Source organism: Pseudomonas luteola NBRC 103146 (assembly GCF_002091675.1).
Taxonomy (GTDB): Bacteria; Pseudomonadota; Gammaproteobacteria; order Pseudomonadales; family Pseudomonadaceae; genus Chryseomonas; species Chryseomonas luteola.
The window spans coordinates 1-115,343 of sequence record NZ_BDAE01000011.1; the positions used below are offsets into that span (position 1 = coordinate 1).

At 55.8% G+C, this 115,343-nt stretch carries 100 protein-coding genes, 1 tRNA gene and 1 pseudogene (1 of these 102 running past the window's edge); 33 read left to right on the plus strand and 69 right to left on the minus strand.

Annotation, left to right across the window (positions count from 1 at the left end; translation table 11 throughout):
- From PLU01S_RS25995 to PLU01S_RS13230, 5 genes are all read left to right on the plus strand, one after another.
- On the plus strand, positions 1–233 hold a 233-nt coding region (locus tag PLU01S_RS25995), incomplete at its 5' end, for a hypothetical protein (protein ID WP_218019572.1).
- Positions 234–235: 2 nt separating this feature from the next.
- Positions 236–2,491, plus strand: coding sequence for a cellulose biosynthesis cyclic di-GMP-binding regulatory protein BcsB (bcsB, locus tag PLU01S_RS13215; RefSeq protein WP_074825368.1), 2,256 nt, complete (start codon positions 236–238; stop codon positions 2,489–2,491).
- 5 nt (positions 2,492–2,496) lie between these two features.
- Entirely contained in the window at positions 2,497–3,600 is a 1,104-nt protein-coding gene (gene bcsZ / locus PLU01S_RS13220; RefSeq protein ID WP_074825365.1) for a cellulose synthase complex periplasmic endoglucanase BcsZ, read from the plus strand.
- The gene (bcsC, locus tag PLU01S_RS13225) at positions 3,588–7,043 is read left to right on the plus strand and encodes a cellulose synthase complex outer membrane protein BcsC (RefSeq protein ID WP_074825363.1); all 3,456 of its coding nucleotides are present in this window, start codon (positions 3,588–3,590) and stop codon (positions 7,041–7,043) included. The genes bcsZ and bcsC overlap by 13 nt, the downstream gene beginning before the upstream one ends.
- 132 nt (positions 7,044–7,175) lie before the next feature.
- Positions 7,176–8,216 (plus strand): NADP-dependent oxidoreductase, encoded by a 1,041-nt coding sequence (locus tag PLU01S_RS13230; RefSeq protein WP_019365081.1) that lies wholly within the window; start codon positions 7,176–7,178, stop codon positions 8,214–8,216.
- A gap of 48 nt (positions 8,217–8,264) precedes the next feature.
- Here the strand turns inward: PLU01S_RS13230 and bcsG are convergent, their stop codons facing one another.
- The 4 genes from bcsG to PLU01S_RS13250 form a co-directional block, all read right to left on the minus strand.
- A complete protein-coding gene (gene bcsG / locus PLU01S_RS13235) occupies positions 8,265–9,950 on the minus strand; it encodes a cellulose biosynthesis protein BcsG (RefSeq protein ID WP_074825361.1) in 1,686 nt (561 codons plus the stop codon).
- An 89-nt stretch (positions 9,951–10,039) separates the two neighbouring features.
- On the minus strand, positions 10,040–10,243 hold the full coding sequence (locus PLU01S_RS13240) for a hypothetical protein (RefSeq protein WP_010798013.1): 204 nt from the start codon (positions 10,241–10,243) through the stop codon (positions 10,040–10,042).
- Positions 10,233–11,798 carry a cellulose biosynthesis protein BcsE gene (bcsE, locus tag PLU01S_RS13245; protein WP_074825359.1) on the minus strand — a complete coding sequence of 522 codons (1,566 nt, stop codon included), beginning with the start codon at positions 11,796–11,798 and terminating at the stop codon, positions 10,233–10,235. Before bcsE ends, PLU01S_RS13240 begins: the two co-directional genes overlap by 11 nt.
- A 797-nt stretch (positions 11,799–12,595) precedes the next feature.
- Positions 12,596–12,685: transfer RNA gene (locus tag PLU01S_RS13250), tRNA-Ser, on the minus strand.
- A gap of 202 nt (positions 12,686–12,887) precedes the next feature.
- On the opposite strand from PLU01S_RS13250, the gene PLU01S_RS13255 reads away from it, so the two are divergent.
- Positions 12,888–13,583 (plus strand): crotonase/enoyl-CoA hydratase family protein, encoded by a 696-nt coding sequence (locus tag PLU01S_RS13255; RefSeq protein WP_010798010.1) that lies wholly within the window; start codon positions 12,888–12,890, stop codon positions 13,581–13,583.
- A gap of 356 nt (positions 13,584–13,939) precedes the next feature.
- On the opposite strand, the gene PLU01S_RS13260 is transcribed toward PLU01S_RS13255, so the two are convergent.
- The 9 genes from PLU01S_RS13260 to aroC all read right to left on the minus strand — a co-directional run bounded on the left by PLU01S_RS13260 (position 13,940) and on the right by aroC (position 21,041).
- A complete protein-coding gene (locus PLU01S_RS13260) occupies positions 13,940–14,827 on the minus strand; it encodes an AEC family transporter (protein ID WP_010798008.1) in 888 nt (295 codons plus the stop codon).
- 150 nt (positions 14,828–14,977) lie between these two features.
- A complete protein-coding gene (locus PLU01S_RS13265) occupies positions 14,978–15,313 on the minus strand; it encodes a ribonuclease E inhibitor RraB (protein ID WP_010798007.1) in 336 nt (111 codons plus the stop codon).
- Between the two features lie 250 nt (positions 15,314–15,563).
- Positions 15,564–16,424: a polyamine aminopropyltransferase gene (speE, locus tag PLU01S_RS13270; protein ID WP_019365086.1), complete on the minus strand. Its 861-nt coding sequence runs from the start codon at positions 16,422–16,424 to the stop codon at positions 15,564–15,566.
- A 102-nt stretch (positions 16,425–16,526) separates the two neighbouring features.
- Positions 16,527–16,742, minus strand: a complete 216-nt coding sequence (locus PLU01S_RS13275; RefSeq protein WP_010798005.1) for a PLD nuclease N-terminal domain-containing protein — start codon at positions 16,740–16,742, stop codon at positions 16,527–16,529.
- Positions 16,743–16,836: 94 nt separating this feature from the next.
- Complete coding sequence (gene mtnC, locus PLU01S_RS13280; RefSeq protein ID WP_074825357.1) at positions 16,837–17,520, minus strand: acireductone synthase; 684 nt, start codon at positions 17,518–17,520, stop codon at positions 16,837–16,839.
- Positions 17,517–18,068 (minus strand): 1,2-dihydroxy-3-keto-5-methylthiopentene dioxygenase, encoded by a 552-nt coding sequence (locus PLU01S_RS13285; protein ID WP_074825355.1) that lies wholly within the window; start codon positions 18,066–18,068, stop codon positions 17,517–17,519. Before PLU01S_RS13285 ends, mtnC begins: the two co-directional genes overlap by 4 nt.
- Positions 18,065–18,682: a methylthioribulose 1-phosphate dehydratase gene (locus PLU01S_RS13290; RefSeq protein WP_010798002.1), complete on the minus strand. Its 618-nt coding sequence runs from the start codon at positions 18,680–18,682 to the stop codon at positions 18,065–18,067. Before PLU01S_RS13290 ends, PLU01S_RS13285 begins: the two co-directional genes overlap by 4 nt.
- Positions 18,642–19,823 carry an MFS transporter gene (locus PLU01S_RS13295; protein ID WP_074825353.1) on the minus strand — a complete coding sequence of 394 codons (1,182 nt, stop codon included), beginning with the start codon at positions 19,821–19,823 and terminating at the stop codon, positions 18,642–18,644. Before PLU01S_RS13295 ends, PLU01S_RS13290 begins: the two co-directional genes overlap by 41 nt.
- A 126-nt stretch (positions 19,824–19,949) precedes the next feature.
- Positions 19,950–21,041 (minus strand): chorismate synthase, encoded by a 1,092-nt coding sequence (gene aroC / locus PLU01S_RS13300; RefSeq protein ID WP_074825351.1) that lies wholly within the window; start codon positions 21,039–21,041, stop codon positions 19,950–19,952.
- Between the two features lie 175 nt (positions 21,042–21,216).
- Between aroC and PLU01S_RS13305 the strand changes: the two genes are divergently transcribed.
- Positions 21,217–22,182 carry an alpha/beta hydrolase gene (locus PLU01S_RS13305; protein ID WP_173869075.1) on the plus strand — a complete coding sequence of 322 codons (966 nt, stop codon included), beginning with the start codon at positions 21,217–21,219 and terminating at the stop codon, positions 22,180–22,182.
- 57 nt (positions 22,183–22,239) lie between these two features.
- Entirely contained in the window at positions 22,240–23,046 is an 807-nt protein-coding gene (locus tag PLU01S_RS13310; protein WP_074825347.1) for a hypothetical protein, read from the plus strand.
- A 194-nt stretch (positions 23,047–23,240) separates the two neighbouring features.
- Here the strand turns inward: PLU01S_RS13310 and PLU01S_RS13315 are convergent, their stop codons facing one another.
- A complete protein-coding gene (locus tag PLU01S_RS13315; protein WP_019365094.1) occupies positions 23,241–24,734 on the minus strand; it encodes a RimK family alpha-L-glutamate ligase in 1,494 nt (497 codons plus the stop codon).
- Between the two features lie 197 nt (positions 24,735–24,931).
- On the opposite strand from PLU01S_RS13315, the gene PLU01S_RS13320 reads away from it, so the two are divergent.
- Positions 24,932–26,050 carry a GNAT family N-acetyltransferase/peptidase C39 family protein gene (locus PLU01S_RS13320; protein WP_074825345.1) on the plus strand — a complete coding sequence of 373 codons (1,119 nt, stop codon included), beginning with the start codon at positions 24,932–24,934 and terminating at the stop codon, positions 26,048–26,050.
- Between the two features lie 101 nt (positions 26,051–26,151).
- Complete coding sequence (locus tag PLU01S_RS13325) at positions 26,152–26,331, plus strand: hypothetical protein (protein ID WP_010797995.1); 180 nt, start codon at positions 26,152–26,154, stop codon at positions 26,329–26,331.
- Positions 26,332–26,548: 217 nt separating this feature from the next.
- Here the strand turns inward: PLU01S_RS13325 and PLU01S_RS13330 are convergent, their stop codons facing one another.
- Positions 26,549–27,838, minus strand: coding sequence for a mechanosensitive ion channel family protein (locus PLU01S_RS13330; protein WP_074825343.1), 1,290 nt, complete (start codon positions 27,836–27,838; stop codon positions 26,549–26,551).
- A gap of 211 nt (positions 27,839–28,049) precedes the next feature.
- On the opposite strand from PLU01S_RS13330, the gene PLU01S_RS13335 reads away from it, so the two are divergent.
- The 9 genes from PLU01S_RS13335 to PLU01S_RS13375 all read left to right on the plus strand — a co-directional run bounded on the left by PLU01S_RS13335 (position 28,050) and on the right by PLU01S_RS13375 (position 38,332).
- Entirely contained in the window at positions 28,050–28,952 is a 903-nt protein-coding gene (locus PLU01S_RS13335; RefSeq protein ID WP_037030876.1) for an AraC family transcriptional regulator, read from the plus strand.
- A 290-nt stretch (positions 28,953–29,242) separates the two neighbouring features.
- A complete protein-coding gene (locus tag PLU01S_RS13340; protein WP_074825341.1) occupies positions 29,243–30,550 on the plus strand; it encodes an ABC transporter substrate-binding protein in 1,308 nt (435 codons plus the stop codon).
- Between the two features lie 116 nt (positions 30,551–30,666).
- Positions 30,667–31,602, plus strand: a complete 936-nt coding sequence (locus PLU01S_RS13345) for a carbohydrate ABC transporter permease (RefSeq protein WP_019365100.1) — start codon at positions 30,667–30,669, stop codon at positions 31,600–31,602.
- A 10-nt stretch (positions 31,603–31,612) separates the two neighbouring features.
- Complete coding sequence (locus PLU01S_RS13350; protein WP_074825339.1) at positions 31,613–32,446, plus strand: carbohydrate ABC transporter permease; 834 nt, start codon at positions 31,613–31,615, stop codon at positions 32,444–32,446.
- Positions 32,447–32,463: 17 nt separating this feature from the next.
- Positions 32,464–33,561, plus strand: coding sequence for an ABC transporter ATP-binding protein (locus tag PLU01S_RS13355; RefSeq protein WP_074825337.1), 1,098 nt, complete (start codon positions 32,464–32,466; stop codon positions 33,559–33,561).
- Between the two features lie 48 nt (positions 33,562–33,609).
- A complete protein-coding gene (locus tag PLU01S_RS13360) occupies positions 33,610–35,091 on the plus strand; it encodes a mannitol dehydrogenase family protein (RefSeq protein WP_074825335.1) in 1,482 nt (493 codons plus the stop codon).
- Between the two features lie 63 nt (positions 35,092–35,154).
- Positions 35,155–36,660 (plus strand): xylulokinase, encoded by a 1,506-nt coding sequence (gene xylB / locus PLU01S_RS13365; protein ID WP_074825333.1) that lies wholly within the window; start codon positions 35,155–35,157, stop codon positions 36,658–36,660.
- A 74-nt stretch (positions 36,661–36,734) separates the two neighbouring features.
- Positions 36,735–37,160 (plus strand): HPF/RaiA family ribosome-associated protein, encoded by a 426-nt coding sequence (locus PLU01S_RS13370; protein WP_010797985.1) that lies wholly within the window; start codon positions 36,735–36,737, stop codon positions 37,158–37,160.
- 110 nt (positions 37,161–37,270) lie between these two features.
- Positions 37,271–38,332: an oxidoreductase gene (locus tag PLU01S_RS13375; protein ID WP_074825331.1), complete on the plus strand. Its 1,062-nt coding sequence runs from the start codon at positions 37,271–37,273 to the stop codon at positions 38,330–38,332.
- On the opposite strand, the gene PLU01S_RS13380 is transcribed toward PLU01S_RS13375, so the two are convergent.
- Positions 38,333–39,373 carry an acyltransferase family protein gene (locus tag PLU01S_RS13380; protein WP_074825329.1) on the minus strand — a complete coding sequence of 347 codons (1,041 nt, stop codon included), beginning with the start codon at positions 39,371–39,373 and terminating at the stop codon, positions 38,333–38,335. It abuts the gene before it with no gap.
- A 211-nt stretch (positions 39,374–39,584) separates the two neighbouring features.
- Entirely contained in the window at positions 39,585–41,777 is a 2,193-nt protein-coding gene (rlmKL, locus tag PLU01S_RS13385; protein WP_074825327.1) for a bifunctional 23S rRNA (guanine(2069)-N(7))-methyltransferase RlmK/23S rRNA (guanine(2445)-N(2))-methyltransferase RlmL, read from the minus strand.
- A gap of 312 nt (positions 41,778–42,089) precedes the next feature.
- Between rlmKL and rmf the strand changes: the two genes are divergently transcribed.
- Positions 42,090–42,305 (plus strand): ribosome modulation factor, encoded by a 216-nt coding sequence (gene rmf / locus PLU01S_RS13390; protein ID WP_010797981.1) that lies wholly within the window; start codon positions 42,090–42,092, stop codon positions 42,303–42,305.
- Between the two features lie 94 nt (positions 42,306–42,399).
- Here the strand turns inward: rmf and PLU01S_RS13395 are convergent, their stop codons facing one another.
- Positions 42,400–43,428, minus strand: a complete 1,029-nt coding sequence (locus tag PLU01S_RS13395) for a quinone-dependent dihydroorotate dehydrogenase (protein ID WP_074825325.1) — start codon at positions 43,426–43,428, stop codon at positions 42,400–42,402.
- Between the two features lie 394 nt (positions 43,429–43,822).
- Here PLU01S_RS13395 and PLU01S_RS13400 point away from each other — a divergent pair, with 394 nt between their 5' ends.
- Positions 43,823–44,758 (plus strand): hypothetical protein, encoded by a 936-nt coding sequence (locus PLU01S_RS13400; RefSeq protein WP_074825324.1) that lies wholly within the window; start codon positions 43,823–43,825, stop codon positions 44,756–44,758.
- Here PLU01S_RS13400 and PLU01S_RS13405 read toward each other — a convergent pair.
- The 4 genes from PLU01S_RS13405 to PLU01S_RS13420 all read right to left on the minus strand — a co-directional run bounded on the left by PLU01S_RS13405 (position 44,744) and on the right by PLU01S_RS13420 (position 50,558).
- Complete coding sequence (locus tag PLU01S_RS13405) at positions 44,744–45,325, minus strand: biliverdin-producing heme oxygenase (protein WP_010797978.1); 582 nt, start codon at positions 45,323–45,325, stop codon at positions 44,744–44,746. The genes PLU01S_RS13400 and PLU01S_RS13405 overlap by 15 nt on opposite strands.
- Positions 45,322–47,739: a response regulator gene (locus PLU01S_RS13410; protein WP_074825323.1), complete on the minus strand. Its 2,418-nt coding sequence runs from the start codon at positions 47,737–47,739 to the stop codon at positions 45,322–45,324. Before PLU01S_RS13410 ends, PLU01S_RS13405 begins: the two co-directional genes overlap by 4 nt.
- An 88-nt stretch (positions 47,740–47,827) precedes the next feature.
- Positions 47,828–48,289: a response regulator gene (locus PLU01S_RS13415; RefSeq protein WP_073449641.1), complete on the minus strand. Its 462-nt coding sequence runs from the start codon at positions 48,287–48,289 to the stop codon at positions 47,828–47,830.
- A 10-nt stretch (positions 48,290–48,299) separates the two neighbouring features.
- Positions 48,300–50,558: an ATP-binding protein gene (locus PLU01S_RS13420; protein ID WP_074825321.1), complete on the minus strand. Its 2,259-nt coding sequence runs from the start codon at positions 50,556–50,558 to the stop codon at positions 48,300–48,302.
- 229 nt (positions 50,559–50,787) lie between these two features.
- Between PLU01S_RS13420 and PLU01S_RS13425 the strand changes: the two are divergent.
- Positions 50,788–51,791 (plus strand): annotated as a pseudogene (locus PLU01S_RS13425) (alpha/beta fold hydrolase).
- 48 nt (positions 51,792–51,839) lie between these two features.
- Here the strand turns inward: PLU01S_RS13425 and PLU01S_RS13430 are convergent.
- The 3 genes from PLU01S_RS13430 to PLU01S_RS13440 all read right to left on the minus strand — a co-directional run bounded on the left by PLU01S_RS13430 (position 51,840) and on the right by PLU01S_RS13440 (position 59,946).
- Positions 51,840–56,711, minus strand: a complete 4,872-nt coding sequence (locus tag PLU01S_RS13430; protein ID WP_074825319.1) for an NAD-glutamate dehydrogenase — start codon at positions 56,709–56,711, stop codon at positions 51,840–51,842.
- Positions 56,712–56,973: 262 nt separating this feature from the next.
- Positions 56,974–59,082 (minus strand): LTA synthase family protein, encoded by a 2,109-nt coding sequence (locus tag PLU01S_RS13435; protein ID WP_074825317.1) that lies wholly within the window; start codon positions 59,080–59,082, stop codon positions 56,974–56,976.
- Positions 59,083–59,085: 3 nt separating this feature from the next.
- Positions 59,086–59,946, minus strand: coding sequence for a YncE family protein (locus PLU01S_RS13440; RefSeq protein ID WP_074825314.1), 861 nt, complete (start codon positions 59,944–59,946; stop codon positions 59,086–59,088).
- A gap of 203 nt (positions 59,947–60,149) precedes the next feature.
- On the opposite strand from PLU01S_RS13440, the gene PLU01S_RS13445 reads away from it, so the two are divergent.
- From PLU01S_RS13445 to PLU01S_RS13480, 8 genes are read left to right on the plus strand one after another with little or no spacing between them, the layout of a single operon-like run.
- Positions 60,150–61,109: an AAA family ATPase gene (locus tag PLU01S_RS13445; RefSeq protein ID WP_074825312.1), complete on the plus strand. Its 960-nt coding sequence runs from the start codon at positions 60,150–60,152 to the stop codon at positions 61,107–61,109.
- 4 nt (positions 61,110–61,113) lie between these two features.
- Positions 61,114–62,052 (plus strand): DUF58 domain-containing protein, encoded by a 939-nt coding sequence (locus tag PLU01S_RS13450; RefSeq protein WP_074825310.1) that lies wholly within the window; start codon positions 61,114–61,116, stop codon positions 62,050–62,052.
- A complete protein-coding gene (locus PLU01S_RS13455) occupies positions 62,049–62,546 on the plus strand; it encodes a DUF4381 domain-containing protein (protein ID WP_074825308.1) in 498 nt (165 codons plus the stop codon). The genes PLU01S_RS13450 and PLU01S_RS13455 overlap by 4 nt, the downstream gene beginning before the upstream one ends.
- Positions 62,539–63,576, plus strand: coding sequence for a vWA domain-containing protein (locus PLU01S_RS13460; RefSeq protein ID WP_074825307.1), 1,038 nt, complete (start codon positions 62,539–62,541; stop codon positions 63,574–63,576). The genes PLU01S_RS13455 and PLU01S_RS13460 overlap by 8 nt, the downstream gene beginning before the upstream one ends.
- A complete protein-coding gene (locus PLU01S_RS13465) occupies positions 63,576–65,309 on the plus strand; it encodes a VWA domain-containing protein (protein WP_074825588.1) in 1,734 nt (577 codons plus the stop codon). Before PLU01S_RS13460 ends, PLU01S_RS13465 begins: the two co-directional genes overlap by 1 nt.
- Positions 65,306–66,946: a BatD family protein gene (locus tag PLU01S_RS13470; protein WP_074825305.1), complete on the plus strand. Its 1,641-nt coding sequence runs from the start codon at positions 65,306–65,308 to the stop codon at positions 66,944–66,946. The genes PLU01S_RS13465 and PLU01S_RS13470 overlap by 4 nt, the downstream gene beginning before the upstream one ends.
- 45 nt (positions 66,947–66,991) lie before the next feature.
- Complete coding sequence (locus PLU01S_RS13475) at positions 66,992–68,230, plus strand: exonuclease SbcCD subunit D C-terminal domain-containing protein (RefSeq protein WP_074825304.1); 1,239 nt, start codon at positions 66,992–66,994, stop codon at positions 68,228–68,230.
- A complete protein-coding gene (locus tag PLU01S_RS13480; protein WP_074825302.1) occupies positions 68,227–71,892 on the plus strand; it encodes an AAA family ATPase in 3,666 nt (1,221 codons plus the stop codon). Before PLU01S_RS13475 ends, PLU01S_RS13480 begins: the two co-directional genes overlap by 4 nt.
- Positions 71,893–72,343: 451 nt before the next feature.
- On the opposite strand, the gene pepN is transcribed toward PLU01S_RS13480, so the two are convergent.
- From pepN to ccmA, 12 genes are all read right to left on the minus strand, one after another.
- Positions 72,344–75,001, minus strand: a complete 2,658-nt coding sequence (gene pepN, locus PLU01S_RS13485; protein WP_074825300.1) for an aminopeptidase N — start codon at positions 74,999–75,001, stop codon at positions 72,344–72,346.
- A gap of 47 nt (positions 75,002–75,048) precedes the next feature.
- Entirely contained in the window at positions 75,049–75,876 is an 828-nt protein-coding gene (locus tag PLU01S_RS13490) for a DUF2797 domain-containing protein (protein ID WP_074825298.1), read from the minus strand.
- Positions 75,877–75,954: 78 nt separating this feature from the next.
- Complete coding sequence (locus tag PLU01S_RS13495) at positions 75,955–76,218, minus strand: YeaC family protein (protein ID WP_074825296.1); 264 nt, start codon at positions 76,216–76,218, stop codon at positions 75,955–75,957.
- 122 nt (positions 76,219–76,340) lie between these two features.
- Positions 76,341–77,546, minus strand: coding sequence for a c-type cytochrome biogenesis protein CcmI (gene ccmI / locus PLU01S_RS13500; RefSeq protein ID WP_074825294.1), 1,206 nt, complete (start codon positions 77,544–77,546; stop codon positions 76,341–76,343).
- Positions 77,546–78,016 (minus strand): cytochrome c-type biogenesis protein, encoded by a 471-nt coding sequence (locus tag PLU01S_RS13505; protein ID WP_074825585.1) that lies wholly within the window; start codon positions 78,014–78,016, stop codon positions 77,546–77,548. The genes ccmI and PLU01S_RS13505 overlap by 1 nt, the downstream gene beginning before the upstream one ends.
- Positions 78,016–78,552: a DsbE family thiol:disulfide interchange protein gene (locus PLU01S_RS13510; protein WP_074825291.1), complete on the minus strand. Its 537-nt coding sequence runs from the start codon at positions 78,550–78,552 to the stop codon at positions 78,016–78,018. Before PLU01S_RS13510 ends, PLU01S_RS13505 begins: the two co-directional genes overlap by 1 nt.
- Positions 78,549–80,522, minus strand: a complete 1,974-nt coding sequence (locus PLU01S_RS13515; RefSeq protein WP_074825289.1) for a heme lyase CcmF/NrfE family subunit — start codon at positions 80,520–80,522, stop codon at positions 78,549–78,551. The genes PLU01S_RS13510 and PLU01S_RS13515 overlap by 4 nt, the downstream gene beginning before the upstream one ends.
- Positions 80,523–80,569: 47 nt before the next feature.
- The gene (gene ccmE / locus PLU01S_RS13520) at positions 80,570–81,028 is read right to left on the minus strand and encodes a cytochrome c maturation protein CcmE (protein ID WP_010797955.1); all 459 of its coding nucleotides are present in this window, start codon (positions 81,026–81,028) and stop codon (positions 80,570–80,572) included.
- Positions 81,025–81,201 carry a heme exporter protein CcmD gene (gene ccmD / locus PLU01S_RS13525; protein WP_019365132.1) on the minus strand — a complete coding sequence of 59 codons (177 nt, stop codon included), beginning with the start codon at positions 81,199–81,201 and terminating at the stop codon, positions 81,025–81,027. The genes ccmE and ccmD overlap by 4 nt, the downstream gene beginning before the upstream one ends.
- Positions 81,198–81,959, minus strand: a complete 762-nt coding sequence (locus PLU01S_RS13530; RefSeq protein ID WP_074825287.1) for a heme ABC transporter permease — start codon at positions 81,957–81,959, stop codon at positions 81,198–81,200. Before PLU01S_RS13530 ends, ccmD begins: the two co-directional genes overlap by 4 nt.
- A gap of 12 nt (positions 81,960–81,971) precedes the next feature.
- Complete coding sequence (gene ccmB / locus PLU01S_RS13535) at positions 81,972–82,643, minus strand: heme exporter protein CcmB (RefSeq protein WP_074825285.1); 672 nt, start codon at positions 82,641–82,643, stop codon at positions 81,972–81,974.
- A complete protein-coding gene (ccmA, locus tag PLU01S_RS13540; protein ID WP_074825281.1) occupies positions 82,640–83,263 on the minus strand; it encodes a cytochrome c biogenesis heme-transporting ATPase CcmA in 624 nt (207 codons plus the stop codon). The genes ccmB and ccmA overlap by 4 nt, the downstream gene beginning before the upstream one ends.
- A 143-nt stretch (positions 83,264–83,406) precedes the next feature.
- Between ccmA and fliK the strand changes: the two genes are divergently transcribed.
- Together fliK and PLU01S_RS13550 are read left to right on the plus strand one after the other, a co-directional pair.
- A complete protein-coding gene (gene fliK, locus PLU01S_RS13545) occupies positions 83,407–84,933 on the plus strand; it encodes a flagellar hook-length control protein FliK (protein WP_074825280.1) in 1,527 nt (508 codons plus the stop codon).
- Positions 84,930–85,244, plus strand: a complete 315-nt coding sequence (locus PLU01S_RS13550; protein ID WP_074825278.1) for an EscU/YscU/HrcU family type III secretion system export apparatus switch protein — start codon at positions 84,930–84,932, stop codon at positions 85,242–85,244. The genes fliK and PLU01S_RS13550 overlap by 4 nt, the downstream gene beginning before the upstream one ends.
- 124 nt (positions 85,245–85,368) lie before the next feature.
- Here the strand turns inward: PLU01S_RS13550 and PLU01S_RS13555 are convergent, their stop codons facing one another.
- The 14 genes from PLU01S_RS13555 to flhA all read right to left on the minus strand — a co-directional run bounded on the left by PLU01S_RS13555 (position 85,369) and on the right by flhA (position 99,647).
- Positions 85,369–85,767: a DUF2802 domain-containing protein gene (locus PLU01S_RS13555; RefSeq protein ID WP_010797948.1), complete on the minus strand. Its 399-nt coding sequence runs from the start codon at positions 85,765–85,767 to the stop codon at positions 85,369–85,371.
- A complete protein-coding gene (locus PLU01S_RS13560; protein ID WP_010797947.1) occupies positions 85,767–86,246 on the minus strand; it encodes a chemotaxis protein CheW in 480 nt (159 codons plus the stop codon). Before PLU01S_RS13560 ends, PLU01S_RS13555 begins: the two co-directional genes overlap by 1 nt.
- A gap of 93 nt (positions 86,247–86,339) precedes the next feature.
- Positions 86,340–87,212 (minus strand): CheW domain-containing protein, encoded by an 873-nt coding sequence (locus PLU01S_RS13565; RefSeq protein ID WP_074825276.1) that lies wholly within the window; start codon positions 87,210–87,212, stop codon positions 86,340–86,342.
- 77 nt (positions 87,213–87,289) lie between these two features.
- A complete protein-coding gene (locus tag PLU01S_RS13570) occupies positions 87,290–88,081 on the minus strand; it encodes a ParA family protein (protein WP_074825274.1) in 792 nt (263 codons plus the stop codon).
- A gap of 92 nt (positions 88,082–88,173) precedes the next feature.
- Entirely contained in the window at positions 88,174–88,995 is an 822-nt protein-coding gene (gene motD / locus PLU01S_RS13575; protein ID WP_074825271.1) for a flagellar motor protein MotD, read from the minus strand.
- A gap of 3 nt (positions 88,996–88,998) precedes the next feature.
- Positions 88,999–89,739 carry a flagellar motor protein gene (locus PLU01S_RS13580; protein ID WP_010797943.1) on the minus strand — a complete coding sequence of 247 codons (741 nt, stop codon included), beginning with the start codon at positions 89,737–89,739 and terminating at the stop codon, positions 88,999–89,001.
- A gap of 85 nt (positions 89,740–89,824) precedes the next feature.
- Complete coding sequence (locus PLU01S_RS13585; protein WP_074825269.1) at positions 89,825–90,928, minus strand: protein-glutamate methylesterase/protein-glutamine glutaminase; 1,104 nt, start codon at positions 90,926–90,928, stop codon at positions 89,825–89,827.
- Positions 90,929–90,956: 28 nt separating this feature from the next.
- On the minus strand, positions 90,957–93,182 hold the full coding sequence (locus PLU01S_RS13590; RefSeq protein ID WP_074825267.1) for a chemotaxis protein CheA: 2,226 nt from the start codon (positions 93,180–93,182) through the stop codon (positions 90,957–90,959).
- A gap of 26 nt (positions 93,183–93,208) precedes the next feature.
- Positions 93,209–93,994, minus strand: coding sequence for a protein phosphatase CheZ (locus PLU01S_RS13595; RefSeq protein ID WP_010797940.1), 786 nt, complete (start codon positions 93,992–93,994; stop codon positions 93,209–93,211).
- Positions 93,995–94,013: 19 nt separating this feature from the next.
- Entirely contained in the window at positions 94,014–94,388 is a 375-nt protein-coding gene (locus tag PLU01S_RS13600) for a chemotaxis response regulator CheY (RefSeq protein WP_173869067.1), read from the minus strand.
- 79 nt (positions 94,389–94,467) lie between these two features.
- Positions 94,468–95,208 (minus strand): RNA polymerase sigma factor FliA, encoded by a 741-nt coding sequence (gene fliA / locus PLU01S_RS13605; protein ID WP_010797938.1) that lies wholly within the window; start codon positions 95,206–95,208, stop codon positions 94,468–94,470.
- Positions 95,205–96,032 (minus strand): flagellar synthesis regulator FleN, encoded by an 828-nt coding sequence (gene fleN / locus PLU01S_RS13610; protein ID WP_074825264.1) that lies wholly within the window; start codon positions 96,030–96,032, stop codon positions 95,205–95,207. Before fleN ends, fliA begins: the two co-directional genes overlap by 4 nt.
- A 176-nt stretch (positions 96,033–96,208) precedes the next feature.
- On the minus strand, positions 96,209–97,537 hold the full coding sequence (gene flhF, locus PLU01S_RS13615; RefSeq protein WP_074825261.1) for a flagellar biosynthesis GTPase FlhF: 1,329 nt from the start codon (positions 97,535–97,537) through the stop codon (positions 96,209–96,211).
- Between the two features lie 10 nt (positions 97,538–97,547).
- Positions 97,548–99,647 carry a flagellar biosynthesis protein FlhA gene (gene flhA / locus PLU01S_RS13620; protein ID WP_074825259.1) on the minus strand — a complete coding sequence of 700 codons (2,100 nt, stop codon included), beginning with the start codon at positions 99,645–99,647 and terminating at the stop codon, positions 97,548–97,550.
- Positions 99,648–99,927: 280 nt separating this feature from the next.
- On the opposite strand from flhA, the gene sodC reads away from it, so the two are divergent.
- Positions 99,928–100,455 carry a superoxide dismutase family protein gene (sodC, locus tag PLU01S_RS13625; protein WP_074825257.1) on the plus strand — a complete coding sequence of 176 codons (528 nt, stop codon included), beginning with the start codon at positions 99,928–99,930 and terminating at the stop codon, positions 100,453–100,455.
- Between the two features lie 33 nt (positions 100,456–100,488).
- Here sodC and flhB read toward each other — a convergent pair whose 3' ends face one another.
- The 18 genes from flhB to rfbD all read right to left on the minus strand — a co-directional run.
- Positions 100,489–101,625 (minus strand): flagellar biosynthesis protein FlhB, encoded by a 1,137-nt coding sequence (gene flhB / locus PLU01S_RS13630; protein ID WP_074825255.1) that lies wholly within the window; start codon positions 101,623–101,625, stop codon positions 100,489–100,491.
- A gap of 13 nt (positions 101,626–101,638) precedes the next feature.
- Positions 101,639–102,415, minus strand: a complete 777-nt coding sequence (gene fliR, locus PLU01S_RS13635; RefSeq protein ID WP_074825253.1) for a flagellar biosynthetic protein FliR — start codon at positions 102,413–102,415, stop codon at positions 101,639–101,641.
- A gap of 3 nt (positions 102,416–102,418) precedes the next feature.
- Positions 102,419–102,688: a flagellar biosynthesis protein FliQ gene (fliQ, locus tag PLU01S_RS13640; RefSeq protein ID WP_010797931.1), complete on the minus strand. Its 270-nt coding sequence runs from the start codon at positions 102,686–102,688 to the stop codon at positions 102,419–102,421.
- Between the two features lie 13 nt (positions 102,689–102,701).
- A complete protein-coding gene (gene fliP / locus PLU01S_RS13645) occupies positions 102,702–103,484 on the minus strand; it encodes a flagellar type III secretion system pore protein FliP (RefSeq protein WP_026003850.1) in 783 nt (260 codons plus the stop codon).
- Between the two features lie 82 nt (positions 103,485–103,566).
- On the minus strand, positions 103,567–103,980 hold the full coding sequence (gene fliO / locus PLU01S_RS13650) for a flagellar biosynthetic protein FliO (protein WP_010797929.1): 414 nt from the start codon (positions 103,978–103,980) through the stop codon (positions 103,567–103,569).
- Between the two features lie 4 nt (positions 103,981–103,984).
- Entirely contained in the window at positions 103,985–104,440 is a 456-nt protein-coding gene (gene fliN / locus PLU01S_RS13655; RefSeq protein WP_074825251.1) for a flagellar motor switch protein FliN, read from the minus strand.
- A 67-nt stretch (positions 104,441–104,507) separates the two neighbouring features.
- On the minus strand, positions 104,508–105,479 hold the full coding sequence (gene fliM / locus PLU01S_RS13660; RefSeq protein ID WP_074825249.1) for a flagellar motor switch protein FliM: 972 nt from the start codon (positions 105,477–105,479) through the stop codon (positions 104,508–104,510).
- Between the two features lie 8 nt (positions 105,480–105,487).
- A complete protein-coding gene (gene fliL / locus PLU01S_RS13665; RefSeq protein WP_074825247.1) occupies positions 105,488–106,000 on the minus strand; it encodes a flagellar basal body-associated protein FliL in 513 nt (170 codons plus the stop codon).
- 159 nt (positions 106,001–106,159) lie between these two features.
- Positions 106,160–107,497: a flagellar hook-length control protein FliK gene (locus tag PLU01S_RS13670; RefSeq protein ID WP_074825244.1), complete on the minus strand. Its 1,338-nt coding sequence runs from the start codon at positions 107,495–107,497 to the stop codon at positions 106,160–106,162.
- Between the two features lie 74 nt (positions 107,498–107,571).
- Positions 107,572–107,925, minus strand: a complete 354-nt coding sequence (locus PLU01S_RS13675) for an Hpt domain-containing protein (protein WP_010797924.1) — start codon at positions 107,923–107,925, stop codon at positions 107,572–107,574.
- Between the two features lie 425 nt (positions 107,926–108,350).
- On the minus strand, positions 108,351–108,797 hold the full coding sequence (gene fliJ / locus PLU01S_RS13680) for a flagellar export protein FliJ (protein ID WP_010797923.1): 447 nt from the start codon (positions 108,795–108,797) through the stop codon (positions 108,351–108,353).
- 6 nt (positions 108,798–108,803) lie between these two features.
- Positions 108,804–110,150 carry a flagellar protein export ATPase FliI gene (gene fliI, locus PLU01S_RS13685; RefSeq protein WP_010797922.1) on the minus strand — a complete coding sequence of 449 codons (1,347 nt, stop codon included), beginning with the start codon at positions 110,148–110,150 and terminating at the stop codon, positions 108,804–108,806.
- Complete coding sequence (fliH, locus tag PLU01S_RS13690) at positions 110,140–110,922, minus strand: flagellar assembly protein FliH (RefSeq protein ID WP_074825241.1); 783 nt, start codon at positions 110,920–110,922, stop codon at positions 110,140–110,142. The genes fliI and fliH overlap by 11 nt, the downstream gene beginning before the upstream one ends.
- Positions 110,923–111,044: 122 nt before the next feature.
- Complete coding sequence (fliG, locus tag PLU01S_RS13695) at positions 111,045–112,058, minus strand: flagellar motor switch protein FliG (RefSeq protein WP_010797920.1); 1,014 nt, start codon at positions 112,056–112,058, stop codon at positions 111,045–111,047.
- Positions 112,045–113,856, minus strand: coding sequence for a flagellar basal-body MS-ring/collar protein FliF (gene fliF, locus PLU01S_RS13700; RefSeq protein ID WP_010797919.1), 1,812 nt, complete (start codon positions 113,854–113,856; stop codon positions 112,045–112,047). Before fliF ends, fliG begins: the two co-directional genes overlap by 14 nt.
- Positions 113,857–113,867: 11 nt before the next feature.
- Positions 113,868–114,206, minus strand: coding sequence for a flagellar hook-basal body complex protein FliE (gene fliE, locus PLU01S_RS13705; protein WP_010797918.1), 339 nt, complete (start codon positions 114,204–114,206; stop codon positions 113,868–113,870).
- A gap of 331 nt (positions 114,207–114,537) precedes the next feature.
- The gene (locus PLU01S_RS13710; RefSeq protein WP_074825239.1) at positions 114,538–114,906 is read right to left on the minus strand and encodes a ComEA family DNA-binding protein; all 369 of its coding nucleotides are present in this window, start codon (positions 114,904–114,906) and stop codon (positions 114,538–114,540) included.
- Positions 114,907–115,060: 154 nt separating this feature from the next.
- A protein-coding gene (rfbD, locus tag PLU01S_RS13715) for a dTDP-4-dehydrorhamnose reductase (RefSeq protein ID WP_074825237.1) crosses the window boundary here: on the minus strand, positions 115,061–115,343 show its end. 647 nt of this gene lie beyond the right edge of the window; the window shows 283 of its 930 coding nt (coding positions 648–930); the start codon falls outside the window, past its right edge; it ends in the stop codon at positions 115,061–115,063.

The window sequence follows — 115,343 nt, forward strand, 5'->3', positions numbered from 1 at the left end:
CACGTGCCGACACTTGGGCCCAATGGCAGGAAAGTTTTGTGCAAGACAGTCCGCTACGCAGCATCCTGGCCATTATCCGGGTCGGATTATCAGGTTATAAACGCATGCTGCAGCACTCCCCCAGGCTTTCCCGTCCGTTTATCAAGGGCTCGGTATGGCTGGTGGAGAAACTCGTGTCGTTCATACCTGTAACCCCTGTCTTACCGCCAAAACGAACACAACAGCAAGGATAAGCATGAAAGGCGTAATCCGCTTTCTCATCGCAGCGGCTCTCTTGACCTGCGCTCCCTGGACTACCGCGGCGCCTACGGTTGCGCCTGCTCCCAACACGACACCCGTTGCCCCACCGGTACAGGAGCGGCAGCTGGGCTTCAATCAGATCTCATCAGCGGGAAACCTGACGACCCGTAATGTCTTGAGAAATCTCTACGCATCGTTTGGGTTACGTAGCGATGAGGTCGTCACAGGCGCTCGACTCCATTTGGTGTATACCCCCTCGCCGGCGCTGATTCCGGTGCAGTCGCACCTGAAAGTCTATCTGAACAATGAGTTGATGGGGGTATTGCCTATCAATCAGGCGGATCTGGGCAAGGAAATCACGCGGGATCTACCGCTCGATGCCCAGTTTATTTCTGATTACAACAACGTGCGCTTTGAGTTGGTTGGCCACTATGCCCCCATTTGCGAAGACCCGCTGCACTCCAGCCTATGGGTTGACTTCAGCGCGAAAAGCCAGCTGATCCTGAGCACTCAGGCACTAAAGATCCAGAATGACTTATCCAAATTACCAGAGCCCTTTTTCGATCAACGCGACCCAACGCCCCTGAGCGTTCCATTCATCTTTGCAGATCGGCCTAACAGTGCCGAGCAGACTGCTGGGGCAGTAATGGCGTCCTGGTTTGGAACGCTGAGCGACTGGCGAGGCGCCAGCTTTCCAACCTCATTTGGACGCCTGCCCTCTCAAGGCAATGCCGTTGTGTTTGCAACGAATGCACAATTGCCTGCGTTGATTGAAGACCATGCGGAGGTGACAGCACCGACCATTGAGATTGTCGAGAATCCGCAAAATCCCTACGGGAAGCTGTTACTGATCCTTGGGCGTGACGACAACGACCTGCTGACCGCAGCGAAAGCTGTCGCCCTGGGCGCTGTTACGCTACGAGGGCAATCCACCACCGTGGACTCTCTGCAAACCCTGGCACCCCGCCAACCCTACGATGCCCCAAATTGGGTTTCACTGGATCGCCCTACTCGATTGGGCGAGCTAATGGATTATCCCAATCAGCTGGAAGTCACCGGCATGGTGCCGCGACCGATTACGCTGGCGTTCAATATTCCGCCGGACCTGTTCGTGTGGCGTAATCGCGGTATCCCGCTGGATCTTAAATACCGCTACACGCCCCCGCTCCGTGACGATACGGCCTTGTTGACGGTCAACGCCAACAACCAGTTCATCAAGGCCTTTACGCTGAGCAAGAATGCCAACCAGAGCATGGGCGGTGTTAATCTGCCGATTCTTAACGAAAATCTGCTAGGGACCAGTACCGGCTTTCAAGTGCCGTCACTCAAGCTAGGGGCTCGCAATGAGCTGCGTTTTGATTTTTCTTTCGGCGCCTTCCCGGCCAATGGCGACAATACCAGCTGCACTACGACGCTTCCGCTCAATGTTCAGGCCGCAATCGATCCGGACTCGACCATTGATTTTTCTTCGCTCTATCACTACAAGGCCATGCCCGATCTACGCGCCTTTGTCAGTGCCGGATATCCCTTTACTCGCCTTGCCGATCTATCCCAGACGCAGGTAATGATGCCCTCGCAGCCAACGCCGGAACAGACAGGCCTTTTGTTTACGTTGATGGGACGCATGGGGGCCATTACAGGCTATCCCGCGACACAGGTCTCCATTGGTGATGACTGGTCAACCATAAAGAAAGGCGAACGCGACGTTCTGATAATAGGTGAAATTCCCGAGCAGGCTCGGACCGAGTTGGACAAGAATATGACAGCGTTCGTGGATGAGACCCGAACGTCGCTCATGCTTCCCAACCGCAAGACATCCCGCCTTGAGTCACCGCTACAGGACACCGGGTCTGCCATGGCAGACACACAATTGCAAACGTCGTCGTCGGGGCCGATCTCGGCGCTGGTCGGGTTTGAATCCCCATACGCCAGCTCGCGCAGCGTAGTCGCTCTGATGGGTTATGGCGAAAACAGCTATCAGCAGCTGCAAGAGGCCTTGAGCCAGAATACCGGGCTTGAGAATGTCACCGGGTCCGTCAGTCTTTTCCGCGGAGACCGGATCGACAGTCATATCGTAGGAGAGCCTTACTACGTAGGTAGCCTGCCCTGGTGGCTGCTTCTCTGGTATCACCTGTCCGCACATCCGCTACTACTGGCATTCATTGCAATCGTGACCACACTGATATTGGCTGCCCTGCTCTGGAATGTCCTCCGCTGGCTGGCGCGCCGTCGCCTGCAGGAACAGGAGTAACCTTCATGAAAAAAGTGCTTGCCTCCCTCTGTCTGATCAGCCTTGCCAGTCCTGCCTCGGCTGCCTGCCAGTGGCCGGCTTGGGAAAGTTTCAAGCGCGGGTTCATCGAAAATGGCAGGGTGATCGATCGCAGCGACGAGCGCGCAATCACAACATCGGAGGGACAATCCTACGCGCTCTTTTTCGCCCTGGTAGCAGGTGACCGAACCACGTTTCAGCGTTTAGTCAACTGGACGCAGGGCAACCTGAGCCAGGGAGACTTTTCCAAACACCTGCCTGCCTGGCTCTGGGGGCGTGCGGAAAACGGCAACTTTCAAATACTGGATGACAACGCAGCTTCCGATGCCGACCTCTGGATTGCCTACAGCCTTCAGGAAGCCTCGCGCCTCTGGCGGATTCACAATTACCAGACGTTATCCAATCGGCTTCTGCAGCAGATCGAAAAGCAGGAAGTCGCGCGGGTTGAGGGGCTTGGTCCGGTGCTTCTGCCCGCCCCGGTCGGTTTTACCAACGAGGACAGCTGGACGCTAAACCCCAGCTACACGCCGCTCTTTTTGCTTAGCAGCTTCGCTTACAAGCATCCGGAAGGCCCCTGGCAAGGCATGATTGCTCCTACGCTGCGACTGCTGAACGAAACCGCGCCCAAAGGCTTTGCACCTGACTGGATTGATTGGCGCTCAGGTGCCTGGCATGGCTCCGAGCGGAGCGGCTGGCAAGGCAGTTATAACGCCATTCGTGTTTACCTGTGGGCAGGTATGCAGGCGCCTGGATCAGCCGGCCGGGATAGCCTGCTTTCGCGCTTTCAGCCCATGCAGACTTATATCTCGCAACGGGGGTACCCGCCCGAAGAGGTCAATGCCGAGACAGGGACTACTCAAAACCGCGGGCCTTTAGGCTTCTCGGCGGCTGTACTTCCGCTTCTGGCAAGCCTGGGTGACAAGGCGGCTCTCGACGCTCAGCTAGCCCGTTTGAAGCAGGAGCCGCTCGAGGCAGATGCCTATTATGGCAATGTCCTGTCGCTGTTTGGACGAGGCTGGCAAGAAGGTCGCTTCCGCTTCAACGTTCATGGTGAATTGCAGTTGCCGGATACCGCTGCATGCCCACGCTGATTGTTCTGCTGTCTCTTCTATTGGTTAGCCTGTCGGCCCAGGCCGAGGGGCCCGTTACGCCGGAGGATCGGCTAATGGCGCAAGTCAGGGCTGGCGAGGCGCGTAACAAAGATGACCTGATCGAAGACAGCCTTTACCGCCTCTTCAAAATTGCACCTGATCATCCGGAAGGCTTGGCTGCCCTCGCCCGCCTGAAGTTAAGACAGAACAAGCCGCAGGAAGCACAGGCCGCACTGAAACATCTGGAGAAGGTTGCTCCAGGTTCGCAGGCGTTGAGTCTGGTACGGCTTGATATCGAACTCGACCAGCCACAAAAAAAAGCGCAGCTTCTTCAAGCCAGGCTGCTCGCGCGGGCGGGGCGCTATGACGAAGCCCTGAAGCTATACGATGAGCTATTCAAGCCAGGCCTGCCGTCGCCGGAATACGAGCTGGAATACTGGCAAGCGGTTGCCAATACGCCGCAGGGTCATACCAGAGCCCTACAGGGTATTCAATCACTGGTAAATCGCTATCCGCAAAGTGGCAATTATCGGCTGGCGCTGGTCAGACAGCGCCTCGATCTGAATCGTTATGATCCAGAGGCCTATAAGGACTTGGAAAAGCTCAGTCAGGACCCCTACGCCCGCCAGGGCGCCTCTGCAGTATGGCTGGACCAACTCCAGCGAATGCCAGTTGAAGATCGGGCTGTCACGCTCTGGAAGCGTTACCTTGAGTCCTACCCGGATGCAGCTCCTATCGCCCACGAGGGATTAGCCGCGCAGCAGCAACTGCTGGCAAACCCGACTTTCAGAGCCAAGCAAAGGGCTCAGCAGCTTCTGGAGCAAGACTCACAGGACTATGCTGCTATCGAGCGCGCCCTGCAGCAGGCCCTTAAGGGCTTCCCCAATGATTCTGACGCTTTAGGCAACCTGGGAAGACTACGGCAACGGGAAGGCAGGCATCAGGACGCGTTAGCCTTTTACCAGCGAGCCCTGGCCAGCGAGCAGAACATCGACCAGCGAGCCAAGTGGCAAAGCCTGATCAACACAGCCCAATTCTGGGCAACCCTCAATGACGGGGATACTGCACTGCGTGCAGGCAATTACACTGCAGCAACAAAGGCCTACCAGAACGCTGCCAGACTGCAACCTCGCGCCGTAGAGCCCTTGACGGGCCTTGCCGATGTCTATGCAGCGCAGGGTGATACGAACAGAGCCGAGCAGACCTACAAGCGGGCGCTGGCCTATGACCGTCGAAACGGTCCAGCACTACGGGGCCTCATCAACCTTTATCTTCAGCAAAACCAGATCGACACGGCCAAATCTCTTATCGCCTCCCTTCCCCAGGATCAGCGTCAACGTTATACACCTGAGTTGAACCGGATTCAGGCGAACATCTTGTCGCGCGAGGCCGATGCCCATGCCGCCAAAGGTCAATGGGCAACCGCTGAGCACAAGCTGACAGAAGCCCTTGAGCTGCAGCCGCAGGATCCCTGGCTGGCCTATAACCTTGCTAGAGCGCGCGCAGCACTGGGTAATCCAAAGGCAGAAGACGCCTTTGCAAATCAGCTGCGTCAGCGCTCCACTGATCCGGTCCTGCGGTACGCCCACGCGCTCTTTCTAGACAGTCAGGACCAGGCGCAACGGGCGCTTGGTAGCCTGCGACAAGTCCCTGCCAACCAGTGGAGTGAGGATATGCACAGCCTTGCCTATCGACTGGATTACGGCCTGACCCTGGCTCAAGCGCGCGATTTAAACAATCAGGGCCGCACCCAGGATGCGACCGCCCTGCTTGAAAAGGCACGTACGCGCTTTCCCAAGGAAGCGGGTATTCCTCTCCTGCTGGGCGAGTGGTCGGTATTAGGTGGACATCCTGGCGAGGCCAAACGTTATTACCGTGCAGCTCAGGTACTTGAGCCCGACAATATAGAAGCCGGACTCAGCCTGGCAGAGCTTGCCCATCAGCAGAGCCTTGATATCCAGGCACGGCGCCAACTGGCCGAGCTGTCTTCCAAGGCAGCCACGGCGGGACAGCAACGTCGGATGGCCAATCTCTGGTCGGAATTGGGAGAGCCGGAGAAAGCCGCTGCCTACATGAATGCCGCGCTGGAGGTCGAGACCCGTGATCCGCTCCTATGGCGCGACGCGGCGCGGTTCGCCAGACGCAATCAACAGCCGGACCTGGCGCTTGATCGCTATCGCCAGGCCATGCGCACAAGCAACATGGGCGATCCGGGCCAAAACGATGCGCAGTTCACCCGACAAACTCGAGTACAACCTGATGACGACTGGCTCAACCGCAGCATTCGCAGCGATACCGCTGAGCTTTATCAACAGCAGACCGCTACTGCGACACTGCAGTATGACGCATGGGACAGTTCAGGCACACCGGGTATATCGGACCTCAAGGCCCATGATCTACGCTTTGAAGCTGATCATCCCCTCAGGGATGGCAAAGGCTTTTTCCGGGCGGAAACCATTACGATGGATAATGGCAGCCTGGGAAACATTCTTGAGCAGAACAACTTTGGAAGTGTCGCCCTCTGCCAGACCCGTGAGGAATGCAGTCGCGGGCATGTCAATCAACGCGCCCAAGGTACCAGCCTGGCTGTTGGCTGGCGTGGGCAGGACACCCAGTGGGACGTAGGTACTACGCCCCTGGGGTTTCCAGTACAGGATATCGTGGGAGGTGTACGCCTGAGCGGCGATCTTGAGTCCCTTGGCTGGACAATGGATATCTCCCGCCGCGCCCTGTCCACGTCCTTATTGGCCTATGCAGGTACTGAAGACCCTCGCACAGGCAAAACCTGGGGTGGCGTCCGTACCAATGGGGTATCGCTTGGTTTAAGCTACGACCAGGGCGGCTTCTACGGCATCTGGTCGAGCCTGCAGGCCCATCGCCTGACGGGTAAAAACGTGGAAAGCAATGATCGCCTGCGCCTGACGAGCGGAATCTACTTTCGCCTGATCGACGAGCCCAATCGACGCCTGCGGGTTGGCAGTAACGTCATGTACTGGCACTTCAAGGAAAACCTGAGCGGTTATACGTTCGGCCAGGGAGGCTATTATAGCCCACAGCAATACCTGTCCTACTCTGTCCCGATCAACTTTGCGCAACGCTGGGATGCTTGGTCGTTTTACGCCGAAGCATCAGCCAGCTACTCGTGGGTGAAAGAGGATGATGCGGATTACTTCCCGACAAAGTCCGCCTGGCAGCGCGAAGCAGGAAATCCTGTACTGACGGGAGGCCGCAGCAAAGGCCTTGGCTATCGAGCCAGCTTTTCGCTGGAGCGTCGTCTTTCGCCCAACTGGTTCATCGGTACGTCTGCCGGAATCGAGCGCTCCGTGGGGAGTGACTACAAACCCAACCAGGCACTCGTGTACCTGCGCTACAGTTTTGCTCCCTGGGAAGGCGATCTCAGGATGCCGCCCGAGCCACTTCAGGAATATGCACAGTTCAATTAAACCCAGGCCAGCCTGAAAGAGATTTTCAGGAACCCTGGGCATCTGGATCAGTCCCTTCCCTGTAACCAACAGCCCGCCTGCTCTCGTTGAACAGGCACAGCGCTGACCCTGGATGATCCACAGGAGTGAGACATGACCCAATCCCAAAACGAAAATCGCCGCATCGTAATGGCCTCGCGCCCGCAAGGCGCACCGACGCAAGAGAACTTTCGTCTGGAGCGCGAGCCTCGCCCTGAGCCAAAAGACGGTGAAGTATTGCTGCGCACGGTCTACCTGTCTCTCGACCCCTACATGAGGGGCCGGATGAGCGATGCGAAATCTTATGCCGATCCGATGCAAGTGGGCGATGTGATGGTGGGAGGCACGGTTTGCCGCGTGGAAAGCTCCCGACATCCGGATTACAAGGAAGGCGAATGGGTATTAGCTGCTAATGGCTGGCAGGATTATGCCGTCTCCAATGGCGATGGTCTCAACAAGCTCGGCGATAACCCGGAGCATCCCTCCTGGTCATTGGGCGTTCTTGGAATGCCTGGTTTTACTGCTTACATGGGGCTGCTTGATATCGGACAGCCCAAGGAGGGTGAAACCGTTGTGGTTGCCGCGGCCACCGGTCCCGTTGGCTCGACGGTGGGACAGATTGCCAAGCTCAAGGGCTGCCGCGTTGTAGGAATCGCGGGCGGAGCCGAAAAATGCCAGCATGCCGTAGAAGCCCTGGGCTTTGATGAATGCATCGACCACCGGAGTGAGCATTTTGCCGAGGCACTGGCCAAGGCCTGCCCTAAGGGTATCGACGTGTATTTTGAAAACGTAGGCGGCAAGGTATTCGATGCGGTTCTGCCTCTCCTGAACACCAAGGCACGCGTACCGGTGTGCGGTCTGATCGCCACTTACAACAAGGATCCAAAGGATCTGCCTGACGGCAAGGATCGCCTCCCGATGCTGGAGGCTACGTTCCTGCACAAGCGCATTCGCATGCAAGGGTTCATCATCACCATGGACTATGGCGACCGTTACGGTGAGTTCCTGGAAAACATGACGCCCTGGGTAAGCGAAGGCAAGATCAAGTACCGCGAGCAGATCGTGGACGGTCTGGAAAACGCCCCTGACGCGTTTACGGGCCTCCTGGAAGGCAAGAACTTTGGCAAGCTGGTCGTCCGGGTCGGCAACGACTGAAGCTAGCGCCAGAAAGGCCAGCCGTACATTACGACTGGCCTTTCTCGCTTACTTCCCCCGCTCCGGATACTTGATCCAGCTTTTACCATCCAGCCTCAAATAATGCGTATTGTTGAAACGCATCATCACACTGCCTTCGTTTTCCGCCACCACATGATCCAGCTGCGGCAGGCTGGTAATAACGGCATTCAGGTCGAAATTCGGATTTTTCCAGGCAGCGCCATCCACCAGGTGATTAATCAATTCCGACAACGCAAAGTAGCTGGCAGGTGTACGGATATGAACAGGCGCCCCGCTCAACGTCGCCTTGGCATTGATGAGTTTTACGCCGGCCGGAATGTGCGTCACGGTAGGGCTTGGAATTTCTCGCATTCCCTTGATCTGCATGAGATCGCCTCGCAATGCGGCGCCATGCTCGGACACGATCACCAGCAGAACCGGCTTTCCAGAAGCCTGGAGGCGATCAATAAATCCGCTCAGGTCATCTAGTACGTTTTGCAGACGCGGCTTGTATTCTGCCGTGACCGTCTTGCCGGACGTTGGATCAATGACCCGATTCCCGTCGTGCAGCGAGATTGTGTTATAAAACATCGCCTCGCGCGCTGACGCATTGTCTAGTCGCTGTTGCCACCATTTGGAGAGCACTTGTCCATCACGGTAAATGGGCGAGCCATCAAAGCCCGTCATGACGGGCCGCAAGTCCCCAAACGGGAAAAGAGTCGCCTGCATATCACCGTTGTCTTTGACCTGCCCGATCAGATTATCGAAGCGACCGGTATGGTTCATGACCATGGCCTCGTCAAAACCCAACTGCTTGAGATTTTCGAAGAGAAAGCACTGTTTGCTGGCAGGCTGATACAACCCGGCATTAGGCAACTGGCCGCAGCTCGCTCGAAGCAGCCTCAATACAGCTGGTCCGCTGTAAGTAGCGGCCGAATTGAAGTCATCAAACAGCACGTCCATCTTGTTCCAGAGCGGATGCTGACTGAGTCCGACATCCTCCATGTCGTCCCAGGCCAATGAGCAGATATTCAGGATCAGCACGTCAAAGGGGGCCGCGTCGCTACCTAGAGTTGGAGGGAACTGGCTGACCAGAGTGCTCTGATGGGTATAAAAATCACTGAGTGTTGCATTGAGATTAGCATCGGTTGGCTCTACCGTTCCGCCCGCCACCGGCCTGGGCACAGGCGACGCCTGTCCTCCAGGCTGTACAGCCGTGGTTGGGACGTCTACAAGTGTTGGTCCCGCGGCAGGGTTTGATGAACGCCAGAAGGTTGTCTGGCCAGCAATCAGAATCGCTACCAAGGCTACAACCGTTACCGCCGTGAAACGTATCCACTGACTGAAGAACAGGTACCCCACCAACAGCACGAGACCTGCGGCCAGCCAGGAAGTATTAATGAACCGCCCTACCAGCTCAAGGATATAGTCAAAGCTGAACGCCGATATCTCAGCAGACTGGGCAAAGAGCCGGCTGACAGGGGGTAGCCAGGTGTCATATAGATAAAGCGACACGCCAATGGGAATCGCCACGACATGCCTCAGACGGTGCAGCCATACCGGCGGCAGCGGCACCAACAGAAAAGCCGCAAAGGCCAAATTCTCCAACGCATGAAAATTTAGCAGGCCTTGCCAGACCAGCACGAATTTGGTGAGGAAGTAGTAATTCCAGAAGCCCAACCCTCGCCAGTATTGAAGCGCGGTGGGTGGCGGCAGCAGTGGTCTATCGGTCATAAACACATCTTCAATCAAGGCGTCCTGCCCGCTCAAGGCGATAGCGAGGCGTAGTCGAATGGATGATGGAGCATAAACGTCCGTCAGGTTTACTGATTACCCCGCCCTTTTGTCTCGCCATCACGAATCTTGCCCCCTTTAAGCTCTATCGAGGGTTTCAGGTAACGAGGCCTTTGTGTCTTGTGAAATATCCAATCCAGTATGGCCTTCCAAGCCGAGCGCAGCAAAAAACCCGCCAGAAAGGCCAGAATGCCGGTCAGAATGATGGCGTAGTGAAACAGCTCATCGCTCATGGGTTGCAGTCCTCTTTACCATAAGCGAAACACGCCTCAATACAGGCTGTGGCTCACCCGATTCGGGAGAGACATCTTTGATGTCAGCCGGCTCGGCAATACCTTTGAGCCGGAAGGCAAGGTCATCCGTATAGTCATGCTGGGCCGGTAGCGCATTCATTCGACTCAGCTCCAGCCCCAACCGCTCGGCACTGTCATAAATCTCGATACTCGATGCCAGCGTATCGACAGAAACACGAAAAATATTTCGCAAGGCCGGTTCGATATCGTTAAGGCGACACGCAAACAGATACAGGTACAAGCTTTGCTCGACCACCGTCACGAAATCGCCACGACGCTTCATGTCGCACTGTGCCAATAGATCCAGAGCGGCCAGACCATGGGCGGGCTTGAGCTTTAATACCATGCCGGGCAGCTCATCCTGTACGATGCGCTCCAGTTCGGCCTGTACACTGCCAATAAAGGTCTCTGCAGCCACATAGCCACGCATGAACTGGGGACGTAATGCCTGCAGGAGCTTATCGAAGTCCGTATCGCCCGTTCGCCGATAAATCTGTCCTTGTACACTTTGCAACTGACTAAAGAAACGGGATACATCGTTCAGGTACGGCACAACGAGGTTGGTACCCGCTGAAAAGAACAGCCGTTCATCCACGTGGCGAAGACACTGACTGATTTCACGAATCACAATCTTGAGCCGATTGCCTCGGGCAGCGCGTAAGCCATGGATCTGTCTTGCCAGCTCCTCTACCTTGCCCGCAGTTGCAATGCCCAGCACTACCGTAGCGGCATGGGCGCCATGGGCTGCATTAAGCAGATCTTCCAGTGAGTCAAACAGCTGCCAATGCCGGGAGGGTGCCTGTCGGCCTGCCAGGCATTCTCGCCAGGCCAGAACCACCTCGTCATCACGGTTACTGGTAGACACTTCCACATCAGCGGCATTGGCCAGTCGCAGGCCGGACTCACTCAGCTCAAGTGAGAAGTCAGCATGAAAAACGCCACCCTCCCCGCTACGCCAGTGATCAATATGGTAATGCACATGAAAGGCATGGCGCTCCATTTCACCCAGGCCGGATAACTCATCACTCAGCGGCGCCAGACGTGTCCGCTGCTGGACACCATCTCCCACCCCAATCATGAGCCATGTAGCCTTGTGCTTACGGACCCATCCGGCCAGATGAGCCAGCCGCTTTTTCAGCGCAGCCTCGGTCAGACTGTCCAATTGGCGAACATCGTACTGCACCACGATCAGCCGGCCGGCCAACCTGCCGTACCATTCAAGCTCTTCGGTCAACCGCTCCAGCCAGCGCTCATGGTTCTGTTCAGCTAGCGTATAAAACCGGACGTTAGTTTTATGAGCCAGCAGAACGTCGATCCAGCTGTCCTTGGGCCGGTCAGGCAATACGCAAATTGACGATACGTCCGAAGCCTGCTCATGGAGGGTTGACAGCAGCAACGTATCGGCCACCAGAGCCTGGTTAACCAACAACCAGTACAGGCCAGGCTGGCGCATATGGCCATATTGTTGAGGTAGGGAATGAATAGCGATGTGCAAACTGTTCGCCTTTGCCTGAAGATAAACACAGCATTGCAGACAACCCAGCGAACATCCAGTTGGCCACACGCCACAATCCCGGTTTTTGACAGTACCCAGGGGAAAAGTCAGCCTAGCCATTCAATAGCCAGCAACTTGGCAAACAACAGTCGAGCGATTAAGCAGCGACCTCATAACCGCACCTACCACCATCCTTCCCGTATAGCCTTCAGGCCATCAGAAGTTTTGGCCATAAAAGGCAAGTCGCGGCGGACATGTCGCCACGACACGCTGCGGCTTGAGTCAACAGCGTCGGTGAAACAACCTCTTTCTTGATCTAAATCAAGACGTAAGACAGGAAAAGAAGATCTGACAAACGGTCAAGCCGTGCGGGAATGTTTAGGAAATTCCGTATCTAATACTCATCACGGAAAACGCTGCTCTTTGATCATGAAGTCACTTCTTCACCTGTCGGATCTCTCGCTTGGACGCTACCAGGTCAATACAGTGGTCGATTGCGATGGTAGCCTGACCATTACTGCAGCTCCCGTAACGGGGAATTCTCCGCTCACCTGGAAGCTGACCTCAGCGCAAGTCCAGAACCCTTTGCTGATGGACACTGTGCTAACGGACATAGAGCGCGAACTTCGCAAACCAACGTCTTTCAGCGAACCCTGCCTGCCGGATCTGACACTCGCAACTTACGCCCCAAGCGCTCGGTATCTAAAACGCTGACATCCTGCCCGTATATTCGGCAGAAATTTCACTCAGAATGCACAAAACCCCTGGAGCTTTCGCTCTCAGGGGTTTTGTTAATCTGGCGGTGAGGGTGGGATTCGAACCCACGATACGATTTCTCGTATACACACTTTCCAGGCGTGCTCCTTCAACCGCTCGGACACCTCACCAGAATTTTTCTCAACGTCTGCGTCGTTGAGGTGCGCCACTATATCCATGTAGTTTTGAAATGGCAAATTTTTTTTAATGTATTCATGCATTTAAATCAGAAAGCCCAGTTCACGCGTGACCAGGCAGTCAACCAAACGGCTTTACGTGACTCGAAACAGTCGTTACGTTCACCGCAATATCAATAACGACAACGGCTCACTCATGAACGCACTTGTTTCTTATCGCTATGAATCCCCTGTGGCAACGCTTACGCTGAACAACGGCAAGGTCAATGCGCTCTCGCCAGCTGTTATCGATGCGCTGAACGAGGCCCTCGATCAGGCCGAAAAGGACAAAGCCATTGTGGTCATTACAGGCCAACCGGGAATCCTCTCCGGGGGCTTCGATCTGAAGGTCATGATGAGCGGCCCGCAGCAGGCGATCGACCTAGTCACAATGGGGTCTCGTCTGTCACGTCGTCTGTTGTCCCACCCCTTCCCCGTGATAGTTGCATGTGGTGGTCATGCCGTTGCCAAAGGTGCCTTCCTGTTGTTGTCGGCGGACTACCGGATTGGCGTCAAAGGCGCCTTTACCATAGGGCTGAATGAAGTCGCTATTGGTATGACAATGCATCAGGCGGGTATTGAAATCGCACGCGACCGGTTGCCCCGTCCCGCCTTTCAACGAGCCGTGATTGGTGCTGAAATGTTTTCACCTGAAGCGGCTGTCGAAGCAGGCTTTCTGGATGAAGTCGTAGCGCCAGAAGCGTTGGAAGACGCTGTTCACCGCGCCGCTATGCGCCTGAGCAAGCTCAACATGTCAGCCCATGGGAATACGAAGGTAAAGGCCAGAGCGCCATTACTGTCCGCACTGGATGAGGCTATCGCCCTGGACGCCCAACACTTCGGCCGCGCCTGACAATCATCAGACAAACGGCACGCTGTCACGAAACCTCTGTGAAACGCGTCTATAACAGTGAAAAGACGCTGTACAGCGCTCCTTTTAATCGCTAAACACCATTAAGTAGGAGATTTAGAAAAGCTTTAGATCTAAACAGGCTGTAACTTGCGACCTAGTCTCGACTCAATGTGATATGGCCCTTGCGAGGGCCATAATAAATGCCGACAGAGCAATCGAGCTTCTCCCTATAAGAAGAAAGGGCTTGAGTCATGTTAAGAGAACCGACACCCAAGTGGCGGCAAGCGAGCCTTGTGCTGATTATCACCACCATCGTACTTGTACTTCCCAACCTGACTCGCCTGTTGGGAGGCTGATTATCCTGTGGCAGGCAGCCACCATGCCAGCATCAGCGGCAAGAACCCAAACGCCAGTATGGTTGAACACAATACGAGACTGGCTACTTCCTGGGGAGACCGATTAGCGCGTAGGGCATAGAGATAGTTGAAAACCGCTACGGGCATAGATGACTGGGTGACGAGGACAGCATGGGCCAGAGGTGGCAGATGTAGCGCCCAACCCACCAGCCAGCCCACAAGAGCACCCAGGCATAGCCGGATTCCGCCGAATAGGAAGCCGGACCCCAGGTGTTGTGGCCGTATGCTGGCCAGTGACACGCCCAGCGTAATAAGCATGAGCGGAATGGCAAGGCCGGACATGAGGTCGACGGTATTGGCAATCCAGCGCGGCAGTTGGGCATCGAGCATCATGAGCGATAACGCAATCGCTACGCTAATCATGATGGGATTTCCCAGCAACATCTTGAGCGAGCGCTCGCCGGACATCCAGAAGATCCCTAAACTGAAATTACCGATCGACAAGACCAGATAAAATGCCACGGCCAGCGTCATGCCTTGCTCGCCAAACGCATACAGGCACACCGGCAAGCCCATGTTGCCTACATTGGGAAACATGAATGCCGGGGCTAATACCTTCCAGTCTCGCTTGAAGACTCGGGCAAGCCCATAGGCTGCCAACCCCATGATCGCGCAGATAATAACGCAGGCCAGGGCCATTTGCCCAAAGCTGTGCTTGTCGATGTGTGCATGCCCCAGTGTCGCCAGGACCAGACAGGGAGAGGCTACGTTGAAGACCAGGCGGGAGATGAAGTCAGTGGGATATTCATAGCCCCAGCGCTTCCAGAAATAGCCGATACCTGCGCCAATGAGCACAGGCGCCATGACCGCGAATAACTCTGACAGCATGCCTTTCTCCCCTGAATCAAGGGTTCATTATGCCCTCTTGGGCAGGAACGGGGAGTAGTAAATCGGTATCGCAGGACGTGAGATCAGACGGAGCATGTGGCAGAAACTAAAATGAGGCATGACACGAACGGCCATGCCTCGACGTCAGGATCAGGTCCTCCTGATTTCCTGGGTTACGCCCCAGCCATCCAACGTTCCGCCAAGAGGACTGACGACGGCCTCAAGATCAGACTCGAAATCGTCAATTGTCGTATAGGTAGCAAACATGACCTTACTGACCTGTAAGTGCCACCCACCCTCTTCGTGCGGGATTATCTGAGCGTTCAACGACTCTCCCTTGAATTGACATGCAGCCTCTCGGGCCTGTTTTTCATCAGGAAAAATAGCGAAGAAATCGATGGGATGTATGCGTGAGAAGTCGAAACCACCCTCCTTCATCTGCCGGAGCACAGTAAGGCTTACATCATCGGAGATGTTTAAAGGCATAGGGCACCTCCTGCTCATTGAATGGGATTTTTAGTTAATGCGATAGAGCGTGATAGAGGCGTTGCAACGGTGATCGCCGGTATCAGCGAAGCCACCCGCAGAGCCCTTTCAACTAAAAGAACGCCAACACAAACGCCTGACGTATAGCATTGCACACAACTAAAAGAGAGCTTTGAGGCGGCACCGGTTCCTTGGATAGCGACGAGTGGTGCGTGCCCTGCAAATGATCACAGAGCACCTTCCGAAAGTATCAGGCGTTGGAAGTCTTGCCAATGGCGCCTAGTACATATTGAGGCAGCGCAAAGGCACCAATATGGATGTCGGCATTGTAATAGCGCGTAACAATGCCGGAGACTGCGAACCGTTCGCGTAGGGTATCTACCGGCACGAAACGTTTGCCAGCGTCTCGGCTGCCCCAGGCAAAGGTCATCGCGCCGCCAATGTAGGTCGGTACGGCAGCCTGATAGAAATGCCAGTCAGCAAAGAGCCCGTTGACCCGGCTTGCTGTGGTCTTCACTTCGTCAAGCTGCATGAAGGGCGTGCCGTTCTGCGTGACCAGGATTCCACCTTCATTCAGGCAGCGATGGCAGGCCTGATAAAAGTTTTCCGAGAACAGTACTTCACCCGGGCCGATGGGATCGGTCGAGTCGGAAATGATCACGTCGAAACGGTCAGTGGTATTTGCCACGAAGCGCATACCGTCATCGATGACAAGGTTGAGACGCGAGTCGTCAAATGCGCCATTGGAGTGATTGGGCAGATAGGTTTTGCACATGTCGACCACGGCCGCATCGATTTCCACCATGGTGATGTGCTCGACACTCTTGTGCTTGGCCACTTCCCGCAGGATACCGCCGTCACCGCCACCGATGATCAGGACACGCTTGGCCTGACCATGGGCAAACAACGGCACATGGGTAAGCATCTCGTGGTAAATGAACTCATCGGCTTCGGTCGTCTGGATTACGCCGTCCAGCGCCATGACGCGTCCCATGCGGGCATTCTTGAAAATAACGAGTTGCTGGTGCTCGGTACGAACCTCATGGAGCAGCTCGTCCATGCGAAAGCGTTGGCCATAGCCGTCATATAGGGTTTCTAGATAATCTTTCATTGAGAGGTCTCCCGTTCCTCGGATGGGCGGAACGGAAAACGCCCGCCCTGGAAAAGGCGGGCATTGTAAGGGCAATACGTGACGGTCTCCAGACGCGTTCTACTACCCTTTATGCGTTGGCGCCGATACGGACGTACTTCCGCGAGGACCCGCAAGCCCCCAGGCAATCAGCCCCACGACTGGCAGAATGATAATAAGCAGTGTCCAGAAGATCTTCTTGTTACTGGTGCTGTCGCTGCGAATCACGCTAACGATAGCCCAGATATCCAGCAAGAAGACGATGAAACCGATGACACCGCCTATAGTTGAGTTAATCATGGGTGCTCTCCAATTCAGTTCCGGTAAAATTGGGACTGCGCACCCGAGGCGGTAGTTCGCCTCAAACGACCGAATGTCGCTGATATCCCTTTTGTCAGAGCGCCAGAGGGTCGATTTCAGCAAAGCTTTTCACGCAAGGGTGACCGGCCAGATCGCCGCCCTCGCGAACCAGGCCACAGGTTTTCATACCGGCAGACCGGGCAGCATCCAGCTCCTCGACAACATCCGATAAGAAGAGAATTTCATCGGCCTGATGCGTGGTTGCGCTGGCGATACGGCTATAGGAAGCGGCTTCACGCTTGCCTCCGGTCATCGTATCGAAGTAGCCGGAAAACAGCGGCGTCAGGTCTCCAGCCTCGGAACAACCGAAGATGAGCTTTTGCGCCTGCACAGAGCCGGAAGAATAGACGTAAAGCGCAATCCCCAGCGCATGCCAGCGCCGAAGGGCTTCGACGGCATCCGGATAGACGTGCCCTTTCAGCTCGCCGGCCTTGTAGCCCTGTGCCCAGATCATGCCCTGCAAGGCCTTGAGCGGTGTAACCTTACGATCCTCAGCGATCCAGCCCAGCAGAATCTCGATGACGCGCTCGGTATCGGCAGTCAACTCCCCGGCCTCGGCGCGCACCGCATCCAGCTGCTCTGCCACTGCCACCTCCTGAGCATGCTCACGCACATAGCCCGGCAGATGCTTGGCCGCAAAAGGAAACAGGACATCAAAGACAAAGCTGACCGCGCTGGTCGTGCCCTCGATATCGGTCAGGATAGCGCGAATAGTCATGCATCTGCCTCCAGGCGTGGAAAACGGGAAGCAATGTCTTCCCCAGTGAACTGGGCGATCCATCCCTCAGGATTATTGAACAGCCGGATCGCAACGAAGTTGGGCTCTTCGCTCATATCGAACCAGTGCGGTGTACCGGCGGGTACTGAAATCAGGTCATTCTTCTCGCACAGTACGGCATAGATATATTCGCCGATATGCAAGGTAAAGAGGCCACGCCCGGCCACGAAAAAGCGGACCTCATCCTCTGCATGACGATGCTCGTCCAGAAACTTGGCGCGCAGCTCGGCTTTCTGAGGATGATCAGCCTTCATGCTGATCACATCCACGGTCTGATAGCCGCGCTCCTGGATAAGACGATCAATCTCGGGACGATAGGCGGCAATCACTTCTTCCTGGCTCGCCCCCGGCGCTACAGGCGCCGTGGCCTGCCAGCGTTCGAATCGAACGCCTACTTCGGCCAGCGTTGCCGCGATATGATCACCCTGGGTAAGCACCTTGTTGGGCTGCTCGGGATGGGACTCATGGTAGACAGTCAGGCGGCTCATGTCCGGATACTCAATATTTTAAGTTCACATTCGAAAAGAAACTCGAACGCCTCGATCTGGCGCAAGGCATCGCTCATACGAGCCCCCCAAGTATAGAGACCATGACCACGAATCAAATACCCCACGCAGTCTGGATGCGTGTCGAGCCATGTCTGAACATGCGTGGCAAGCCGGGCGATGTCCTGATCGTTTTCAAAGATCGGTACCAGTACCCTGCCCTCGTGGGTCGTGATACCGCTGAAGGCCTTCTGCAGCTCATAGTCATGCAGTACCAGCGCCTCGTCGGCAACCATCCGGGACAGAACCGTGGCATTAACCGAATGCGTATGCAGCACCGCGCCAATCTCCGGCTTCCATCGATACAGCTGGGTATGCAGCAGCGTTTCGGCCGACGGCTTCTTGCCGGGCTCCAGGCTGTTACCTTCTAGGTCCGTTACGAGCACATCATCCAGGCCCAACTGTCCCTTGTGCTTGCCTGAGACGGTAAGCAACGCGCGGGTCTCGGACAGCCGGGCAGAGTAATTGCTACTGGTTGCTGGAGACCATCCCCGACTGTAGAGAAACTGACCCGCCTCAATGATTTGCTGCGCCAGCAGCTCCCGATGATTCATCATGATGTCGATCTTCCAAACGCGTAATGATCATGCATGCCCCCACCAGCGCTGCCAGGCTGGCGAAGCCGAATGTCCAGGCAGGACCCAACACCTGCCAGCTATAACCGGAGTAAAACGCCCCCAAGGCGCCTCCGGTTCCCGACAGTGCAGCATACAGTGCCTGCCCCTGCCCTTGATGTCTGTTTCCGAAACGGCGCTGGATGAAATGGATCGCCGATGCATGAAAACAACCAAATGTAGCCGCATGAATGACCTGGGCAAAGAGCAGAACCCCCAGGTGATCGGCAAGATGCCCCAACAGCAGCCAGCGCAGCGCTGCAAGCAGAAAGCTGGCCGCAAGTACCTGTCTCAGGCTGAACAGGGTCAGCAAACGAGGCATGACCAAAAAGATCAGCACCTCCGCCACAACCCCTACTGCCCACAAGAGACCGATCGTGCCGCGAGCATAACCCAGGTTTTCCAGGTGTATCGTTAGAAAGGTGTAATAAGGCCCATGGGAGAGCTGCATGAGGCAGGCCCCCAAATAAAAAGCCATGACGCCCGGTTGACGCAGACAACCCATGAGTCCGCCTTCGCTTCCGCTGTTTTCCAGTTTTACCGCAAGAGGCGACGGAACCCAGATACTGCCTATGACAATACCGGCCATGATGACCAGCAGGCCGGCTGGGTACAGATCAAGACTGAAATGCTCGAACAGCTTGCCCAGCCCTACCACTGCTGCAATAAACCCGACGGATCCCCAGAGGCGAATGCGGCTATACAGCGAAGCCTGTTCACGCAGGTGTGCCAGGGTAATGGCTTCAAACTGTGGCAGCACCGCGTGCCAGAAGAACGCATGGGCCGCCATGACCAGGGCGAGCCAGGCGTAGCTATGACTGAGGTAAATCCCCGCAAAGCAGATGAGCGTGCAGCAGGCGCCGAAACGAACAATGGTCAACCGCTTACCGGTACGGTCGCCCAGCCACCCCCAGAGATTGGGTGCCAGGCAGCGCATCAGCATGGGAATAGCGACCAGTTGACCGATATGCTCGCTGGAAAACCCCAAATGATGAAAGTAGAGCGACAGAAACGGCGCCGTTGCGCCCAGCAAGGCGAAGTAGAAGAAATAAAAACTGGACAGACGCCAATAAGGAATCGGCATTGACTCATGTGTATTCATGCAGTGCCCGAGTAGGCCGGTACAGCTGATCAGCGGCGTGCCTATTCATGCAGCTGCCCTCCACGGGCAGCTGCAGTTGAACCTGTCTATAGGCTGATAAGCCCGCAATCAGAGCTGACCCAGGACAGGCGTTCCTACGTGTACATCCGCATTCTGGGCACGATGTCGCAGGTAGTGATCCATCAGGACGAGCGCCATCATCGCCTCGGCAATCGGGGTGGCCCGAATACCAACGCAAGGATCGTGGCGGCCCTTGGTTATCACATCAACGGGCTGGCCATTCACATCGATGGAACGGCCAGACGTGGTAATGCTTGAGGTAGGCTTGAGCGCCAGATGCGCTACGATTGGCTGCCCCGAGGAAATGCCTCCCAGTACACCGCCGGCGTTGTTGCTGAGAAAGCCTTCGGGGGTAAGCTCATCGCGGTGCTCGGTGCCCCGCTGCGCTACACTGGCAAATCCGGCACCAATCTCAACGCCTTTCACGGCGTTGACGCTCATGAGTGCATAAGCCAGCTCGGCATCCAGGCGATCGAAAATCGGCTCACCCAGGCCCGGCGGAACGCCATCGGCCACGACCGTGACCCGGGCACCTACCGAATCCTGATCGCGACGCAGCTGATCCATGTACGCTTCCAGCTCCGGCACCTTGGCTGGATCAGGACAGAAGAACGCATTCTCCTCCACACTATCCCAGGTCTTGAACGGAATTTCGATAGGACCGAGCTGGCTCATGTAGCCCCGGACACGGATGCCCTTGGTCGCCAGAAACTTCTTGGCAATGGCGCCAGCCGCAACCCGCATGGATGTTTCACGAGCAGAGCTGCGGCCACCGCCACGGTAGTCACGCAACCCGTATTTATGGTGATAGGTATAGTCCGCGTGAGCTGGGCGGAACAGGTCCTTGATGGCAGAGTAGTCCTTTGACTTCTGGTCGGTGTTGCGAATCAGCAAAGCGATAGGCGTACCCGTGGTGACGCCTTCGAACACGCCAGACAAGATCTCGACCTCATCCGGCTCCTGGCGCTGGGTAGTATGCCGACTGGTGCCCGGCTTGCGACGGTCCAGATCATGTTGAAGGTCAGCCAACGCCAACGGCAGCCCCGGTGGGCATCCGTCTACAATCGCGACCAGCCCGGGCCCATGGCTCTCGCCAGCCGTGGTAACAGTGAACAATGTGCCAAAGGTATTGCCGGACATGTCGCAAAGCTCCGCAGAATCGATGGACCGGAGCCTATCCAGCGCCGGCACAGAAAGCGAACGAGTATACCTTCTGGCTTTCCCGAGTTCATCTTTAGAACCCTAACCGTTACGCTGCGTCCAATTACGGGTTACCGGAACCGTCCGGTGCCCTTTGTTTATGGTCATGAGTGCTGTGATGTCCCGCCTGTTTGTTCTGCTGTGTTGCCTTCTGACGCTACCCGCATTCGCGGCCAGGGGGCCGATCCTGTATCACCCTATCAACCTTGAGACGGCCAACGGAACGCTGTATGGCAGCCTGGTCATGCCGGAAAGTCACAAGCCACAGCCGGTAGCTCTTATCATTGCAGGTTCCGGGCCTACAGACCGTGACGGCAATAACCCCATGGCGCGTAACTTTGCCTTGAAACGCCTGGCCGAGGCCCTGGCTGAGAACGGTATTGCCAGCGTTCGCTATGACAAGCGTGGCGTTGCACAAAGTATGCCTGCTGCGCCACGAGAAGAAGACTTGAGCGTCCCACGCTATGTTGCAGATATCGTCGCGTGGTCGAAAAAGCTCCACTCAGACCCGCGTTTTACAAAATTGATCCTGATCGGCCATAGCGAAGGCGCCCTCATGGCCAGCCTCGCTGCCAACGATGCAGGTGCCGATGCCCTGATTACCTTGTCGGGAAGTGGCCGCCCTATCGACGACGTGTTGCGCGAGCAATTGGCAACCAAGCTGTCCCCTGCGCTGCTGGCCAGCGCACAATGGATCATGGATCAGCTGGATAAAGGCCAGATGCAGCTTCAGGTACCGGAGCCCCTGATGGTGCTGTTTCGCCCTAGCGTTCAGCCTTACCTGATCACCCTCTTCCGGGAGAATCCCGCCCAGGCCTTCGCTCAGGTCAAGGCTCCGGCATTGATCATCCAGGGCAAGCATGACATTCAGGTAGACATCAAGGATGCCGAGGCGCTTAAACGGGCAAGGCCCGAGGCCGAGCTGGCACTGATTCCCGGTATGAATCATATGCTCAGAATCACGTCAGCCAATGTCGAAGCTCAGCTTTCCACCTACAACAACCCGGATCTTCCATTAGCGGGCGAATTGGTGGAGCGAATGACCGCCTTCATTCAGGAAAAAGTCTCTAGTCCACGCTGATTTGGCCGATATAGCGATTTGAATTACCCCATGCGGAGGTAGAAAAGGATCGCGGCCATGACTGAAACCGATATTGAAGAACCCACTACCGCCGAGGAAACCGCCCCTGAGAAGCAGACGCATCCCTGGGCCGAGCTCGGACCGGAACATTTTTATCTGCTGCGTCTGACACCGTTGCCCACGGATCGTATTACCGGGCCTCGCCCGCTGCGCTTTGTGCAGTTTGGCAAGACCGAACGGCATGGAGACGATCTGAGCGTTTTATCGTTGAGCATTCAGCTGCCCGGACAGCGCGTTCACCGTGATCAAAATTTCCTGAATATCTGGGCTGATCACGAGAACAAGGAGATCCGCTTCACCGCCGAACCCGGCGGACTTGAAGGCGGACTGTTGCAAGTCGAGCCATCCAATCGTGGCCTGGGCCGCTTTCTGTTAGCTCAGGGCATTGCATGGGCCAAGACCAAGTGGGGCCACTACAAGGTGGCCAACCTTGATCTGCCAGCCCGTGATGGATTTGTCGAGGAGATGCGCAAGCGCCGCGACCATGCACTGGAAGCTCAGGGTTTTACCCTTACCTATCTTGAGGGGCAAACCCTCAAGGCCATCTGTAGCGCGCCCAAGGCCAGCGAGCTTAAAAGCGAATGGAACATGGATAAGGTGCAGGTGCTTTCCCTGCTGGATGTAGGCAGCATGCTGGAACAGGCGGACAAGAACCTGCATGAGCGTGACCTCAGCGTGTTCAAGCTGCAGGAGCAGATTGCCGCCTACCGTCGTGACGACGCGGGCCTCAAGTTCACCATGGCGTGCCTAACGGCGTTCTGCCTCTTCGAGGCCGGGCTGCTGATTTGGATGGTGTTTCATTGAGCCAAAAGGCTTCAGGCGTTACAGCTACGCCTGAAGCCGATGTTTTTATCGGCACTCTTTCGGTACGTAGTTACCGGGATTGAGAACCGTCCTTCCAGGGCGGTCAGTCCGAGGATAAAAGCTACGCTTTGGTTAAATCTCCGACCGCTTTGCGGGGCACTTTAGCGTCCAAATGTTTTTAAGAACATCAGTGATCACCAACGCTGACCGTTGCGCTGCAACTCCAACCGGCGGATGAACTCCTCCAGGATCAACGCATACAGATCATCCTTCAGGACGGCATCCTCGATCCCTGAGTCGATATTGGGATTGTCGTTGACCTCGATGACCGCCATTCGCTCGCCCGCCTGCTTGAGGTCAACTCCGTACAGGCCGTCGCCGATAAGGTTGGCAGTACGAACCGCCAGCTCGACCACTTCATGAGGTGCCTCCTGAATGGGCACGGTACGAAAGTCACCACTGCTCTCGACCGCACCGGCGCTGTGATCGTAGATCTGCCAATGCCCTTTCGACATGAAGTACTGACAGGCAAAGATCGGCTCCTGGTTGAGCACGCCTATGCGCCAGTCATAGTCGGTATAAAAGAACTCCTGGGCCAGGAGCAGCACGGAGCGCTCGAACAACTCGGCGCTCGCCTTGTTCAACTCCTCCTGATTGGAGACTTTCATAACGCCACGCGAGAACGAGCCATCCGGAATCTTTAGCACCAGCGGAAAGCCCAGCCGCTCCCCTACCGTTGCCAACTGGGCGGCATTGTCCTTGTACAGGATTTCCGTCTTGGGCATGTCCAGCTTGTGTGCTTTGAGCAAATCCGCCAGATAGACTTTATTAGTGCATCGCAGGATCGAGCGGGGATCATCCATTACCACCAACCCCTCGCTTTCCGCTTTTTTGGCGAAACGATACGTGTGGTGATCAATGGCAGTTGTCTCACGGATAAACAGCGCATCGAACTCCGAAAGACGCGAGTAATCCTTTTTCTCGATCAACTCAACATCGATTCCCAGACGTTTGCCAATCCGGACAAAGCTCTTCAGAGCCTTGGCATCAGAAGGCGGGAACGCTTCTTTCGGGTCATGCAGAATGGCCATTTCGAAACGATATTTTTCTCTTACGCGCGGCTTGAGCCAGACCTGCCGACTAAAACCATCCAGGGCATTGGCAAAAAGGTCTTCCTGAGCTTCGTGCAGCTTGTGTATGGCTCCCAGCTTGACGCCCCCAATATGCCAGCCCTCACGATTGCGGCGAAAATCCACGAGCAGCAGTGGACTGGGGAAAGCTTCAAACAGCTGGCGGGCCAGATCCTGCAAGGCTTCGATATCGGTTCGCCCAAAGTACAGGGTCAACGTGAACCCATCAGCACTGGCGTAGGGATGGCCCTTCAAGGCCTTGCTTAGTAACCTGTCGAGATCTTCCAGAGCCAGGTTATAGATGGATTTACGGGAGAGCTCACTGATCGTGCGAACGGAGGGAATTACCTTGTGACCCCGGGCCTCTGCCAGTAATGAGCAGTAATACCCGTGCCCTAGGTACTTCTGGTTACGGCACAGGTTGATGACCTGCACACGCTTGCCGTTATCTTGCTCATTTGACTGCTCAAGGTATTCCTGGGCAGTGATAACGTCTTCGCTCGGATAATAGGATGACCAATCCTCCTTGCGCTCGACGATGATATACAGCTTGCTCACAACACCTCCTCGGTGCAGATAATCGCCTTGGGAGCCTATTACCAACGTTCCTGTCAAACGACTCAGGTTCGGTCTGTACCAATTGATGGACAGACGAAAACTACGTAACACAGCCTCCATTAACCGCGGCTTAACCGCACTGCTGAGGACCGAGCGACTGTCTTTGAGGCGCTTGACCTGGCTAGGGATTCACACAAATGAATTTCACGCTACGCCCTGCTGTTCACGAGGACCTCAACGCACTGGTTGAGCTGGAGAAACGGTGCTTTGAATACGACCGCCTTTCGCGGCGCAATTTCCAATGGATGCTGACTCGAGCCAATGCCTCTCTCACGCTGGTGGAAGAGGCTGGAAATACCCTGGGGTACGCCTTGGTCCTGTTTCACCAAAACACCTCCCTGGCGCGGCTGTATTCCATTGCCATCGACCCGGCAGCTCGAGGGCACAAGCTTGGGCAGCGCCTACTCGAGGCTGCGGAAGCCTGTGCTATTGAGCGGGACTGTGCGTACATGCGTCTGGAGGTGCGCCCGGACAATACTGCAGCCATTGCCCTGTATGAACGCAATGGCTATCTTCCTTTTGCAACCGTCGATGACTATTACGAAGATCACAGTCAGGCGCTGCGCTTCGAGAAACGTATCCGTCAGCCCGGTGAAGGCCGGCTACGCAAGGTACCCTTCTATAGACAGACCACGGATTTCACCTGCGGCCCGGCCTCGCTTCTGATGGCCATGGGCGCGCTGGAGCCTGGACGCCCGCTGGAGCGTTGGGAAGAGTTACGTCTCTGGCGTGAGGCTACCACCATTTACATGACCGCCGGCCACGGGGGCTGTGGGCCACACGGCTTGGCCCTGGCCGCCCGACGCCGCGGTTTTCGTGTGAAGTTACAGGTTAACACCCGCGGCCCTCTTTTCCTGGAAGGCGTACGCAGCGAAGAAAAACGTGACGTGATGCGGCTGGTGCATGAGGACTTCAGCCGGGAACTCAAACAGACTGATATTGAACGCCTGATTCGAACAAAGCTGGATATTCCACAAATCATTGCCGACGGTGGTCTGCCATTGGTGTTGATCAGCAGCTTTCGCCTTATCCAGACCAAAGGCCCTCACTGGATCGCTGTAACCGGTTGCGACGAAGACTTCATTTACTTCCACGACCCAGACGTAGACCATAGCCAACATCGTCGGGAGCTGGACTGCCAACACATTCCGGTCAGTCATGCCGAGTTCGACAAACTCAGCCGCTTCGGCAAGAGCAAGCTGCGGGCTGCGGTGATCCTGTATCCTCCAGCCCCAGTGAAAAAGCCGGCAGCGTAAGGCGGTAGCGTACCGCTTCAGCGCCATAAGCCGGCTTCAATTTTAAGGTAGAAAAAGACGCTTGGTAACAACACTGACGCTGTTTCTAAAACGGAGCTCCTATGAGCACTTGGGTTCTTCTTGTGGTGACCCTTCTGAATACAACCAATCCTCATACCGATAAGGGCAGCTCGCCCATGGTCGCCATGCAGGAGTTCAATTCTCAGAAAACCTGCATGGATGCGCGGACCCAGCTGATAAAAATGAATCCCTCCATCAGTGCGTCCTGCGTTCTCAAGTAACCGGCCCCTCTGACATAGCATGGCAAGCTGCCCAAAAGCGGCTAGGACGCCTGCCAGACGAGTTCTGGCAAATGAGTCAGCACACTCGACACCCTTTTCGGGTGATTTCCACCGTTTTGTATGCTGCTGGCGGTGCGCTGCCGGATACATGCTGCACGAAACGCTCTTCGCCAACTAGTATTACCCAAGTTGCACTGTCAGGGTAAAGCGTCCCGGCCTATCGTATGGTCAGATGCTTGTCATCCAGCGACGTTACCGCGTTGATGGGTCGATCCGACGTCAGAAAGGCACGCATGTCCGCCCCGCTGGGCTGTTGATAGATACGAAGCCCAAACTCCGGCAGGATCGCCAGCAAATGATCGAAAATATCGCTCTGGATATTTTCGTACTGCGCCCAGATCACCGTATTGGTAAAGCAGTACACCTCCAGGGGTAAACCGCTGGAGGTAGGATCGAGCTGGCGAACCAGTAGGGTCATGTCCTGCCGAAGGCCGGGATGGCTACGCAGGTAACGCTCCACATACACCCGAAATGTACCCAGGTTGGTAATGCGACGTGTGTTGACAGGCTCCTGCCCGCGCTCAGCCAGCTTTTCGTTCCATTCATTCAACTCCTTCTGCTTATTATCCAAATAGTCCGCCAGCAAACTGAAACGATGCAGATGCCGATACTCATCACCATCGATGAAATGCACGCTCTGCTGGTCCAAGAACAGGCTGCGCTTGATGCGGCGACCTCCGGATTCCTGCATACCGCGGTAGTTCTTGAACGCATCGGAGATGAAGCGCTTGGTAGGAATCGTGGTAATCGTCTTGTCGAAGTTCTGCACTTTGACCGTGTGCAAAGCGATATCGATGACATCCCCACTGGCGTTGAGCTGGGGCATCTCTATCCAGTCACCGATGCGCACGATGTCCCCGGATGAGATCTGTACGCTGGCCACCAGTGACAAGAGCGTATCCTGGAAGATCAATAGCAGCACAGCAGCCATCGCGCCCAATCCGGACAGAAGAATCAATGGCGAGCGATCAATCAGCGTGGCGATGATCAGAATGGATGCCAGGCAGAATATGCCGATCTTGAGGACCTGGATGTACCCCTTGATCGGCCGGAATCGCGCATCGGGACGGCGCTGGTAAACCGCATTGACAATATCGAGCAGATTACTGATCGCCAACACGATAGTAAGGATAATGAACGCGCTACACACGTTCCCAACTACTGTGACCAATGCCTCCGGCAGGCCGGGCACTGCGAGTATACCCGTCGAAAGGATCAAGGCTGGCACGACATTAGCCAGGCGCGCGATCATCGGGGTATTGGTGACCTCGCTTTTAAGACCCAGCGACGCGCTGCTTAATAGCCGGTAAACACCCTTCACCAGAATACGCTTCACAATCCAGTTACATAACCAGGCAGCCAGCAGCAGCAAGGTCAGGCAAAACAGCGTGTAGAGCTCGGGATAGTTCCTGAGCCAGTTTAACGAGGCATCTAAATAAGTAGTCATAATCTTTGCTTTTTAGAGTCGCACCATCCTGATCCGGACGGCGGGGAGGCGTTACGGTAGCAAAATGCAACCGGCTTCTGTATGACCGGCGACAAACCGGCGTTACCTGACCCGGCATGGCCGTATCGTTGAGCCGCTAAAGACATTTCGGAGGAAGCGGACTATGCTGCGGTGGCCTTTTCCGTATAACCACAACACCACGGACCCGGCCATGACTCGACCTTTGCGCAAACGCGATCCGTCGTATGAACTGATGGACGATCTTAGCGGCCATTCGGTGATCTACCGCGAGCACGGTTTCCCCTGCCCTCTGGTTCGCTGGCATTTTCACAAGGAATACGAGCTGCATCTGATCATAGCCAGCTCGGGCACAGCCTTCATTGGCGACTATATCGGCAGCTTTTATCCTTACAGCCTGTTCTTGACCGGTCCTAACCTGCCCCATAACTGGATCAGCCAAGTAGCGGAAGGTGAGGTCGTCGACAAGCGCGACATGCTGGTTAACTTTACCGATGAGACGCTTGAAAACGCGGCGACAGTCTTTCCTGAACTCAATGCACTGAACCCGCTGCTTGAGCGCGCCCGTTTCGGCATTCAGTTCCACTGTTCGCGCACCATCAATGAATCGGCAGATCTTCTGCAGCGTATTGCCGAGACGCGGGGTGCCAGCCGTCTGGGTCACTTTTTCGTACTGATGGAACTGCTGGCGACCTGTGAGGATTATCACCTGCTGAGCGGCGCGCCGATTCGTTCGGAAGACGACGAACATACGCTGGACCGTACCAATAAGGCGCTTAACTTCATCTTCGAGCGCTATACCAGTGAGCTCACGCTTGAAGAAGCAGCAGAGCACCTGGGCATGACGCCTACCTATTTTTCCCGCTTCTTTCGCAAGGCTACCGGGCGGTGCTTTATTGAATTCGTGAACAGCCTGCGTATCAGCAAATCCTGCGAGCTGTTATCGCAAAGCGAAAAGGCCGTGACAGACGTCTGTTTTGAGTCAGGCTTCAATAATATTTCCAATTTCAATCGCCGCTTCCAACAAATGAAAGGCATGACGCCTACGCATTATCGGCGCCTCACGGTAAAACGCTTGACCGAGCAGAACGTATAAACCGGGTCCGGGCGACTGCTCATTGCCTGCCAATACCTTGCAATTTCTGTCACGCAGGCTCAACGCCAAAAACGCGCCAAGCCCTACTGCAGAGCGTTCTGTTGCCATTTCACACGCAAAGATCACTCGCTAATAAGTGCAAAAAAGTATCAGTCTGAGTGTGTTTTCGCATTTGTCTACCGCTTAAATTAAGGGGTGTAATCAATCGAACACGCTCCTCCTGTTTCGTAGTCTGGGGGTTAAAACAACAATAAGAGCTTCTGTCGCTACGGCGCAGAAGGGAGTGCGACATGAACATGCTATTGAAAGCGCTTTTCGCTACAGCCGGAATTTGTGCCGTCACCTATGCTCAGGCCGCCACGGTCACCATCGCTACCGTTAACAACAGCGATATGATTCGGATGCAACGGCTCTCCAAAACCTTTGAAGAGCAGCATCCGGATATCAAACTCAATTGGGTAGTCCTTGAAGAAAACGTACTTCGCCAACGCCTGACGACTGATATTGCCACGCAGGGTGGTCAATTCGATGTGCTGACCATTGGCATGTACGAAACCGGTCTCTGGGGCGCCAAAGGCTGGCTGGAACCCATGAAAGACCTGCCAGCCGACTATGATGTGAACGATCTGTTTCCTTCGGTACGAGAAGGTTTGTCCGTCAAGGGCACGCTGTATGCCTTGCCGTTCTATGCGGAAAGCTCAATTACCTACTACCGTAAGGACCTCTTCAAGGACGCCGGGCTGACCATGCCCGAGCAGCCAACCTGGGAACAGCTCGGTGAATTTGCCGCCAAACTTCACCATCCTGACAAGGATCAGTATGGCATTTGCCTGCGCGGCAAGGCTGGCTGGGGTGAAAACATGGCGCTGATCGGCACCATGGCCAATGCGTTCGGTGCACGTTGGTTCGATGAAAAGTGGCAGCCAGAATTCATTGGCCCGGAATGGACCAAGGCCGCCAACTTTTATGTCGATACGATGAAGAAGTACGGCCCTCCCGGTGCGTCTAGCAACGGCTTCAACGAAAACCTGGCGCTGTTCAACAGCGGCAAGTGCGCCCTATGGGTGGATGCCAGCGTGGCCGGGTCTTTTACGACCGACAAATCGCAAAGCAAGGTAGCTGACCAGGTGGGCTTTGCCGCCTCCCCAACGCAGGTAACCGATAACGGTTCGTCTTGGCTTTATGCTTGGTCCCTGGCGATCCCTTCCAGCTCCAAAAATAAGGAAGCTGCACAGTCCTTTGTGACATGGGCGACATCCAAGCAATACGCCACCTTGGTAGCTGACAAGGAAGGTATCGCCAACGTCCCGCCAGGTACGCGCAAGTCTACATACAGCGAGGCCTATATGCAGGCCGCACCCTTCGCCAAGGTATCCCTGTCCATGCTGGAAAAGGCCGACCCGGCGCATCCCGCTGCCAAGCCTGTTCCTTATGTGGGTATTCAGTACGTAACCATTCCTGAGTTCCAGGCTATCGGCACCTCGGTGGGCAAGTTGTTCTCGGCGGCACTGACCGGACAGATGCCCGTGCAACAGGCGTTGCAGGCTGCCCAGCAGTCGACCTCTCGCGAAATGAAACGCGCGGGTTATCCCAAATAGCTTAACCGGTTCGGCGTGGCTGTAATGGCTGCGCCGCTTCAGGACAAGCCTGGCCTGACAGCTTTCTGGATGGCCGCCCTGTAGACCTCTCGCTGCAACGGTTCGGAGCGACTGTCATGAGTACAACCACGTTGAAAAGCCCCGTCTCTACCCAGGCACGAGCTCGTGAGCACACCGCCCGCAAGCGCCGGACCAGCCCCGGCTGGTTTCTGGTCAGCCCGTCGGTCCTGCTACTTCTGCTCTGGATGATCGTGCCACTGGGCATGACCATCTACTTTTCGCTAATTCGCTATAACCTGCTCTACCCCGGTGAGAATGACTTTGTCGGTCTGGAGAATTTCGAATACTTCATCACCGACACCGGCTTCATGCCGGGCATGACCAACACCCTGCTACTGGTAGGCAGTGTCTTGTTGATCAGTGTGGTCCTGGGCGTACTGATTTCAGCGCTTCTGGAAGCCACCGAGTTCTGGGGGCGTGGGATTGTACGGGTCTTGCTGATTTCCCCCTTCTTCATCATGCCCACCGTCAGTGCGCTGATCTGGAAGAACCTCATCTTCCATCCGGTTTCAGGCATTCTCGCCGCCGTCTGGAAGTTTTTTGGCGCACAGCCAATCGACTGGCTGGCAAATTACCCATTGCTGTCGATCATCTTGATCGTGTCCTGGCAATGGCTGCCCTTCGCCATTCTGATCCTGATGACCGCCATGCAGTCGCTTGATCAGGAACAGAAGGAGGCAGCGCGTCTAGATGGCGCCGGCCCGCTTGCCATTTTTTGGCACCTTACCCTGCCCCATCTGGCGCGTCCCATTGCCGTCGTGGTGATGATCGAAACGATCTTCCTGCTCTCGGTTTTCGCTGAAATCTTTACCACCACCAGTGGCGGCCCTGGCTTCGCGTCTACCAACCTTGCGTATCTGATCTATAACCAGGCGCTTCTGCAGTTCGATGTAGGCATGGCCTCGGCAGGCGGATTGATCGCTGTCGTGATCGCCAACATTGCCGCCATCATCCTGGTTCGGATGCTTGGCAAGAACCTGACCCAACAGTGAGGATGCGACCATGATGACGCTCAAGCAATCTCGTCGCCTGCACAGTGCCATTCTCGGCACGCTGGCCTGGATCATTGCGCTGGTGCTGTTCTTTCCAATCTTCTGGATGATCCTGACCAGCTTCAAGACTGAAATCGATGCCTTTGCAACCCCTCCGCAGTTCATCTTCATGCCCACGCTGGAGAATTATCTGCACATTCAGGAGCGCAGCGATTACTTTCATTTTGCCTGGAACTCCGTCGCTATCTCCTTTGGTTCTACGGTGCTGGGCTTACTGCTGGCGGTTCCAGCGGCGTACTCCATGGCCTTCCATGAGACGCGCCTGACCAAGCAGACATTGCTCTGGATGCTTTCGACCAAGATGTTACCGGCCGTAGGCGTTCTTATGCCGATCTATCTGATGACCAAGAGCCTGGGCCTGCTCGATACCAAGCTTTCGCTGATCATCATCTATACGCTGATCAACCTGCCCATCATGGTCTGGATGGTCTACACCTACTTTAAGGATATTCCTAAGGACATCCTGGAAGCTGCTCGTCTGGATGGCGCCACCACCTTTCAGGAAATCGTCAGGGTTCTTCTGCCCATCAGCAAAGGGGGCCTGGCGTCAACGGTCCTGCTGTCGCTGATCCTGTGCTGGAACGAAGCGTTCTGGTCACTCAACCTCACCTCGTCCAACGCCGCGCCACTGACTGCCCTGATCGCGTCCTACTCAAGTCCGGAAGGCTTGTTCTGGGCCAAGCTGTCTGCCGTCTCGACACTGGCCTGCGCACCTATCCTGGTTTTCGGCTGGATCAGTCAGAAACAACTCGTACGCGGCCTGTCCTTCGGCGCCGTCAAATAAGAACAAGAGGATTTTCCATGGCTACGTTAAAGATTCGTAACCTGCGTAAAGGCTTTGACTCCATCGAGATCATCAAGGGTGTCGACCTGGATATCAACGACCGTGAATTCGTGGTGTTTGTCGGTCCTTCCGGTTGCGGCAAGTCCACGCTGCTGCGCCTGATTGCCGGCCTTGAAGATGTCACCAGCGGCACCATCGAGCTGGACGGCCGTGACATTACCGAAGTCAGCCCCGCCAAACGGGATCTAGCCATGGTGTTCCAGACCTATGCGCTTTACCCCCATATGACGGTGCGCAAGAACATGTCGTTCGCGCTGGATCTGGCGGGAATTGCCAAAAGCGAAATAGCGAAGAAAGTTGACGAGGCGGCACGTATCCTCGAATTAGGTCATTTGCTTGAACGCAAGCCCCGCCAGCTCTCCGGCGGCCAGCGCCAGCGTGTCGCCATTGGCCGAGCCATCGTACGCAATCCAAAGGTCTTTCTCTTCGACGAGCCCCTGTCCAACCTGGACGCTGCCTTGCGTGTCCAGATGCGCCTGGAACTGGCCAGGCTGCACCAGGAACTCAAGGCGACTATGATCTATGTCACCCACGATCAGGTCGAAGCCATGACACTGGCAACCAAAGTGGTAGTGCTCAACGGCGGCCGTATCGAACAGGTCGGCTCGCCGCTGGACCTCTACCATCACCCTGCCAATCTCTTCGTCGCAGGTTTTCTGGGCACACCCAAGATGGGCTTCCTGAAAGCCAAGGTCATCCATACCAGCGCTCAGGTGACGGAAATCGAGCTAGCCAGCGGACCTCGACTGCGTCTGCCACGTGACGGCAGAGCATTGGCAGTCGGCCACGAAGTCACCCTGGGCATTCGCCCTGAGCATCTCGTCATAGACCCTCAAGGTCAGCTGCCCGTGGTCACGGACGTAACCGAGCGCCTGGGCAGCGATACGTACTGTCACATGACCACGCCGTCTGACGAACCCCTCACCGTACGCGTACCGGGAGACTTTTCGGGTGCCTATGGCGAGCGGCTCAAGCTGGCCGTTGATGTGAGCCACTGTCATCTCTTCGATGAGCATGGGCAGGCCGTAAGCCGTGCCCTGCAACAAGCCGCCTGATCAACTGAATTCGCGTGGCTCAATAGGGCCACACCTGGAGACACCTGCATGAAACTCAATCGCCAGAATCTTGCACAGCTGACAGACCCGATCCGCACGCCAAGCTACGTGCCATGTCAGACCCGGCATGGCATTGCTCACATCGGCGTTGGTGGCTTTCATCGAGCCCATCAGGCCATCTATACCGAAGCCCTTCTCAATCAGGGCGAGGCGCTGGACTGGTCCATTTGTGGGGTGGGATTGCGCAGTGAAGACCGCGCCATGCGCGACACTCTAGCCGAGCAGGACTATCTCTATACGCTTTTCGAGCTGGGCGACACGCCAGATCTTGAAGTCCGTGTTGTGGGGGCAATCAGCGAGATGCTGCTGGCAGAAGACAGTGCCCAGGCACTGATCAATAAACTGGCCCATCACCATATTCGCATCGTTTCGCTGACCATCACCGAGGGCGGCTACTGCATGGACGATAGCACCGGCAAGTTCAACGATGAACTTCCGCTGGTCCAGCATGACATTGCCCACCCGGAGGATCCTAAAACGGTTTTCGGATTTCTGCTGGCGGCCTTGTGCAAACGCCGTTGCGAAGGCATACCCCCTTTCACCATCATGTCCTGCGACAACATTCCTCATAATGGCGACGTCACCCGGCGAATGCTGCTGTCCTTTACCAAACTGGTAGACAAGGAGCTGGCGGACTGGATCGCCAAAAACGTCTCCTTTCCTAACGCGATGGTCGACCGTATCACCCCTATGACCAGTACCGCGCACAAGCAAAAGCTAAAGGACAGCTACGGCATCGAAGATGCCTGGCCGGTTGCGTGTGAGCCCTTCATGCAATGGGTACTGGAAGACAAATTCGTCAATGGCCGACCGGCTTGGGAAAAGGTAGGTGTTCAGTTCACTGACGACGTTACGCCCTATGAGGAGATGAAAATCAAGCTGCTCAATGGCAGCCATCTTGCCCTTACCTACCTGGGTTTCCTCAAGGGATATCGTTTTGTTCACGAGACCATGAATGACCCACTATTCGTTCAGTACATTCGTGATTACATGAACAAGGATGTTACCCCGCAGCTCGCCCCTGTTCCCGGTATTGATCTGGAAGCCTACAAGGACAAGCTGATCGAGCGCTTTTCCAACCAGGCGATTGCCGATCAGTTGGAGCGTGTCTGCTCGGACGGATCGTCCAAGTTTCCCAAGTTCACCGTCCCCACCATTAATCGCCTGATTGCAGACAAGCAGAACCTGGATCGCGCCTCCCTCGTCGTGGCAGCCTGGGCGCTGTATCTAAAAGGCGTAGACGAGCGTGGCGAAACCTACCGTATTCCTGACCCTCGCGCCGAATTCTGCCAGTCCCTGGTCAAAAACGATCAGCGCCTAACCGAGCAGCTGTTGGGTGTTGAGGAAATCTTTGGAACCTCTATCCCAAAATCCGCCGCCCTTATTGCCTCCTTCGAACGTAACCTCGCCAGCCTGAAAACCTTGGGCGTAGAGAAAACTCTGGAAAATCTTCTGAAGTCAGACAGGTGATCCATAGGCTCTAGAAGCAAATGCATCTAGGGCCTTTCACTACGAACAACAGCGAGACTACACATGTTTCTTGGTATTGATTGCGGTACACAAGGCACCAAGGCCGTCATTCTCGACTCAGCTACGGGCCAGATCCTGGGGGAAGGCTCCGCGGCCCACGACATGATCAGCGGGCCCAACGGTCGTCGTGAGCAGTTGCCTGAACAGTGGGTCCAGGCATTTGAAACGGCTACACAGCAAGCACTCGCTCATGCTGGCCTGCCAGGAAACGCTCTCCGGGGTATCGGAATATCAGGTCAACAACATGGGCTGGTATTACTTGACAGTGAAGGCCAAGTGCTCCGCCCTGCCAAGCTGTGGTGCGACACCGAGTCAACACTAGAGAACGAGGAGCTGCTCGATTACCTGGGCGGGCCTGCCGGTTCGCTGGAGCGTCTTGGTATAGCCATTGCGCCGGGCTATACCGTATCCAAGCTTCGATGGACACAAAAACACTTTCCCGACCTTTTCGCCCGCATCGCTCATATTCTGCTTCCCCATGACTACCTGAATTACTGGCTCACCGGCCGTTGCTGTACCGAGTTTGGCGATGCGTCAGGGACAGGCTACTTCAATGTGCGGTCCCGACAGTGGGATAACGACCTGCTTCTGCACCTTGATCCGACTGGACGCTTGATGAAGGCTCTACCTGAACTCATCGAGGCCCATCAGCCTGTCGGCACGTTGCTTCCACCGGTTGCCAAGCGGCTGGGTCTGAATGAGCACGCCATCGTGTCCAGTGGCGGTGGGGATAACATGATGGGAGCAATCGGCACCGGAAACAGTCAGGAAGGCCTTATTACCATGAGCCTGGGCACTTCCGGAACGGTATACGCCTACTCTGCTAGCCCCCGCGTCAGCCCGCATGCATCTGTCGCAACGTTTTGCTCTTCGACTGGCGGCTGGCTGCCGCTGATCTGCACCATGAACCTGACAAACGCAAGCGGCGCGCTACGCGAGCTTTTAGACATCGACCTGCATACCTTCAACCGCCTTGTCGAACAGGCACCCATTGGGGCTGAGGGCATTACGGTTCTACCTTTCCTGAACGGCGAGCGCGTCCCTTCCCTGCCTACTGCTACGGCGAGCCTGCTGGGCCTGACCGCCTCCAACCTTACCCGTGCCAACCTGTGCCGTGCGATGATCGAAGGCGTAACCTTTGGCCTGCGCTATGGGCTGGACTTGCTGCGCGGCACCGGCATGCACAGCCAGACCATTCGCCTGATTGGCGGAGGAGCCAAAAGCCCTGTCTGGCGGCAGCTGGTGGCAGATATCATGGATACGCCAGTCATCAGCACCCTTCACACCGAAGCGGCGGCCCTTGGCGGTGCCATACAGGCAGCATGGTGCTGGTCTTCTCAGCATGACTCGGCAGACACCCTTGAATCGCTGAGCAAACGCTGCGTGCAGCTGGACGACGCGTCGCACGTCTCTCCTGATCCCGACCGCGCGCGTGCCTATGAAACTGTCTACCAGCGTTATCGGCACCAGCTCCATGCCTTGCATGGCGAAGTACTTGGCATCCATTAGTCTTTAAAAGATGAACCTCCTACTGCCGAGCCCGTCCTATTAGATAGGCACGTCAAAAAACATGAGGATGTGGTATGCAAGTCCAAGTGAACACCAATCAGATCGAAGGCAGTGCCGAGCTGCAAGAATGGGTAGGTTCTGCTGTTGTCGATCGCCTGGAGCGTTTCGAAGATCTCTTGACCCGCGTTGAAATTCACTTGAGCGATGAGAATGCTCAAAAATCCGGAGCGGAAGATAAGCGTTGTCAGATCGAAGCCCGCCCCAAGGGGTACCGCTCGATCTCAGTGACTCATAAAGCCGAAGCGCTAGACCTTGCTGTAGATGGCGCTGCAGAAAAAATGCGACACGCCCTTGAACACCTCACCGGAAAACTTGATGCAAAGGTTACGTCTACCGGCCACATCGACGACCCGATTAATCTGGAAGATTCACAGGAATTTACCGACTCGCTTCTGCAGGACGACTTCCTGGCCAAGCAGGCAGCGCTAGGTAAGGAATAACGTATCTCCCACCTTGCCGCGAGAGAATTGTTTCCTCTCGCGGCTTTCTTATCGATAGTGTCCAGCCTGGCTATACTGCGACTTCATTTCAGTCAGTGTATTAGTTCATCATGGATACGCAGGTTCGAGTTGCTCTCATCGGTTATGGCTTTGTAGGGGAAATCTTTCATGCCCCTCTCATCGAGAGCGTCGATGGCCTTCTTCTGACGCATATTGCCTCTCGCCAGCTTGATAAGATTCGCTCTCAACGCCCTCATATCAATGTCATCAGTGATTATCACGCTGCAGTAACGCATCCTGCAGTCGATCTGGTGGTCCTGGCCACGCCCAACGATACCCATGCAACACTGGCTGAAGCAGCCTTGCGAGCGGGTAAGCATGTCGTGGTGGACAAGCCCTTTACACTGACGCTTCGCGAAGCGCGCCAGCTGGCAGACATTGCTCAGGCAGAAAATAGATTTCTGTCCGTTTTTCAGAATCGCCGCTGGGACAGTGACTTCCTGGGCGCTCAGGAGCTGATAAACAGCAATCGTTTGGGTGAGATCGTCGTGTATGAATCGCGTATCGAGCGCTTCCGGCCCGAGGTTAGGCAACGCTGGCGTGAAAGTGATGGACCGGGCAGCGGCCTGTGGTACGACCTGGGGCCGCATTTGGCGGATCAGGCACTCTGCCTGTTTGGTGTACCGCACCGTGTAACTGCCCAGCTTGTAAAGCAGCGGCAAGGCGCACTGGCGGATGACTGGTTTCACGTCGTACTCGACTATGGACGTACTCAGGCGATCCTGCAGGCCGGAATGTTGAGTGCTGGAGGATCGCCCCGCTTCATGATCCAGGGTACACAGGCCAGCTGGCTGAAGCGTGGCGCTGACCGTCAGGAGGACGCATTACGTCAGGGTATTTTGCCGGGCGGAGAACATTGGGGCCTGGATGAGGATGCTGGACAGCTGTTCCATGCCGACGGCACTCAAGAGCTTGTAGCGGTGCCCACAGGAGATCATCGTCGTTATTACCAAGGCGTGATCAGTGCATTACGGGGTGAGGCGGAAAACCCGGTTACGCCAGCCCAGGCGTGCTCACTCATGGCTGTCATCGAGGCTGTCCAGCGTTCTGCAAAAGAAGGGATCAGCGTTGTGCCCGACTTTAGCGAAGCCGAGCGCAACGCTTGGCGCTAATCAGCGAGCCCGCGCCTCCAGGGTCTCGGCAATACGCGCCGGGACCGCTTCCAATGCCGTCTTAACCTTGCGGGTCATTCGACGCTCGATGAATTCAAAACTGAGCCATGACAACACGAGAATGATCGGCAAGCACAGCAGCAGGGTTTCATAGGGACTCAACCCCACCTGATGATGTAGCCAGTAGTCGCCCAGCCATAGGACAATGACGTGGATGAGATAGACCGAGTAAGACCAATCACCCAACGCCTTGAGAACCCGATTACCCGCAAACAGTGGCTCCATTGCGATGCAGCTGGCTACAAGCAAGGCGCTGGAAACACCCCAAGTCAGCAAACGCCAGTCATTACCGGCATCAAAATGCAGAATCGTGGCTATCGAAAATCCTGCAACCAGTGGCGCCACCTTCAGACTTTGCGGTATGAACCCCTTTCGGTACAGCACACCGATACCCATACCCAACAAGAACTCATACATGATGGGATTATGGTAGAAATGGCTGATAAAAGGCTGCTCTGCTGACGCAACGCTGACCCCAACTACCAGAAGCGATACAACCCAGAGTCGCCAGCGTTCCGGCACTTTGAATGACAGTGCAAACAGCAGATAGAACAGCATTTCATAATTTAACGTCCATCCTACCGGCAGCGTGGGATACAAACCGAATCCTCCGGGATTCTGGCTCGGAATGAAAAACAGCGATAGCAATAGCTCCTTGCTTGCCACTCCATAAACAGGCATCACATCCGCCGCAAAATAAATGATGGCAGCGGTAATACCGGTATAAAGCCAATAGGCGGGCACTATTCGCGCGATCCTATTCACCATGAACCGGAACGTGGGCATGGCTCGACCTGCTGTCGAGATATAGATCACGAACCCACTGAGCACAAAAAAGATATCGACTCCCACTTGCCCTCGCGTTGAGAGCAGATGGCCGACCAGGGTGTCGGACCGGAAATCAAAGAAGACCTGCATGAAGTGATGAAACACCACGAGCCAGGCTGCCAGAGCCCTTAGCGCTTGAAGCGAAACCAACATTGAAAGCGTTTGCCTCCTTGAAGCCCATTGATGCGGATAGGACTGCTGCAGCATCAGCCGCTCTGACAGCACATTTTCGGTACTGATTAGGCAACGCTGACCTGTTCAGACAAACCTTAGAGGCTATATCCGCCCAGGGTCGACTCTCATCGACCCTCAGGGTTTCAAGTTTTGGCCCGCTTCATGACAGAAGTCACAAGCGAGCGCATCATTAAGCTTTTGGCTTAGCCGAAATCCGCCACGCTCTGTGAATCTTGCTGTTCCGTGCAAAATCCGGATCAAGTGTCTCGTGCGTAATCTCTTCTACCTGGTAGCGTGCTGCGAGCGAGGCATCCAGCTCGAACTTTCGGAAGTTGTTCGAAAAATAAAGGATGCCTCCCCGGGCAAGCCGAGCCATGGCCATATCGATCAGTGAAACGTGATCACGCTGAACATCGAACACGCCCTCCATACGCTTGGAGTTGGAGAAGGTTGGCGGATCGATAAAGATCAGATCGTACTCTCCCCGGTTCTCATCGAGCCACTCCATGACATTGGCTTGTTCCAGACGATGCTTGTCAGAAAAGCCATTGAGCGCCAGATTGCGACGTCCCCAGTCCAGATAGGTCCGTGACATGTCTACGCTGGTGGTGCTGCGGGCACCGCCAACCGCTGCATGTACAGTCGCCGTCGCGGTGTAACAGAACAGGTTCAGGAAACGCTTGCCAGCGGCCTCCTGCTGGATACGCAAGCGCAAGGGTCGATGATCCAGGAACAGGCCGGTGTCCAGATAGTCGGTCAGGTTGACCAGAAGCTTCACCCCCCCTTCGATCACCTCCATAAAGTGACCCTGCGCAGCCTGACGCTCGTACTGCTTCTTACCGGTCTGGCGCTCGCGACGCTTCACGACCACACGAGAAGGATCAATATTCAGCGCCTGCGGAATGGCTGCCAATGCGTCCAACAACCGCGACTGCGCCTTTTCCGGGTCGATAGTCTTCGGCGGTGCGTATTCCTGCACATGAACCCAGTCACGGTACAGATCGACGGCAACAGCATACTCGGGCATGTCCGCGTCATACACGCGGTAACACTCGATCTCTTCCTTACGCGCCCATTTGGAAAGTTGCTTCAGGTTCTTTTGCAGGCGATTGGCAAACATCTGCCCGCCTTCGCTCAGCTTGGCAGGTTCCGATGCTACCTGCGCCTCATCACGGGGTTGTGACGATATGGAAGAACGTTCACCAGTCACAAATTGCCGTGGTTCGATCTCGAACATGAGCAGCTTGCAAGGCAGTGCACCATTCCAGAAGGCGTACTGCTTGTGGCTGCGGATACCCATGCGCTTGCCCAGCTCCGGTGCTCCCGTAAACACACCGGCACGCCAGTTCAAGCAACTCATGCGCAGACGCTCACCCAGGTTCTGATAGAGATACAGCAGGCTTGCCTCATCCCCCAGGCGCTCGCCATAGGGTGGGTTGCAGATGACTAGACCAGTCTGGTTCTTATCTGGTCGCGGTTCAAAATTCGCTACTTCTCCCTGATAAACCTTGATCCAGTCGCCCAGCCCTGCCCGTTCGATATTATTGCGGGCGGGTTGAATAAGCCGAGGGTCGGCTTCATACCCGCGAATCCATAGCGGTGGACGCGCAAGCCCGGCGACAGCTCGATCCTCGGCCTCGTCAATCAAGCGATTCCACACCGCCGGAATATGCCCCAACCAGTTCGAGAACCCCCAATGTTCCCGCTTCAGATTGGGCGCGATGTCCGCAGCCATCAGCCCCGCCTCTACAAGGAACGTCCCTACCCCGCACATCGGGTCAGCCAGCGCGCCGCCCTGCGCAGCCAGTTGCGGCCAGCCCGCACGAATCAGAATGGCTGCCGCCAGGTTTTCCTTGAGCGGTGCAGCACCCTGCTGCAGACGGTAACCTCGCTGGTGCAGGCTGTGTCCGGACAAATCCAGCGAGACCGTCGCTTCGCCTCGATCCAAATGAACGTGAATGCGAACGTCCGGCCGCACCTTGTCAATCGACGGACGCTGCCCCGATACCCTGCGCAGCCCATCGACAATAGCGTCCTTGACCTTGAGCGCGCCGAAATGTGTGTTATCAATCCCCGAACCCTTTCCGGAAAATTCAACGGCCAATGTCCCGTTGGGCTCAAGGTGTTCGCTCCAATCAATAGCCGCCACCCCGTCGTAAAGGGTATCGGCATTGGTCACTGCAAAGCGCGACAGTACCAACAGCACCCGGTTTGCCAAACGTGACCAGAGGCAAAGCCGATAGGCTGTCTCCAGCGTGCCCTGCCCACGTATGGCAGAGACCTGAGCGCGTGCCTGCTCCAGACCAAGCGCTTGTGCCTCGTCCAGTAGCAGCCCGTCCAGCCCTTTTGGGCACGTCAGAAACAATTCGTATTGATTGGTCATGAATCGTCATTACTCATTGATGGCAGGTTTACTGACCGGCCAGAAAACTGAAAACCATAAAAAGCCCTATTACATAAGGCTTTGACTGTTAGGACCGGCCTTGTAAAGGTCTTTCTTAGCCGGTCGTTATGGTTAGATTTGATAAAAACACTATGGTTATGCCAAAACGATCATTCACATAGCTGTAACCATTGGTTAGAACTTAACCAATCCCGATTCGCAATGAGCGGGATGAGAAGCGTCACGCCGGCAACGCTTCCACGAGGCCCAAGGGCCATTGGAAAAACAGTCAACAAACGAGGGCAACACCCTATGAGAAGACTTAAGCGTGATCCGATGGAACGAGCTTTTCAACGTGGTTATCAGCACGGCGTTAGCGGAAAATCCCGCGATCTTTGCCCCTTTAACCATCAAAAAATCCGCCAGGCCTGGATGAACGGCTGGCGCGAAGGCCGCGGCGACCACTGGGATGGCTTCATCGGCACAGCAGGTATTCATCGCTTAAATCAACTCAACGTAGCAGGCTGATACAACCTAATTCGTTTTGGATGGGTGACTTAACGCCCTCAAACAGATCGCACTGGTGAACACCAGATACGCCTCCAACGAGGCACAGGGCTCCTTAAGGAGCCCTTTTGATTGTCGAAGCGATAGCATCTACCGACTCGCGAATGAGTGCCGGCCCCTTGTAAATGAAGCCGGTATAGATTTGAACCAGGCTCGCACCCGCCGCTATCTTCTGCTCTGCGTGGATACCCTCGGTAATGCCGCCTGCCGCAATAATGGGCAGTTTGCCCTTTAGCTCCGACGCCAGCACACGTACCGTATGCGTACTCTTATCACGCACCGGCGCACCGGAAAGACCGCCCGCCTCGGCAGCATAGGGAAGATTCTCCACGCCGTCCCGGCTCAGAGTCGTGTTCGTCGCGATGATCGCATCCATGCCTGCCTGATGAATGGCATGGGCTACCAGTACAGTCTCTTCATCCGTCATGTCCGGCGCGATCTTGATGGCAATCGGCACTCGCTTGCCGTAACGCACCGCCAGATCCTCCTGACGAAGCCGAAGCGCTTCCAGAAGCGCTTTGAGCGAGTCACCAAATTGCAGGCTGCGCAGTCCGGGTGTATTGGGCGAGCTGACGTTGACGGTCACGTAGCTGGCATGCTCATAGACCTTGTCCAGGCATAGCAGATAATCGTCAGCGGCACGCTCGACAGGCGTATCGAAATTCTTGCCGATATTGATTCCAAGAATGCCTTTGTACCGGGAGGCCCGAACCCGCTGAATCAGATGGTCGACGCCCAGGTTGTTGAACCCCATGCGATTGATGATGGCCTCAGCTTGGGGAATACGGAACAGTCGTGGCCGAGGGTTACCCGGCTGTGGCCTTGGCGTTACCGTACCCACCTCGACAAAACCGAACCCCAGCTGTGAAAAACCATCGATGGCAGCACCGTTTTTATCCAGTCCAGCCGCCAGGCCTACAGGGTTGGCGAACTCCAGCCCCATGACCGTGACGGGGAACGAAGGCTGGCGATTAAACAGGCCATTGAGACCCAGCCTGCCACCAGCACCAATCAGATCAAGGGTCAGATCGTGGGACGTTTCTGGAGAAAGCTTGAACAGTAGGTTACGAACCGTGGAGTACATGGGCAAGGGCTGTTCGAATGGAAGGACTCGTCATTATACAGTTCAACAAGTCACGAGTCTCGCCATGCCAGCAGCGGGAATAAACCGCACAGCTCTTTTGTAATTGCAAAGCAGTTATCAGTAACGAACTGAACAAGTTATAAAATGTCAGAATAAAAAGAGTATTTTTCAAAACCCGCTCGTATTTGGCTGGTGCCTTTCAACGTGTGCTCTACTTCCCCGGGTTATTCCAACCGTTCGGAAGAAAATCGCGCAGACTTTCCTATGCATGCCATAGTGAATTGTTAGTGCAATCAGTGAATCTTTATCAGTCGGCAGGGTCCGATGGCCCGCCGTTTATCAACGGGTCTTTGAATACGAATGGAGCGCCAGTGAATTGTCCCACGGAGGGAAAATGAGCCCGCGGAATGCGCTAAGCCTCAGTGCTCGGTTCATGGCGCTTACCCAGCGCTTGAGACTTGGCCAGTCGGCCAGTCGAGTGCTGCATCGCGCCAGCCGTCTGGATCTTGATTTTCAGCCACTTCCGGAGGATGTCGAAAGCATCTGGTGGGATGAAGGGCTTCCCCTGTATCAATTGATTTCCCTGTCACGTGGAGCACTTTCAGGTCCGGTTCAGGAAGACAAGGCGCCTGCCTATGAGCTTCTCAGCCAGCTCATTAAGACGCGACAGATCAACTACTCCAGCTTCGACCTGCGCTGGATCAACGGCGTCTATACACGCCACCCCGCCGTCAGCACGGTCTCGGCGAGCAGCTTTGAAGAGCTGGCCGCTACACCCTACTGTCGCCGCCATGTACGCATTATCAGTTATCGCGACTTTGAGTCCACACTGGGCCAGGCCCTGGCAGGAAACCGCTTTTCACTGCAGCTTCGTGAAGCGAGCTGGCGCGGCTCACGGCTGTTCTGGTATGGCGATGAGCAGCAGGTTTGTGCTTTTGCAGGCGCAGTAGCTTATGCACGCCTGAGAGGCCTTGAATATCTACTGCCCGCAGAATTGACGACCTATCAGCTCGATCCGGCTGCGGTAGAGACACTCGGTGAAGCCTTCCATGTACTTGCCGTACCTTCGGAGTGCTGGAACGAGCGAGGGTTTGTAAAACTACTGATTGATAACGCCATTCCCTATGCCCGACTTACTCTTCCCGGACACCCGGAGCAGCTGGAATGGCTTCTGCTGCCCCGTCAGTCACCGTTAAGCGATGCGCTAGGTCAGGGACTCAAATTGGCAGGCGCTCCCGATCTGTTGGTTCGCCTACGCCAGATTGGAGCGATTCCTGATGAAAGGACACCCACAGCGCCGTTACCGCCTGAAGAATCAGGCGGTGCTTGAGGCGACCGGTTGAAAGCGTTGCCCTGCCTGTAAAAACAAGCCAAAGGCTTGAGATTGACCGCTGAAGAGATCGTCTTCTTTCCAATGTACCGCCCGATGCTCCAGCTCTGCCAGAAAAGCAGGCCATCCGGCCGGCCCGGAGTCAGGAACATGACTCAGATAATGAGTTGCAGCCCGAATCAATGGCTCATCACTACCAGCCACATAGCGGGCAATCATCTTGCCGCCGAGCCGTGACCCTTCAAGCACATAGGCATATCCCCAAAGGGTGGCCTCATTACTGCAGGCCTGCAAAGGCTTATATTCAGGTACAGAAACACCCAGCATGGCCAAATCTTCGGCCAATGCAAACCGACGCCGACGCTGCTTCCAGTCAGGCATCATCGCTTCGATGCCGGAGGACTCAAGCATCTCCTCCATGGGAAACAAGGCCCATGCATGGGCAACCAGAAACGTCTGGTAGCCATCCAGATCCGTTAGTCGATAGGACGAAAACAAGGCGTCCACCTGCTGGTGCAATTCGCCACCGGCCTGTCGTAAACGCTCACGAATAGAGGACGTACTCATGTCTGCTGTATTACTTTCAAGGGATTGGAGCCTTTCAGGGCTGAATGAACCTTGTTCGCCAGGTCATTTTCTCGGAAGGGCTTGGGTACGATGAAATATTCCTGCTCGTCCAGCTCGCCGAGTTCGGCGTATCCGGTAATGAAGACTACCGGAAGATCGGGCTGGCGTTGGCGCAACGTTCGGGCAAGCTCGGCGCCGTTCATGCCCGGCATGGCAAAGTCAGCCAGCAACAGATCAATCTTGGCCGTACGTTCTATCACCGCCAATGCAGCAAAACCGTTTTGCGCCTCGATGACGCTATATCCCAGCTCCTGAAGCAGCGTTGAGGTAACCTCCCGAACGGCACTGTCATCATCAACCAGCAGGATCGTACGTCTGGGTCCATCCATGCGACTTTCGGAGGCTGCCTGGGTATCCGACGCCGCATCATCCAACTCCACCTCGGCGCGAGGTAGAAATACTTTGACTTCGGTGCCTACACCCAATTCGGTTTCGATGCGCACTCCACCACCGGATTGCTTGGCAAAACCAAACACCTGAGCAAGCCCCAGGCCAGACCCCTTGCCTACTTCCTTGGTAGTAAAGAACGGTTCGAATGCCTTGGCCAGCACCTCATCTGTCATACCCGTGCCAGAATCCCGCACGGACATCATGACGTAATCGCCCGGCTCTGGCTCTTCAGGCCGCGAAGGTGCAGCGGTAATCGTCTGGTTGGCCGTGGTCAGACGCAGCGACCCGCCTACGCTCATGGCATCCCGAGCATTAATTGCCAGATTCAGGATGATCAACTCGATCTGGGTCGGATCGACCAAGGCATGCCAAAGCCCCGGCTCCAGCGAGGTCTCAATCCAGACGCTGCCGCCCATGGTGCTTTGCAGCAAGGCCAGCATGCTGTTGACTGTCTCGTTTAGCTCAACAGGCTTTGGCGCAAGACGCTGGCGTCGTGAAAACGCCAATAACTGGCCAATCAGCTTGGCGCCTCGCTCTCCCGCCTCGCGAACGTTCTGCAGACGCGAAGGCAACTTTTCTAAAGTACCCTTTTCCAGATCGCGCCCCATGAACGCCGCACTGCTGAGAATGACAGTCAATAGATTGTTGAAGTCATGCGCAACACCGGCCGTAAGCTGACCCACGGCTTCCAGGCGCTGCATTTGCTGCAGCGTCGCCTCTACCCGCTCCCGCTCATTGATCTGCTCACGCAGCTGCCGGTTGGCTGTCGCCAGTTCTTCCATGGCATCCACTTCGGCGGTGATGTCGCGCCCCGAGCCATACAACTTTCCATCTTCGGGCACAGCCGTCCAGGAAATCCAGCGATAGCTGCCGTCTCGATGCTGAATACGATTAACGAACCGGTTGGTTATCCGGCCGTTACTGACACTGTTCAGCTCAGCTTGGGTAATGCTGCAATCATCACTATGCACCAGCTCAATGAACGGCTTGTCGATCAAGGCTTGGCGATCCCATCCTAGGGTCTCAGCCCAGGCCGGATTCAATGCCAACAGACGACCTTGTGATCCGGTTACGATCAACAGGTCTCGTGACAGATCCCAGGTACGGTCGCGCTCGCGTGTACGTTCCTGTACACGTTCGCCCAGCAAGGTATTGAGTTGCTCCAGCGCTTCGGTGGCCCGCTTCTGCTGGGTAATATCCATCATTACCCCGAGCAGACGGGTGCAGATGCCATCCTCGAAGAATGCCTTGCCTCTCGCCTCAATCCAGCGCTGTCCTCCAGTAGGAAGAGAAATCCGGTATTCCGCGTGATATTCCTGGTCATTGCTGTGCTCGGTAGCACGGCGGACCGCGTCAAACATTTTCTGGACTTCGTCCGGATGCCCCAGTCGAGCAAACAACTCCAAATCGACCTGTGCGTCCGAAGACAAGTCGAACATGGCCTTGCAGCGCTCGTCCCACAGTAGGCAGTTGGTCTCGGGTTGAAGCTCCCACATGCCCAGGCGCGCCGCATCGATTGCCAGCCGGGAGCGCACTTCAAGCGTTTGCAGAGCCTCTTCGGCCTTGCGGCGCTCCCGTCGTTCATGCACAACAGTCAATGCACGCTCTACAGAAGTAGAAAGCAGCTCCAGACTCTGTTTGAGCACGTAGTCATTCGCGCCCAGGCGCATCATCTCGACGGCATGTGCCTCACCAAAAATGCCGGAAACAAAGATGAACGGCGTATCGGGAGCCGCTACGCGCGCCACTTTGAGCGCCTCGGCTCCAGAGAAGCCAGGCAGGATGATATCCGACAGGATAAGATCGAACGGCTGGCCGCACAGTGCTGCGTCAAGCCCCGCTCGGTCATACACAACCGTCGGCTCAAGACTAAAGCCGTTGCGCTCCAGTTCGATAAGGATCAGCTCGACGTCGAGCTTGCTATCCTCGACCAACAATATCTTGATGCGTTTCGGTAAGGACATATCGCTTCGCCGAGCAGGTTCCACGAGCATGGAACGTGAAATCAGGCCGTTCGGGTCATCTGCAGTATAGGATTTGATAAGGACCTCACTATGAGCCGGGGCGACGGGTTAGACGAAACGAACCGGGTGGCGGCTCGTTGAGCACAGCCCAGAAGATGCCTAGGTCGCTGATGGCCGCTACGAAATCACGAAACTCAACAGGTTTTACCACATAAGCATTGACACCGAGCTGATAGGCCCGCTCCAGATCAGGCTCCTCGCGAGAAGAAGTCAGCATTACAACCGGTATGCTGCGCAATGACGGGGTATCACGCACTTCTTTGAGCACCTCAAGGCCATCGACCTTGGGTAATTTCAAGTCCAGCAGCATTACCGCCGGATTTCCCTCAAGTCGCTCAGCATGAGCGCCCCGGCGCATGAGATAGTCCAACGCCTCGGCACCGTCGCGCAGAACAATGACCTCGTTGGCCAACTGGCTCCGTTCAAGCGCAACCAACGTCAGCTCGAGATCGTGCGGATTATCCTCGATCAGAAGAATCGGCTTAAGCATAGAAGGAGTCTCAACGTTTCTGTGTGGAAAGGGGGCGCTGTTTCGGTAAAGCAAAATAGAACGTGGCACCTGTGCCCGGCTCGCCCTCAGCCCAGACCCTGCCATCATGGCGCTCTATGATACGGCGGACAGTGGCAAGGCCGATACCGATGCCTTCGAACTCGTCCATATGGTGCAGTCGCTGGAAGACGCCGAACAGCTTGCCCACGTAATCCATGTTGAATCCGACCCCGTTATCCCTGACATGGAAAATGTCTTCCTTGTCGGTTGATTCTGAGCCGATCTCGATAACCGCCTGCTCGCGGTTGCGGGTGTACTTGATCGCGTTGGAAATCAGGTTGCGGAGCGCCAGATGAATAAAAGCCGCATCTGCAATGACCATCGGCAATGGCTCGACCTTCCACTCGATGTTGCGCCCGGCAAAGTCAGGCGCCATCTCCTGACGAATCGCTTCGATCAAGGCTGCGACATTGACATCGGAATAGCGGATCGCAGCCCTTCCCATCTGGGAAAAGCTCAGCAGGTTGTCAACCAGGGTTCCGGCAAACCGTGCTGAAACGCCGATGTTCTCAAGGAAGCGTGCGCCGCGATCAGAGAGCTTGTCGCCCTCGAAGTCATTGAGTAATTCTGCATAACCGGCAATGTGCCGAAGAGGCGCACGCAGGTCATGTGAGACGCTATAGGAAAAGGCTTCAAGTTCCTTATTGGTTCGCTTGAGCTCTTCTGCCAGCTCGGCCAACTCTTCAGCCTTGCGCAAGACGATACCGCGAACGGCATTACGCAGCTCGATGCTGCCCTCGACCTCCAGCGGATCCCACGGCAATGAGAAGCCTCGGACGGTTTCCTGCCACGTGCTAAAGCTCAGACGGGGATTGAGCATCCCGTCGTCCTGCACCGCCTTATGCGGCGGCCCGGCCCAGTTGACGACCTGAACCTGCTCTGGCCTGAACCAGATCAGGTAATGGGAGTGAAGCTCGGAAATCGGCACCGCCAGCAAACCGGCAACATAGCCGCCCAATTCCAGTTCGGGAATATCGCGTGTCACATTGTTGGTATGGAAATCATCTTCAACATGTGTCGAGAGCCACATCACCAACGACTCGACGACCGAACGCGGGGGCGTCTGACCAATCAGGTCGCAGCGCTCAGCCGATACGATAGCACCACCCGACGCACTGGCGAACCGGAGGAAAATATCGGGTACTTCAGCGATGCCCTCGATAACACTGTCGCGGTCAGCCATCGCGGCCAGCAACTGCACGATCATCTGCCGAAGCGACAGGCGGCGATCGGATAACTTGTGAGACTCACCAGCCTCGATCTGCAAGGACAGCATACGTCCCAGGAGTTCGCAGCCAGTGCGCTTCTGGAAGCTCACTGACTTTGGCTCGGCATCGTGGCAGGAAATCAGCCCCCAGAGCTCGTTATCCACCAGAATGGAAATGGACATCGAGGCCTGCGTACCCATGTTACGCATGTATTGGACATGCACTGGCGATACGCTGCGTAGCATTGCAAAGCTCAAGTCCAGTGGGCGCCCCGTTTCCGGGTTGACGGAAGGCTCGATGATAGAGGGCTCGTAATGGGCGTCCTGAATGACACGAATCCGGTTTTCAAGATAAAGCCGACGCGCTTGAGCCGGGATATCCGACTCGGGGAAGACATGGCCAAGGTAACGGTCGTAACCCTCGTCTGCCTCTTCGGCAATCACCTGGCCATGGCCGTCGTGATCGAAGCGATATGCCAGTACTCGGCCAAACTGCGTAATGCGCTTGACCTCTCGTACCGCCAGCAGGCAAAGCGCCTCAATGGACTCGGCATGCTGCAGCTGCTCGACAAAGGTACGCACCAACGGATACATCGTTGTGTAGGCCATTGCCGCCGTGCCGGCCGCTTCGAACTCGGCGATCAATACATCATCGAAACGATGCACGAACATGGCAAAACAGTAGCCGTTATCGCCAAGCCGCAAGGCCACGTCACCCAGATAGAAGGGATTGTGGTCCTCGATGACCAGCTCTTTCAGCCGCTCGGACAGATTCGTTTCTGGCAGAAAATCACTCAGGCATTTCCCTAACAGATCGGCAGGGCTGGCATGCAAATAATCCTGTACGTTTTGGCTAACCTGAGTAATTGTCAGGCTCGGCTCGCTCAGGGCCAGCAGAAATCCATGTGGCTGGATACTACCGGGAATGTGTATAGGTTCTTTCGCACATTCCGTCAGCGTGCTGGCTGGAAGCGAGGAACTGGGATTGTCGGCGACGGCCAAGCATCCTCTCCTGTCGTTACGTATGGATGATTTATCTATGCCGATTGTGCCTGCATAGGTACGTTATTGTACAAGTGTGATTGATCGGGATAGCGCTAAAGATCTGTGATCCGCTCACTAGAGCTTTCCTGTTGTACATGTCTTGTCAAACAGTGCTGGTGGACTGCGGAACTATTAGTTACCTAGGGTAAGTCGAAACGGCTGAATCATCCCAAGGAGCAAGTTATCCATGTTCGCGCGCCTCGCCCCTGCTTTGCTGCTAGCTACCCTGACACATTCGGCGTTGGCTGCCGATGCCGCCTATGGTCCACGTCTGGAGGGTTTCGAATACGCTTACCCGGTAAGTGAGTTTGAGTTCACATCCCAAAATCAACGCCTGCAAATGGCTTACATCGATGTGAAGCCTACCGCAACACCTAACGGGCGTACCGTGGTGTTGATGCATGGAAAGAACTTTTGTGCCGGAACCTGGGAAACGACCATAGCCCAACTGAGTGGGGCCGGTTATCGGGTCGTAGCGCCGGACCAGATTGGTTTTTGTAAATCCACCAAACCTGAACACTATCAATATACCTTTCAGCAGCTGGCGGTGAATACCCACGCGCTTCTTGAGCATCTGGGTGTAGACAAGGTCACAGTTTAGGTCATTCCACCGGTGGCATGCTGGCTACCCGCTATGCCCTGCTCTACCCCAGCCAGGTCGAGCAGCTGGTCATGGTTAACCCCATTGGCCTTGAAGATTGGAAGACCAAAGGTGTGCCTTACCGTAGTGTTGATCAATGGTACGAGCGGGAGCTGAAAACAAGCGCCGAAGGTATTCGCAAGTACGAGCAGAACACCTATTACGCCGGCCAGTGGAAGCCTGAATACGATCGCTGGGTCGATATGCTGGCCGGGCTGTATCGTGGTGAAGGCAAGCAGGTCGTAGCCTGGAACTCGGCCCTGCTGTACGACATGATCTATACCCAGCCTGTGGTCTATGAATTTGATCAGCTGCGCATGCCAACGCTGCTCATGATAGGCACCAAGGACAATACCGCCATTGGCAAGGACGCAGCCACCCCAGAAGCACAGAAGGCACTGGGTGACTATACGACCCTAGGCAAGCAGACAGCCAAGACCATTCCCCATGCCACACTAGTCGAATTTGATGACATGGGACATGCGCCACAAATCCAGGATCCCGAACGTTTTCACAAGGCGCTGCTCAAAGGATTGGCTGAAATTAAATAGCTCATAAAAAAACCCCGCCGAGGCGGGGTTTTTTATCGATGGTGCGACTTACATCGTCGAACTCGTGGCAGAACCCAGACTAGCCAAGTCCATTAGTTCACGGGCTGCGACCGCATACATGGCGAAGTCCTTTCCGCTGGCGGCACGCACATCACTGAGCATACCTCTCCAGCGTTCCACCATGGTACGGTTGTGCTCCATCCATAGGGCCAGCCGCGCAGCGTTATCTTCAGGTGCCTCAGGCATCTGCAAAACCGCAATCGTGATGATGCGCTGCTGTGCATCCAGTTCATCTCTGAACGCTTCACGCGCCAATGCTTGCCAGGCGTTTTCAACCGGCAACTCGTTGAGCTGTTGCTGATACCAGGTCAGGTCGAGCGCATTGCCAACAGCGAACCAGGTCGAGGCTACCTGGATAGGATCATGCCCGGTCACGTCAGCCGCCTGAATGATGGGCAAAAGCGTATAGATGTGCGTCGTACCCGCCACCACACGCGCCAGTAGCTCCGGCGTACCCTGATCGATGTAATGCTGATACCGCCCTTCCCACTGGCTGCGTGGCTCGCCCTCGAGCAGTTCGTTCAAACGAACGCCCAGCGCGGCAACACGTGGCCCGAAGTGAGCAACATCACGCGCAGCATCCAGCTCACCGCGACGGCTGCGCAGGAACCAGCGCGTCGCACGACGCCCCAAGCGCATTAACTCATCCATCAGACTCAACTGAACATCTGCCGGAACCTTATAGTCCAGCGCTTCGATCTGACGCCACCAATGAGGCAGATGCAGGACATCCCGCATCACAACATAGGCACGCGTGATATCCGCCGCGCTCATGGCGGTGGACTCCTTGAGGCGCTGGATAAAGGTGATACCCATATGGTTGATCAGATCATTGGCGATCTGGGTACTCACGATCTCGCGCTTCAGACGATGCCGCTGCATCGCCTCGCCAAATTCCTCAGTCAGGCGCTGCGGGAACGCAGTATGCATGTCGCGGCTAAGGTACTCATCGTCCGGCACACTCGACTTGAGCAACTGTTCCTTCAAATCGATCTTGCTGTAGGAGATCAGCACCGAAAGCTCGGCACGGGTCAGGCCTATGCCCTGGCTCGCGCGCTCTGCCAGAACATCATCAGAGGGCAGGAACTCCAGTGCGCGGTCAAGCTTGCCACGACCTTCCAGGTCCACGATGAGACGCTTGTACTCCATGAGATGCGTCCGTGCACGACGCTCCGCCAGAGACAGCGCTTGGGTTTGCATGTAATTGTTGTTGACGACCAGCTCACCAACCTCATCGGTCATCTCGCCCATCAGCTGATTACGCTGTTTCAGGGTCATGTCGCCAGAGGACACCACATCGCCCAAGAGAATCTTGATGTTGACCTCATGGTCAGAGCAGTCCACGCCGCCGGCATTATCAATGAAGTCGGTATTGCATGCGCCACCAGTGAGACCATACTCGACCCGTGCCAGTTGGCTCATGCCCAGGTTACCGCCCTCACCTACCACCTTCGCGCGCAACTCGTTGCCGTTCACCCGTAGCGCATCGTTGGCCTTGTCTCCGATATCCGCATGGGATTCGAAGCTGGCCTTGACGTAAGTACCGATACCGCCGTTCCAGATAAGATCGACCGGAGCCTTGAGCAGTGCATGAATCAGCTCGTTAGGCGTCAGCTGATCGGCCTGGATATCGAAGCGCTCTTTCATCTGCGGCGAAATTTCAATTCGCTTGGCACTACGCGAGAAAATGCCGCCACCCTCGGAAATCAGGCTGGCGTCATAGTCCGTCCAGCTGGAGCGTGGCAGGTCAAACAGACGCTGGCGCTCGGCGAAGCTGCGGGCAGCATCGGGGTTTGGGTCAATAAAGATATGTAAATGGTTGAATGCCGCTACCAGCTCAAGGCTTTCCGAGCGCAGCAGGCCGTTACCAAATACATCGCCGGCCATGTCGCCGATCCCTAGTACAGTGACCGGATCTTTCTGGACGTCAATGCCCCGCTCGCGGAAATGCCGCTGTACGCTAACCCAGGCACCCCGCGAGGTAATTCCCATTTTCTTATGGTCGTAACCTGCCGAACCGCCAGAAGCGAACGCATCACCCAGCCAGAAGCCGTATTCAGCTGCGATACCATTGGCAATGTCCGAGAAGGTCGCTGTACCTTTATCGGCCGCCACGACCAGATAGGGATCGTCATCGTCCTGACGCACAACACCCGCTGGCGGAACGATTTCGCCTTCTTTCAGGTTATCCGTGATATCCAGCAAACCGGAAATGAAGATGCGGTAGCACGCAATTGCCTCAGCCAGGATCTCGTCCCGGCTACCGCCTACAGGCAGACGCCGCGGTACGAATCCACCTTTTGCCCCTACCGGTACGATTACCGAGTTCTTGACCTGCTGCGCCTTTACCAGGCCCAGCACTTCTGTACGGTAATCCTCTTCCCGATCCGACCAACGCAGACCGCCACGAGCAACCTTGCCGCCTCGCAAGTGGACGCCTTCCACACGTGGCGAGTAAACGAAAATCTCAAATCGCGGTACAGGCTTGGGCAATTCGGGGATAGCACGCGGATTGAACTTGAAGCTGAAATAGCTCTTGGGCTGACCATTTTCGTCTGGCTGGTAGAAGTTGGTTCGCAGCGTTGCTTTGATCAGATCCAGGTAGCGACGCAGGATACGGTCTTCGTTTAGCACTGCCACGTTATCCAGCGCTGCAAGGATTGCCTGCTCCAAACGCTGTTGCTTGTCTTCCAGATCTTCCGGACTCATACGGCGCGCCAGATAGAAGCGCATACGGAACAGGCGTGTCAGCTCGCGTGCAATGTCCACATGATTGTTCAGCGTACTGGCAATGTAGCCAACGTCGAACCCAATGCGAATCTGCTTGAGGTAACGCGCGTAGGCACGTAGCAGGGCCACATCACGCCAGGGCAGCCCGGCCGTCAGGACCAGCCGGTTAAAGGAGTCATTCTCGGCGCTGCCATTGACGATATGGATGAACGCATCCTGGAACGTGTCGTTGAGCTGTTGCAGGTCCACATGCAACCCCGCCACCGTGGTAAAGGCAAAATCGTGGATCCAGTATTCGCGCCCATCTTTCTTGCGCAGGTGATAAGGAAACTCACCCAATACGCGCAAGCCAAGGTTTTCAAGGATTGGCAGTACATCCGACAAGGCCAGCGGCGTATCCGCATGATAGAGCTTGCAATGCAGGACATTGTCGCCGCCGCTGTAACCGAGCGGCTGATAGAAGCTCATGATCAGCGGGCGGCTTTCCGACAGGTTCAGCAGATGCCGCATGTCCACCACCGCCAGATGCGGCGCGAAACGCTCACGATAACCGGCCGGGAAACCCTGAGGGAAATCGGCCAGTACAGCGGTACCCTGCGCCTCGCCCAAGGTATCGATGATCAGACTCGCATAGTCGTCCTTCCAGGACCGGCACGCCTGCACCATTTCCTTTTCGATACGCGAAGGATCAATTTCCGGCTTCTGGCCCGGATCGATACGCAGGATGAACTGAACACGCGCCAGAACGGATTCGGAGAAATAGGTCCAGAACTCGCAGTCGGTGCCATGCAAGCGCTCCATAAGGATCTGCTGCATGCGCTGACGGACCTCGGTGGAATAAATGTCGCGCGGTACATAGGCCAGGCAGTAATAGAAGCGTCCGTAGGGATCGCGGCGCAGGAAGACGCGAACCTTGTTGCGCTCCTGGATCTGCACAATGGACATCGCCGTAGCGAAAAGATCATCTACCGGCGTCTGGAAGAGATCATCACGAGGCAGCGCTTCAAGCACCTGCGCCAGTTCCTTGCCCAAATGCGCACTGGCACCGAAATCGGCCCGACGTCTGACTTCCGCCGCCTTGCGCCGGATAAAGGGAATGGCTTCGACGCTCTGGTTATAGACATTGGAGGTATATAACCCCATGAACCGGTGTTCACGAATGACATGCCCCTGTTCGTCGCACTGACGGATAGAGACAAAATCGGGATAGGCCGGACGATGTACCCGGCTTGGCAACGCAGCTTTGGCAAACGAGAGCAGCAAAGGCTCGCGGAAATACTGCAGCGACTCGGTCTGGATATGAGCGTCTTCGGCAGTAAGGCCTATGCGCAGCTGCCGCGAAAGCCCCAGCAGAGAGGACTCGTCATAGAAGATACGACCACCTTCACCCTCGTTCTCGACGGTAAATTCTTCGTATCCCAAGAACGTGAAGTGGTTATCGTTGAGCCAGGCCAGGAAGGTCTTCACCTCGTCTAGCTCTTCTGCTGCCACATTTGGCCCCGCCATGGTATCCAGCTGATCGAGCAGATGCGCTATACGCTGTTTCATGGGGTTGAAATCGTTCACGGCCAGGCGTACCTCGCCCAGCACTTCAAGCAGGGCTGATTCAAGCGCCTTCATGTCGCTGGCTGAAGCACAGCGATCGATCTCAAGGAAAATGACTGATTCCTGGCTGACTCCCTCTCCCTGGGTACCTTTGGGCAGTACCTCCCGCAGACGGCCTGTCTCATCACGGCGTACGCTCAGCACACTGTTCTGCAGGGTATGTACGCTGTGTCCGGATCGATTGATCTGCATGCGGACCGAGTCGACCAGGAACGGGATATCGGCATGCAGGACCTCTACCGCCGTGTGGGCAGACTGCCAACCATGCCGCTCGTATTCAGGGTTGAATACATTGACCTGCGGCTGAGCCGGATTGAAACGCTCCAACAAGCGCCAGGCCGAGAGTACACAACCAACAAGGTCCGAAAGACGGCGCTGGGTCAGTTCTTCCAACGCGACAATTCCGAAGAACTGGTCAGCGAAGGGTGTCAGCCTGGAGAGCGTCGGCTCGTCCACATGCTGAGCAAGAGCAAGGTGTAACTGGTGTTGAAAGTCCGCTTTGCTGGCAGCGGTAAAAAACGCCATGGTTGTACTCCATCTGGGCTTTATTCGTTTTTTGCACGCCTGGTGCCTACATACAAGGACGAGGACCCAGGGTGTTCAGCTCGAGTTCAACTTTATTGCAACTGAAGCCCCTGACATTTTTGGCAGCAGCGACTTCAGCCGGGTAAAAGCTTAAAACGAAGCTGCCGCCGCTGCATTCGGTGCCGCGACATCTTCGTTCATACCTGTTGCAGATGGGGTTTGGGAAAGGAATGGCGCAGCGTTTGCCGCTGCGCCAGAACGATTATTTCGAGGAGGGAATCTGGGTCGCCGGCGTCACACCGGTCGTGTTATTCAAAAGGCTGTCGGTTGCGGTTTGCAGGAAGGCATCCAGCTTGTGCTGCATGGCAGAGGCCTTGTCTGAATCATTAAGCACTTCCGCGTGATGGGTAGCACCCAATTCGTATCGATACAGGCGTGCGTTCAGGTCCTTGGGCTTCACCAGTATGTTGTCACCCGACACGATGGCTACGGTCTGTTCGCCACCTGACGGTTTGATAACCGCAACGCCAGGATCACCTGCGGGCAGGTCCAGCAAATCCCGGCCCCAGCATTGATGGCGGGCCGGTTCGCCCAAACGCCCGAGGATGGTGGGCACTATGTCGATCTGGCTACCGACCGTATCGCGGTTGCTGCCAAAGGTTTCCTGTACGCCAGGCCCAATCAGCAGCAGCGGTACGTTGAAGCGGAAAAGATCCATTTCCGTTAACTGTTCCGGCGCACCGAAACCGTGGTCGCCCACGATGACAAACAGGGTGTCCTTGAAATAGGGCTGCTTGCGCGCCTCGGCAAAGAACTGGCCCAGCGACCAGTCCGCATAGCGCATCGCTGTCAGATGCTCGTCCAGCGAACCGTGTCCGGTCACACGCTCAACCGGCAGGTCTTTGGGCAACGCGTAAGGGGTATGATTGGAAAGGGTTTGCAGCAGGGCATAAAACGGCTTGCCCTGCTTTTCGAGCTTGCTGAGCTCCTCAGCCGAGCGGGCAAACATGTCCTGGTCAGAAACACCCCAGGTTGGATCGATAAAGACCGGATTGACAAAGTCGTCACGCCCTACGAAAGAGGTCATACCCTGGTTGCTAAAGAAGCCAGACTGATTGTCCCAGGCGAAACTTCCGTTGTAGACATAGACATCATTATAGCCGCGCGGGCTGAGCATCTGCGGCAGTCCTGAAAACTTGTTACTGCCCTCTGGCATCCGCATGAGGTATTCGAAAGCCGGCAGGTTCGGGAAGCAGGCCATGGTGGCAAACATCCCCTGGTGGGTGTGAGTGCCGTTGGAAAAGAAACGGGTAAACAGCAGGCCGTCCTTGCTTAGCGCATCGAAATTGGGCGTGATGTTATCCGTACTGCCCAGCGCACCAATGTACCGGCCCGCCATGCTCTCCATCAGAATGACGACAACATTGCGTACACCCGGCAGCCTGGTTTCGGGCGCCGGTGTATAGACGCGACGAATGGCAGCGGTATCGGCATCCACCAGCTGATCACGAGGTGTGAGCAACATGCTGCGTACGGTCTTCAGCGCCTCATCCTCGGGCAGGGTCGCTTTCCAGGTGTTGTCCCGATGGTCAGAGAAGGAGTGCTCTGCCGCATTGATAAGCGTCAGAGTGCCATTAAGCCCTAGATGATTGGCAAACATCGACTCCGTTGTATAGGCATCCCCCCAGCGCAGCGGTGGGCCATGGCGCAGCGTGCCACGTACGACAACGACCGCCACCAGCAGACAGACCACGAATACCGCGCCCCGCGCATACCAGGCAGGTGAAGCAACCGGGCGGGCTCCCGTGCTGTCCGAAGCGACAACCTTCGGCCGCGTCGCCCGCTCGATACGATGAAACATCCATCCCAGCAACAACGCTGCTACCAGCCAGGCCAGCAGAAGGCGAACAACAGGAAAGCCGTACCAGATCATACTGAATACGGTCTTGAGATCTTCCTGCATGTACTGGAACACCAAGCCATTCAGGCGCTGATGAAATTCCCGGTAGAAGTTCAGCTCCACCACACCCAGGAACAGGCAAAGGCTTGCAGCGACCGTGAGCCAGACGCAGTGCAGACGGCGAGCCGCCATGGCACGCACGCTGAGCAGTGAAAGCAGTAGCGGCACACAGATATATGCAATCAGGCGCAGGTCGAAGCGAGCACCGTTGATAAACGCCTCGATGAACTCGCCGGCAGGCGTATCGCCAATGGATTCATGATTGTAAGCCAGCAAGGCCAGCCGCAGCAGGGCGAACATGACCAGCAAGGCCAGCGCACTCCCCAGCGTAAAGACCAGATGACTGGCAATAGTTGGCTGTATAGGCCTGCGCCCTGGATTAGCGGGTCGTTTGGCGTCCGGTTGTTGCATTGTTTAAGCGCCTTCTTTGGTGCGTTGGAGTTTCAGGATGCGGTTGCGTCCCTGCTCGGATAGCAGAAAACTGCCGTCAAGTGATGGCAGAAGGGTCTGGGCAGAGCGAAGATGACTCAGGATTACATGCTCCCTGCCCTGCCGATCGAGTAGCAGCAGCCGGGCCATGTGCGTGGCGTCTTCCGTAATCCAAACACCCTCCGTGGTGCACACCATGAAGCCAGGCGCATTCAAACCGGTGAGCACTATAGGGTCCTGGCCATCGGCTTGCCATTGGTGGATTTCACCCTTCTGCTTTTCGAGATAGAACAGCGAGCCGTCCGGGCAAGGTGCGACGGCTTCTGCCTGATCAAGGCCCTGCCGCAGAATAGTCACCGCCTGGGTGCTTGGGTCATAGCGCAGCAATCGCCCGTTGCCATGCAGATCTTCGATGGCGTAGAGGTAGTGTCCGTCGGTTGAGACTTCCTCGACATCGTTTCCCATGAACAGCTCGCGTCTTTGATCGCCCTTTTGCCAGATGACGGGATGTCGGTCAGCCTCCTGGCTATACACCACACCCCCTTGAAAGAACGTCAGGCCATCAGGCTTGGAAAGACCTTCGACATAAGGATTTAACGTCCCATCGGGAGAAAGCGTCATGACTCTTCCCTTTCCATCCTGGAACTCTTCCGTTACATACAGAGTGCCTGCCTCATCCCTGATCAGCGCACTGACGTTAGGAATATCCTGGCGATAGATTGAGTACTCCCAGCCATTAGCGGCCTGGACAGGGAAGAAGTGTTTCCAAAGTGGAACGCAGGCCGCTGCAATCAGCGCAATACCTGCAATAGCAGCCAGCTTTCCGGCACGCCTATTCAGCGTCATTGATACGCAGCCCGTTCAAAAAGCGTAAGAATGCCGGATCAGGAATCAAAATTTCGTCAAAATACCGCCTGCAGCCTTTGCAAGACCATTGATCTTCCGTGTACTAGCCAAACGCCGCTAGAGGTTAGGTGTAGTGCATGGGAATGGATTAAAGTAACGCCCTGCCGAGGCTTTCATCCTTGCCATTTTTCCAGGAAGTATTAATGGAACACCGTGAAGCGCTGATCTCGCTACGCAATTACCTGTCCAGCCAGATCCTGGGCCAGGAAAAGCTTATCGAGCGTTTGTTGATCGCACTGCTCGCCGACGGGCATCTTCTTGTAGAAGGCGCTCCCGGACTTGCGAAAACCAAGGCAATCAAAGATCTCGCCGACGGGCTGGAAGCCGAGTTTCATCGTATCCAGTTCACTCCGGACCTATTACCGGCCGACATTACCGGTACCGAGATCTATCGAGCCGACAGCGGTAACTTCGAATTCCAGCGCGGCCCTATCTTTCACCATCTCGTGTTGGCAGACGAGATCAACCGAGCACCGGCCAAGGTACAGTCCGCCCTGCTGGAAGCCATGGCGGAGCGCCAGGTCAGTATTGGCCGCACCACCTATGACCTACCGCCGTTGTTCCTGGTCATGGCTACACAAAATCCTATCGAGCAGGAAGGAACCTACCCGCTGCCGGAGGCCCAGCTCGACCGGTTCCTCATGCATGTCAAGATTGGTTACCCGGATGCCAGCGTTGAACGACGGATCCTGGCGCAGGCACGAGGCGAGGCATTACACGGGGAAACGAAGGCGCCTAATCAGGTGACGCAGGAGGCTATCTTTGCGGCCAGACGGGAGGTTGTTTCGCTGTATATGGCCGACGCGGTCGAGGAGTATCTTGTCCAGCTCATAATGGCGACACGGACACCGGCACGCTTCGATACCGAACTGGCACAGTGGCTCAGCTATGGGTCGAGTCCGCGGGGCTCCATCGCGCTGGATCGTTGCTCTCGCGCACATGCCTGGCTTGCGGGACGGGATTTCGTCAGTCCGGAAGACATCCAGGCGGTACTGTTCGACGTTCTGCGACACCGCATAATCCTCTCCTTCGAGGCCGAAGCGGCCGGCGTCGACCATGATCGCGTTGTGCAACGTATTCTCGACGTCGTGGCCGTTGCATAGCACCATGGGCACGCCGCGCAGCGTCAGTATCAGCCTGACCGAGCTGATCGACATGAGACACCGCGTTCCAGAGATCAAACTGTTCGCGGCCGCCGGGCGACGCAGCCCGCTCATTGGCGTTCACCATTCACGCCTGCGGGGTCGCGGCGTGGACTTCGATCAGGTACGGGTGTATCAACCAGGCGACGACGTCCGCACCATCGACTGGCGTGTGACCGCCAGAAGCCGCGAGCCACATACCAAGCTGTTTCACGAAGAGCGTGAGCGCCCTGTCTATCTGCTGATTGAACAGAGCCAGCGCTTGTTCTTTGGCTCGGAGCGCGTGTTCAAATCGGTATTGGTGGCACAGGCAGCTGCCCTAATCGGCTGGTCCGTACTGGGTCATAGCGACCGCATTGGCGGCATGGTTTTTGGTGATGACGGCTTTCACGACGTGCGTCCCCGGCGCAGCAAGCAAAACCTGCTGAGGTTGTTCGATCATCTGATCAAGGCCAATCACAGTCTTATGGACCAGACCGAACCCAAACTTCCGAGCGACGCCTTTTCATTGGTGCTGCGGCGTGCACGTGAAGTACTGCGTCCAGGCAGCATGGCATTGATCCTATGCGATGAGCGTAGCCTGAGCGAGGCCGCGGAGCAGCAACTGGCCCTGGCGTCTCGCCATACGGACCTGGTTCTGTTACCGGTCTCCGATCCGCTGGACCACCGTTTGCCAGCAGCCGGATTTCTTCGCTTCGCCCAGCACGACACCGAGCTTGAAATCGACACCCTGAACGGCACGCTGTCGAACGCCTACCTGCAGCAGGCAAAGCAGCGTCGGGAGCGCTGGACACGCCTAAGCCAGCGACTGGGTATCCCGCTGCTTCCGCTTTCTACTTCCTACGACCTGATTGAGCAGCTGCGCAAGCATCTGCACCAGCATCAGCCTGGCTACCAACAATGAACCCGCTCGATCAATTGGCCCCTCTGGTCAGGCCCGAGCCCGTTTCGCTCTGGCCGTTGGCACTCGGCTGGTGGATAGCGCTGGTCATGTTAGTGGCGGTACCTGCTGCAGCATTCATGGTATGGCGGCATCGGCGCCAGACGTCTGTGGAGCAGCCTGTTTCAGAAGAAGAGCAACTGGAGGGGCCTCGCCGGGCGGCACTGCTTGAACTGGCACAAATGCCCCGTCCCTATGGCGAATCCGCCGGGCCCTGGCTGCAAAGTCTCAATGCCCTGCTCAAACGGCTGTGCATGACCCGCTATCCCGACAGCCACTGCCAGACACTGAGCGGACGCGCCTGGCTGGCCTTTCTCGACACCCGGTGTACGGCAGCTGGCCTGACACGTTGGATGGTCTTGGTAGAAGGCGCTTATCGCCCGGACTGCCGGTTGGACGACAAGACCATCGATGGCCTTTACGCCGCGGTCAGCATATGGATTCGCAAACATGTTTGAATTTGCCTGGCCGTGGATATTTTTTCTGGCACCCTTGCCTTGGGTGGCCAGGCTGATATTGCCGCCTGCGCAAAGCCAGGAGTCAGCACTCAAGGTCAGTTTTCTGAAAGAACTTGAGCACCTTGCAGGACACCGCGCCCATACACGTCTGCCTGCCCTGAAGCGGCAGTTGCCGTTTGTATTGATCTGGGTGCTGCTTCTGGCAGCAACAGCTCGTCCCCAATGGGTGGGTTCACCCCTTCCGCTTCCTACCAGTGGCAGAGACATCTTGCTGGCCGTTGACGTGTCTGGCTCCATGGATTATCCCGACATGACCTGGAAGGGAGAAGACATCAGCCGCCTCACCCTGGTAAAGCATCTGATCGGCGATTTTATCGAAGGCCGCACGGGTGATCGCATCGGTCTTATCCTCTTTGGTTCGCAAGCTTATGTGCAGGCGCCGCTCACCTTTGATCGCCGGACGGTCCATGCCCTGCTCGATGAGGCCCTGGTAGGTATTGCAGGCAAGAACACCGCTATCGGTGATGCCATCGGCCTGGCGGTAAAGCATTTGAGGATGCGTCCGGAAAATAGTCGAGTCATGGTCTTGATTACGGATGGCGCCAATAACGGTGGCCGCGTCGATCCATTGATCGCTGCTCGCCTGGCCGCCGAAGAGCATGTACGGATCTATGCCATCGGGATTGGTGCCGACCCACAACAGGCCAGTCTCTCGAGCCTATTCGGTTTCAGCAGCCTGGATCTGGATGAGGACACACTCAAAGCCATTGCCAAGGAAACCGGAGGCCGCTATTTCCGTGCCCGTTCGCAGGAAGAGCTGTCTGCCATCTCGAATGAACTCAACAGCTTCGAGCCGATTGCACAACAGCCCACCCGTGTACGTCCAGCCAAAGCGCTCTTTTACTGGCCACTGAGTCTTGCCCTTCTGATCAGCCTGATCGCCGCTGCCTTGCATATCTGGCCGAAACCCTGGCGGCGTATTCCCCGGCTGCGTGCCTACGCACAGGCGCGCGGGAGGAAACAGACATGATGTCGTTGATTCCACACCTGTCGCGTCCTCTCTGGCTTCTGGCGTTCCCCGTGCTGCTCTGGCTACTCTGGAAGCTGTGGCATCGTCCGCGTCGCGTAGGACATTGGCAACGGCTTTTGCCAACGGCATTTCACGAATGGCTGCTGACCACGCCATCCAGAGATACCCAACGCCTGCCGTTGTTACTGTTTGGTCTTGGCGCTGCGCTGGCAATCCTGGCATTGAGCGGCCCCAGCTGGCAGCGCGCAGAGCAGCCGGCTTACACACGTACCGATCCGCTGGTTATTGTGCTCGACATGACGCCGGACATGCTGGCTTCGGACGTTTCCCCTTCTCGCCTCATTCAGGCCCAGCACACTATTCTGGACCTGTTGGCGGCACGTCGGGATGCTGAAACAGCCATTGTCGTCTATGCCGGCAGCAGTCATGTCCTGGTCCCGCTGACCAACGATCTGCATACGGCACAAAGCTTGCTGGAAGCCGTGCGTCCGGCGATCATGCCAGAAGCCGGCGAGCGTGCGGATTTAGCGGTACGCCAGGCACTGCAGCTACTCCGGCAAGGCAGCGGTACAGGAGGACGAGTCTTACTGATAACCAGCCAGCTCAGCACCCAGGAACAGAAAGGCATACGTGAAGCGCTGTCCAGCTATCGGGTTCCCTTGCTTATGCTGGGTATGGGGACACTTGAAGGTGCGCCGATGGCGCGGGAAGAAGGCGGCTATCTGACCGACAATCAAGGTAATATCCTGCTGTCACGCCTGGATGAGGCTACCTTGTTCCGCTTCGCTCAATCGGTGGGTGCGCAGTATCAGCGCCAACAGCCCGATGAGCGTGACCTCCGCGCGTTGGGTCTGCTCGACACACCGGACACCGTAGCCGAGCGACAGGAACAGGTACGCCTCGATGCCTGGGTCGACCAAGGCTACTGGCTGCTTATCCCCGTGCTGATTCTGGCTGCATGCGCAGGGCGAAAAGGCTGGCTCTTGTGTATACCGCTTTTGCTGTTTGTCATGCCACCTCCCGCTCACGCGTTTGCGTTCGAAGATCTCTGGTTGCGCAAGGATCAGCAAGGCGCCCGTTTGCTTGAAGCGCAACGTCCTGACGAAGCCGCTCGACGGTTCGAGAATCGTGAATGGCGTGGTGTCGCCCAATACGAAGCAGGTCAATATGAAGAGGCTGCCAAAACCTTTGCCCAGGGCAACAGTGCGGTAGATCACTACAACCGCGCTAACGCCCTGGCCAAAGCCGGTCAATTGACTGGCGCGCTGGACGCTTATGACCAAGCACTCAGGCTGCAAAGCAATTTTCCCGAGGCCCTCCATAACAGAGCCCTGGTAGAAGCCTTGCTCAAACAGCAACAGGAACAGGCAACCGCTCAGGACGCCACGCCCAATGAAGCAGGAAGTGACGACCAGCACAGTCAGTCCGACACCCAAGCCCAACCCTCACCGCAAAACAGTGACGCCACTGATGAGCCAAGGGCTGCGTCGAACCATGACGAATCAGGGCAGCCCGTTGGCCAAACCTCAGGCGAAGCCAGCGATAGCGAGGCCGTCGAGACCGAGGAAGAGAACGACGACCTTCTGTCTCAGCCTCACTCGAACGTACTGAGCGAGGAACGCAGGCAGTCACTGGAACAATGGCTAAGGGAAATACCAGACGATCCCGCAGAGCTGTTACGCCGCAAGTTCTGGCATCAGCAGCAACAAAAACAGGAAAATAGAACACCATGAGCCTAGTCCGTATTGCGCTCACCCTGCTTCTGCTGGTCAGTCTGCCTGGCTGGGGGGCAGACTTTACGGCTCGCGTGGACCATACCCAACTCGTACCTGGCGAGACCTTCGAGCTTGTCCTCGAATCAAGCGATCCGACGCTTTTCGGCAAACCGGATCTGTCTCCTCTGGAGCCCCAGTTCGATATTCTCGGCACACGCCAGATCAACCAGTTGAGTACGGGTCCCGATCAAAGCGAGCCTATCACCCGCTGGATCGTAACGCTTCAACCGCGGCAGCGCGGAATCGTAGTGATTCCCCCGCTGACCCTTAGTGGGGTGCGAAGCCAGCCGATTACGCTGCATGTCAACGAAACTTCGACACTCACCCCCAGCGCCCAAAACCTGGAGCCGGTCTTTATCGATGCTACGGTGGATCAGGAAACCGTTTATGTGCAGGCGCAGCTGGTCCTGACGCTACGCATCCTCCACTCCGTACCGCTTTACGATGACAGTAACCTCAGTACGCTGAGCATGCCATCAGCGCGCGTCGAGCCTTTGGGGGAGCCCAGGACGTATGAGCAGACCATCGGCGGCGTGAGACATGGTGTTATCGAGATCCGCTATGCCATTTTTCCGCAGCAAAGCGGTCCATTACGCATTCCCAGCCTGTCGTTCAGTGCCACGGCGGTTGATACCTCAACCAGTGGTCAGCAGTCGTCTCCGTTCAGCTCAAGGCCGGGTCGGGTAATACGCGTGGATACCAGCGAGATTCCCATTCAGGTCAAAGCCAAGCCTGCCGATTATCCTGCTGACGCACCCTGGCTACCGGCACGTCATATCGAGCTGAGCGAAGCGTGGAATCCCCAGCCGGAAGAAGCGCGCCAGGGCGCCGTATTGACACGCCACCTTCTTCTCAAGGCAGAAGGCCTGTCCAGTGCACAGCTGCCGCCTCTGCCGCAGCCGATTGTAGACGGGCTTCGCCGCTATCCAGACCAGGCCAAGCTGACCAACGACGTGCAGGATCAAAGCCTGGTCGGCAGTCGCGAGGAGCGGGAGGCGCTCGTACCCAACCGGAGCGGCGACATCACTCTACCTGCTCTGGAAGTTGTCTGGTGGAACACTCGGACCGACCGACTTGAGCGTACACAGCTACCTGCCCATACCCTTACCGTCGCTGCCGACCCGGCCCTAATGCCACCGTCACCAGGACAGGCCTCTACCAGTATGAACGGGAAGCGACTACCTCTCTGGCCATGGCAGCTGGCCAGTTTTATTCTGCTTCTGACCACACTGTTGGGTTTCGGGCTATGGTGGCGAGCCCGCCAACTGCCCGCCATTATTAAAACGGCTCCTGCCGGCCCGAGCCCACGCACGCTGCTCGATGATTTGCGACGCGCCTGTCAGGCTAACGATCCGCATGCCACGCGTCAGGCGCTCGATGCCTGGGCTCGACAACAGCCAGAAACCCTGGCAGAAATGGCAGCCCGCTTCGATCCGCTTTCTGTCGCTCTGGATGACCTTAACGGCGCGCTTTACAGCGAAAGCGGACAGCATTGGCAAGGCGAGACACTGTGGCAGGCGTTCCAGGCTTTACCACCCTCTACGCAGCCCGTACAACAGGAGCCTGGCTCACTGCCACCGCTATACCCGCGCTGATGGTCCGGGCGCAACGCCTCGACCACACGCCTGAACAGGAACACCATGCGTATTCTTCATACTTCCGACTGGCATCTTGGCCAGACCCTTCATGGTCAGGATCGCGACTTCGAACACGCCTGTTTTCTCGATTGGCTGTTGGCACAACTCAAGGCACGCCGCCCCGACGCCCTGCTCATCGCTGGCGACGTCTTCGACACGATCAACCCGCCGATCAAGGCGCAGGAGCGCCTCTATGACTTTATCGTACAGGCACACCTGGCGCTTCCTACGCTAACGGTGGTGATGATTGCAGGCAACCATGACTCCGGAGCCCGGATCGAACTTCCCGCTCCGCTCATGCGCAGCCTGCGGACCCATGCGTTAGGCCGAGTGCTTTGGCTGGATGACGGCTCGCTGGATGCCAGGCGGCTAATGGTTCCGCTTACCGATGCAAACGGCGCGATCAGAGCCTGGTGCCTAGCCCTGCCTTTTTTACGACCGGCAGAAGTAACGGGGGGAAGTGATGGTACCTATATGGAGGGTATCGCCAAGGTACACGCAGAGCTGATTGCCCACGCTGAAACACGTCGCACACTAGGCCAGGCCCTTATTGCCATGAGCCACGCACACTTGGCGGGAGGCCAGGTATCGGAGGATTCAGAGCGCAATATTATTGTTGGTAATGCCGAAGCTCAACCTGCCTCTCTGTTTCCACCAAGCATTGCCTACGTGGCATTGGGTCATTTGCATAAGCCGCAAAAGGTAGCCAAGCAGGAGCGTATCCGGTACAGCGGATCTCCCCTTCCCCTCTCGTTCGCGGAAGTGGACTATCCTCACCAGATTCTTGATGTTCAGTTCGAAGGGGAAGCGCTCAAGACTGTCGAGAGCATTCGGATCCCGCGAGCCGTGGACATGGTGCGCCTGGGCCCTGCACCACTGGCAGATATCCTTGAGCATCTCAAAAGCCAATCCGAAATCGACCTCTTCAATACACCCGAAAGCCACTTGGCTCCCTGGCTCGAAGTCAGAGTCATACTCGACGCACCCCAACCCGATCTACGGCAGCGGCTGGAGTCTGCTCTTGAAAGAAAATCGTTACGCCTCGTTCGGATCAGCGTGCAATACGCGGGAGCCGTCAGTACTTCCAGCGAGTCGCCGGAGCTGGTGGCGCTGGAGCAACTGACGCCACAAGAGCTTTTCAGTCGCGCCTGGCAGGATACCTATGGGCAAATGCCAGAATCGTCCACACTGGACGATTTTGCCCAGTTGCTTGAAGACATCGCACTGGGAGAACAGGCATGAAGATTCTGGCCGTTCGCCTGAAAAACCTCGCCTCTCTTGCCGGCCCGCATGAGCTGGACTTCACCGCTGAACCCCTTGCCAGCACCGGCCTGTTTGCCATTACCGGTCCAACCGGTTCAGGCAAGAGCACACTGCTGGATGCCCTTTCGCTAGGGCTGTTTGGTGAAGTGCCACGCCTTAGCAATGTGCGCAAGGAAGCCAAGGTGCCAGACGGCGATAACGAAATTGCTACAGGCGATCCACGTACCCTTCTTCGCCGCGGTAGCGGTGCAGGCTATGCTGAAGTGGACTTCCTGGGTATCGACGGTTACCGCTACCGTGCACGCTGGGAAGCCAATCGCGCTCGAGACAGAGCGGATGGAAAACTGCAGCCCAGCCGCCAGAGCCTGCGGAACCTGGACACGCAGCAGCTATTGGCAGCCGACAAGAAAGCCGAATTCAAAACCCAGCTTGAGCAGCGCCTGGGTCTTACCTTTGAACAGTTCACCCGCGCAGTGCTACTGGCGCAAAGCGAGTTCAGCGCCTTTCTGAAAGCGGACGACAACGGCCGCAGCGAACTCTTGGAAAAACTGACCGATACTGCGATCTATAGCCAGCTTGGCCGACGCGCCTTCGAACGGGCGAAACAGGCTAGGCAATCCCTTGATCAACTGGAACAGCAAGCAGGTGGTATCCGCCCCCTAGACGACGCTGGCCGCACAGCACTCGAAACCCAATGCCAGAGCACGCTGGAGGCCTTGGCCCGCATTCAGGTCGAGCTTGGTGAGGTGGAACAGCAGCGGCGCTGGTTAAGGGATTTGAAGCGATTGGAGCAGGAGCTTGCTCAGGCCCAGACAGCGCGTACAACAGTGCGGCAGCAACACGATGAGCATACAGAGGCGCGCCAGACGCTTCATTGGCTTGATCAGTTGCTACCACAGCGTCATCGCTATCAGCAGAAGGCGCAGCTTGAGCATGACATGGGCCAGCTGGCGGCCCACCTCATACAGCTTGAACAGCAGAAGCAAGCGCTTGAACAACGCCTGGACGAGTTGACAGAACGCCAGCAGCACGCTCAAACCCGCCGCCAAACCGCGGAAGAAGCCCTGCATCAGAGTGCCGATTCACTGCAACAGGCTTTTCAGGAAGAGAACGACCTCAGCCGCCTCAAGATCGACGTCCAGCAGACCCGCGAGGCGTGGCGTCAAGAGGACTCGTTTCAACGCGAATCCCTGGCAAGGATCAACGCCTTGGCAACTACCGAGGTGGAGCAACGTCAGGCACTGGAGCAGATAGCCACACAGCTTCAGACAAGCGAGGCACTGTCAGCATTATGTGATGCCTGGTCAGCCTACCGACCTCGCCTTCAGCAGAACCTGCAGCTCGGCGAGTGCTTGGCGGGATCCCGCCTGCGCATTCCCCAGTTACAGGCTGCTGTAAAAAAAGCCCAGGAAGAGGCCGATACTTATCAGACAGCCATCCAGACGCTCCAGCAGGAATCCGGCGCGGAAGGCAACCTGAGCGAGCAAATCCAGGCGCTGACGCAACAGCAACAGGCCAGCCGTCCCTTGCTCAGCTCACTGGAACGACTCATCTATCTCTGGCAACAAGGAGAAGAGCTCGAAGGCTATTGGCTCAGTAATCAGGAAAAGCAGACAGCGCTCTTGCAGGAGCGGGCCCACACCATAGCCGAGGGTAAGCGCGCCGCTGCAGAGCACGCCGAAGCCGAGCGCGACCTCAAGCTCACCCTTGCCGTACTTGAGCGGCAACGGCTGATGCGTAGCGTAAGCGTGGAAAAGCTGCGTGCCCAACTCGTAGAAGGCGAGCCCTGCCCTGTGTGCGGCAGCCAGGAGCATCCTTTTCATCAGGAGAGTGTTCTGGCAAAAGCTATAGCCTCCCATGAAGCTCGGGAAGAAGAGCAGGCTCGACTACATGTGCAACAGCTGTACGAACGCCTGATTGGTCTACGAAGCGCTGTTGCCGGTCTGAATGAACGACTCAAGGATCTCAAGCAGCAAGAAGAACAGCTGACCGCACAGCAGTTGGGAATACATGAGCAGCTGCGAGGCCACCCGGAAGGCAAGACACTTCTCGCCCAACCTGAGGAGCATCGCTCTTTCTGGCTGAACGAACAATTGACAGCACTCAGCAAGCGCATCCAGACCGAAGAAACGCGCCTGCAGTTCCTATTGAATCACCAGCAAAAAATCGATGGCTTACAGGAGCGTTGGCAAACCGCCCGCGAGCGTAGCCAGCAGGCCGCATGGGAGTTGGAAGAACACCTGAAAGCCATCCAGCAGGATGAGCTTCGACACGCTCAGGAGCTGGCTGAACTCACTGTACTACTGCCTGCACCCTGGCTGGAACATTGGCAACAGCAGCCCCAGCCTACGTTTACGCGCTTGGAAGCGCTCATAGAAGCTCGACACCATCACCTGCTACGGAAACAGGAGCTGGAAAAGACATTGACGACCTGCACGTCCGACCTCGAGCGTGAGCGTTATCAACAGCAGACCAGACTTCAGCAGCATGAAAAGCTTTCCAGTCTGCTGGCAACACTAGAAGAACAATTGACGAGTGGTCAGCTGCGCCTTCAGACAACATTGGGTGAACATGCCAGCCCCCATGCCTGGCAACAGGCATTGAACCAATCCGTTGAACAGGCACGCCAAGCAGAGAGTCAAGCCAGGGAAGCCTGGAATGAGGTCAATCTGAACCATGAGCAATTACGCCATACTGTTGAGCTCAAGCGAGGCGAAGCGCAAAAGCTGGACTCCGCACATCGTCTACTTCTCGTCGAGCTTGACGCCTGGCGGGCCCAGCACAGTACGCTTGACGAGACACTGCTGACTCGACTGCTGGGTATCGATGACCGTGAGCACACTGCCTTGCGCCAGCAGTTGCAGGCCCTGGAACGGGCTGTCAATGAGGCTGATGTGGTCGTTCAAGAGCGTGAAAAACGTCTGGCAGCCCACCGGACCGAGCGGGCCGACCTTCCTGAGCCGGAGACGCTGGAGCAGCGCTGGACAGAGCTGAGCCAACTCAACCAGGCCTCTCAGGAACGCCATGCCGAACTACGGGCTGAAATCGCTGAAGACAACCGTCGGTGCACACAAAGCGCTGAGTTGCTGAGCGCGATCGAGAGCGCCCGCGCGGAGTACCTTCGCTGGGCCAGGCTGGACGAGCTGATCGGCTCTGCCGATGGTCATACCTTCCGCAAGATTGCTCAAGGCTACAATTTGGATCTGCTGATCCATCATGCCAATGCTCAACTCCAGCAGCTGGTCCGCCGCTATCGGCTCAAGCGAGGCGGCAGTGCGCTAGGGCTCTTGGTTATGGATACCGAAATGGGCGATGAGCTGCGCTCGGTACATTCTCTGTCCGGTGGAGAAACATTTCTCGTTTCACTGGCACTGGCCCTGGGTCTCGCCTCCATGGCGTCGACTAACCTGAAGATCGAGTCGCTGTTTATTGATGAGGGCTTTGGCAGCCTTGACCCTGATTCGCTACAGCTTGCCATGGACGCGTTGGACGGACTACAGGCTCAAGGCCGCAAGGTTGCTGTCATTTCCCATGTCCAGGAAATGCATGAGCGTATTCCTGTCCAGGTACAGGTATGCAAACAGGGCAACGGACTGAGCACGTTAAGAATCCAGGGGCCGACGCCTCGCTTTATTGACTAAGCCATGCTGCCGGGCATTACCGTCCAGTGACGCTCACACGAACTGAGCGCCACTTGCGGTCGTTTTATTTTTTCAAACGTCTGGCTATCCGCTGGGCGCATCCGGGAGCAGTGACTGAAGCACGATTCCTTTAGGAAACGTTTCCTACACGTATGTCCTACAGGTTTTTGCGGTTTCGAACAGATTGCAATCAGCCCCGCTGACGGTTCAGCTGTACGCCGATTGGCGCAAAGGTATCTTATGTCGATACCCAAGCGTTATGGAGCGACACCAGGGAAAGTCCGCGCGACCAGAATGCCAGGAAAGAACAAACATCACTCATGGCAGAAGCGTGCAAGCAGTAGCGGCCCCTTCCGAACTATCACGAAAAGCACCGCCCTGCTCACCACTCTATAGAAATAAGCCGGAAGTAGCAGGCCTATCCTTCAGGCCTGCTACCCAAGCATTTACGTTATGCCAGGCTCTTGCTTACCACCTCATACACATCGCTCGAGAGCTGACCGCTTGCCATGATCCGCTCCAGTTCCCCACGCATGAGTTGCTGGCGGGTTTCATCGTACTTGCGCCAGCGGGTCAACGGCGTTAGCAGGCGGGATGCAATCTGCGGATTCAAGGCATTGAGCGTAATGATCTGATCAGCCAGGAAGCGATAACCGCTGCCGTCTTTTTGATGGAAATTGATCAGGTTCTGGTTGGCGAAGGCGCCGATAAGTGCACGAACCTTGTTGGGGTTCTTCAAGGTGAAGGCAGGATGCCCCATCAATGCCTTGACGCGGTCTAAACCACCCGGACGGTAACTGGCCGCCTGCACACTGAACCAGGAGTCCATGACCAGCGGATCATTCTTGTAGCGCTCGGCAAAGCGCTCCAGCACCTCGGTCTTCTCCGCCTCGAAGTCGGAGTTTACCAAGGCTGACAGCGCCGCCAGGCGTTCCGTCATGTTGTCACAGTTGTCGAACTGCTCCTGAGCCGCTGCAACCACTTCCGGCTTGCGGCTCATCATGAGATAGCCTAGTGCGATGTTCTGCAAACTGCGGCGGGCAATATGATCCGCCTGGGCAACATACGGCGTATTGCGTGAGGTTTCGCGGTTCGCCTGATAGCGCTTCCACAGCGGCTCATACAACGCCTTAACCAACTCATCACGAGCGAAGTCACGGGCAGCATGGATAGCATCGATATCGGCGACCTCAGACAGCTCGACCAGATACGCCTCCGTTGGAAGCGCCAGCATTTCTGCCACCATAGCCTGATCCAGGCGCTCGTCCTCCAGTACCGTGCGCAGCGCCTCGACAAGACGTTGATCGAGTACCATCACCTCACCCTTCTGCTGCTGAACGATCAGCTCCTGCAAGACCTGTACAGCCAGTTGCTGACCAGCATCCCAACGATTGAACCCGTCGGAATCGTGCTGCATGAGGAACATCAGCTGCTCACGCGTATAGGGGAAGCTAAGCTTGACCGGTGCGGAAAATCCGCGCAGCAATGAGGGCAGCGGTTTTTCCGTAATACCTTCGAACGTAAAGGACTGCTCGACCTCGGTTACGGCAATCACGCGATCCGTTACAGCGTCTTCCGTCTCACCAGCAAGGCGTAGCGGCAATTCTTGCCCTTGCCCCCCCAACAGCCCTAACTTGACCGGAATTACGAACGGCTCCTTGGTGGACTGGCCAGGGGTTGGCGGGCAGCTCTGGCGGAAGGTCAGCGTATAGGTTTTGGCCTGTTCATCAAAGGCTTCAGCCACCTCCAGACGCGGTGTACCGGACTGGCTGTACCAGCGCTTGAACTGAGTGAAGTCGGCGTCGTTAGCATCTTCCAAGGCCTTGACGAAATCCTCGACAGTGACCGCCTGGCCATCATGGCGCTCGAAGTACAGATCGGTCCCCTTGCGGAAACCATCTGCACCTAACAGGGTGTGCAGCATGCGCACCACCTCAGCACCCTTTTCATAGACAGTCAGGGTGTAGAAGTTGGAGATCTCGATAAAGGAATCCGGGCGCACCGGGTGTGCCATCGGACCGGCGTCCTCTGCGAACTGATTGGTCCGCAGAAAAGCCACGTCCTCGATACGCTTGACTGTTTCCGAGTTCATGTCGGAGGAGAATCCGGCATCACGGAATACGGTAAAGCCTTCCTTCAGGGACAGCTGGAACCAGTCACGGCAAGTGACACGGTTACCCGACCAGTTATGGAAGTATTCATGGGCAACGATAGCCTCGACCCGCTGATGCGCGGCGTCTGTGGCAGTGTCCGGGCTCGCCAGAACAGCGCTGGAATTGAAAATGTTCAGCCCTTTGTTTTCCATGGCGCCCATGTTGAAGTCGTTCACCGCAACGATCATGAAAATATCCAGATCGTACTCGCGGCCATAGACTTCCTCATCCCAACGCATGGAGCGCTTGAGGCTGTCCATGGCATGCTGCAGCTTGCCGATGTTTTCCGGCTCCACATAGATCCGCAGGGCTACGTCGCGTCCGCTTCCCGTGGTATACGTATCCTCAATACACCAGAGGTCACCGGCTACCAGCGCGAACAGGTAGGACGGCTTCTTGAAGGGATCTTCCCAGGTCGCCCAGTGACGTCCGCCCTCTTCCTCACCGTTGGCAATCGGATTGCCATTGGAAAGCAGGATCGGATACTTGACCTTGTCCGCCTTGATGGTTGTGGTAAATACGCTCATCACATCCGGGCGGTCGAGGTAGTAGGTGATCTTGCGGAAACCCTCGGCCTCGCACTGCGTACAGAACATCTTGCCAGAGGTATACAGGCCTTCCAGCGCCGTATTGGTTTCCGGATGGATGCGTACAGTGGTGCTGAGAGTGAAGTTGTTGCCACAGGGCTGGATCGTCAGGTGATCGGACTCGATCTGATACTCATTAGGCGTCTGGGGCTCGGCATTGACCGACAGGCTCAACAGCTCAAGCTCTTCCCCCTGCAAAACAAGGGGTGGCAGACCGGCGCCTCGGTCAGGGTTACGCCGCATATGCAACTCGGCATGAACGAGCGTATGGTCATCGAACAGCTCGAACGTGAGATGCGTCTCGTCAATGAGGTACTCAGGGGCCTGATAGTCCTTGAGATGTATCGTCTTCGGTTGCTCGGTGCGCATGACGTAACCCTTATGCTAATTCACGACGGCGGTTGTACCGCGGCGGCTTAATGATGCACGGCCAGCTGGTAAGCTGTGTATTTGCGAATATTAATGACCCCGGTATCAAACATCAGATATTGACCCTTGATACCAAGCAGTGTGCCTTCTACTACAGGCGTCTTCTCCAGATCGTGGCTGACAATCTTGGTGGGATACACCGTAACCGGATAATGAATCTGAAGCGGCTCCATGTCGACTATTGGTTGGATTGCCTGCAGGCCAAAACGCTCCTGAAGAGTCTGCATGCCTTCAGCACAGGCATCCAGTATACGATCACGTAGCGCGATGAGATCCTCTTGCTGAGCCTCGCCTTTCAGCATAGCGCGCCAGTTGGTGCGATCCCCTACCTGACTACGGAAAAGATCCTCTACCAAGCCCGATTGCTGTCGTGTAGCAACACGCAAGATGGCCAACGCCTGATGAGCCCCCTGGTCGATCCAGCGAGTAGGTATCTGGTTGGCACGGGTAATACCGACTTTAAGTCCAGAGGAATTGGCAAGGTAGACAATGTGCGGCGTCATGCAAAAGGACTCGCCCCATTCCGGCTCACGACAGGTGCCATGCTCGAAATGACATTTTTCAGGGCTCATCATGCAGCTGTCACACTGGGCAAGCTTGGTAAAACACGGATAGCAATATCCTTGGCTAAAGCTTTTCTTGGTTTTGCGGCCACAATGGATACAGTGGATGTCACCCAGGTATTCCAGACGAATCTTTTCGCCAATCAATGGATTGACTGGAATTTCTGTTTCGCCTAAACGAAACGAATACTGCACGGGGTCGCCGAGACGCACCTTCATCTTGCTTAGCGCGCCGCGCCCTAACTCTGTCATGGTTGTTGTACTACCTTTAGAAATGAAAGCGCCACGGCTTTTGAGGCCGCGGCGCCTGGAACTGCCGAGTCGTGGCGATTAATGAATCGCGTCGGACTTGAAGAGAATATTGGGAACTGGCTCGGACTTAGAACTGCACTCTTGTGGGCCCATATAGCCGACTCGCTGGTCCTCGGGCACATGCTTGGCTTCGTAGGCAATGACCGCCTGCAAACTTAGCTCGACCTGCTCGCGTGTCAGCTTGCGGCCATCCGGCCATTTACCGATTTCTACAGCGCGTTTTAGGTTCTCGTAGATTTCCGGCGTGATGTTATCGAGCATTTGGGCAAAGGGTGTGGACATGCTCCCGCTCCTGCTAAGTAGAAATACCGGCAAATAAAGGCTTAAGTGTAGCGGGAAGCGAATGCTTGCGCACAGCCATCCGGCAAGGCATGGCCTCTCCTGCAAGAAGCCATGCAAATCTTCTATTTGGCGTCGGGCTGCGTTATTTTCAACTCCTGCGGCTGGGCATCTTTAACCGCAATCGGCTTGCCAAGCGCAACCCACTCACCTGACGTTGGATTTCCCTGCCGAGAGATACGCACAACCAGCTGAACCTGATCAAAACCTGACAGCTTCAGCTGGGGCATCATCGCATCTGCATCACTCAGCAATACCCTGGCAGGCAGGTCCGCTACTGTCAGACGCTTTACTGCCAATGGCATGGGGGGGCCTGATACAGCGCGGGCAAACACGAACACGGTATCACTCGCCTTGACATGTGAGCTCACGCCTGGATCAAGACTTACCGTGACACTCAGGGTAGCTGATTGAGTAGCACTGGCTGAAGATGCAGCTTCGCCGCTAGCGCCCATATAGCGCCGGGCCCGCTCGATACCACTTTGAATAGCCTTACGGGACGGATCACCAGTAGGCAGCTGATCGACCAAGGTTTGCCAATGAGTGATTGCACCGGCGTAATCCTTCTGCTCGAACGCCGCTATGCCCAGGAGCCCAAGCGTAGTCACCTCCTTGGGATTAGCCTTGAGCGCTTCGTCAGCCAACGTCCTGACCTCCGGGGTCAAGACTTTACCGTCCGCAAAATACTGCGCCTGCGCCAGCTGCCCTAGCAGCTCAGGTTGACGCCCGGCCTGCCGGACTGCCTGGGTAAACGCATGAGCAGCCTCGCTGAAACGCTCCTGGCTCATATAGGTACGACCCAACAGATACCAGCCTTCAGAAGACTCAGGCTGGACGGCAACCGCGCGCTCTAGCCGGGAAGTCATTTCATCCATGGAGCGCGGCGGCTGGCTGAACTCGCGAGTGAGCTCGACCCGGTCGCTGGCACCCCAATGCAGGTAGAGTCCAAGTCCAACGAGCGGAACGATTAACGCCACGATCAACGGCGCAGCGCGCCCGCCTTTAGCGCTTGTGGCGTCAGTGTCTGCCTGCTGAGTGTCGGAAAGCAGCTCACGGGCAGCTTCGGAGCGGGCTTCTTCCCACTGCTCAGCAGTCAGCAAGCCTGCAGCGTGTTGCTGGGAGAGCTCTGTCAGTCGCTCCTCGTAAAGCTCAACGTTGACGACGGCACGGTCTTTACCAGAGGCAACGTGCTGACGGCGTATCGCAGGAATCAGGAGGAAGCCCAAGGCAACGAGCAGCAGCAGCCCTATGGCGAGCCAGAAATCGATCATCAGGAATCTTTCTTTTTCAGAAGTGATGCAAGGCGTGCCTGCTCATCGGCAGACAATGGAGCATTGGATGGCAAGGTTTGTTGCTGGCGACGTCGAACGATGATCAGGATGATACAGAATCCTAAGATTAAAAACGCAGCCGGCCCATACCAGAGCAGCCAGGTCCGCTGTTCAACAGGCGGCCTGTACATGACGAACTCACCATATCGCGCCACCAGATAGCTGATGATCTGCTCATCGCTTTTACCTTCGTTCATCAGACGATGAATCTCTCCTCGCAAATCAGCGGCGATGGGTGCATTCGAGTCGGCAAGGTCCTGGTTCTGGCACTTCGGGCAGCGCAATTCACGCGTCAGTGCTTGAAAGCGCTCGCGCTCGGCATCGTTTGTGTACGCGAAGGTTTCGATGGCGGCCTGTGCAACGCCTATCCATACAAACAGCAATAATAATGATGCTCCTATCCGGCGGATCATGGCGCCTCCATGAGCTGCTGGTAACGCGGCGCCAGCTCATCACGCCACACCTGTTGGCTTACAATGCCTACATGTTTGTAGCGGATGACGCCTTTGCTATCGATCAGATAGGTTTCTGGTGCGCCGTATACACCCAAGTCCAGACCCAGGCTGCCTTTGTCATCGCGAACGTTGAGCTGATAGGGGTTGTGGAATTCCTTCAGCCACCTCAATGCGCTGGCATTATCGTCCTTGTAATTGATGCCGTAGATGGTGATGCCCTGCTCTTTGAGCGTATTCAGAACGGGATGCTCCTCCCGGCATGCGACACACCAGGTGCCCCATACATTGACCAAGGCGGGCTTGCCTTGAAAATCAACCTGAGTCAGGGTTCGGCCGGGGTCGTCAACAGCGGGCAATGAAAATGGCGGCAATGGCTTGTCGATCAGTGCGGACGGTAGCTCAGATGGCTTCAGATACAGGCCCTTGAATAGAAAGCCAGCCATGGCAAGGAAAAGAACGAGTGGAATCAGTAGAACCAGGCGACGCTTCATGCCTGCGCCTCCTTGAGCCCCAGGGACCGACTGGCACGCTGACGCACCTTGAGTCGATAACGTTTGTCCGACATGGAAAGTAGTCCACCTAGCGCCATCAGCACGCCCCCCAGCCAGATCCAGCGTACGAATGGCTTGATATGGATGCGGACTGCCCAGGCCCCGTCTTCCAACGGCTCACCAAGCGCCACGTATAAATCACGCATAAGCCCTGCATCGATGCCTGCCTCGGTCATGACCGAGCGCTGTACTACGTAAAGACGCTTTTCCGGGTGCAGAACCGCAACATTCTGATTGCCTTTCGAGACCCGCAGAGTGCCAAAGTCCGACTTGAAGTTAGGCCCCTCGAAATGCTGAGTGCCATCGAAAATGAAGTGATAACCTGCCAGCTCGACCGACTCCCCGGGCGCCATGCGCAGGTCGCGCTCAGCGGAGAACTGGGTAGAGAGCACTATCCCTAATGCCGACACCGCAAGCCCCAGATGGGCAGCCTGCATCCCCCAGTAACTGCGGCCGAGGCTGCGAATACCCTTGAGCCAACCTTTATGGCGCGTCTTGTCCTGCAGATCGCGAAGGCCAGCCAGTACAACCCAGGACGTCAACGAGCACGCCGCCAGCACCGCCCAATGAAAGTCGCCCAGCATGAACGCTGCCAGCACGCCGAGAACAACGCTGACAATAAGTATTGGCATGAGCATGCCCTGCAACCAGCGCACAGGGGTGCTCTTCCAGCGCACCAGTACGCCGATTGCCAGTGCAATCATCAGTATGACCATCAGCGGTACAAACAGGGCATTGAAATAAGGCGGACCAACAGACAGCTTGGCACCGCTTAGTGCATCAATGACCAGCGGATACAACGTACCCAGCAGGATCATGGACGCCGCTACGACCAGAATGAGGTTATTGATCAGCAGGAGCGTTTCCCGAGACCACAGCTCAAATCCAACCTGACTTTTAACAACAGGTGCCCGCAGGGCAAACAGGGTTAACGAGCTGCCTACCACGACCAGAAGGAAGGCAAGGATAAACACCCCACGGGTGGGATCTGAAGCAAACGCATGGACAGAGGTCAGCACGCCTGAGCGAACCAGGAACGTACCCAGAAGACTCAAGGAAAACGCAGCAATTGCCAGCAATACCGTCCAGCTCTTGAAGACCCCACGTTTTTCCGTGACGGACAACGAATGGATAAGCGCTGTCCCGACCAGCCACGGCATGAATGATGCGTTTTCTACCGGGTCCCAGAACCACCAGCCACCCCAACCCAGCTCGTAATAGGACCACCAGGAACCCAGGACAATACCGATACCCAGGAATGTCCAGGCCACCAGCGTCCAGGGCCGGGACCAGCGGGCCCATGCCGCGTCCAGACGCCCGCCCAGCAAGGCTGCGATGGCAAAGGCAAAGGCGACGGAAAACCCCACGTAGCCCATATACAACATAGGCGGGTGCACAATCAGCCCAACATCCTGCAACAAGGGATTCAGGTCATTTCCATCCACAGGCGACTGGGGCAGCAGGCGTGAGAATGGATTGGACGTCATGATCAGGAACAGCAAGAAACCTAAGCTGATCATTCCCATGATGGACAGAACCCGCGTCAGCATGTCTTCGGGCAATTGCCTGGAGAAGATGGAAACAGCAAACGTCCAGCCGCCAAGGATCAGAGCCCATAGCAGCAGCGATCCCTCATGCGCACCCCAGACTGCACTGAATTTGTAGTACCAGGGCAATAGACTGTTTGAGTTCTCCGCCACATAGGTCACTGAGAAGTCATTCGTCAGGAATGACCAGGTCAGGCAGCCAAATGAAAAAAGAAGGAAAGCGAATTGTCCCCAGGCCGCCGGCCGCGCAAGCCCCATCCATTGCCGGTTGCCTCGCCATGTGCCCAGCAAGGGAAACGTCGACTGGACCACAGCCATGCACAGCGCAAGTATCAGAGCCAGGTGGCCTAGTTCAGGAATCATGAATTTCTCGCATTACACTAAAAACAAAAATGCAGAGCCCGGCAGCATCAGCTGCCCTTCTGGTTACTAAACTGCTGGTAGGCGCCACTGTCCCTGAGGGCCTTGGTTACTTCAGGCGGCATGTAATTTTCGTCGTGCTTTGCCAACACTTCGTCGGCATTGAGCACACCGGATGCATCGAGCTTGCCTAACGCGACGATCCCCTGCCCTTCGCGAAACAGATCCGGCAGGATGCCATGGTACCTGATGGAAATGTGTTGAACGCCATCACTCACGATGAAGCGTACATCGAGCGAGTCGGCCGATCGCTGGAGAGAGCCCCGCTCGACCATACCGCCCGCCCTGATACGAGTGCCCACGGGGGCTTCACCCGAAACGATCTGGCTGGGCGTGTAGAACAGGTTGATGTTCTGTTGCAATGCCGACAAAGCCAGGGCCACGGCGACCCCAACGCCAGCCAGAATCGCCAGAATGATCAAAAGACGTTTTTTACGGACAGCATTCACGGGTTCATCTCCCGACGCAGGCGGCGTGCTTCGCTCTGCAGATAACGACGGTGTGCCAGCCGTGGCATCACGATATTGATTATCAGGACCAGTGCAGTGATTCCGTAAGCTGACCACACATAAGGTCCGTGATGACCCATGGCCAGAAACTCGCCTATCGAATGAAACGTCATGCTTTACCCCTTTTACCAAGGCTCTCTTCAACCACTGCCTTGGCCCAAGACGTTCGTGATTCGCGGCGTAAGATTTCAAGACGCATGCGCATCAGGACAACAGCGCCGAAGAAACAATAAAAACCAACCACCATTATTAGAAGCGGAAGCCACATCTCGATGGGCATTGCCGGTTTTTCGGTAAGCGTGAACGTGGCAGGCTGATGTAGGGTGTTCCACCATTCAACGCTATATTTAATGATTGGCAGGTTGATAACACCTACGATGGCGAGTACCGCGCAGGCCTTGGCCGAACTTTCCCGATTGGAAATAGCCTGCCCCAACGCAATGATGCCGAAATACAGGAACAGCAGGATTAACATGGAAGTCAGCCGTGCATCCCACACCCACCAGGCACCCCAGGTTGGCTTGCCCCATATCGACCCGGTTACCAGCGCAACAAAAGTCATCCAGGCGCCTACGGGCGCTGCGCATTTGAGTGCGACATCGGCCAGCTTCATTTTCCAGACCAGGCTTACTACCCCGGCAATTGCCAGAAGCAGATACCCCGACTGCGCCAAAAATGCAGCAGGTACATGGATATAGATGATGCGAAAGCTATTACCCTGCTGATAATCCTGCGGCGCAAAGACCAGGCCCCATACCATGCCTACTATAACGAAGCATGCCGCCGCCCACGCCAGGATGGGCAACCACCGGCTACTGATCTCGTAAAACCATTTGGGCGAGCCCAGTTTATGAAAAAACGTCCACTTCATGACTGTTCCACATTATTCACCCACACTGATCCGTAACCCAGCGCCAATAGCGAACGGAGAGAACGTCAGCGATAAAACCATCAAACTTCCCAGCCACAAAAGCTGTCCTGCGGCGGGCATTCCATGAAGAGAGGCTTGCAATGCACCGCTGCCCAGAATGAGCACCGGAATGTAAAGCGGAAGAATAAGCAGAGCCAGCAGCAACCCGCCCCGCTTGAGCCCTACAGTCAGCGCTGCACCTACAGCACCCAGTAAACTCAACACAGGCGTACCGAGCAGCAACGATAGCAGCAGCACCCCCAAACACTGGACAGGAAGCCCCAGCATGAGCGCCAGGACAGGCGAGAGCACGATTAGCGCCAGCCCGGTAAACACCCAGTGCGCCATCACCTTGGCCAATACCAGAACAAAGAGTGGGTGCGGCGAGAGCACCCATTGCTCAAGTGAGCCGTCCTCAAAATCGCTACGAAACAGGCCGTCCAGTGAAAGCAATACCGCCAACAAGGCAGCGACCCAAATCAACCCTGGCGACAGCTCTTTCAACAGCTGGCTTTCAGGTCCCACCGCCAGGGGAAACAGGGCAATCACGATCGCAAAGAACACCAAGGGATTGGCCAGCTCCACCGGGCGTCGGCATAGCAGTAGCGATTCACGTTTAAGCAGAAGCACGAAGAGCCCGCTCATGAGCCCCCCTGCCCTAGCTCTAGCTGGCGATAGCGCGTCGGCGTTTGCGTCATTTGATGATGCGTAGTAAGCACCACTGCTCCACCCTGTTCACAGTGCTGGTTCAAATGCCGCTCAAGATGCTCCACCGCTTGGAGGTCGAGAGCCGTAAACGGCTCATCGAGTATCCACAAGGCAGGAGGGTCAAGATACAGGCGAGCCAATGCGACACGACGCTGTTGTCCGGCAGAGAGCGTATGGCAGGGAACATCCTCGAAGCCAGACAGCCCTACGCTATCCAGAGCCTGCCAGATTGCTTCCCGAGTGGCGGGCCTGTTTAAGGCGCACAACCATGTGAGGTTTTCCTCGGCAGTCAGGAGTCCCTTGATTCCAGTCGCATGGCCAAGCCAGAGTAACTGCCTGAACGGCTCGTGTCGCTGCCTACCAGCCAGACGCACCTCACCGGCCGTTGGAGCCATAAGCCCTGCCAGAAGACGTAGCAGACTGGTTTTACCGCTGCCATTCGGCCCCATTATCTGCAGCATTTCACCAGATTCGAGCACAAGATCCAGCTGCTCGAACAGCACGCGCTCGTCACGCTCACAGGTGAGCGCAACGGCTTCAAGACAAGGGGGTATCACTACACGCAACCATTGGCATCAAGTCGGAACGGAATCGGCCGCTATAGTAGGCTGGAAACAAGACCAAGCCCGTCAATTGGCCAGCATTATACACATCACGCCAGCCTGGACGACCGACTGCATGAAACTATCAGAGTGGCTACATGGCTGACATAGGCACTATCCGCCCCGCTTCTGCCCCAGTTGTCCCAACGCGGGCAGCGTTACCCGCCGAGCCGGCCGTGCGGATTACCTTGCCGACAGAAAGCCCTCTGCTGCCCGGCGAAACAGCCCAGGCGCAAGTTGTTGCCCTTAAGCAGAACCTGCAGAGTTTTCAGTTATTGCTGCAGTTGACGCTTGCCAATGGACGTCAACTTACCCTACCGGCGGAAAGCACTTCACCCCTGCCAACCGGTTCGCTACTAAACATCATGGCGTTATCGTCTACCCGCCTGGCTGTACAGATCGAGGCCAAGGCAGAGACGCCTTTGAAAAGCCTGGATACCAAAGCGCTTCCGCCAGGCACCCTGCTGCAGACGCGAGTGGTCAGCAGTCAACCAGCCGACGCCTCTGAGGGGCAGATATCCTTCAAATCCGTTGTGACATTGCTCAACGGTGCCCTTGCAGGCAAACAACTGATAATCGAATCGCTAAATGCCCTTAAGCCCGGCAGCCTGATAACGGTTGCGGTACGCGATGCACAGCAGGTTGCTCTGGTGCCCTCCAGCGGAAGACTCGATCAGATTGAGCTGGGACAGCAGTTGACGGCTCAGTTCCAACGACAAGGCTCGCTGGCCCAGTTGTTTCAAGCTCTGCCGCTACTAACGGACTCGCCCGCCACGCCCGGCGTGTTGCGCGATACGCTTGGTCAGCTGCTCGCCTCCGTACCCGAGGTTGAAGAACTCAAGAACCCGGATGTCGTAAAAACCCTGTTCGAGCGAAGCGGCATTTTGCTGGAGCGACACCTTACTTCAGGTGAGACTGAACGGCTGCCGCAGGATTACAAGACGCTCCTGCTCCGCCTAATCAGTCAACTGAGCCAGACTACAACGACTTCGACCACTTTTCCTCCTCAAGCCGGCGTGCCAAACCTGCCAGGAAGCCTGCGCAATGCCCTAACGGCATTGGGCCAAGGGAACCCTAAGCATGCTGCGTTGAGCTTTCCTCTGCCGTCACGGATAGTTAGCTCGCTGCTGCAGGAAGGCATGGAGCTTGAAGAATTGCTCAAGTTGGCAACAGCAGCCCTATCACGCCTGCAAACTCATCAGCTGTCAGGCGTTGAACAGACACAGCACTACCCGGATGGATCCATGCTGCTTACCTGGCAAGGGGAACTTCCCATGCGTAACGGTGAGCGCATCACCAGTCTGCAATACAAGCTGCAAGAGGAACGCCCTTCCAAAAGCGCTGGCGAACTGCGTGACAGCATCTGGAAACTCGATCTTGCCTTTGACCTCGAGCCGCTTGGCAATATGCAGGTCGAAGCCAAACTTGCTCGCGGTACGCTTTCAAGCCAGTTCTGGGCCGAGCAGAAGGAAACCGCTGCGCTCATCACCCATGAGCTGGAGCACTTCAAGGAGCAATTGCTTGAGGCCGGACTTCTGGTAGGCGAGCTGCAATGCACACTGGGAAAACCGGTGCGTGGACTACGCACTCACATTGAAGAACGCTGGATAGATGAAAGCGCATGAGTACTTCGAAGCAGGCTATTGCACTGGTCTATGACGGCCAGACCGCTCCCACCCTAACAGCCAAAGGCGATGCAGATCTTGCCGAAGCCATTCTGGCATTGGCCAGAGAGCACGAAATCCCTATCTATGAGAACGCTGACCTGGTACGCCTGCTGGCACGCCTTGAGCTTGGCGATGCCATTCCTGAAGCGCTGTACCGCACGATTGCCGAAATCATCGCGTTCGCCTGGTATCTGAAGGGTAAGCATCCGCAGAGCCTGTCATGCAGGCAGGATGATCCCATCCTATCGGCGCTATCCGGAAAATGCTGAAACATCTTATCGAGAGCACAAAAAAGCCATCAGTGCATGACTGATGGCTTTCCGGGAAATGAAGAAATGCAAGGCCTGCCGGATATGACACAAGATCTGTGGCAGGCTTGCGAGATGCACTTTGTCAGGATTGCTGACGCGCCTTATGCATCTTACTGATCAGTTCGGCCTCGGCCCGTGAAAGCCCGCAGGACTGAGTCAGATCATCGACACTGGCACCCAACCCCACAAGGCGCGCAGCCTGACTGAACGACAGGCTGGCCGGATCGCTTTGTTCGATACGGGTCAGCCTGTCAGGCAGGGGTGCAACCATCTCATTGATTTCATGCAATTGCTCCCCCATACGGACCGTGCCGGCCTGATAGGTTTCCAGCCGCTTGGCTAGAGCCCTCAAGCGCTTTTCGGTTGTTTCCTCATGCTGGGCAAGCTTTGACGCCTGCCGTTTAAGCTCCTGCCATAGCAGAAAGCAGGCACCCGCCAGCCCAAGGCAAATGAACACCAGCACGATCAACGCTGCCAACATTAGATACTTTCCAACTCAGACCATTCTTCTTCGCTCATCATCTTATCCAATTCGACAAGAATCAGCAGCTCGCCGTTCTTGTTGCAAACGCCCTGGATAAACTTGGCGGATTCATCGTTACCCACGTTTGGTGCGGTTTCGATTTCAGATTGACGTAAATAAACGACTTCAGCCACGCTGTCGACAAGAATACCAACGACTTGCTTGTCGGCCTCGATAATCACGATACGGGTGTTATCCGTGATCTCGGCAGAGTCCAGGCCAAAACGCTGACGTGTATCAATTACCGTCACGACGTTACCGCGCAGGTTGATGATACCCAGCACGTAGCTTGGAGCACCTGGCACCGGAGCTATTTCCGTATAGCGCAGCACTTCCTGAACCTGCATGACGTTGATACCGTACGTCTCGTTGTCCAGACGGAAGGTTACCCACTGCAGGATTGGATCTTCGGAACCTTGTGCAGACGTTTTCTTCATTTTCCCAGCCTCGTTGATACCGCCTTGGCGGTCTTGGCGGTCTTCCCGCCTTGGTTGATCCAGAATCGACCCCTTAAGCGTAGGTCAACCCTTCTATTGTTTCCTTTGCTTTGCAGCACCGCTTTCAATCAGCGCCGCAAGCGCCGATACATCCAGCAAGGCACACATATGCTCAATTACCGTTCCCGCCAGCCATGGCCGCTGGGATCGTTGCGTTCGCCATTTGACCTCGGCAGGGTCCAGACGTATCGAACGGCTGACCTGGTGTACCGCAATTCCCCAGTCATACCCTTCAACCGAGATAACGAACCGGAGGCCTTCCTTGAAGTCTTCGCGGTAGCGCTCTGGCATGACCCAGCGCGCGGCATCCAATACCTTCAAATTACCCTGCGGGCTGGGCAGGATGCCCAGGAACCAATCGGGCTGACCAAACAATGGCGTCAGCTCGCGGCCTTCCAGTGAATGAATCGTTCCCAAACATATCAGCGGCACAGCAAGGGTCAGCCCCGCCACGTCGAACAACAGACATTCAAACGGCTCTTCAGCCCATTCCGGCCTTCCGTCGTCGCTTACCTTGAAAGGCTGCACCTGCTGCTCGACAGCCTGAACAGTTCTTAACGGAATAACGGTATCGACAACTTTTTCCGGCTCTGCCACTACAGGCTTAACAACCGGCACCACAGGCAGGCTGTTCTGGGCAGGAGTTTCCCTGACCTGGGCATCGCGTGCCTTCTCCTCACGTACAGCCGCCTCGAACTCGTCCAAAGACACGCTTTGGACCGTAGGCGCAACAGGATCAGGCGCAGCCACGGACACCACTTCAACCAACGAGACGACAACCGCCTCATGCTGGAGGGCGGCAGGCGTCTCTACCGGCAGCTCGAGTGTCGCCTCCATCAGCAGCGCATCCAGATAGGACTGCAAAGCCAGCTGTGGACGAATTTCAGTGCTAGTAGAACGGCTCATGTCACGTATCACACTTCAAGATTGAAGAAACTATCGGCTGGATACCGCAAAAACTTGAGTACTGCATCACTATGTCTTCACGCGACGTTCATTGAGGCAGGCTGCATATCAAGCAGATGCTTAAGCAACGCCCTATATGCAATGACACCACGACTATTCGCATCGTTCTGCGAGGGGGTTATCCCTGCACGGCTGGCATCCCGCAGCTTGGTATCAATGGGAACGAACGCTTGCCACAGATGCTCGACGTAATTGTCTCGGAGGTATTTGAGTGTCCCCAGCGAAGCCTGGGTACGCCGGTCGAACAGCGTCGGTACGATCGTGTAAGGAAGCGCCTGTTTTCTGGAGCGGTTGATCATGGCCAATGTATTGACCATGCGCTCCAATCCTTTGATCGCCAGAAATTCCGTTTGCACAGGAATGACCAACTGCTGGCTTGCCGCCAATGCATTGACCATCAGAATGCCCAACAAGGGCGGACTGTCGATCAGGGCATAGTCAAACTCATTCCACAACTGCGCAAGGCTTTTGGAAATCACCAATCCCATGCCATTTTGCCCAGGTGACTGCCGTTCCAGTGTCGCCAGCGCCGTACTGGCCGGCAGCATCGAGATACGCTCATGGCTGGTCGGTAGCAGAAGTTGCTTGGGTAGCCCGTCCGGAACCTGCCCCTGATGCAGGAACAGTTCGAAGGCGCTGCGCTCCAGTCGATCCGGGTCCTGTCCAAAATAACTCGTCAAGGAGCCATGGGGGTCAAGATCGACCATCAGGACACGCTTGCCCGAGTCAGCCAGAAGCCCTGCCAGCGAAACAGACGTTGTTGTCTTGCCTACTCCGCCCTTTTGATTGGCTATTGCCCAAACTCTCACGTTCTACCCTCCCCAGGCAGCGTACTGCATTGCCAAGGCCAAGCCGCTGGATATACCAGCGGCGAAGATTTGACAGCGATTGGTTCTATCGCTTACTTGGAGGAAGCAGGTGCACTTTGCGTGCCATTTCTGCCGGAAGCGGAGCGCTCCTGAAAACCACCCACGCCACGGTGAATGTCGATATTTCGTGAAATGAGCAACACCACCCGACGGTTCCGCGCCCTGCCCTCAGGGGTGGAGTTATCTGCTATTGGTTGATAGCTGCCATACCCGACCACGGCGAGCCGTTCGGGTGTAACGCCATCACCAATCAGCAGCCGAGCAATACTGGCGGATCGCGCCGCTGAAAGCTCCCAGTTGGTGGGGTATTGGGGCGTACTGATGGGAATATTGTCAGTAAACCCTTCTACCTGAATCGGGTTCTTGTAAGGTGCCAGAATTTTGGCAACCTTCGCCATCAAGCCAAAGGCTGGATCGCCTGGAATGGCATCCCCGCTAGGAAAAAGCAGATTGGAATTCAGCTCGATTTCCAACCAGGTCTCGGTTGCCCTTAGAGTCATCTGATCTGAATTGATGAGATCGCCAAAGGCGTTCTGCATACTGGTTGCTATCTGCTCAAGCGGATCGACTGCTTGAGTAGTCGCCGGCGCGTTATCCGATGCAGGCGTATTCTGCTCGATGGTAGGCTGAACGCTGCGAGGCATCTGATCCCCAATGGGAATAGGTTTCATGGAGCGATCCGGCTCTGTAAAGATACCGGTCAGCGTCTCGGATAGAATCTTGTACTTGCCCTCATTGATGGATGAGATGGAATACATCACAACAAAGAAGGCAAACAGCAAGGTGATGAAATCCGCGTAGGACACCAGCCAGCGTTCGTGATTTTCATGCTCCTCGTGTCGACGGCGACGCATCGGTTACTCCATGAAGCCTTGCAGCTTGAGTTCGATGGAACGAGGGTTTTCACCTTCGCCAATAGACAGCAAACCTTCCAGAAGCATCTCCCGATAGCGAGTTTGACGCAGCACCATGCCTTTGAGCTTGTTGGCAATCGGAAGTAATAGCAGGTTGGCGAATGCAACCCCATAAATTGTGGCTACGAATGCAACAGCAATCCCGTTACCCAGCTGGGAAGGGTTTGCCAAGTTCTGCATGACATGGATAAGCCCCATCACGGCACCGATAATCCCAATGGTAGGCGCATACCCACCCATGGCCTCGAACAGCTTGGCCGCCTGGATATCACGATCTTCCTGGCCATACATATCGACTTCCAGAATGCTGCGAATGGCTTCAGGCTCGGCACCATCGACCAGTAGCTGCAGGCCTTTGCGGGCGAATGGATCACGTTCGGCATCCACGAGCGGTTCAAGCCCCAGCAGACCTTCCTTACGGGCAGACATGCTCCAGCCAATGATGCGATTGATACCGGCTGGCATGTCGACTCTTGGCGGCAGGAAAACCCAACTGAGCATTGTCAGGGAGCGCTTGAGAACACGGATAGGCGTCTGCAGCATGGCCGCACCGCATGTGCCGCCCAGTACGATCAGGGCAGCAGGCCCGTTGAGTAGAGCGGCGATGGTGCCGCCCTCAAGAAAATTACCTCCAATGATGGCAATAAAGGCCAACAGGATGCCAATCAGGCTCAAGACATCCACACATCATCTCCCTAAGGCATGGCAGCAAGCCAAAACCTGTCAAATTCAAATCCGGCGCCGCTCCTGCCTAGCAAGAGCGGTACCATTACATGCACGCGTCAGTAATGTGTCGACCGATGTCGTCAAGACTGTAGACGGCATCTGCCAGATTTGCCTTGACCACGGCCATGGGCATGCCATAAATCACGCAGCTGGCCTCGTCCTGCGCCCAGATCTGGCTACCACCCTGCTTGAGCAGGCGAGCACCCTCACGGCCATCAGAGCCCATGCCGGTCAGCACCACCGCCAATACCTTGTCCGGGAAAATCTTGGCCGCCGAGCCAAAGGTGATATCGACGCAGGGCTTGTAATTCAGCCGCTCATCGCCCGGCAATATCTTCACGCCGCCACGCCCGTCCAGCATCATCTGCTTGCCGCCAGGCGCCAGTAGCGCCAGCCCAGGACGAAGCTGATCGCCATCCTCAGCTTCCTTGACAGAAATCTTGCACAATTTGTCCAGACGCTCTGCAAACGCCTTGGTAAAGGCGGCAGGCATGTGCTGAATCAGCACGATTGGCGCTGGAAAGTTGGCAGGCAATTGGGTCAGTACCCGTTGCAACGCCACAGGACCACCGGTCGACGTACCGATGGCCACCAGCTTGTAATTCTTGCGCCGTGGCGCAGCACTGGTCACCGACGCTGAAGCCGAGGAGCCTGCCGGATGTGCCGAAGCAGTCCGCGCCGCCGGGCGAGGGGTTGTTGAGGTGGGTGCAGGCGCATGGGCCGACACACTTCCAGACGACAACCGGCGGTTGCTGCGCGCAATGGTATGGATCTTCTCGCACAACAAGCGCTTTACGCTCTCGGGATGGCGGGAAATATCCTCGAAATTCTTGGGTAGATAATCTACCGCACCCGCATCCAGCGCATCGAGCGTAACCCGAGCGCCTTCATGCGTCAGCGACGAAAACATCAGAACAGGCGTCGGGCACTTCTGCATGATGTGCCGAACGGCCGTAATGCCATCCATGAAGGGCATCTCATAATCCATGGTAACGACGTCGGGTTTCAACGCCATCACCTGATCAATCCCTTCACGCCCATTGGTCGCCGTACCGACGACCGTAATATTGGGATCACCCGCCAGGATTTCAGTCAAACGGCGGCGGAAGAAACCCGAATCATCCACCACCAACACTCTTACAGCCATATGACACTCCTAACGGCGGGGCTTCGACTCAAATACCGCGGCGCGCGTAGCGCTTGAGCATGCTCGGTACGTCAAGGATCAATGCGATCCGGCCATCACCTGTAATGGTGGCTCCCGACATACCCGGCGTTCCTTGCAACATCTTGCCTAATGGCTTGATGACTACTTCTTCCTGACCTACGAGTTGATCCACAACAAAACCGATGCGTTGCGTACCGACCGACAGGATAACAACGTGACCTTCCTGCTGTTGCTCATCGTAAGCTGCATCCTTGACCAGCCAGCGCTTGAGGTAGAACAGCGGCAGTGCTTTGTCGCGAACCACGACCACTTCCTGACCGTCGACCACATTGGTGCGGGAGAGGTCCAGGTGGAAGATCTCGTTCACGTTGACCAGTGGGAATGCAAAGGCCTGATCGCCCAGCATTACCATCAGGGTTGGCATGATCGCCAGGGTCAGCGGGACCTTGATCACAATCTTGGAGCCCTGCCCCTTGTTGGAGAAGACGTTTACCGTGCCGTTAAGCTGGGTAATCTTGGTCTTCACCACGTCCATGCCCACACCACGACCGGAAATATCGGAGATTTCGGTCTTGGTTGAAAAGCCTGGTGCAAAGATCAGGTTGTAGCATTCAAGATCGGTCAGACGCTCCGCCGCATCCTTATCGAGCAGGCCTTTTTCAACAGCCTTGGCGCGCAGAGCGTTGGGATCCATTCCTTTACCATCGTCAGAGATCGCCAACAGGATATGATCGCCCTCCTGCTCTGCAGACAGAACGACACGGCCCGCACGGGCTTTGCCATTCTTCTCGCGCTCGGCAGGCTCCTCGATTCCATGGTCGACCGCGTTGCGCACCAAGTGCACCAGCGGGTCAGCCAAGGCCTCTACCAAGTTCTTGTCGAGATCGGTTTCTTCACCCACAAGCTCAAGGTTGATTTCTTTCTTCAGGTTGCGCGCCAAGTCACGAACCAGACGCGGGAAGCGTCCGAATACCTTCTTGATTGGCTGCATGCGCGTCTTCATGACCGAGGTCTGAAGATCCGCGGTCACAACGTCCAGGTTCGATACAGCCTTGGCCATGGCCTCATCGCCGCTGTTCAGCCCAAGACGAACCAGACGATTGCGCACCAGCACCAGCTCACCGACCATGTTCATGATCTCGTCGAGACGGGCGGTGTCCACACGCACGGTTGTTTCAGCTTCGCTGGCCGGCTTCTCGCCTGCCGGAGCAGCCGCCGCACGCGGTTCAGCTTTGGGTGCTGCACTGGCTGCCGGTGTTGGGGCCGCTGCAGGCTGGGGCTTCGCCACAGGAGCAGATGCTGCCTTGGTAACCGGAGCAGGTGCAGGCGCTACAGGAGCAGCCGCAACACCACCGTCGAAACGGCCCTTTCCATGCAGCTCATCCAGCAGGGACTCGAACTCGTCATCCGTGATTTCATCACCTGACTTGGCTACCGGAGCAGCAGCCTTGGCAGGTTCGGACGGCGCTGCAACAGCAGCATCAAACTTACCTTTGCCGTGCAGCTGATCCAGCAGAGATTCAAACTCGTCATCCGTGATCTCGTCACCTGACTTGGCTACCGGAGCAGCAGCCTTGGCAGGCTCGGACGGCGCTGCAACAGCAGCATCAAACTTACCTTTGCCGTGCAGCTGATCCAGCAGAGATTCAAACTCGTCATCGGTGATTTCGTCGCCAGATGCAGGTACGGCCGAGCCAACGGCTGCCACAGGTGCAGGCTCATTCCCGATTGCATCGAGGAGTCGGTCAAACTCATCGTCGCTTACATCACTGGCAGCAGGTGCCTGGACAGCAACCACAGGGGTCTGAACCGGCTCCACAGCAGTGGGAGCAGGTTCGGCGCCCTCAGGCTCCGCCAGACGTGCCAAGGCAGCCAGCAGCTCAGGAGTAGCCGGTGTCGGCTCAGTACGCTCACGTACCTGGCCGAACATTTCGTTTACCGTATCCAGAGCTTGAAGGACAACGTCCATCAGCTCGGCATCAACGCGGCGCTCACCCTTACGCAGGATGTCGAACACGTTTTCGGCAATGTGGCAGCACTCAACAAGGGCGTGCAACTGGAGGAAGCCTGCCCCTCCCTTTACCGTGTGGAATCCACGGAAGATGGCGTTGAGAAGATTCATATCATCCGGGCGGCTTTCGAGTTCCACCAATTGCTCGGACAACAATTCGAGAATCTCGCCGGCCTCTACCAGGAAATCCTGGAGGATTTCTTCATCGGCGTCGAAGCTCATTCATGCACTCTCCAAAAAGGCCAGGTTTAGAAACCAAGGCTGGACAGAAGGTCATCTACGTCATCCTGGCTGGATACGACGTCTTCTCTTTTATCGGCATGAATCTGCGGACCTTCACCCTTCGAAGACTTTTCTTTTTGAATTTCTTCGATGGCCTTGACGTGGTCGTGGCTAATTCCTGCATAACGATCCACCTGACCGGCCATACGGACCAGCTTGACGAGATCGCGCTCGACTTGTGTAACAAGGTTCGTCACACGCTTGATGACTTGGCCTGTAAGATCCTGGTAATCCTGCGCCAGCAGGATGTCGTTCAGCAGCGAAGACAGCTTGTGGGCGTCCTCGTCGCTGCGCCCCAGAAACGCACCGACGCGCTTGGCCAGCTCGCGGAACTCCTCGGCACTGAGCTCGCGCCGCATAAAGCGGCCCCACTCGGCGTGGAGGTCATGAGCGTCCTTACCAAATGATTCGATAAGCGGTGTGCTGGCATCGACCAAGTCCATGGTACGGTTGGCAGCACGCTCCGTCATTTCCACAACGTAGCTTAGGCGATCGGTGGCGTCTGCAATGTTTGTCACTTCATTGGCATAGGACGCCTGGGGATCGATCTGGAAGTTGACGATCGCGTTGTGCAACTCACGCGTCAGCTTGCCGATTTCCTGATACAGACCACGATCTCGCACCTGATTGAGCTCATTGATGAGCTGCACTGCCTGGCTGAAATTGCCATCTTCAAGGCTGGCAACCAGCTCTTGGGCATGCTTTTTCAGGGTCGATTCCAGGTCTTCGAATGATTTACTGCCAAGGTCCATAACATCCTCGAGATGGTTATCAGCCGTTGACCCGCTCAAAGATCTTGTCGATCTTTTCTTTGAGCACCTGGGCAGTAAACGGCTTCACAACGTAACCATTCACACCCGCTTGAGCTGCCTCGACAATTTGTTCGCGCTTGGCTTCGGCCGTTACCATCAGAACAGGCAGGTTCTTCAGGCGTGCATCGGCACGGACTTCCCGTAGCAGGTCGATACCGGTCATACCCGGCATGTTCCAGTCCGTTACCAGGAAGTCGAAGTTGCCGCTTTGCAGCATCGGCAACGCCGTCAAGCCGTCGTCGGCCTCGGTAGTATTGGTGAACCCCAGATCTCGCAGCAGATTCTTGATGATGCGTCTCATGGTGGAAAAATCGTCCACGATGAGAATTTTCATATCTTTGTCCAAGTCGACCTCCATCCTTACCCCAGACATGCCTTTTCAAAGGCATGCCATACATGCTTAGTGTTTTGCCTTAGCGCGAACGCCATTCAGCCAGACGAGCCCGCAGACGTGCTGCGCACTGACTGTGCAGTTGACAGACTCGGGATTCACTTACCCCAAGCACCTCTCCGATTTCCTTTAGGTTCAACTCCTCGTCGTAATACAGCGACAAGACGAGACGCTCACGCTCTGGAAGATTGGCGATGGCTTCCGCCAGGGCCTGCTTGAAACGATCATCTTCCAGTCCTCGACCTGGCTCGAAATCATGGGCTCCGCTCTCTTCGAGACCGTGCTCACCCTCTTCCATCAAGTCATCGAAGCTGAACAGGCGACTTCCCAATGTGTCATTGAGAATGCCGTAATATTCTTCAAGGCTTACACCAAGTTCGGCAGCAACTTCAGGATCTTTAGCGTCACGACCCGTTCTTGCTTCAACAGCACGAATCGCATCGGCCACCATACGGCTGTTACGATGCACCGAACGAGGTGCCCAATCACCTTTGCGAACCTCGTCCAGCATGGCTCCGCGGATACGGATACCGGCATAGGTTTCAAAGCTTGCACCTTTGCCGGCATCGTACTTCTTGGAGGCCTCGAGCAGGCCGATCATGCCGGCCTGCATGAGATCTTCCACCTGTACATTGGCAGGCAGACGCGCCAACAGGTGATAGGCAATGCGCTTGACCAGCGGCGCATACTGATTGATCAGTTGCTCCTGCTGTGAATGGGTCTGAGATTTACTGTACATACGGAGACCGCTGGACGCTGTCATACATTTGGCCCTACAGTGGGTTGCACCAATCGTTCGACGAAAAACTCCAAGTGACCGCGTGGGTTGGCCGGCAAGGGCCAAGCATCCACCTTCTGGGCAATAGCCCGGAAAGCCAGAGCGGCTTTGGAGCGCGGGTATGCTTCGTATACGGACCGCTGCTTCTGGACGGCTTTCCGTACACATTCATCAAAAGGAACCGCACCCACATACTGCAGAGCCACATCCAAGAAACGGTCAGTTACCTTGGTCAGCTTAGCAAAGAGATTGCGACCTTCCTGGGGCGTCAATGTCATATTCGCCAGTACGCGAAACCGCGTGATTCCATGATCGCGGTTGAACATCTTGATAAGCGCATAAGCGTCCGTGATCGAAGTAGGCTCATCACAGACCACCAGAAGCACCTCCTGGGCAGCCCGTACAAAGCTCACGACCGAATCACCGATGCCGGCAGCTGTATCGACAACAAGCACATCGATATCGTTGCTGATGTCACTGAATGCCTGGATCAGACCGGCATGTTGAAGAGACGACAACTGCACCATGGCTTGCGCACCGGAAGCGGCCGGAACGACCCGGATACCGCCAGGGCCTTGCAAAATCACGTCGCGAAGATCACATTTACCTTCGATCACATCGGCGAGCGTCTGCTTCGGGGTCAAACCGAGCAGAACGTCGACGTTTGCCAAGCCCAAGTCGGCATCGAGCAACATGACACGTCGGCCCAGTTCAGCCAACGCTAGCGAAAGGTTTACCGAAACGTTGGTTTTTCCAACGCCTCCCTTGCCGCCTGTCACTGCAATTACCTGTACGGGATGCATACCCATTGCTGTACACCTATGAAAAACCAGCCAGCCCGTAGAGGGCATTTATGGTGTAGCCAGATCGTTATGCTAACGAGCCAGCTGGCACTTAAACCTGAAGCGTGTACTGCTTTCTGACACTACGACGCCTGTAAACCTTCTATTGCAAAAACCTTACCCAACTCGCAAAAAACTGTAATTTAACCGACGCGCTTGGCCGGCTTTTGATAAAGCTCGGCAAACATATCCGCCATGGTTTCCTCTGCAGGCTCCTCGGTCAGCTGACGATTGACTGCACGGCTAACCAGCTGATGCTTGCGCGCAATATGCAGGTCGTCAGGGATGCGAGGACCGTCGGAGAGATAGGCTACCGGGATATGATGGCTAATGGCTATACCGAGCGCTTCACCCAACGTCGCGGACTCATCCAGTTTGGTCAGAACACAACCAGCCAGACCGCACCCCTTGTAGTTGTGATAAGCCGCTTTTAGCACCTGGCTCTGGCTGGTTACTGCCATGACCAGATAGCTACGAATCTTCAGTTTCTCATTAGCCAGCGCTTCCAGCTGCAGACGCAGGGAGGGGTCATTGGCCGGGATACCTGCCGTATCGATCAGGACCATGCGCTTGCGAGCCAGTGGCTCAAGCGCCTGAGCCAACGACTGACGTGGATCTACAACGGTAACCGGCACATCGAGAATATGACCCAACGTCTTGATTTGTTCTTGGGCCCCGATGCGATGGCTATCCATGGTGACCAGCGCAAGACTTTGCGCGCCATACTTCAGAACATAGCTCGCTGCCATTTTGGACAGCGTAGTGGTCTTGCCCGATCCGGCGGGACCGACGAACGCGACGATACCGCCCTCTTCCAGCAGATCAACCTGGGGCGTGTCGATTGCCTGGGTCAGGTGGGCCAGCAGCATACGCCAGGCCTGACGGGGCTCGTTCACACTTGCCACACGCGCCATCAGGTCACGGCACAGATCAGCCGGAAGTCCCATGCGTTGCAGGCGGCGCCAGAAGTTTGCTTCGTCAGGACGCTTGTCCTGCATCTGGCCCCAGGCGATAGAGCCCAGCTGCACTTCAATCAATTCACGTAGCCCGGTGATCTCGGAGCGCATGGCATCCAGCGCGCGGCGCTCTTCGGCAGAAGGCGCGGCGGCAACGGCAGGTGCTGGCTGGGCAACTTTGGGCTCGGAGATAACAGGTTCCTGGCGAGCGCTGATCTGCTCACTGCCAAAGAGTTGACTAGCGTTGGCTTGCGGCGCAGCGATACCCTGGTTAGGCGAGCGAATGGCCAGTTCAGCGTGGGCTTCGGCGATACGCACTTGGGTTTTACGCAGCTCGGCTTCCAGCGCAGCATTCGGCGCAGTAGGAGTCGGCGCTTGATAATCCAGGGCAGCGGTCAGCTCAATGCCACCGGCAACACGGCGATTGCTCAGGATCGCGGCATCTGCACCCAGTTCGTCACGAACCATTTTCATGGCTTGACGCATATCAGCAGCAAAAAAGCGTTTAACTTGCATGGTTCAAACCTCAGCCGTTCTGGCCAACCGTTGCGATAATGGTGACTTGTTTGTTATCCGGAATTTCCTGATAAGCCAGCACAGACATAGTGGGAACTGCCATTCGAGCGAAGCGGGACATCATCCCGCGAATCGCACCGGCTACCAGTAACACGACTGGCTTACCCATCATTTCTTGACGCTGTGCTGCATCTACCAGAGAGCGTTGCAATTTCTCGGCCATTCCTGGTTCCAGGAACATGCCATCTTCAACACCCTGTCCAGCCTTCTGCATACCATTAAGCAACATCTGTTCCAATCTCGGTTCCAGCGTAATAACAGGCAGCTCGGGCTCCAGTCCAATGATGTTTTGGACGATTGCACGGGACAGCGCCACACGAACCGACGAAACCATGACGGCGGGATCTTGACTACGCGGCGCCACATTCGCAATAGCCTCAGCAATCGTACGAACATCACGTACCGAGACCTGCTCCTGCAGCAATTGCTGCAATACCTTAAGAAGCGTAGACAAGGAAATCATGCCTGGCACCAGTTCTTCGGCCAACTTGGGCGAACTCTTGGCCAGAAGCTGCAGTAATTGCTGCACTTCTTCATGCCCCAACAGCTCGTGGGCATGCTTTTGGAGAACCTGGTTGAGGTGGGTCGCAACGACCGTGCTGGCATCGACCACGGTATAGCCTAGGGACTGCGCCTGATCACGCTGACTGACGTCAATCCAAACCGCATCAAGGCCAAACGCCGGATCTTTGGCAATCACACCATTTAACGTGCCGAATACCTGACCCGGGTTTATAGCCAGTTCGCGGTCCGGATAGATTTCGGCTTCCGCAACATTCACGCCCATCAACGTCAAACGATAAGCATTGGGCATCAGTTCCAGGTTGTCGCGAATATGCACAGCGGGCATAAGGAAGCCAAGATCCTGGGACAGCTTCTTGCGAACACCCTTGATACGCGTTAGCAGCTCACCGCCCTGGTTGCGATCTACCAAAGGAATCAGGCGATAACCTACTTCCAGGCCAACCATGTCGACAGGCGTTACGTCATCCCAGCCCAGCTCCTTGGTTTCAGCGGGGCGCTGTACGGGGGCCAACTCCTGCTGACGCTGAGCTTCCTGCTCGGCCACTTGCTTGACCTTGCGCTGGCGATCCCAGATGAAATAGGCACCGGCAGCAGCCATGAAGCCCAAACCCAAGAACGGCACGTGCGGCATGCCGGGTACCAGCCCCATAGCAATGATGATGGCCGCAGAGACAGCAAGCGCCTTTGGCGAGGCGAACATTTGACGGTTGACCTGCTGCCCCATGTCTTCGGAAGAAGACACACGGGTTACCATGATGGCAGCCGCAACGGACAGCAACAGCGAAGGCACCTGGGCAACCAGGCCGTCACCAATAGTCAGCAGTGCATAGATACGGCCTGCATCGGCAATGCTCAGGTTATGCTGCATCATCCCGATCGCGATACCACCGAGCAGGTTGATGAACAGTACCAGCAGACCGGCAACCGCGTCACCGCGAACGAATTTGCTGGCACCATCCATCGAACCGTAGAAGTCAGCTTCCTGACCTACCTCGGCACGACGCTTCTTTGCTTCGGCCTGATCGATCACACCGGCGTTCAGGTCAGCGTCGATGGCCATCTGCTTACCAGGCATGGCGTCCAGAGTGAAACGCGCGGATACTTCGGAGATACGACCAGCACCCTTGGTCACTACCACAAAGTTGATGATCATCAGGATGGCGAACACGACCGCACCGACAACGTAGTTACCACCCACCACTACGTCACCAAAGGCCTGAATCACCTTACCGGCAGCGGCATGGCCATCATGACCATGCAAAAGAACGACACGTGTAGACGCCACGTTCAATGCCAGGCGCAGCAACGTGGCCACGAGCAGAATCGTCGGAAACACCGCAAAGTCCAAAGGCCGTAGCGCATAAACGCTTACCAGCAATACCACGATCGACAGCGCGATATTGAAGGTAAACAGCACGTCCAGCAGAAACGGCGGGATCGGCAATGTCATCATGCCGAGCATGGCCAGAACCAATATCGGTACAGCCAGGTTACCGCGGCTCAGGCTGCGAACATTGGTCAACATTTGCCCGTGATTAACTTTCACAGTCGTTCCTCTTGAATGCCTTGCATATCAATCTTTTGACGTCAGAGCGTCTTGATACAGGCTATTCAGCAAGCAACGGGCCAAGTTCCTCTTTTGTTTGAATTTGTTGCGTTTGCGCCTGTTATATCGGCCTGCCAGGCTGTTTTCTTGAGGCCGGCCTTTAGCCATCGTTGATACGAGCACTGTAATAAGGAAACCTGAACACGCATATGAGGTCCCTTCACAAGACGCGCATAAAAGTGGATAACAGGAGAACCCGATGAAAAAATGGATTGCCGTAACGCTGATGTCAGCAGGACTCGCTGGTATGGCCCAGGCGGATGACGCCGTGACTGTTCCATTAAATATCGCAACAGAGAAAGGTCCGGGCGAAAGTGTAGGCAGCGTCACCATCGTAAAGACTGACTACGGCTTGGTATTTACACCTGAGCTAAAAGGTCTGGAGCCAGGGACACATGGATTCCATATTCATGCCAAACCCAGCTGTGATGCTGCAGAAGTCGATGGCAAGAACACACCGGCAGGCGCCGCAGGCGGTCACTGGGACCCTGAGAATACCGGCAAGCATGACGCTCCCTGGGGCGACGGCCATAAAGGTGATCTGCCCGCCCTTTATGTCACAAGCGACGGAACAGCCTCACAGCCCGTGCTGGCGCCGCGCCTCAAGGACTTGAATGAAATCAAAGGTCACGCCCTCATGGTTCACGTAGGCGGCGATAACCACTCGGATCATCCCAAGCCGCTAGGCGGTGGTGGAGCCCGGATGGCGTGCGGGGTTATCAAGTAATAAAAAGGCCCCGTTCAGCGGGGCCTTTCTTATCTACTCGTCACGCTGTAAATCTGGCGGGATAGGCGGCTCATGCGGTTGCTCTGGACGCCGGCCCTGACCAGCTTTGTACTGCTTGAGCTGATAAACGTAGGCCAGCACTTGCGCCACAGCGATGTAAAGCCCTGCCGGAATCTCTCTATCGATATCAGTGGAATAGTACACCGCTCGCGCCAGGGCGGGTGATTCAAGCGTCGTAACGGCATGCTCCTGAGCAAGCTCACGAATCTTCAACGCCACAAAGTCGCTACCTTTGGCTACTAGGATTGGCGCGCCTCCGGTTGCAGCGTCATACTTTAGCGCCACAGCATAATGTGTTGGGTTGGTGATAATGACGTCGGCCTCTGGCACAGCGGTCATCATGCGACGTTGCGCCATTTCGCGCTGCATCTGGCGCATCCGCCCTTTTACTTCGGGCTTGCCTTCGCTGTCCTTGTATTCATCCTTGATCTGCTGCTTGGTCATCATCAGCTTTTTCTTGTTGCTATACCATTGGAACGGTACGTCAATAGCTGCGATAAGTAATAGCCCTAAAGACACCATCAACGCTGCATGTCCCGCCACTTTTATACTATGGATAATGGCACTGCCTAAAGGCTCCTTTGCAATGGACAGCAACGCATCGCGCTCAGACAAGAGAACCATGATAGCGATGGTTAGCAGCAGAACGAACTTGGCCAGCGCCTTGCCCAACTCCATCAGCGCATGGGTCGAAAACATGCGCTTGAGTCCTGAAAGAGGGTTCATTCGACTGAACTTGGGCTGAAGGGATTTGCTGGAAAACAAGAAGCCTCCCAGTGCAATCGGGCCAATAACGGCAGCCAGCACAAGGACGAGAAAAACCGGCATCATGCCCAGCATGGCGGCCTTGCCGGATGTTAGCAGCATGATCCCCATGTTCCGCTCATCCAGAACGGCCTCACGGTTCAGTGAAAAACTGCCGCGCATCAGGTCGAGTAAAGCGTCCCCAAGTACTGAACCAAACGCCAGAAGCGCTATCAGCCCACCCATTACAACCGTCAGCGTGCCAAGCTCACGGGATCGGGGTAACTGCCCCTCCTCGCGCGCCTCCCGCTTACGTTTGTCGGTGGGCTCCTCTGTACGGTCTTCACTGCTGGATTCGTCCGACACGGCGACCTCCTGCCTATCGCGCTCGCACCAGCTCTCGGAGCCATTGCAGCGCTTCGGTGACTAATGATTCGTAGTGCGAAAAGATATCCGCTGTACCAATCCAGATAATGACCAGACCCAGCGTTACGGTTAAGGGCATGCCAATGGAAAAAATGTTGAGTTGAGGCGCTGCGCGGGTCATTACGCCAAAAGCAAGGTTCACGACCAGCAGTGCCGTAATAGCAGGCAAGACCAGTAATACGCCTGCACCAAGCACCCAACTCAATTTACCGGCCAGCTCCCAAAAATGATCGACAGACAGCAACTGACCAACCGGTAGTGTGGTAAAGCTTTCTGCCAGGATTTCCATGACGATCAAGTGTCCGTTCATGGACAGGAACAGCAGCGTCACCAGTACGTTGAAGAACTGCCCCAGCACCGGCACCGAAATGCCATTGGCCGGATCGACCATCGATGCAAAGCTAAGTCCTGCCTGGGTGGAGAGTAGCTGCCCAGCAATCACGAAGACGTGAAAGAACAGCTGGAGGCTAAAACCCATCAGAGCGCCAATCAGGATCTGCTCTGCAATCAGCGGCAAGGCCTGTACGCTCACGGCATCGACCTGTGGCATGGGGGGCAGCGTAGGCACCAGCAGAGCGGTAAAGGCCAACGCCATATAGAGCTTTACGCGCGCGGGAACCATATTGGTCCCGATGATAGGCATCGTCATAAAGACGGCAGCAATACGGAACAGAGGCAGCAGGAACGTACCGACCCAGCCACCAATCTGCGCATCACTCAGCTCAAGCATGACTTAACCAATCAACATCGGAACATTGGTGATCATGTTGCGCATGAACTCCATCAGCTCACGGGTGAGCCAAGGCCCTAGGACAATCAGCGTCAACAACGTGACAATCAGTCGAGGCAGAAAACTCAAGGTCTGCTCGTTGATCTGTGTAGCAGCCTGGAACATTGAAACCACCAGGCCCACCAGCAAGCTCGGCACGATCAGAATGCCTACAAGCAATGCCGTCAACCAGAGCGCTTGCCGAAACAGATCTACGGCTACTTCAGGCGTCATGGGGTATCTCCTCTTAGACAGTACCGAAGCTGCCAGCCAGCGTACCCATGATCAACGACCAACCGTCAACCAGCACGAACAGCATCAGCTTGAACGGTAACGAGATGATCATCGGTGAAAGCATCATCATGCCCATCCCCATCAGCACGCTGGCCACCACCAAGTCAATTACCAGGAATGGAATAAAGATCATGAAGCCGATCTGGAAGGCTGTTTTCAATTCGGATGTCACAAAGGCTGGAACCACGATCGTCAGCGGCGCCTGATCAGGTGTGGCGATGTCCGTACGCTTGGATAGCCGCATGAACATGTCCAGATCGGATTGCCGGGTCTGCGCCAACATGAAGTCCTTGATTGGCCCCTCTGCCCGCGCAATTGCATCCTGGGCCGTCAGCTGCTCGTTCATATAGGGCTGCAAGGCATCGTTATTAATGCGGTCAAAGACCGGCGCCATGATGAACAATGTCAGGAACAGTGCCAGTCCGATCAACACCTGGTTTGACGGCGTTGTCTGCAAGCCCAGGGCTTGGCGGAGAATGGCGAATACAATGATGATCCGTGTAAAACTGGTCATCAGCATGACAAACGCTGGAATGAAACTCAGCGCCGTCATGATCAGCAGGATCTGCAGGCTTACGGAGTACTCCTGCTGGCCGTTGGCGTTTGTACTCATGGTAATAGCGGAAATGGACAACGGATTATTAGCCCCATTTTCCTGCCCAAACGCCAAAGGTGCCGCCAGTGCTACCAGCACAAGCAGGCAATTACGAAGCAAACGAAGATTGGATTTCAACAACGTCGTAAACACACCGCTTGTACCAGTCAGCACCAGTTCATTCTCCGCACCACTCGCGCGAAAGACTTCAATGAGTCGAATCTCATGACTTATCCTTTGGGTCGCGGCTGATCAGCTCGAAAAGCCGTTGAGCAAACTCTGGCGAAGCCGGTTGCTCATCGGCCAGGCGAACCGGTTCCTTCATCACATGCAAAGGAGTAATACGCCCAGCCGTAAGTCCTACAAGTATCTGCTCCTGCCCTACCTGCACCAGCACCAGTCTCTCTCGCGGTCCCAGATGCTGGGTGGCTACCAATTTGATAGCATTATTGCCACGCGGCCCCACCTGCTGTACCCGACGGATAAGCCAGGCCAGCCCGAAAATCAGGCCAATGATCAGCAGCAGACCCAACACGAGTTGTGTCAGCTGCGATCCCATATTGGTTGACGGTGCAGCTGTTTCAGCCGCTTGAGAGACAAGCGGCAACGTAGCCAGTAGAGCAATGAGCATTCGCATAAGGTCAGCGTAGTTTCTTGATACGTTCACTGGGGCTGATGACATCGGTCAGCCGGATACCGAACTTCTCGTTAACCACCACCACCTCGCCGTGAGCAATCAAGGTACCGTTGACCAGTACATCGAGCGGCTCTCCCGCCAGGCGATCCAGCTCGATAACCGAGCCCTGATTCAGTTGTAGCAGGTTCCGGATGGAAATGTCGGTATGGCCGACTTCCATCGAAATCATGACAGGAATGTCCAGAATCACATCCAGGTTCGGACCTTCCATACCGGTAATCTGCTGATTGTTACCCTGGATTCCGGCAAACTCTTCTACAGGCGCGCGTGAGGCGGGACTAGCGCCCTGAGCCATCATCGCATCGATTTCATCCTGATTGGATTCGCCTGCCTCTGCCATCGCCGCGGCCCACTCATCAGCCAGAGCCTGTTCTTCGCTGTTAGTGTTTTGATCTGCCATCTTAACCTCAATCTAAAACGGTGAGCCTATGGCTCGAAAGAAATAAAAGCATTCAGTCAAAATCGCATCAGCGAGAGCTCTTGACCGGTTCAATAATTTGCAAGGCCAGGTTTCCTTTACGAGCCCCCATTTTTACCTTGAACGTTGGCATACCATTGGCGCGCATCAGCATTTCCTCCGGCATCTCAACTGGAATTACATCGCCAGGCTGCATATGCAGGATGTCACGTAGCCTGAGCTGACGACGCACCACCGTCGCTTCCAGCGGTACACGGATATCCAGAAGATCTTCGCGCATAGCCTTGACCCAGCGCTCGTCCTGATCATCCACATCCGACTGGAAGCCGGCGTCCAGCATTTCACGGATAGGCTCGATCATCGAATATGGCATGGCGATATGCAGCTCACCGCCGCCGCCGTCCAACTCGATGCTGAAAGAGCTGACCACTACCACCTCGTTCGGACTGACAATGTTTGCCATGGCCGGGTTGACTTCGGAGTTGATGTACTCGAACTGACACGCGAGCATTGCACCCCAGGCCTCTTTAAGGTCAACGAAGCACTGGTCAAGCACCATGCGTACAACACGCAGCTCGGTCGGCGTAAACTCACGACCTTCAATCTTGGCGTGACGGCCATCGCCACCAAAGAAGTTGTCTACCAGCTTGAACACCAACTTGGCATCCAGAATAAACAGTGCCGTACCACGCAAAGGCTTGATCTTCACCATGTTCAAGCTGGTCGGTACATACAGCGAGCGAACATACTCACCGAACTTCAAGACCTGCACACCCCCTACGGACACGTCAGCCGAGCGACGAAGCAGGTTGAACATGCTGACCCGGGTATAGCGGGCAAAGCGCTCGTTGATCATCTCCAATGTCGGCATCCGCCCACGGACGATACGATCCTGGCTAGTCAGGTCATACCCTCTGACCGAGCCTGTAGGCGCTATAGGATCCGTTTCGACAAGACCATCATCGACGCCGTGAAGAAGCGCGTCGATTTCATCCTGAGACAGTAAATCTTGTACAGACATGGCAATCCCTATTGCAGGACGAAGTTAGTAAACAAAACCTGCTCAACCGTAGGTTGACCCACCTGCTTCTGAGCAAGCTCCTGAATCTTGGAAGTTGCCTGTTGACGCAGCAATTCCTTGCCGACCGGCGTCAATAAGGCGTCATAACTCTGGGCAGAAAGCAGCATGACCAGTTGATTGCGTACCTGGGGCAAATGAGCCTTGAGTTCATCCATCTTTGCCTGATCGCGTCCCATCAGCGCCACACCCACCTGCATATAACGCTGCCTGCCGTTCACATTGAAGTTGACCACAAAAGACGGCGTTAATTTTTCGTAGATGGCAGGCAGTCGGACAGGAGTGGTGGGCTCCGCCTTTGAGGCCTCGGCATCATGAACCTTCTTGTTCATGATGAACCATGTTGCACCTACCGAAGCCCCTATCGTCAACAACAATGCGACCACGATAATGATGATGAGCTTGAGCTTGCCTTTGCCAGCGGGTTTGGCCGCGTCATCAGCCGCTTGTTCTTTCTTGGCCATGCTTACATCCGTAATTGAGTGAACCGCCTACAGCCCTAAAACGCAAAGGGAATAACAGCAGTCTTGTTGATACATTCATCTTTAGCCAATCGCTTGAGGCGTGGCCATCAGATTAGCCCTTGGTAAGACGGACCTCGTCACGTGCGGGAAGCGTCCCGGTCAGGCGTAAAAGTCCACTACTCCGTCGTTTCTCTTTATCGTCTGCGCGACCGTCTCACTTGAGACACCCGCTACTTCATCAATCGCACGGTCTTCGCTACCTAAGCCAGTATTCGAAGACCGTCGTCCTCCAGTTCCTGTGTCCTGCTGCGCGGCCTGCCAGTTACGATGCGCTGACTGATCCGAGACGTTTACATCAAGCGTCATCCCCTGCTGCACGAACATGTCTCGCAAGCGATGAGACTGGCTGTCTAGCGCATCACGAACGTCCGCATGCGGACTGGCAAAGGTGACCTGAGCCTGGTCGTTAGTCATATCGATACGAACCTCAAGACGCCCTAGCCCCGCTGGTTCGAGACGAATGTCAGCACTTTTGAGGTTCTGACTCGACATCCACATGACTCGATCAATCATACCTTCATGCCAGTCGGACTGATTCATTGCCAGCGGCTGACCCGGCACCGTAGGCGCAACGGGACGAGCTGTCTGTACAGGCGTTCCCATTGTCTGGGACAAGCTATTCAGCTTGTCTGCAAAGGTCTCGTTTCGATCCTCAGGCAAGGTCTTGTCATCGATATCCTTCAACCCCTGTAATACCTCAAGGGAAGCTTCACCCTCGGCAGGCTGGCTTTCAGCTGTCGCCGCCAGGATAGTACTCATGACCTCGGCCTGCTTGGGAGCACCCTGACCTGTGGTTGTATTGGTCTGAACAGTATTGGCAGCCGTATCGGTAGTCTGAAGCAGCTTACTGCCGGCCTGGGCCAGTAGCTGGCCAGCAGTCTCATCAGAAGAAGCTGCCTGACCATTCAAAGGATCGGTCTCGGAAGCCAGCTGCCCCACCCCCTGTGGAAACGCTGACTCCATGCCCGATGTCAATGTATCGTCCGTCAGGGACGTCAAAGAGCCGACAGCGTTTGGACTTGGCAAAGGCGCTACTTCCGCAGGCAGGGTTCCGGTCATGCCAAGCAGTAACAACGGGTCCAGCTGCGCCTCAGGAACGGAGGCATGCTCATCGGCCACCGGCAAGGTCTTGCCGCTATCGGCAGTCCCAGCAACCTCTTTCTGCTTTACGCCTGAAGAAACAGACTCGTCAGTCTTGCTGTCGCTAGCCTTGCTATCGTGACGCGATGCAGAAGCCTCGCGCTTCACGGACTTTGCATCCGTATCGCGAGTACGCACCTCATTACGAGCAGGCTGCTGCTCTTTGGCATAAACATCCGAGAAACGTGGGGTATCGCTGCGAGTTGACTCAGCGGGCTTGAACGGCGCTTTGAACGCGGTCTTGGCCGAGCTGATATCAGGCGTCGACGACAAAATGAAGTCAGAGGCGACAGCCATAAAATTGCTCCAGTTAAGGTATCTGGAGCTAGAGAAGCAAACGCTGGGCCAGCTTTAAGAAAAACGGCTGAAAATCACGCGTGCCGTTGCCGTTCCGACTTGAACAGAATGCGCACAATGGCAAACTCGCGTTGAACGCTTTCGATCTTTTCATCTATAACAGACAAGGGAGCATTTCGACGGGCAGCTTCCTCCAAGTCCCGGCAAAGATTTGTCAGAACGACGGCGCCCATGTTACTGGAACTTCCCTTGAAGCTGTGAGCCACATGCCGAAGCTGTACCAGCTCCTGTTCGGCATAGGCCTCCTTCAACGCACGGATACGCTCTTCCGAGTCGGAAATATAGGTGTCGAGCAGATTACCGTACTCGTCCTCCATAATTTCCTGCAGGGCAAGCAGAGTATCGGTATCTAAGTGTGGCAATGACATGGTAGGACTCACTCATCAGGCCAAAGATGCCAGACGAAATGGCAAAGTAACATGAGGATGAAACGTAAGAGCTCTGCTACACAACGCTGACATATCAAGCCCTCCGTTAGGAGTTAGGTTAAACAAACCTTCTGTCGGTGCGATTTTGGCAAAGCTGGCACTCTAATGGCACCCCTGGAACACAATAAATTGTTCTAAAGCGCTCATTACTACTGTTTATATCACTGGATTTACGCTGGAAGGCGCTCTGGTAATTGCTCTTTTACCAGACTTTGGAAGGTAAACCTAAGCCTGACGTCAAAATTCCAACGAATGAGCAACAGAGGATCTATGTTGCTGGAAAATTGGCTGCTAACCGTCAGGGCCTCTTTTAGAAGGTTTGGCAAGAAATAAAAAGGGCCAGCAAAACGGCTGGCCCTTTTTCCTTACATCCGAACCCGTTGCAAAAGCCGTTGGGAAAACTCATCCATCTGCTTCTGCTCTCGCTTGTCCTCAACCAGCCGCTGTTCCTGGCGATATTTCTCTACCAGCTTTTTCAAACCTTCCAAGCGTGCGTAGCGTTGCTGCCAGGACTGGCGTGCCTTTTCGACAACATCGCGGTGCCAGTTAGTGCTCCGCTCCTGCTGCGCAATGGCATCCTCCAACTGACTGAGGAAACGCTGATAACCGATCATCCACTGGCCTGACACACCCTGACTTCCCGCATTCAGCCATTGCTTGTGGTAATCGTCCCGGTAGCGCTGCAGGTCAGCAAGTTTTTGCTCTGCCTGCATCAGTTGTGTCTGACACTTACCTAATTGCCGAGCAGCATCCCGCTCCTCCTGCTCACTCATATCTATCACTGGGGTCAACCGCTCAGCACGACCTTTCATGATTCATCAGCTCTCCAGCAATACGCCTAGATTTTGCCCGCTCTGCTCGAGCGACTCGCTTTCATTCAGTCCTTGGCGCAAGTACTGCTGCATCGCAGGGTAGCGCTTGATTGCCTGGTCAGTTTCAGGATCGCCGCCTGGTACATAGGCGCCTACACTGATCAAATCGCGGCTTTGCTGGAAGCGAGACCACAACTGTTTCATACGCTGGGCATTACGCAAATGCTCAGGACTTACGACCTGCGGCATCACTCGGCTGATCGACGCTTCAATGTCAATGGCAGGGTAATGGCCTTCTTCCGCCAGACGGCGGGACAAAACAAAGTGACCATCCAGCACTCCTCGCGCCGCATCAGCGATCGGGTCCTGCTGATCATCACCCTCTGACAGTACAGTGTAGAACGCCGTGATAGAACCACCGCCCTTTTCAGCATTACCCGCGCGCTCCACCAAGCTGGGCAGCTTGGCAAACACGGATGGCGGATAACCCTTTGTCGCTGGCGGCTCACCAATAGCCAGTGCGATTTCACGCTGAGCCTGCGCGTACCGGGTCAGAGAGTCCATCAGCAACAGAACGTTTTTACCCTTGTCACGAAAATACTCTGCAATACGTGTGCAATACATGGCTGCACGCAGACGCAGCAGAGGCGCATCATCCGCTGGCGAGGCAACAACGACGGAACGCTTGATGCCCTCCTCGCCCAGGATGTGCTCGATAAATTCCTTAACCTCACGACCCCGCTCACCGATCAGCCCGACAACGATGATGTCCGCCTTAGTAAAGCGGGTCATCATGCCGAGCAGCACGCTCTTACCAACACCAGTACCGGCAAACAGTCCAAGACGCTGACCGCGTCCTACCGTCAACAAACCATTGATACTGCGTACACCAACATCAAGCGGCTCATGAATAGGCTCGCGCTTGAGCGGGTTGATGGTAGGACCGTCGATCGGCACCCAATCCTCGGCGCGCATCCGCCCTTTGCCATCGAGGGCATTACCCAACCCATCGAGCACACGCCCTAACATCGACATTCCCATAGGCAGGCGTCCGGTATCAGGCAGAGGCACGACACGCGCCCCAGGAGCAATACCTGCCAGACTGCCAATCGGCATCAAAAAGGTTCTATCACCTGAAAACCCCATGACCTCGGCTTCTACCTGAGCATGTTGGTAGGTACCGCCATTGATGACCCGGCAGCGACTTCCGACTGCAGCACGCAAGCCTTCTGCCTCAAGCGTCAAACCCACCATGCGCAGCAGACGCCCTTCGATTACGGGCTCACCCGGGAGGCTTACCGCGTCAATATAACCACCCAGTCGACGTTGGAAACTCAGGCGATCAAGATGCATTAGCAGCATCCTCCAAAGGAATATGCAGGTCAGGGTCGGCAGGCTGTGTAGCCTGATGGCGTTGCTGTTCCATAATCTGCGTCAGTGCCTGAGCCAGTCGCGTTTCGATACTTGCATCGATTACGCTGTTCTCGCTTTCGATACGGCAACCACCCGGCAGCAGATTTTCATCTTCCAGCAACTTCCAACGCTCATCGTGCCGATCACGCAGGGCCTTCACCAAATCGAAGTCCTGCGGGTTGAGATGAATGCGGATATTCTCAGCCCCCATGGGCAGAAGCTTCAGCGCCTCACGCAGGATACGTTGCAGCTGCGTAGAATCGTCTTTTAACTCACGCTGGATCACTTGTTTGGTGACATGCTCAACCAGACGAACCAACGCCTGCTCCAGCTCGCGATCCTGCTGGGCGATTGGCTCGAGTAGCTGCTCCATAACGATTTCCAGACTTCGCAGCTTGGCTGTCAATGCTACTTCAGCCTCTTGCCGAGCTCTTACCTGCCCGGAGTGAAAACCATCGCGCTCACCGGCGGTGAAGCCTTCGTTATAAGCCTCTTGCCGAATAGCCTCCAGCTCTTCCAGCGTCAACGGCTTGACTTCCTCTACCGGAACGTCTTCAACGGTGACGGTTTCCTCTTCCGCTACTTCCGGCTCTGGATCAGGCTCAACGGCCACGTCTTCAACATGGTTGCTATCCAGATCAGGCAAAAGCCATCGCTCGAAGATACTGACTTCCTTCGCGCGAATCAGATCGCTAGCGCCCTCTTTGTTCATGACTCACCTGACAGAAAAGCTACGGTATGCCAGGTAGGTAGCAAAGCTTGGGCCAACTCAGAATAAAAAAAGCCCGACCACTGCAAATATACAGTGACCGGGCTCGAAACCCACTTGGTGATTTACACCATTTCTTCTCCGCCCTTGGCACCCAGGACGATCTCGCCAGCCTCAGCCATACGGCGGGCCACTGCGATAACCTCTTTCTGCGCCCCCTCTACCTCGGAGATACGAACCGGGCCGCGGGACTCCAAATCATCACGCAGCAACTCGCCTGCACGCTTGGACATGTTACGGAAGAACTTGTCCTTGATCCCGTCATCTGCGCCCTTGAGCGCCAGGACCAGGATATCGGACGAGACTTCACGCAGCAGCGCCTGAATACCACGATCATCCACATCGACCAGGTTGCCGAAGACAAACATAAGGTCTTCGATCTGAGCAGACAGCGCATCGTCCACTTCGCGGATAGCGTCCATGAGCGGAGCCTCAACCGCGCTATCCAGGTAGTTCATGATGTCGGCTGCACGCTTCACGCCACCCAGCGTCGTACGGGCGGAGCTTGCACTACCCGAGAACTGCTTCTCCAGAATCATATTCAATTCTTTCAGTGCTGCTGGCTGGACCGTATTCAGCGAAGACACCCGCAGGATAATGTCCAACCGAATCTTCTGATCAAAATGCGCCAGAACTTCGGCAGCCTGATCCGCATCCAGGTAAGCCACTACAATCGCCTGGATTTGTGGGTGCTCGTAACGGATGACATCCGCGACCGCACGAGGCTCCATCCACTTGAGGCTATCCAGGCCACTCGTATTACCACCCAGCAGGATCCGGTCGATCAGACCGTTAGCCTTGTCTTCGCCCAGGGCCTGGGTCAGCATCTTGCGGATATAACCGTCAGTGCCTACACCCAGGCTGGTCTGCTCACCTACCACTTCGATAAAGTTGCCCAGTACATGCTCGGCCTGGTCACGACTGATGTTACGCACTTGAGCCATCGCAGTACCGACGCGCTGTACTTCTTTCGGGCCCAGGTGACGCAGGATCTGGGCAGCGTCTGCCTCACCCAGGGAGAGCAGCAGAACAGCGGCTTTATCGACATTGCTCATGCTGTTGAATTCACTCGTCGGCATTGATCCAGTCCCTCACAACTTGGGCAACCAGGCCCGGGTCTTCAGTCACCAATTGCTTGATGGCATTGAGTTGTACTTCGTAGTTTTCGCTAGGTCCAGGCAACATCAGTGCTGCAGGACTTGCCAGACTTACCTTGTCATCGGCCAGATCACCACCACTCAGGCCGCCCGCTCCACTACCCGCCAGATCTCCAGCACCACCCATACCATCAGCCAGTGCCAAGTCCTTGCTCTTGTTGGTACCTGCCAGGTTGTTCAGAACAGGGCGCAGGACACCAAACACCAGGACCAGGATAAACAGCACACCCAGACCTTGCTTAACGACATCCCAGAACCAGGGCTGCGAGTAGAAGGGGATACTTTCCACATCATCAGCAGCGATCGGAGCAAAGGGAGCGTTGATCACGCTAACACTATCACCACGACTTGCATCGAAACCTACCGCGTCTTGCACCAGGCGAGTAAAACGAGCCAGGTCATCTGCACTCCAGGGCGTATGACTTACCTGCCCTGTCGCTGCATCCAATTTCACTTGATCATCCAACACTACCGCTACAGAGAGACGACGTACTCGACCTTGCTGCTGGCGGGTGTAGCTGATACTGCGATCCAACTCATAATTACGTGTGCTTTGGTCACGCTTGTCTGTCGGATAAGGCACTGTCGCCGGCAGACCTGTCTTCGGATCAGTAATGAACTGATCATTAGGGTCACGAATCAGCTGACCCGGCGCTGTAAAGTTGGTACCCGCTGCCGCTGTTGCGTTCTCAGGTGCAGTGGCTGGCCCAGGCGGCTGGTTCGACAAGGCTCCCGGTACACCCTGCGGCCCACCGCCGGCAGTTTGACGCTGTTCGGTATTGATCTGCTCGCTGCGCAGTGCAGGCTGATCAGGGTTAAACTGCTCGGACGTTGACTCAACCGCATTGAAATCTACATCTGCCGATACTTCTGCCTTGAAGCGACCGTTTCCTACGATTGGCTGCATCATGTTTTGCACACGTTGAGTCAATGTGCTTTCGATGCGGTTCGTATAATCCAGCTGCTTACCTGCAACACTGAACTCAGACTGGTTCAGCTGATCCGACAGGAGCTGTCCCTTCTGATCGACTACCGTTACCTGAGACTTCGTCAACTCTGGAACACTGGTAGCAACCAGATTAACGATTGCCATTACTTGCCCAGTTTCCAAGGTACGGCCTGGATACAACTCGACCAGAACCGAAGCCGTCGGCTTACGCTCATCCCGTACGAATACAGAACTCTTCGGAATCGCCAAATGAACACGTGCACTTTTAATGCCATTTAGGCTGGCAATCGTACGAGACAGTTCACCCTCAAGGCCGCGACGGTAATTTGCCGCTTCCATGAATTGGCTGGTTCCCAGAGGCTGCTCCTTGTCCAACAGCTCGAAACCAACGATACCGTCAGTAGGCGCTACGCCAGCGCTGGCCATTTTCAAGCGAGCACGGCCCAGATCGTCCGCCTTTACCAACAAGGCACCGGTATTAGGATCAACCTTGTAGTTGATATCGGCTGAAGTCAGCGCTTCAACTACCTGATTGGCATCCAGGCCTGACATACTGCCATACAAGGGGCGGTAATCAGGCTGCTGTGACCACAGCACTACTGCAAACCCTAAGGCAACGCTGGCAGCCAAGCCAACCATAAGGCCTACTTGACGCAAGATCGGCATTTCAGACAGGTTGTCTAGAAAGCCCAGGCCCGGAAAAGGCTTCTTGGATGCGCCAGAGGCGTCTACCTTAGCGGGAACCTGATTATTGAGGGCGGTGTCGGCCATTCAATCTATCCTCAGATAGGCATCTGCATAATGTCTTGGTAGGCCTGGACCATCTTGTTACGGACTTGGGTCATGGCCTGGAAGGAAACGCTAGCTTTCTGCGAGGCAATCATGACTTCCGTCAGATCAACGCCGCCTTGACCAAGCTCGAACGCTGTGGCCATCTCATTGGAAACCTTTTGCGTCTCGTTGACTTTACGGACAGCCTGTCCAAGTAAATCCGGAAAGCTGGGAACATTTGCAGCACCCTCAACACCGACAGGGCTCGCAACGGGCTTTCGCGCCATTGCCTCTGTCTGCATGGAGCGCATCTCCAGCATTAAACGATTGAACTCAACACCTTGAACCATTTCACCCTCCAACCAGCGCGGATTTTTGACGCCGCGCTTTTAGCTATACCTTGATGTAGCAATGGCGATGCCAAGTTTTGTCTGTCAGCTGAAATTGGCTAACTGAACCGGCTTGGCGCCAGGTTTCAATCACTATCAAGGTCAGAGCAATTAACAGGCCAGAAAGGGGTTTGGGCGAAAGCAGCCTAGCGTTGAACTAAGTAAGGCTAGGCGCTTAAGCGAAGAAAATGGTTTAGATACCTTGGGGAAACGCAATCAGTAAAATTTGGCTCAACAACTACCGTGTGCCAAAAGAATAACTCTGGCTAGTTGGCTACCAGCACCGCTTTTGTCAATTGATTGTCAGGACGTCAGAATTCTTTTCCAGGATTGCAGGGCCGATGCCCTTAACTTCTATCAACTCGTCAATCGCCTGAAACGGGCCATGCGCATTCCGATAATCAACAATCGCTTTTGCTTTGGCAGCTCCAACACCTTTAAGTCTTTTGTCCAGCGTAGCGGCATCTGCCGTGTTGATATTGACCTTACTGGAAGAAACAGGTCCAGAGGATCTGGACACCTCTGTAGGGGTCCGCGCGATAGGTACAGGTTTGGGTAACTGATAATGCAGCGGATCACCGTACGTCTCAGCATAGGCAACAGAAGTGAGCGTAAAATGAGTAAAACAGACGGCAATACGAAATAATAGAAGTGCGCGCATAAATAGACATCCTTTTCCAAGCGCATAATTGACGTTCAACTACAGGAGAGTTTGAGCCTGTATCCTTGGCCTCACTCGAAATTAAATGCATATGCTACCAACCACTCACGCCTTATCAGAAAGGCCAACTACTGGCAGCATCACATTATTAACGTTACGCACTTACCTGATTGGGTGCATTCTTTGCGTGAGCAGCGGTTGCAGCTATTAATGCATCAAGGGAGTCATTAACCCCTGTCTTCCAATCGCTCGGGTCAACACCAAACCGTTTCTTGAGTAGCGTGCTGTCCAGTACCGAATAGGAGGGACGACGCGCTGGTGTAGGAAAGTCAGCAGTCGTAATCCCGTTTACCTTGGGAAGCTTATTGATAATTCCCTTCTCAAGCGCAACATCAAGAATATACCGCGCGAACCCACACCAGGTAACAGCATCGCTG

Coding starts and splice junctions, on each gene's coding strand:
- bcsB (WP_074825368.1), top strand. CDS start 236: ATGAAAGGCGTAATCCGCTTTCTCATCGCAGCGGCTCTCTTGACCTGC.
- bcsZ (WP_074825365.1), top strand. CDS start 2,497: ATGAAAAAAGTGCTTGCCTCCCTCTGTCTGATCAGCCTTGCCAGTCCT.
- bcsC (WP_074825363.1), top strand. CDS start 3,588: ATGCCCACGCTGATTGTTCTGCTGTCTCTTCTATTGGTTAGCCTGTCG.
- PLU01S_RS13230 (WP_019365081.1), top strand. CDS start 7,176: ATGACCCAATCCCAAAACGAAAATCGCCGCATCGTAATGGCCTCGCGC.
- bcsG (WP_074825361.1), bottom strand. CDS start 9,950: ATGACCGATAGACCACTGCTGCCGCCACCCACCGCGCTTCAATACTGG.
- PLU01S_RS13240 (WP_010798013.1), bottom strand. CDS start 10,243: ATGAGCGATGAGCTGTTTCACTACGCCATCATTCTGACCGGCATTCTG.
- PLU01S_RS13255 (WP_010798010.1), top strand. CDS start 12,888: ATGAACGCACTTGTTTCTTATCGCTATGAATCCCCTGTGGCAACGCTT.
- PLU01S_RS13260 (WP_010798008.1), bottom strand. CDS start 14,827: ATGCTGTCAGAGTTATTCGCGGTCATGGCGCCTGTGCTCATTGGCGCA.
- PLU01S_RS13265 (WP_010798007.1), bottom strand. CDS start 15,313: ATGCCTTTAAACATCTCCGATGATGTAAGCCTTACTGTGCTCCGGCAG.
- speE (WP_019365086.1), bottom strand. CDS start 16,424: ATGAAAGATTATCTAGAAACCCTATATGACGGCTATGGCCAACGCTTT.
- PLU01S_RS13275 (WP_010798005.1), bottom strand. CDS start 16,742: ATGATTAACTCAACTATAGGCGGTGTCATCGGTTTCATCGTCTTCTTG.
- mtnC (WP_074825357.1), bottom strand. CDS start 17,520: ATGACTATTCGCGCTATCCTGACCGATATCGAGGGCACGACCAGCGCG.
- PLU01S_RS13285 (WP_074825355.1), bottom strand. CDS start 18,068: ATGAGCCGCCTGACTGTCTACCATGAGTCCCATCCCGAGCAGCCCAAC.
- PLU01S_RS13290 (WP_010798002.1), bottom strand. CDS start 18,682: ATGATGAATCATCGGGAGCTGCTGGCGCAGCAAATCATTGAGGCGGGT.
- PLU01S_RS13295 (WP_074825353.1), bottom strand. CDS start 19,823: ATGCCGATTCCTTATTGGCGTCTGTCCAGTTTTTATTTCTTCTACTTC.
- aroC (WP_074825351.1), bottom strand. CDS start 21,041: ATGTCCGGCAATACCTTTGGCACATTGTTCACTGTTACCACGGCTGGC.
- PLU01S_RS13310 (WP_074825347.1), top strand. CDS start 22,240: ATGACTGAAACCGATATTGAAGAACCCACTACCGCCGAGGAAACCGCC.
- PLU01S_RS13320 (WP_074825345.1), top strand. CDS start 24,932: ATGAATTTCACGCTACGCCCTGCTGTTCACGAGGACCTCAACGCACTG.
- PLU01S_RS13325 (WP_010797995.1), top strand. CDS start 26,152: ATGAGCACTTGGGTTCTTCTTGTGGTGACCCTTCTGAATACAACCAAT.
- PLU01S_RS13330 (WP_074825343.1), bottom strand. CDS start 27,838: ATGACTACTTATTTAGATGCCTCGTTAAACTGGCTCAGGAACTATCCC.
- PLU01S_RS13335 (WP_037030876.1), top strand. CDS start 28,050: ATGACTCGACCTTTGCGCAAACGCGATCCGTCGTATGAACTGATGGAC.
- PLU01S_RS13340 (WP_074825341.1), top strand. CDS start 29,243: ATGAACATGCTATTGAAAGCGCTTTTCGCTACAGCCGGAATTTGTGCC.
- PLU01S_RS13345 (WP_019365100.1), top strand. CDS start 30,667: ATGAGTACAACCACGTTGAAAAGCCCCGTCTCTACCCAGGCACGAGCT.
- PLU01S_RS13350 (WP_074825339.1), top strand. CDS start 31,613: ATGATGACGCTCAAGCAATCTCGTCGCCTGCACAGTGCCATTCTCGGC.
- PLU01S_RS13355 (WP_074825337.1), top strand. CDS start 32,464: ATGGCTACGTTAAAGATTCGTAACCTGCGTAAAGGCTTTGACTCCATC.
- PLU01S_RS13360 (WP_074825335.1), top strand. CDS start 33,610: ATGAAACTCAATCGCCAGAATCTTGCACAGCTGACAGACCCGATCCGC.
- xylB (WP_074825333.1), top strand. CDS start 35,155: ATGTTTCTTGGTATTGATTGCGGTACACAAGGCACCAAGGCCGTCATT.
- PLU01S_RS13370 (WP_010797985.1), top strand. CDS start 36,735: ATGCAAGTCCAAGTGAACACCAATCAGATCGAAGGCAGTGCCGAGCTG.
- PLU01S_RS13375 (WP_074825331.1), top strand. CDS start 37,271: ATGGATACGCAGGTTCGAGTTGCTCTCATCGGTTATGGCTTTGTAGGG.
- PLU01S_RS13380 (WP_074825329.1), bottom strand. CDS start 39,373: ATGTTGGTTTCGCTTCAAGCGCTAAGGGCTCTGGCAGCCTGGCTCGTG.
- rlmKL (WP_074825327.1), bottom strand. CDS start 41,777: ATGACCAATCAATACGAATTGTTTCTGACGTGCCCAAAAGGGCTGGAC.
- rmf (WP_010797981.1), top strand. CDS start 42,090: ATGAGAAGACTTAAGCGTGATCCGATGGAACGAGCTTTTCAACGTGGT.
- PLU01S_RS13395 (WP_074825325.1), bottom strand. CDS start 43,428: ATGTACTCCACGGTTCGTAACCTACTGTTCAAGCTTTCTCCAGAAACG.
- PLU01S_RS13400 (WP_074825324.1), top strand. CDS start 43,823: ATGAGCCCGCGGAATGCGCTAAGCCTCAGTGCTCGGTTCATGGCGCTT.
- PLU01S_RS13405 (WP_010797978.1), bottom strand. CDS start 45,325: ATGAGTACGTCCTCTATTCGTGAGCGTTTACGACAGGCCGGTGGCGAA.
- PLU01S_RS13410 (WP_074825323.1), bottom strand. CDS start 47,739: ATGTCCTTACCGAAACGCATCAAGATATTGTTGGTCGAGGATAGCAAG.
- PLU01S_RS13415 (WP_073449641.1), bottom strand. CDS start 48,289: ATGCTTAAGCCGATTCTTCTGATCGAGGATAATCCGCACGATCTCGAG.
- PLU01S_RS13430 (WP_074825319.1), bottom strand. CDS start 56,711: ATGGCGTTTTTTACCGCTGCCAGCAAAGCGGACTTTCAACACCAGTTA.
- PLU01S_RS13435 (WP_074825317.1), bottom strand. CDS start 59,082: ATGCAACAACCGGACGCCAAACGACCCGCTAATCCAGGGCGCAGGCCT.
- PLU01S_RS13440 (WP_074825314.1), bottom strand. CDS start 59,946: ATGACGCTGAATAGGCGTGCCGGAAAGCTGGCTGCTATTGCAGGTATT.
- PLU01S_RS13445 (WP_074825312.1), top strand. CDS start 60,150: ATGGAACACCGTGAAGCGCTGATCTCGCTACGCAATTACCTGTCCAGC.
- PLU01S_RS13450 (WP_074825310.1), top strand. CDS start 61,114: ATGGGCACGCCGCGCAGCGTCAGTATCAGCCTGACCGAGCTGATCGAC.
- PLU01S_RS13455 (WP_074825308.1), top strand. CDS start 62,049: ATGAACCCGCTCGATCAATTGGCCCCTCTGGTCAGGCCCGAGCCCGTT.
- PLU01S_RS13460 (WP_074825307.1), top strand. CDS start 62,539: ATGTTTGAATTTGCCTGGCCGTGGATATTTTTTCTGGCACCCTTGCCT.
- PLU01S_RS13465 (WP_074825588.1), top strand. CDS start 63,576: ATGTCGTTGATTCCACACCTGTCGCGTCCTCTCTGGCTTCTGGCGTTC.
- PLU01S_RS13470 (WP_074825305.1), top strand. CDS start 65,306: ATGAGCCTAGTCCGTATTGCGCTCACCCTGCTTCTGCTGGTCAGTCTG.
- PLU01S_RS13475 (WP_074825304.1), top strand. CDS start 66,992: ATGCGTATTCTTCATACTTCCGACTGGCATCTTGGCCAGACCCTTCAT.
- PLU01S_RS13480 (WP_074825302.1), top strand. CDS start 68,227: ATGAAGATTCTGGCCGTTCGCCTGAAAAACCTCGCCTCTCTTGCCGGC.
- pepN (WP_074825300.1), bottom strand. CDS start 75,001: ATGCGCACCGAGCAACCGAAGACGATACATCTCAAGGACTATCAGGCC.
- PLU01S_RS13490 (WP_074825298.1), bottom strand. CDS start 75,876: ATGACAGAGTTAGGGCGCGGCGCGCTAAGCAAGATGAAGGTGCGTCTC.
- PLU01S_RS13495 (WP_074825296.1), bottom strand. CDS start 76,218: ATGTCCACACCCTTTGCCCAAATGCTCGATAACATCACGCCGGAAATC.
- ccmI (WP_074825294.1), bottom strand. CDS start 77,546: ATGATCGATTTCTGGCTCGCCATAGGGCTGCTGCTGCTCGTTGCCTTG.
- PLU01S_RS13510 (WP_074825291.1), bottom strand. CDS start 78,552: ATGAAGCGTCGCCTGGTTCTACTGATTCCACTCGTTCTTTTCCTTGCC.
- PLU01S_RS13515 (WP_074825289.1), bottom strand. CDS start 80,522: ATGATTCCTGAACTAGGCCACCTGGCTCTGATACTTGCGCTGTGCATG.
- ccmD (WP_019365132.1), bottom strand. CDS start 81,201: ATGACGTTTCATTCGATAGGCGAGTTTCTGGCCATGGGTCATCACGGA.
- PLU01S_RS13530 (WP_074825287.1), bottom strand. CDS start 81,959: ATGAAGTGGACGTTTTTTCATAAACTGGGCTCGCCCAAATGGTTTTAC.
- ccmB (WP_074825285.1), bottom strand. CDS start 82,643: ATGAGCGGGCTCTTCGTGCTTCTGCTTAAACGTGAATCGCTACTGCTA.
- fliK (WP_074825280.1), top strand. CDS start 83,407: ATGGCTGACATAGGCACTATCCGCCCCGCTTCTGCCCCAGTTGTCCCA.
- PLU01S_RS13550 (WP_074825278.1), top strand. CDS start 84,930: ATGAGTACTTCGAAGCAGGCTATTGCACTGGTCTATGACGGCCAGACC.
- PLU01S_RS13555 (WP_010797948.1), bottom strand. CDS start 85,767: ATGTTGGCAGCGTTGATCGTGCTGGTGTTCATTTGCCTTGGGCTGGCG.
- PLU01S_RS13560 (WP_010797947.1), bottom strand. CDS start 86,246: ATGAAGAAAACGTCTGCACAAGGTTCCGAAGATCCAATCCTGCAGTGG.
- PLU01S_RS13565 (WP_074825276.1), bottom strand. CDS start 87,212: ATGAGCCGTTCTACTAGCACTGAAATTCGTCCACAGCTGGCTTTGCAG.
- motD (WP_074825271.1), bottom strand. CDS start 88,995: ATGCGTCGCCGTCGACACGAGGAGCATGAAAATCACGAACGCTGGCTG.
- PLU01S_RS13585 (WP_074825269.1), bottom strand. CDS start 90,928: ATGGCTGTAAGAGTGTTGGTGGTGGATGATTCGGGTTTCTTCCGCCGC.
- PLU01S_RS13590 (WP_074825267.1), bottom strand. CDS start 93,182: ATGAGCTTCGACGCCGATGAAGAAATCCTCCAGGATTTCCTGGTAGAG.
- PLU01S_RS13595 (WP_010797940.1), bottom strand. CDS start 93,994: ATGGACCTTGGCAGTAAATCATTCGAAGACCTGGAATCGACCCTGAAA.
- PLU01S_RS13600 (WP_173869067.1), bottom strand. CDS start 94,388: ATGAAAATTCTCATCGTGGACGATTTTTCCACCATGAGACGCATCATC.
- fliA (WP_010797938.1), bottom strand. CDS start 95,208: ATGACAGCGTCCAGCGGTCTCCGTATGTACAGTAAATCTCAGACCCAT.
- fleN (WP_074825264.1), bottom strand. CDS start 96,032: ATGGGTATGCATCCCGTACAGGTAATTGCAGTGACAGGCGGCAAGGGA.
- flhF (WP_074825261.1), bottom strand. CDS start 97,537: ATGCAAGTTAAACGCTTTTTTGCTGCTGATATGCGTCAAGCCATGAAA.
- flhA (WP_074825259.1), bottom strand. CDS start 99,647: ATGTTGACCAATGTTCGCAGCCTGAGCCGCGGTAACCTGGCTGTACCG.
- sodC (WP_074825257.1), top strand. CDS start 99,928: ATGAAAAAATGGATTGCCGTAACGCTGATGTCAGCAGGACTCGCTGGT.
- fliR (WP_074825253.1), bottom strand. CDS start 102,415: ATGCTTGAGCTGAGTGATGCGCAGATTGGTGGCTGGGTCGGTACGTTC.
- fliQ (WP_010797931.1), bottom strand. CDS start 102,688: ATGACGCCTGAAGTAGCCGTAGATCTGTTTCGGCAAGCGCTCTGGTTG.
- fliO (WP_010797929.1), bottom strand. CDS start 103,980: ATGCGAATGCTCATTGCTCTACTGGCTACGTTGCCGCTTGTCTCTCAA.
- fliN (WP_074825251.1), bottom strand. CDS start 104,440: ATGGCAGATCAAAACACTAACAGCGAAGAACAGGCTCTGGCTGATGAG.
- fliM (WP_074825249.1), bottom strand. CDS start 105,479: ATGTCTGTACAAGATTTACTGTCTCAGGATGAAATCGACGCGCTTCTT.
- fliL (WP_074825247.1), bottom strand. CDS start 106,000: ATGGCCAAGAAAGAACAAGCGGCTGATGACGCGGCCAAACCCGCTGGC.
- PLU01S_RS13670 (WP_074825244.1), bottom strand. CDS start 107,497: ATGGCTGTCGCCTCTGACTTCATTTTGTCGTCGACGCCTGATATCAGC.
- PLU01S_RS13675 (WP_010797924.1), bottom strand. CDS start 107,925: ATGTCATTGCCACACTTAGATACCGATACTCTGCTTGCCCTGCAGGAA.
- fliJ (WP_010797923.1), bottom strand. CDS start 108,797: ATGAAAGGTCGTGCTGAGCGGTTGACCCCAGTGATAGATATGAGTGAG.
- fliI (WP_010797922.1), bottom strand. CDS start 110,150: ATGCATCTTGATCGCCTGAGTTTCCAACGTCGACTGGGTGGTTATATT.
- fliH (WP_074825241.1), bottom strand. CDS start 110,922: ATGAACAAAGAGGGCGCTAGCGATCTGATTCGCGCGAAGGAAGTCAGT.
- fliG (WP_010797920.1), bottom strand. CDS start 112,058: ATGCCGACGAGTGAATTCAACAGCATGAGCAATGTCGATAAAGCCGCT.
- fliF (WP_010797919.1), bottom strand. CDS start 113,856: ATGGCCGACACCGCCCTCAATAATCAGGTTCCCGCTAAGGTAGACGCC.
- fliE (WP_010797918.1), bottom strand. CDS start 114,206: ATGGTTCAAGGTGTTGAGTTCAATCGTTTAATGCTGGAGATGCGCTCC.
- PLU01S_RS13710 (WP_074825239.1), bottom strand. CDS start 114,906: ATGCGCGCACTTCTATTATTTCGTATTGCCGTCTGTTTTACTCATTTT.